We start from the raw sequence: 115,343 nt of genomic DNA, 5'->3' as shown, positions 1-115,343 counted from the left end.
GCCTTCGGTGGGCGCTGGTTCGACGAGGACTGGAATGCTCAGCTCGACAGTCCGCAGGTCAGAGAAGCAGTCGAGTTCTATGTCGACACCGTCCGTCAATATGGCGAACCCGGTGCTGCCTCAACAGGTTTCCAGGAATGCGCCAACTTGATGTCGCAGGGCCAGGTTGCGATGTGGTACGACGCGACCTCCGCGGTCTCGGTGCTCGAGAGCCCGGACGACAGCAATATCGCGGGCAATGTCGGGTACGCCATGGCTCCCAGCATGGCCAAGGGCGGCAACGGCTGGCTGTACGCCTGGTCGCTCGGTATCCCCGAGAGCAGCAAGAAGAAAGACGACGCCTGGAAGTTCATCGAATGGATGACCAGCAAGGACTACATCAAGATGGTGGCCGAGCAGCTCGGCGCGGCCAGCGTCCCGCCCGGCAGCCGGCTCTCCACCTATGAGCTGCCGGCGTACAAGGAGATCTCGGGCGCCTTCGCCGAGCCGACCCTCAAATCGATGCAGGCCGCCGATCAGAACAAACCGACAGTGGACCCCGTGCCCTACACCGGAATCCAGTTCCTCGCCATCCCCGAGTTCCAGGACTTCGGCACCCGGGTGAGCCAGCAGATCAGCGCGGCAATCGCCGGACAGATCTCTGTCGACGAAGCGCTCGAACAGTCCCAGAAGTACGCCGAGGTAGTCGGCGAGTCCTACAAGAAGGAGCAGTGAGGACATGGCCACCGCACTCGCAGAGCGAGGCACCGAGCCCGATCCGGGTTCCGCGCCGCCGCCGATAACGTCCAAACGGGACAGGATCTCGCGCGCCGAGGGATGGCGACGACGGGGGCCGCTGCTACCGGCGTTGATATTCATGATCATCGTCACGCAGATCCCCTTCATCGTGACGCTGTACTACTCCACCCAGTCATGGAACCTGGTGCGCCCCGGGTCTCGGGAGTTCAACTGGCTCAACAACTATGTCGATGTATTCACCGACAGCCAGTTCCGGACGGTGGCACTCAACACGGTGATCCTCATCGTCGGGACCGTTGTCATCTCGGTTCTGCTCGGGTTGTTCTTCGCCATCCTCCTCGACCGCAAGTTCATCGGGCGCAGCATTGTCCGCACATTGCTGATCACCCCGTTCCTGGTCACCCCGGTGGCCGCCGCCCTGCTGTGGAAGACGAGCCTGCTCTCCCCCACCAACGGACTGGTCAACTGGGCCCTGAGCCCATTCGGTCTCGGCGACGTCGACTGGCTCAGCGAGTTCCCGCTCGCCAGCGTGATGGCCGAACTGGTCTGGCAGTGGACACCTTTCATGATGTTGCTGATCCTCGCCGGCCTGCAGTCGATGCCGAAGGACATCCAGGAGGCCGCCCGCGTCGACGGCGCCACCAGCTTTCGGCTGTTCCGGGAACTGACGCTGCCTCACCTGCGCAGGTTCATCGAACTGGGATCTGTCCTCGGAGCCATCTACCTGGTCAACACCTTCGACGCCGTGTACATGATGACCTCAGGAGGTCCGGGTGTCGCCAGTTCGAACTTGCCCTTCTACATCTACCAACGCGCGTTCCTCGGTTTTGATGTCGGACAGGCGGCCGCGATGGGCGTGGTCACCGTGGTCGCGACCATCATCCTGTCGAGCCTGGCCCTTCGCCTGATCTTCAAGAGTTTCAGCGGGAAAGAGGAGGCAGCCTGATGTCCACCGCAGTGAACAACACACCGGCACAAGCACATACCGACATCAAGGACATCAAGAAGCGGCGCAACCGAGGCGGGAGCCTGCTGACCGCCTTCACCTGGATCATCGCCATCGGGTTCTTCTTCCCGGTCGCCTGGATGGTGCTCACGGCGTTCAAGCAGGAGAGCGATGCGGCGACCAATCCCCCGACCTTCTTCTTCACCCCGACGCTCGACCAATTCAAGGCGGTCTTCGACGCGGGCGTCGGGACCGCGCTGCTGAACTCACTGTTCGTGACGACGGTGTCGACGATCATCGTTCTGCTGCTGGGCATCCCGGCCGCGTTTGCACTCTCGCTGCGTCCGGTGAAGAAGACGAGCGATGCCCTGTTCTTCTTCATCAGCACCAAGATGCTCCCCGTGGTCGCCGTCATCATCCCTCTGTACGTCATCGTGGGCCAGATCGGGATGCTCGACAACGTCTGGACACTCATCGTCCTGTACACCTCGATGAACCTGCCGATCGCGGTGTGGATGATGCGATCGTTTTTCCTCGAGGTACCCAGCGAACTGCTGGAGGCCGCCGAGATCGACGGCGCCAGTCTCTGGACGTCGGTTCGCGAGGTGATCCTTCCGCTGATCTCCCCTGGAATCGCGGCCACCGCACTTATCTGCGTCATCTTCTCGTGGAACGAGTTCTTCTTCGCGGTGAACATGACGGCCGTGAACGCCCAGACGATGCCGGTGGCCCTCACCGGGTTCATGTCAGGGCAGGGGCTCTTCTGGGCCCAGCTGTCCGCCGCCTCGGTGATAGCCGCTCTGCCGGTGGTCATCTGCGGCTGGATCGCTCAGAACAAACTCGTCCGCGGCCTCTCCTTCGGAGCCATCAAGTGAGCTTCGGCAGAGCACATCAGTCGGGCTCCGCCCGGGCCATCAAATAAACAGGAGCACACAATGGCAACCATCAGCTACGAAAACGCCTGCTGCGTCTACCCGGGCGCCGATTCACTGGCCGTCGACTCACTCAACCTCGACATCGAAGACGGCGAGTTCGTTGTTCTCGTCGGCCCCTCGGGTTCAGGTAAGTCCACCGCCCTGCGCATGCTCGCCGGTCTCGAGGAGATCGACAGCGGAGCAATCAAGATCGGCGGCAACAACATGGTCGGCGTCGCCCCCAAGGACCGTGACATCGCCATGGTCTTCCAGAACTATGCGCTCTACCCGAACAAGACGGTCGGCGAGAACATGGGCTTTGCGCTGAAGATGCGCGGTGTCGGGCTCGAGGAACGCAAGCGCAAGGTCGCCGAGGCGGCCAAGGTCCTCGACCTCACCGACTACCTCGACCGCAAGCCGGGCAAGTTGTCCGGCGGCCAGCGCCAGCGGGTGGCGATGGGCCGGGCCATCGTCCGCGAACCGCAGGTGTTCTGCATGGACGAACCACTATCGAACCTCGACGCGAAGTTGCGCGTTCAGACCCGCACCCAGATCGCTGCGTTGCAGCGACGACTCGGCACCACCACCGTCTACGTCACCCACGACCAGGTGGAGGCCATGACCATGGGTGACCGCGTTGCGGTACTCAAAAACGGTGTGCTGCAGCAGTTCAGCACACCGACCGAGCTCTACGACCGACCGAAGAACGCATTTGTCGCCGGCTTCATCGGGTCGCCCGCGATGAACCTGTTCACCGCGCCGGTACGCGACGGTGCAGTGACCGTCGCCGGGTCCAGGATCGACCTCGACGCGGACTCGACCACGCTGATCGAGAAGTCCGGTCTGCAGGAAGTCACCGTGGGCATCCGACCCGAAGAACTCTCCCTCGGCGACGGTGGCGACGGACTCGGTGTGACGGTGGCGCTCATGGAAGAACTGGGCAGCGAGACGTACGTGTACGCCACGCTCGACGACCCGCATGTCAGGAGTCTCGACGGCGGGCCGCTGACACTGGTGGCACGATCGGGTCAGCGGTCACCCGCGAAGTTGGGCGAAGCGGTCCGGCTGCGGCAGAACAGCGGAAAGGTGCACCTGTTCCATCCCGAGACCGGCGAGCGGATCAGCCTCTAGCGCTGAACGATCAGCGGTCAGCCGGCGGGCGCCGGAGTCACCGGCGCCGGCTCCACCGGTGCATTCGGCACGACCGAAGCGTTCGGATCCGCGGGGGCATTCGGATCAACCGGTGCTCCTGAATCTGCCGATCCCGCACCTGAGCTGGACGGACCCGGATCCATCTGGGACACCAGCCATTTACCGTCGTGCTTCTCCAACGTCAGACGGAACATGCCGACGTTGGTCACGGGTGTGGTGGCAACGCTGCTGGTTCCGGTGATCTCGGCGATGATCAGTGTGGTCGCCGAATCCTCTTCGGCCGACACGACACCCGACGACCAGATCGACGGCGTGATCTTCAACTGCATCTGCGTGATGTCGGCCTGGGTCTTTTCCCGCTCCTTGAGCAGGTTGTCCCTGAACTGACCGGTGGTCAGCGGTGACATCGTGTCGACGTACTCGCCCGCGGTGGTGGTGTTCATGGAGTTGAGCAACTGGGTGACGAAGTAGTCGGAGGCCTGTTTGGCATCTTCGGCCGCAGTGATCTTGTCCTGGTCGGATTTCCACTTCAACCCGAAGAACACCGTCACCGCGATCAGTGCGATCAGCAACGCTCCGGCTGCCACCTTGCCGATTGCCGAGACACTGATGGTTATCTGTTTGGCCTGCTTGGTGTCCGCTCCGGTCGACGCTGCGGCGGAGGCGGCAGAACTCTTCGCGGACGACGACGTGGCCGATCCCGATGTTCCGGAGGTGGACTCGGCGACAACCGGCTTCGCCCGCCGGGACTTGCCCGATGGAACCTTCTTCACCGACGGTTTGTCGGCGTCATCGCCGTCGCCGGTGGGCGCTGATACATCTTTGTCTGCCATAACGGCGTTTTTACCTCACAACAGGTCTCGAGAACGGTGACGGCATCTGCCGGACCGTGAAGCGGTCGGCTGTCAGCCCAGCGGCGCGGTGCGCGCGTTGGGGTCCATGTTGGGCGGAGGGCCGGCGGTGTCGTCGCCCGGCGGCCGTGGTGCGTTCGCGGCTCCCCTGATCTGCTGAGTCGGATCTTCGGTGACACAGTACATATTCACCGGAACCGAGCTCTCCAGGATCTGGGTGGGCCGCTGCGGCATCGTCGGGTACTCGCAGTACGGACGCGGATAGATCGAGCCGAACGCCCACCAGGCTCCGTCGTGGAACATCGCCTGAGCGGTGGTGGCACCATCACGGATCGACGGGAGCAGGTTCACCATCGCGGGAGCACGGAGCGCACCTTGCTGGGCGATGTCGAGGAACTGTTTCAGGACATCGGTCAGCGGGTCCTGCAGTTGATTGAGCGAGCCCGCCAGGGTGGTCAGCCGCGCCGGCCCGCTACCGAGGAACGTACGCAGTTCCTCGTCAGAGGCCACGAGAGCGTCGATCAATCCGCTCATCCCGCCGGTGAGCCGGCCGAGATCAGGCTGAACGTCTGCTGTCGTCTCCAGGATGGTGCCGGTGTTCTGGATCAGCGTCACCGTCTCGGGCAGCACTCGGTACAGGTCGGCGAAGATCACACCACCGCTGTTGAACAAGGCGCGGAGCTGATTCTTACCACCGGCGTCGAGTGCGATGTCGAGTTCGTCGATCGTGGTCTGCAATTTGACCGGGTCGATCTGCTTGACCACTCCGACCGTCGACTCGAGCAACTTCGGGAACGCAACCGTCGACGAGGTCTGGACCGACGAGATCTTGTCGCCGTTCGAGAAGTACGGGCCGTCCGAGGTGGGTGGCTGAAAGTCGACGTACTGCTCACCGACCGCGGAGAGTCCGAGAGCCTTGACCTCGGAATCGGTGTTGATCTGATACTTACTGTCGATCGTGACCTTGACCTCGACAGACGCCGGGGTGACCCGAACGGTGTCCACCTCACCGATCCGCGAGCCCCGGAGCGTGACCTCGGAAGTCTCCTGGACACCGCCAGAGTTCGCGAATTCAACTGTGAGCGAGTAACTGTCGTCGAACGGACGCCAACGGAGGACGCCCAGTGTGAGATAGCCGAACCCGATCAGCATCACCAGGATCAATGCGAGGTTGGACAGCAGGATCCGGTGATTACGGAGGAATGTCATCATCGTCCCCTCACCCACAACATCCGCGGGTTCCGGTGAGCCGGGCGAGGACTCGGGTGAGCGTCTGGTTCAAGCTGTTGACACCCTGATTGAAATCTTCCATCTCCGGTAGCCGGCTACCCGAGTCGAACCCGAATCCTGGTGACAGATACCAGAGCCTGGCACTCACCGTGGCTGCCGTGCCGGGTGTGGCATCAACCCACTTCGGGGTCAGGACACGTAGTTTGTCGGCCAATGGTCCGAGTTCTCCGACGGCTTCGCCCAGGGCATCGATGTCCACCAGCAGGTTGTTGGTCATCTCCACCGCATTCTCTGTCTGGGTGTCGAGGAAATCGTTCAGCGCATCGGTGACCGTACTGGTCTTGTCCAGCGTAGTGACCAGGGCCGGGATCTGACCGTTGACCACGTCCAGTGCAGGACCGACCGTGTTGATGGAGGCGACCAGCTGCTCCCGCCCGTTCGACAGGTCCTCGGCGAGTCCGTTGAACGATTCGAGCGCAGTGTCGAACTCGACGGTGTTCTGGGCGAGGCGGCTGATGCCTGTGGTCATGCCATCGATCAGGCCGGTCAGCTCGGGCGCCTTGCCGCCGAGCGCGTCCGACAACTCGTTGATGATCTCGGTCAGGTTCTTGATGGAGCCACCGTCGACAAATGCGGTCGCGGTGACCAGCAGATCCTCCACGGTTGCCGCCTCGGACGTCTCGCCTGTCAGCTCGTCGCCGGGCGCCATTGTCCCTTGGGTGTCGTCACCTTCCGGTGGCTTCAACGCGACGAACACGTCACCGAGAGGTGTGCCCTGACGGAGTTCGGCCCCGGTGCCCACCGGCAGCTTGATGTCCTTGCGGATCTTCATCGTGACGTCGGCCGCGTAGTTGTTCGCCGAAATCGATTCCACCAGCCCGATGTCGTTGCCGTTGAGTTTCACCTTGGCCTGCGAAGGCAGGTTCAGCGCGTTGCCGAACGAACCCTTGATCTCGTAACCGTCACCGACTCCTCCCGGCGCCGGCAGCGGGATCTGGTCGATCGTCAGGCCGGGGATGGAGCCGCAACCCGACAGCAACATCGTTGCCGCCAGGCCCGCCACGACTGCCCCCCGGGCCTGCATCACCGATCGTCTGCGTGTCATTTTGTCATCTCCACCAGCGCCGAGAACACACCCAGATCGGGGCCGAAATCTTTCAATTTGCCGGTCCGGCAGCCATTTTCCTGCAAGTTGATGGCTTCACAGAAGGTCGACAGCAGTTCGGTGTCGAGCAACGACTTGTCGATCAGCAACTGGGCGCGCCACGCTCTCTGCTCCACGGACACCGAGTTCGCCAGATTGTCGAAGGCCAACGGCGCGACATCGATCGTGTCGACCAGCTGACGCGAGTAATCACTGAGATTGCTGATCAGTGCGGCCAATCGGCCCATCGAACTGTCGACGACATTGACGTTCCCTTCGAGGAAGGTGGCGGTGTTGTTCAATGTCTGGTTCAGCGCCTGCATGGTTGCCTGCAGACCCGGCGACTGGTCACCCAGCATCTGCGAGACCTGGGTGATGGCCGACGAGAACGCCGTCATCTTCGGATAGTTGTCCACCAGCGCCGTGGTCAGAATCGAGATCTTCTTGATCATCTCGACGAGTGCATCTCCGTTGTCGACGCCGACCTGCGCGACCTTGTTGAGTTCTTCCAGCGCAACGGCCATCCGCTCGCCGTTGCCGCCGAAGATCCCCGACGAGATCGTCAGCATGTCGCCGAGCGGCCCACTGCCATCCGGGTCTGCCTTGAACTCCTCCACGAGGTTGTCAACGGTGTCGAAGAGCTCCCCGATCTCCACCGGGCTCTTTGCATTGGCCACGGTGTCACCGTCTTCGAGCTTCGCACCTTCGGTGTAGGTGGGCGACAACTCGATGTGACGGGTGGTCACCAACGAGGTGTTGATGATCGCGGCGGTGGCTTCTGCCGGGATGGGTATCGACTTGTCGACGGTGAACTCCACTTTGACCCGGTCACCCTGAGGCGTGATCGACAAGACACGGCCCACGGGCATGCCCAACACATCTACATCGTTGTCGGTGTAAAGACCTGCCACACTGTCGAAGTAGGCGGTCAGCTTGATCGACTCGCCCGCTGCGTGACGCAATTCGGCGGGGATCAGCGTGCATCCGGTACCGAGCAGTGCGGTGGTGATCAGTAGTGCCGTCATCACCACCGAACGGCGTACCGTGCTCGCGGCTCGGCGCGAGACATGCTGGGTGCTCAACATCCGTCGACCACCCTCGCTGCGCAGAGCCAGTTGTCGGGGAAGATGCCCCACGGGAGGTAACCCATTGCGTATGGACCGGATCCGGTGGTGTTGGCGATCGCCCGGACGGTCAGCGGCAGGACCTCGAGCATGTGACGGAGGTTGTCGCGGTTCTTTTCCATACCCTCGGAGATCGTGTTGAGGTTGGCGATCAAGGGCGCGAACTGATTGTTGTTCTCCGCGCCCATGGCTGACATCTGGTTCGACAGGTCCGCGACGCCATCGAGCATCTTGATCACCAATTGCTGTCGGGTGGCGATCTTCTGAGCCAGCAGCTGGCCCTGACCGACGATCACCGACAGTTGATACTGGCTGCTGTTGACGATCTCGGTGACGGAGTTGGTGTCCTTGATGAGCAGGTTGATCTGATCACTTCGGTTGCTGATCACCCTGGACATCTCGGTCAGGGAATCCAACGTGGTGCGGGTGATCCCCGGCGCGCCGGCCAACTGTTTGTTCAGCGCATCCACACTGTCGCTGAGGCTTTCAGCGTTCACCCCCGACAGGATCGGGGTCCCCCGCTCGATGGTTTCCTGCAGGTCGTACGGCACCTGGGTGCGGGCGATCCTCGAGCCGCTGAGACGAGCAGTCGATTCACCGACCTTGATGTCGACGTAACGCTGACCGAGCAGCGTCGAGAGCTTGATCTCGGCGGAACCGTCGGACATCACCTCGACGTCCTTCTGCACCTCCATGGCGACCGCGACGTGATCACCGGCCAAGGTGGTCTTCGAGACCTCCCCCACGTCGATGCCGGCGACGCGGACCTTGTCACCAGGGCGGATACCGCCGGCCTGGGAAAAGTCGGCGGTGTATTCCCGCTTACCGATTCCGGACTCCGAGATCGCGAACGTGGAGACCACGATCAGGACCAGCACCACCGACCCGATTGCTCCGAGCCAAAAATATCGATGCTCGGACCAGCTGCGGCGCAACATGTTCGGCTTCACAGCATGTGCCTCCCCGGGGCTCATCGGCACACCACCGAGTGCTGGGTGCCGCCGATCTGGCTGATCAATCCCGGCGGGAAGAGAACACCACCGATTGATACGTCCAGTTCGCAGGCGTAGATGTTCAGGTAGGCGCCCTGTCCCATCACCATGGGAAAGTGCACCAGGAACAGCGGCAGATCGATTGCCAGCTGATCGAGTTTGGACCCGATGCCGATCATGCGGCCGGTTGTGTCCCGCAAGCTCTGCCCGAGTTGCTCGGCATCAGGACGGATCCGGCCGAGCAGCCCACCGAGGCGGCTCGTCGCGTCACCGATGCTGTCGACCGAAGCACCCAGCGACGTCGAGTTGCCGTTCAGCCCCTCGATCAGTCCGGCGAGGTTCTTCACCAGTACCTGCATCTGATCGCCCTGCGAGCTGAGGTCTCCCATCACCGCGCTCAGATTGGTGATGAGGGCTCCGATGACCTGATCTCGATTTCCAAAGTCTGCGGCCAGCTTTCCGATCTGCTCGATCGTGTAGCTCAGCGATACCTGGTTGCCCTGGAAGGTCTGCACAAGACTCTCCGACAGCTGGTTGACCTGCTCGGGTTCGAGGGTGTCGAACACCGGCTGGAAGCCCGCGAGCAACGCCGAGACGTCAAACGAATCCTGTGACGGTTCTTCGAGAGTGGACCCCGGCTTGAGCTTCTTCTGTTCTGCGCCTTCGACGAGGTCGAGTCCCAGGTAGCGCTGTCCGATCAGGTTCTGGTAGCGGATCGACGCCTGCGTGTTGGAGAAGATGGTCTGGTCGGTCTGCAGGTCGAACGTCACCTTGGCCCGGTTGCGATCGAGGGCTATGTCCGAGACCCGGCCAACCCGGACCCCGGCCATCCGCACGTCGTCACCGGGGTGCAGGCCCGAGGCGTCGCTGAAATAGGCGGTGTACCCGTTGGTCTGACCCGGCACGGCTCGTTCCAGCGTCGACCAGATCGTGTACGTGAGCAGCAGCGCCAGCACTGCGAATAGGCTGAACCCGATGAGAGGCTTGCGGTAACCCATCAGCCCTCACCGCCGGTGTTCTGCTGTACCCGCACCGACTGGACCAGCGGGCCGAGCATCAGCGTGTCGGCTGCCGAGGGTTCGCGATCGAGTGCAGCGCGCAGCGTCTCGTTGTCGGTGCCCGTTGTGACCGCCTTGGGAAAGGTGGATTCCTCGGTGTTCGTCTCGGTGTCAGCTCCGGCGGGCCGCACCACGAGGGGCCCGGAGTTCGTCGGTCCGGTGCCGGTCCCGGGTCCGGTACATCCCGGTCCCCGGGTGATGCCGTACTCACCGCCGTTGTACACAGGGCAGTTCTGGCGGTTGTACTGCAAGAACGGGCTCAGGCTCACGCCGATGTTCAATTGCGGCTTCCCATTGGTTCCGGTGAAAACGGTCAGGACCTTGCCGGCCAGCTGGTTGAGTGCCCGGATGCCGCCTGGGAGCGCCTCGGAGTCCACGGCGACCGCGCCGGTCATCGTGTTCAGGTTCTGCACGATTTGTATGCCCGAATCACCGTTGCGGGCGAACAACTCCTGGATGCGGTCGATCATGGACTGGGCCGCGGTGAGCGTGCTCGCGAGGTCGCGTTGGCGTTCGATGATCGTGATGGACGGGATCACCGCACGCCCCATGGTGTCGAGTAGCTGAGGTGTCGATTGTTCGATCCCCTGCATGGCCCGGTTGAAGTTGTCGAATCCGGGAGGTGCGCCATCGGGGAACTGGGCATTGATCTGCTGCCAGTACTGGTTGAGCGTGCCCACGAAGGCGGAGAACACGTTTCCACCGCCACGCAGCGCATCGGCGATGGTCCCGAGGACGCGACCGATCTCCTCCGGCGGGACGGCGACGAAGAGCTCGCGTAGATCGTTCTGCACGGTCTGCAGGGCGATGGTCTCCTTGGACTCGTCCGCGGTGATCTTGCTCCCGTTGGACAGGTGCCCCTTGGGATCAGGTGGTGCGATGAGTTCCACCGAGTTGACGCCGAACAGGTTGCTGGGCACCGTTCGTGCCGTCACGTTGGCGGGCACGCCCTGCGCCTGCTCAGGGGCCACCTCGATGAGGACGTCCGAGAGGTCGTTGTTCGCGGTCTCGATCGACTTGACGCTGCCGATGATGACACCGTTGTACCGCACGTCCGCCTGACTCGTGAGACCGTCGCCGACATCGTCGAGAGTGGCCGTCACCTCGAGTTTTTCCTCGAAAGTGCCCTGGTACCTGAGCATGAGGACAAAAAGGATCAGCACGAGCGCCACGACAAATGCGACGCCGCGCAGAAAATACTGGGTCACAGACGGATTGCGTCCGGTGGTGTCGACGAACATGTGTTACCCCGAAATCCTGATGCCGGGCGACAGGCCCCAGAAAACAAGTGTCAAAAGAAGATTCGCGAAGACCAGCACGATGATCGACAGCCGGATCGCGTGGCCGGCTGCCACCCCCACACCCTCTGGTCCGCCTGATGCGAAGAAACCGTAGTAGCACTGGATGAACGTCGTGAGCAGCACGAACACCACGACCTTCATCACCGAGAACACCATGTCCTTGGACAGGATGAACTGGTAGAAGTACGACAGGTATGCGCCGCGGCCCTGCCCGCTCTGCACTTGGAACATGAGTTGACAGGCCAGGTAGTTCGCGGCCAACGACACCGAGTACAGCGGGATGATGGCGATCACGGCGGCGATCATGCGGGTGGTGACAAGGTACGGCATCGGCCGGATCGCGATGGATTCGAGTGCGTCGATCTCTTCACTGATCCGCATCGAACCCAACTGAGCGGTGAAGCGGCACCCGGATTGTGCGGTGAACGCGACCGCAGCCAGCAGGGGTCCCAATTCGCGGGTGGTCGCGAATGCCGAGATGGCGCCGGTGACCGGCGACATGCCCAGCAGGTTGAGGGCTGTATAGCCCTCGATACCCACGGTTGCACCGCCCATGATGCCGAGCAGGATGATCACGCCGATCGTTCCGCCGCCCACCACGATGGCGCCGTTACCCCAGGTGACGTCGGAGAGCAGGCGCCAAATCTCTTTGCTGTAGTGCTTGAAGGCAATCGGGACCGCACCGACCGACCGGACCAGGAAGGTGACCTGGTGCCCCATCAGCACCAAGGTGTCGCGGGGTGACTGATAGACCTTCTTGCCCCATTCAAGTGGCTTGAGGGCAGGCGGCGTGTACTTGGAGGCAACCATCAGACCACCCTTGCCGGGACGACAATCGCAAAGATCTGGGTGAGGATGACGTTGACCGTGAACAACAGGATCACGGAATTGACCACCGCCGCGTTGACCGAGTTGGCGACACCTGAGGGTCCCCCTTTCGTGGTGAGCCCGCGGTCGCAGGCCACCACGGCGACGATCGCGCCGAAGATCACTGCTTTGGTGATGGCGAACGCGAGGTCGGCCGGGGATGCAAAGGACGCGAAGGTGCCGGTGTAACTACCCGGCGTACCTCCCTGGAAGTAGACGTTGAAGACGTAGCCGGTGACGAAGCCGATGAAGCACACGAATCCGCAGAGCAGGAAACTCACGACCATCGTGGCCAGCAGTCGCGGCGAGATGAGCCGCTGGGTGGGATTGACTCCCATGACCCGCATCGCGTCGATCTCGTCGCGGATGGTTCGCGAGCCCAGGTCGGCGGCAATGGCCGACCCCACCGCGCCGGCAAGCAGAAGAGAGGTGACCAGCGGAGCGCCCTGCCTGATCACGCCGAGACCGGTTGCCGCGCCCGAGAACGAGGTGGCGCCGATCTGGTTGGCGATGTTGCCCACCTGGATGGAGACGATCACACCGACCGGGATGGCAACCAGAAGAGTAGGGATGACGGAGGTGTTGGCCATGAACGCGCATTGGCGGATGAACTCACCGAATGGGAACCGTCGCTTCACGATGTCGACGAACAGCACCTTGAAGACCTCGAGGAACAGCGTCATCTGCCGCCCGAAGGTCTCGAACGATGCGATCACGTGGCCCCGGAACCAGCGCTTGGCGGGCAGCATTGCACTACGAGCCGAGGCTGTTCGCCTGCTGCGTGACGCCACGGTTTCTGTACTCACACCCTGCCTCAGTGATCCCCGTCATACGCACACCCTGCGTATGAGTTCGCTCATAGTGCCATATAGCTAATCGAAATCGCCGACGAACCAACGTTTCCGACCCGACACGATGTTCTTTCGTCGCACCGCTGCCGTACGCAGCGGCGATCGTGTTCACCACGATCTGAAAGCGCGCGTGCTCACATTAGCCCAAAAGCTCTCGCAGTCCTACCATTGCCGTGATTTGTCGTTAACTTAAGCCGTTCCGGCGTCGATCCGCGCGGTCCACATCATGGACGCGCCGGGCGACCACCTCGGCGGCGCGGATGGATAGCACCTACGGTTTAGAGGTGACCTCTCTACCGGTATGGGCGCCGACGGCGCAGCAGATGCGAGTGACGATCGACGGCGACATCCATTCGATGCGCGAGACCGGGGATGGCTGGTGGGAAAGTGTTGTACCTGCGTCGCCCGGCGCCCGCTACGGCTATCTCATCGACGACAGCACCGACCCACTCCCCGACCCTCGCTCACCGCGACAACCCGATGGCGTCCACGGCCTGTCTCAAGTGCACGAGATCGACCCGGACATCTGGTCCGATTCGGACTGGCAAGGCCGGCCCATCGCAGGCGCAGTCATCTACGAATTGCACGTCGGCACGTTCACTCCCGACGGCACACTCGATTCTGCGATCGCCAAACTGGACCACCTAGTGGACATCGGCGTGGATTTCGTCGAACTGATGCCGGTCAACACCTTCAACGGCACCCACAACTGGGGCTACGACGGCGTCGGCTGGTACGCGGTGCAAGAGACCTACGGGGGTCCCGACGCCCTCGCGCGCTTCGTCAATGCCTGCCACTTGCGGGGGCTCGGCGTGATCATCGACGCGGTGTACAACCATCTCGGCCCGTCGGGCAACTACCTCCCCAACTACGGCCCGTATCTCACCGAAGGTGCCACCTCGTGGGGGCAGTCGGTGAACCTCGACGAAGCCGACTCCGACGAGGTCCGCGAGTTCATCCTTGGTTCGGCGCTGCGCTGGCTCGAGGTGTTCCATGTCGACGGACTGCGACTCGACGCCGTGCATGCCCTGGTCGACCGCACCGCGCTGCACCTCCTCGAGGAAATGCAGATGCGTACCGATGCTTTGTCACACCGGGTCGGCAGGCCGCTGTCCTTGATCGCGGAGAGCGACCTGAACGATCCCAAACTCATCACCTCCCGCACTGACGGCGGATATGGCCTCGCCGCCCAGTGGAGTGACGACGGCCACCATGCGATCCACACCACCGTGTCGGGGGAACGACAGGGTTACTACGCCGACTTCGGCAGTCTCGAATGCCTGTCGAAGGTTCTGCGAGAAGGCTTCTTCCACGCCCTCACCTACTCGTCTTTCCGGCGGCGCAGGCACGGAAGGCCGATCAATCATCAACGGGTGGTCACCACTTCGCTGGTGGTCTACACCTGCAATCACGACCAGATCGGTAACCGCGCGATCGGCGACCGGCCCTCGCACTATCTCGACCCGGGCCAGCTGGCGGTCAAGGCAGCACTGGTGCTCACCTCACCCTTCACGCCGATGCTCTTCATGGGTGAGGAGTGGGCAGCCAGCACCCCGTTCCAGTTCTTCACCTCCCACCCCGAACCAGAACTCGGTGAGGCCACTGCGAACGGCCGTAAGGCCGAGTTCGCCGAACACGGGTGGGATGCGGCAGACGTGCCCGATCCCCAGGATCCGGAGACCTTCTCGCGGTCGAAGCTGAACTGGGACGAACTCGCCGAGCAGCCACACGCCGCATTGCTGGGGTTTTATCGCGACCTGATCGCGCTCCGCAAGAGTCAACTCGAGTACTCCGACGACGACTTCGACTCGGTCGCAATCGACTTCGACGAAAGCAACACCTGGTTTGCCATGCATCGTGGAGCACTCTCGACGATCGTGACCCTGACCGAGGCGCCGGCGGAACCACCGTTCTCGGGCACCGTTCTGCTCGCATTCGAGAACGGCGCGTCCGATGGGATCGAACCGGGCAGGAACGTCACGTCACCGACGCTGGCCGGGCACAGTGTGCTGATCATCCGGCGCGACTGACGTCACGCGGCCTCATCTGACTGCCCGGCAGGCGGTCAGGTGAGGTAGCGGTACGCCGGCGAACCCGGTTCGAGCCGTTCGCATTTGAGCCGCGAAGCGTCCATCCGGGCGAGCAGCGGGCCGAGACCTTCCGGCGCACCGAGCTCGACGCCCACGAGCGCGGCTCCGGTCTCACGGTTGTTCCGTTTGACGTACTCGAACAGGGTGACGTCGTCGTCGGGTCCGAGGACTTCGTCGAGGAACCGGCGAAGGGCACCGGGTTCCTGCGGGAAGTCGACCAGGAAGTAGTGCTTGAGGCCACGGTGGACCAGCGACCGTTCGATGATCTCGCCGTAGCGTGACACATCGTTGTTGCCACCGGATAGCAAGCACACCACGGTCCAGCCGGGTTCGATCGGAAGATCGTCGAGTGCTGTCGCTGCCAGCGCGCCTGCGGGCTCGGCGATGATGCCCTCGTTCTGATAGAGCTCGAGCATCGCCGAACAGATCGCACCCTCGTCGACGTGGGTGATGTGTGTGGCCCCGGCGGGCAATTGCTCGTGTCCTCGATGCACAGTGCCGGACGGTGGCAGATCGGGATGCTGGGCCACCGTTGCGCCGGCCGCCGCCATCACCCGATGACCTAGTGCGCCAATGCGTTTGACAGCCGCACCATCGACAAAAGGGTCGATGTCGGTCAGGGTGACCGGGCCGCCCTCGACAAGAGCGGCCGACATCGACACCGCACCGGTGGGTTCCACCCCGACGATACGGACCTCCGGGCTGTGCGCACGCAGATACGTCACCATGCCTGCGAGCGCCCCACCACCGCCGACCGGTATCACCACCAGGTCGGGGGTGACACCGAGTTGCTCGACGATCTCCTTGGCGATGGTGCCTTGACCTGCCGCCGTACGAGTGTCGTCGAACGCGTGGATCCAGGTCGCGCCGGTCTCCAGCACATCGGCTTGCGCAGCCGCAGCCGCGGCATCGTAGGTGTCCCCGACGGCGATCAGTTCTACGAAATCGCCTCCGTGCCAACGAATCCGGTCACGCTTCTGCTTCGGCGTGTTGGTGGGGACGTAGATCCGGCTGTGGATCTGCATCGTGCGCGCTGCGTAGGCGACGCCCTGGGCGTGGTTGCCCGCGCTCGCCGCCACCACACCGGCTGCACGCTCGGCCTCGGTGAGAAGCGACATCACGTTGTAGGCGCCGCGGATCTTGTACGAACGGACCGACTGCAGATCTTCACGCTTGAGGTAGACCTGTGCGCCCGTGTTCGCGGACAGACGCTCGCTGAGCTGCAGTGGGGTCGCCACCACCACGTTGCCGATTCGCTCCGCCGCCGCCTCGATAGCATCGGCGTCGAGGTCGGGAGCGGTGGCGTGCGGAGTCGGATCAGCGGTGTGTCGTGTGGTCACGGTCCCTATGGTCTCACTGAACTTCCAGTGATTTACTCAGCGGGTTCGAGCACGAACACCGGGATCTGCCGATCGGTGTTGTTCTGGTAGTCGGCGTAGGGCGGGTAGGCCGCCACGGCGCGCTCCCACCATTCGGCCTTCTCGTCGCCGGTGACCTCGCGGGCGATCATGTCTGTGACCACCGGGCCATCGCGCAGCTCTACATGCGGATTGGCCACCACGTTGTAGTACCACACCGGGTTCTTCGGTGCACCACCCAGCGAGGCAACAGCAGCGTACTTGCCCTCGTTTTCCACGCGCATCAGCGGCGACTTCCGGAGCTTGCCGGACTTGCGCCCCACCGACGTCAGGACCACCACCGGCATCCCGTTGAGTTCGGTGCCCTCGGTTCCGCCGGAGGCCTCGATCTTCTCGGCCTGCTCGCGCGCCCAATCGCTGGTACTCGGTTCGTACTCGCCCTGAAGTGGCATCGGCTCTGCTTCTTTCCGCTGAAGTGACGTTCGGTTCGATCAGCTACAACCCCGGGGTCGCCCGAGCCTATTCCGTACGTGCAACCTCAGGTGGCCAGGCAGGAGGGCCCCAACAGCGCCTTGAGGTCACCCATCAGCGCCGACGTCGGGTTGACCCTCAGCTGGTCGTCGAGTTTGAGGGTGGTGGCCTTGTCGCCGCTGATCAGGCGCACGTGCACATCGGCGGTGCCAGGATGGCGCACCAGTACCTGCTTGAGCGCACTGACGCGGTCCGCGGTACACAGCCTGGTCGGCATCGTCAGGGAGATCGGCTTCCCGACGCCCACGTGAGACAGGTCCGGAACCGCGAGGTCGTTGGCGGAGATCATCATGCTGTCGTCGCGCAGATTGACTCGTGCCTTCACCAGCACCACCGCGTCCGATGCGATGTCCATGCCGTACGCCTGGTAGGCGCGGGGGAAGAAGTAGACCTCGACCCCACCGACCATGTCCTCGATCTGCACCACCGCATACGACTCGCCCTTTTTGTTGACACGCCGGGTCACCGCGGAGATGATGCCGCCGATCACGATCTGGGCCCCGTCCTTGACGTTGCCCTCCAGGAGCGAGCTGATCGAGGTATCGGTCTGGGCAGAGATGACGTGCTCGACCCCGTTGAGTGGATGCCCGGACACGTACAGTCCCAGCATCTCTCGCTCCAGTGCGAGTTTGTGCTTGGTGTCCCACTCCTCGTCCGGGACCTTGACGGCGAAGGCATCGTCGGTCATCGCACCACCGTCACCGCCGGCGTCGCCGAACAGGTCGAATTGGCCGACGGCTTCGGCCTTTTTGGTACCCAGGACAGCGTCGACCGCATCGGCGTGGACCAGGAACAGTCCTTTACGGGCGTGACCGAGCGAGTCGAAGGCGCCTGCTTTGATGAGCGACTCGGTGACCTTCTTGTTGCAGGCCGTGACGTTGATCTTGGCGAGGTAGTCCGAGAAGCTCGAAAAGTTCGACTTCTCTTCGCGCGCAGCGAGAATCGATGCGACCACACCTGTTCCGACGTTGCGCACCGCAGCGAGTCCGAACCGGATGTCGTCACCGACGGCCGCAAAGTTCTGCTGAGAGTGGTTGACATCGGGTGGCAGCACCGTGATGCCGAGGCGCCGGCAGTCGGCCAGGTAGATCGCGGCCTTGTCCTTGTCGTCGGCAACCGAGGTGAGCAGACCGGCCATGTACTCGGCCGGGTAGTTGGCCTTGAGATAGGCGGTCCAGAACGAGACCAGCCCGTAGCCGGCTGCGTGCGACTTGTTGAAGGCGTATCCGGCGAACGGGAGGATGGTGTCCCACAGTGCCTTGATCGCCGCTTCGGAGAATCCGTTGTCGAGCATTCCCTGGCGGAAACCGGCATACGCCTTCTCGAGTTCGGACAGCTTCTTCTTACCCATGGCCCGACGGAGCAGGTCGGCCTGTCCGAGCGAGTAGCCGGCGACCTTCTGGGCGATCTGCATGATCTGCTCTTGGTAGACGATCAGGCCGTAGGTGTCGGCCAGGATCTCCTTGAGCGGGTCCTCGAGCTCGGGATGGATGGGGGTGACCGGCTGCCTGTTGTTCTTGCGGTCGGCGTAGTCGTTGTGGGCGTTCATGCCCATCGGCCCGGGGCGGTACAGCGCGAGCACCGCAACGATGTCGCCGAATCCCGTGGGCTGCATACGTTTGAGGAGCTCACGCATCGGCCCGCCGTCGAGCTGGAACACGCCGAGGGTGTCTCCCCTGGCGAGCAACTCGTAGGTCTTGGGATCATCCAGCGGCAACGAATCCAGGTCGAGATCCATGTTGCGGTTGAGCTTGAGGTTGTCGATCGCGTCGCCGATGACCGTGAGGTTGCGCAACCCCAGGAAATCCATCTTCAACAGGCCGATGGCCTCACACGAGGGGTAGTCCCAGCCGGTGATGATGGCGCCGTCCTGCGGGCGCTTCCATACCGGGATTGCCTCGGTCAGCGGTTCGGACGACATGATCACCGCGCAGGCGTGCACACCGGCGTTCCGGATCAGCCCTTCGAGCCCCAGTGCGGTGTCGTAGATCTTCTTGACATCGGGATCGGTCTCGATGAGCTGGCGGACCTCGCTGGCCTCTTTGTACCGATCGTGCGTGGGATCGGTGATGCCCGCGATCGAGATGTCCTTGGCCATGATGGGCGGCGGCAGCGCCTTGGTGATGCGGTCGGCGATGGCGTACCCGGGTTGACCGAACTGGACGCGGGCGGAGTCCTTGATCGCGGCCTTGGTCTTGATGGTTCCGAACGTGATGACCTGAGCGACCTTGTCGCTGCCCCACCTCTCGGTGGCGTAGCGCACCATGTCGCCGCGGCGGCGGTCGTCGAAGTCGATGTCGATATCGGGCATCGACACACGCTCGGGGTTGAGGAATCGCTCGAAGAGCAACCCGTACGGGATCGGGTCGATGTTGGTGATGCCCAACGCCCAGGCCACCAGCGATCCGGCGGCCGAACCACGACCGGGCCCCACCCGGATGCCTACCTCGTTGGCGTGTCTGATGAGGTCCCCGACCACCAGGAAGTACGCGGGAAAGCCCATCTGGATGATGACGTCCAGCTCGTAGTTCGCTCGCTCGAGGTATTCCTGCGGCACCTCGCGGTCCGGGAACCGCCGGGTCTTGAGACCTTGGGCCACCTCTTTGCGCAACCATGTCTGCTGCGTTTCGCCTTCCGGCACCGGGAACACCGGCATCCGGTCACGGTGTTCGAACACCTCGGCGTAGCTCTGCACCCTCTCGCCGATGAGCAGGGTGTTGTCGCAGCCACCGGGCACCTCTTTGTCCCACAGCTCGCGCATCTCGGCGGCCGACTTGAGGTAGTAGCCATCGCCGTCGAACTTGAAGCGCGTGGGATCGGACAGTGTCTTGCCGGTCTGCACACAGAGCAGGGCCTCGTGGCTCGCCGCGTGGCCCTTGGTGACGTAGTGGCAGTCGTTGGTGACCAGGGGCGGGATCCCGAGCTTGCGGCCGATCTCCAGTAGCCCGTCGCGGACCCGGCCTTCGATCTCCAGGCCGTGTTCCATCAATTCGAGGAAGAAGTTCTCTTTCCCGAAGATGTCCTGCCATTTGGCGGCCGCTTCGAGCGCCTCACGCTCGTGGCCGAGACGCAGACGCGTCTGCACCTCGCCGGACGGGCAGCCGGTGGTGGCGATGATGCCCTCGGCGTGAGCCGCGATCAGCTCGGCGTCCATACGTGACCACTTGCCGAGCTGGCCTTCGATGGATGCCAGCGACGACAGCTTGAACAGGTTACGAAGACCGGTGGCGTTCTCGGCCACCATCGTCATGTGGGTGTAGGCACCCGAGCCCGAGACGTCGTCGCCCTTCTGCTCTCGATTTCCCCAGAGCACCCGCTTGGTGTTGAAGCGCGACTCCGGCGCGATGTAGGCCTCGATACCGATGATGGGCTTGACCCCCATGTCGGTGGCGACGTTGTAGAACTCGCTGCCGCCGAACATGTTTCCGTGGTCGGTCATGCCGATCGCGGACATCTCCAACCTCGTGGCCTCGGCGATCATCGGTTTGACCTTCGCCGCCCCGTCAAGCATCGAGTACTCAGTGTGGTTATGCAGATGCACAAACGAATCCGACACGCGTCGCCTCTCATTTCGAACTCTCGAGCGCCTGCGCCGGCCACCGGAGACGGGGCCGTGACGCAAGGTCTTCAGTCTAGGCGGGGGTACCGACGCCGGCGGGCAGGCGCGTCCGACGCCTCCCGGAGTGGTGACGCATGGTGCTGATGTGACAACTCAGGCCACGAGCAGGATGGCGATCAGTATCGCGATCGCCACCACCACCAGTCCTACGAGCAGCGCGATCATCACCGCATTGGAACCCGACGGCGCACCGGTGTCGTGTCCGGCAGTGCCTTGGCCTGACTGCGGGTGCACGGACCTCCCATGAGCCGTGGGGGCCGGGGTGTGCTGAAATCCCTGACCGTACTGCTGGGAGACAAGATGCTGCGGGGGCGGTGACGGCGCAAACCGCTGGTGGGTCGGGGGCGTTCCGGCGTCAGGGCGTGCGATGGGCATCGGCGGCGGCGTGGAGGTGATGGGTCGGTGTGCCGCCTGGGCCGGGTATCCGACGGGCCCGTTTGCCTGCCGCAACGCAGACAGCAACGCATCGGTGAATTGGCGGCAGTTCGCGAATCGGTCATCGGCTTCCTTGGCCATGGCCTTCGCGATCACCGAGTCCACGGCAGGCGGCACCGACGGAACCAGTTCCGAGAGCTTGGGGACCGGCTTGCTCAGATGACCGCTGATCGCGTCTGCCGTGCTGTCGCCACGGAAGGGCACCCGGCCCGCGATCAGATGAAACACGGTGGCGGCCAGCGAGTACTGGTCGGTGCGCGGATCGACGGGCTGGCCCTTGAGTTGTTCGGGTGAGGCGTACGACAGTGTCGCGAGGACGGTGCCCACCACGGTCAGCGACTCCGTTTCGTTTGCTGCCTTCGCCACACCGAAATCCGTGAGCAGCACGCGCTGCTCGTCATCCTGGAGCGAGTAGCGCCGCTCGATCCCGTCGCCGTATTGGTCGCTCTCCACCTCCGAGAGGAGGATGTTGGCCGGTTTGATGTCCCTGTGCAGCAAACCCTTGCGATGGGCGTAGTCGAGTCCTCTGGCGATCTCACCGGCGATCCGCACCACGCGCTCAGGGGGCAGACCGACGTCCGAACCGGCCTTCTCCTGCGCCCGATGCAGTTCCTGCGCGCAGTCGGTGCCGGGGACGTACTGCATTGCGATCCACAGCATGCCGTCGTTGCGGCCGCGGTTGTAGATGGTGACGATGTTGGGATGATCCAGCCCCGCCGCGACCTCGGCCTCGCGCAGGAAGCGCTTGCGGAACTGTTCGTCGGCGCCGACCTGTTCGCCGAGGACCTTGATGGCATCGCTGCGGGGAAGTTCGGGGTGTTTAGCCAGGTAGACGGCGCCCATACCGCCACTACCGAGAGCGCGCTCCACCCGGTACCCCGCTATCCAGGATCCCGGCTGCAACATGATCTCCCCTAACCGGCCTCCGTCCGCGGGAGGGCCGTCTTCGGAAGACACCATATAACGACCTAGGCGGCCGGGACCTCGCCATCGTCGGGCCCCGGACCGACCACCGTGGTGGCAGCGGGCAGCAGCGGGATGACGGTGAACAAGCCGGCGAGCGCATCAGGGGGCAGTGCCTGGACCGCGCGGACACCCGGTTCCCCGGCGATCGATCGGAGTTGCCCGACATCTGCCCGTACGACGATTCCGATCAGGCATGAGCAGCTCGCCTGCAGCCGTCGGGTCGCGACCTCGTTCACCTGCTCGGCTCTCGGCGTACCGGGTGTCCGACTCATCACGGCCTGTGCGCCCACCACCGACGACGCGGCGAACGACTCGCTGGTGTTGCCGGCCGGCACCACCACGGTGGGCGTCTGCACGCGATCAATCGGCACGTTGAAGATGTTCTGCGACAGCATGACCCGTGGCCTGGAACCGACCAGATCCCACGCTGCACCGACACTCACCGGCGCCGACAACGACACCAGGGCCCAGCGTGCCGAGTCCGGTGAGGTCGTCGCTTCTAGCGAGCGCGTGGCCCGAGCGATGTAGTCCGACACCTGCTCGCCGTTCTCCGGACCCAAGATGTCGGTGGTGACGGGGGCGGTCGGCGCAGGGTTGAGCCGCCCGACCACATAGAGGCCTCCGACGACGAACACCAGGACGGCGACCGCCACGACGGTGGTGCGAGCTGCGACGTTCACCTGCTAGCCGGCACGCAATTCATCAAGCGCATGCTGCAGGTCGTCGGGGTATGGGCTGGTGAACTCCACGAGACGACCGTCGGAGGGGTGGGCGAACGACAGTGCGCGGGCGTGCAGCCACTGACGCTCCAGCCCCAGCCGTTTGGCCAGTACCGGATCGGCACCGTAGGTGAGGTCGCCGCAGCACGGATGATGAAGAGCCGAGAAGTGCACTCTGATCTGGTGCGTCCTCCCCGTTTCCAGATGAACGTCGAGAAGGCTTGCCGCGCGGAACATCTCGATGGTGTCGTAGTGGGTGATGCTGGGCTTGCCCGACGCGGACACCGTGAACTTCCAGTCATTGCCGCGACTGCGACCGATCGGGGCGTCGATGGTGCCGGTGGGCGGGTCCGGATGACCTTGCACCACAGCGTGATAGCGCTTGTCCACAGTTCGCTGCTTGAACGCCCGTTTGAGCAGTGTGTAGGCCCGTTCCGACGTGGCGACGACCATCACCCCGGATGTGCCGACGTCGAGGCGGTGCACGATGCCCTGCCGTTCGTGCGACCCGGATGTGGAGATCCGGAAACCCGCGGCAGCCAGTCCACCGATCACCGTAGGTCCGGTCCATCCCACCGACGCGTGCGCCGCTACGCCGACCGGTTTGTCGACCACCACGATGTCGTCGTCGGAGTAGATGATCTCCATGCCCTCGACCGGCTGGGCCTCGATGGTGAGCACGCGGGCCGGTGCCGGTAACAGCACCTCGAGCCATTGACCGCCGATAAGCTTGTGCGACTTGCCGACCGGCAAACCGTCGACGCTGATGTCCCCGTCGTCGGCGAGCTGAGCCGCCACCGTCCTCGACAATCCGAGCATGCGGGCAACGCCCGCGTCGGTGCGCATTCCGTCGATCCCGTCCGGGATCGGCATCGATCGTGATTCACGCATCAGGTGCCTGACGGTCGCTCTGAGTCGAGCCGGTCGCGGTGTCGGAATCGGAGCCGGTCCGGACAGGGTCCTCGGCGTCTTTTGCTCCACCCGAACGCGTTCCGTCGAACTCGAATCCGAACAGGGTGAGCACCACCAGACCGATCGCGCCGCACACCACGGCGGAGTCGGCAACGTTGAACACGGGCCACCAGCCCACCGACATGAAGTCGACCACATGGCCGCGCAACGGGCCTGGGGCCCGGAAGATGCGGTCGATCAGGTTACCGAGCGCACCGCCGAGCACCAGACCGAGACCGAGCGCCCACCAGATCGAGCCGAGCCGATGGCTGTAGCGGATGATCCCGGCGACCACGGCGAGCGCGATCAGCGTGAGGATCCATGTATATCCGGTGGCCATCGAGAATGCGGCGCCGCTGTTCCGTACGAGCTTGAAGGTGACGGTGTCGCCGATGATCTCCACCGGGTCGCCGGGTTCGATCAGGGCGACCGCGACGATCTTGGTGATCAGGTCGGCAACCAGCACGGTGACCGCCACGACCAAGAGGATCAGCCACATCCTGGGACGGGTGGGGTTGCCCGTCGTGCTGTCGGCCGGGGAGGGCGTGGGCTCGTTCGACGGCCGGGGTTCGCTCGACGGTCTGGACCCTTTCTCGCTTGTCACCTGTCCATCATCCACGACCCGGTCGATACGCTGGCTGCCGTGTCCCATCCAGCTCTGGCCCGCGCCACCTCCGGCCCCCTGTCGTCCCGTCTGCTCAGCACGCCGGTTGTGATCTCCGCGGTGACGGTTGTGGCGATCGGGCTCGCCGGTTGCGGTTCCGATGACGAACCGCCGCCTCCGCCGCCGTCGGGGTGCGCCACCGATTCGACGGCGGGTTCCAGCTCTGCGGCGCTCTTGCCGGTGCCTCCGGCGAAGGTCACGGTGGAGACGAACGGCGCCGAGCCCAGGTCGGTGCCGGTCGCGGGATTCGATCGCGGGACCGCGCAGTCGGCGAAGTTGGTCACCACGTCCACGTTTGCTTCTGCGACCGGGCAGCAGGATGCCGACTCGGGCGCGACCACGGTCGATCTGCCGATGACGGTCAGGGTCAACTGCACGGACGCAACAGACATCGATCTCCGGATCGGAGATGCAGGTTCCCCCGACACTGCCCTGGACCAGGCGCTCGAGGCCCAGAACGGCTCGCGCGCGGGCATGAGCATCGGGCCCGGCGTGGCGCCCATCTCCCTGCGAATACTACCGACCGAGAAAGCCGACGACAGTGCCCGCCAGGCCGTCGAAGAAGCGCTGGTCGCGACGCTGCAGCGGTCTGTGACCCTGCCGACCGAGCCGATCGGGGTCGGGGCGCGCTGGCAGGCCGTTCGGACGGTGAACGCCGGGGCGACGGTGCGTCAGACGATCACCGCCACTCTCACCGCCCGCGAGGGCGAGCGGCTGACCATCGACTACAGCATCGACGAGTCGCCCACCGACTCTGCGTTTCGGCTCCCCGACGGTGGCGTGTTGACCATCGACGCCTACTCGATGACGGGGGCCGGTTCAGTGGTGATCGACCTGGCCAGGGGCGTGCCGATTTCGGGCCAGCTGAAGATCTCTGGTGGCCGGACCCTCGTCGGTGCCGAGGGAGCACAACCGTTCAGTCAGCTGCTCGGCTTCGATTCGGCGTGGTCGCCGGCCAACTGACGTCGACACAAAAAAGCGCCGCAGACGACATGTCGTCTGCGGCGCTTTTGGTTCTGATGTGGGTGTCAGCTAGTTGCTGGGCACATCGGGCTCTTCTCGTTGGCTCCGCTGAGCAGCAGGCACACCGTCGTCTTCGACAGCTTCCAGCGTCCTTCGTTATAGGCGATCAGCGCCTCGACCTGCGTCTGCGGCTGGTCGGGGAAGTTGATCTTCACGTTGGCCTTGGCCTGGTTGGCTCCGGCGGGACGCACGGGGGCGACGATCTCGTAGGTGACGTCGGGGTTGGCCTTCATACCCGCGATCAGCTTGTCGAAGATTTCCGGATCCGCATCCGATCCCTCGACGAGTTCGGTCTTCTCGGTATTCGGGATGTCAGGGTTGAGCGCAACCTTCAACATGTCGTTGAGCGCGGCGGCCGTCGGCGGCTTCTTGGGGTCGGTGAGGCCGTCGGGGCCTGCGGAGCCGCTCGGTCCGGTTTCCGTGGTGGTGGAGGTCGTCGTGGTGGTCGTGGGGTCGCTGCTACCGCCGTCATCTGAACAGGCAGCGATGGAAACAAAGGCGCATAGTGCGACGCCGGCGGTCACGAACTTGCGAAGCTTCAAAATCCGTCCTTACTCATTGTCACCGCTACCACCGAAATGGAGGCAGTGAGAACTAGTCGGTCGGCCGCTTGGGCCGTCGGTCCTGCCCCACTATGCCAAAAACATGTCGAGTTGACGCATAGCGGTGAAGCCGTCGAAGCTGGCGGCGTGGTCAGAACACAACCTCTGGTGTCGATTCTCACCACTGGTGGCACCATCGCCAGTCGCCGATTTGCCGATGGCGCGCGTCCGGCGCTGGCAGCTGAAGAGATGGTGGCGGGCAGTGCCGAAGCCGGCGTCGAGCTTCGGACCCGCGAGGTGCTCCACCTCGATTCCTCGTCTCTGTTGCCGGAGGACCTCGACGCGGTGCGGTCGGCGGTGGCGGCCGAGCTCGAGGATCCATCGGTGACGGGCGTGGTGCTGACCCACGGCACCGACACCATGGAGGAGACGGCGATGCTCATCGATCTGATGCACGCCGACCCCCGGCCGGTGATCATGACCGGGGCCCAGCGTCCGGCGGATTCACCTGACGCCGATGGTCCCGCGAACCTGTCTGCTGCCATCGCTGCGGCGGCCGATCCCTTGTCTCGCGACCGCGGAGTTCTCATCGCAATGGGCGGCTCGCTGGTACCGGCTCGTGGCACCGCCAAGTTCGACAGTGCCGCCGATGTACCTTTTGCCACCGTGCGCCCGGATCTCCCCCGGCCTCTGCTCACGCCGACTTCCATCGCCAGCACGCGGGTGGACATCGTGATGTTGTATCCCGGCGCCGACCCCTCGATCATTGGTTGGTGCGCGGGCGCGGGCGCGTCGGGAATCGTGTTGGTAGCCACGGGTTCCGGTAACACGCACCCTCGGGTGGTGGATGCGGTGGCCGACGCCATCGGCCGTGGCGTTGTGGTGGTCGTGTGTTCCCGGGTTCCGCGGGGAGAGATCGTCGCGACATACGGCGGCGGTGGCGGCGCTGTTGATCTGGCCGCCCGTGGCGCGATCATCTCGCCGTGGTTGCGGGGGCCCCAGGCGCGAATTGCGTTGCAGGCGTTGCTCGCCGGTGGCGCAGGGCACTCCCATGTCGCGGCGTTTTTCGCCGCCGAGTAGACGTCCAGCCCCAGAGCAAATGCTGATCCCTCTGTTGCGCCTGGCCGACTGCTACTCGGAGAGAATTGTTGAATCGTCGCAGTCACCCGTGTCGTCACTGTCTGGGTTCGCCATTGACTCGGCCCGGTTGTCTTGCTAAAGCTGCAGGCGTTCTTGGCGTTCGTTGAGTGCCGCTTGGCGTTCGGCGATGATGTTCTGCCACGCCGCTTCGATGGTGTGATCAGCGTGGTGGGCCCGGTTGATCCGCGGTTGTTGCTCAGGGTCGATGTACTTCGGCGGGATCCAGGCGACTCGGCCGGCGTCGGGGCCGTCGGTGACCATGACGTCTGCCACTGATCCTTGCCAGGCCCGATCATCTTGTGGTGAGGCGGACACGCGGGCGCTAGCACGTCGATGTCAGTCAAGCCGCCATCGGCCCAGGCAGTGGTGTGATGGATTTCGGTCCAGGAAATCGGGTTACGACAGCCTGGGCTGGTGCAGCCTCGGTCTTTAGCGAATAGCGCCATCCGCTGGCCTTGTTGGGCGGTGCGTTTGGCGCGGGCGAAGTAGAGGACGTCTGCGGTGTGGTTGGCGAACACCGCCAACGACCAATCCGCCCGCGCCGCGAGTTCGAGAACGTCGCTGACTGGTACGTCTACTCCCGTAGCGGTATGGGCGATACCTGCGGCCTCGTCGAGTTGTTGTTTGGTCATGGTGATGATCACCTGCACCGGCAGGCCACGATGCGAAGTACCCAACAGCTTGTACTCGAGGATGGTCTTCAGGATTGCTTTGAACGCATCATGCTGACGCTGCGCCCTGCTCCGCGAATCACGCTCTGCCGCAACCTCAATGACCGCCGCGTCCATGCTCGGGTCGTCGACGGCACCCACGGGTGAGTTCGGATCGTCCGGGATGTTCATCCCTGGTGCGGCCCACACATCCATCACCGTCCGAAACAGTGCCAATGTCTGAGGGTCGAGGTTGCCGGTGATTTTGGCCATCATGTCCAACCCTTGCGGACCATCAGATAGACCACGGTTGCGTTTACGATCCGTGTCGTCGGTGAGTGATCCGTCCGGATCAACCCGCGCCAGGACTTCTCGCCCGCAGACTTCGAGTTCGGTGGGTCCCAGGGTGCGGGCGTTGTCGGTCATCCAGGCATCGACCACGTCATACACTTCCGGTGCTGACTTGTGCGGGATTTTGTCGCGAACTTTGAGCATCACATCCATATGCGCCAACCCAATCGCACCCTCAGCCAACGCTTGCGCGGCCGCCGGACACTTCGGTGACAGCGCCTCACCCTGCATCGACAACAACACACCAGCAGCATCAAGTGCCTTCAACCGTGACGAGGCATCACCACGAGACACCCGCAACTCACTCATCACAAACCGATGCAACGTCGAATGACCAGCCTTACGAAACAAGCCCCGATCATTCACCTCCTGCAACCGCTTGAGTCCCTGAAACGCAAGTGCCCGAACAACCCTCTCGTTCACCCGCACCAACTCAGCAACCTGCACATCATCAACATCAGCTGCTGACGCGGCAGCAATGTCAGCCAACACATCCTGCAACTGGCCATACTTCGCCACCAACAACGCAACCGGCGGTGGATCCACCGTCACCGAATCACTCATCGACAAGCCCCCCAGCCCTCGAACCCCTTTCACCAAGTCTACCAACAGAATCCGACATTGTCGAACACATGTTCGACCCCATTTCAGCCCCGCACCCGCCGCGAAAGAGAATCAAATGTGTTGGTAGAGGACCATTCACGCAGCGCGCTGCGTGTAGCTGTCGACATACTGCTGGCCCGACAATCGCGAGAGGGCCGCCATCAGATGGTCCGTGGCCTCACGTACATCCGTTGAACTATCGGCCGAAAACTGGGACAAGACAAGGGGCTGCCCGACTACGACGTCCACCTTGCCAGGCCGCCACAGCCGCGCGCCAGGAGGGTTCACGCGGTCGGTTCCCTTGAGCGCCAAAGGCACAACCGGCGCACCCGTCGCCAAGGCGACACGCATCACGCCGGTTCTCCCCCGGTGCAGCAGCCCATCTCTCGATCGCGTGCCCTCCGGGTGGATGCCCCACACGCCGCCGGCACCGACGATGGCAACAGCTTCATCGAGTGCGGAAACGCTTGCGGCACCCCCTCGGCGGTCAATGGAAAGTTGCCCGGTGGCCGAGAAGAACCACCGCTGCACACAGCCACGAATACCCGTGCCCGTGAAGTACTCCGCCTTGGCGACAAAGGTGACCCGGCGCGGCAACACGAGAACCATCAGCAGAGAGTCGACCACCGCCAAGTGGTTCGCCGCCACGATCACAGGTCCGGTCGGAGGGAAGTTCGACAACCCGACAACGCTTGGACGCGCGACGAGCCGCAGAAAGGGACCGATCAAGACATATTTGAAAATCCAGTACCACATGAATCGACCTCCTCTTGTAGACAATGTCTACACCGTTGGTAGACACTGTCTACATGGCGGATCCTCCAGATACAAGAGCGCTCTTGGTGCAGGCAGGCATCGAACTCGTCGACTCTGCGGGGCTCGCTTCGGTCGGACTCAGATCGATTGCGCGACACGCGGGCGTGTCACACGGAGCGCCAAGGCGTTATTTCCCCACTCACCGGAGCCTGTTGGCGGCAATCGCAGCGGCCGGCCTGGACGATCTGAAAACAGCTATGGCGGAGTCAGATTCGGAACCGTCTACTTCACCGAACACAACACTGTCAGCGATGGCTCGCGCTTACGTCGATTTCGCCGCATGCCGACCCGGGATGTTCGAACTGCTGTTCCGCCACGATCTACTCGAAGGTGGAGGCGAAAACCTGCGCGGCACGACGATCCCCATGCTCACGACCGTGGAGGGGCTGGTCGCGACCGTTGTCGGGCGCGACCAGGCGAGCAGCCGAGCCTTGTTGCTGTGGGCGTCGATACACGGAATTGCCACGCTGACCGCGACTCGCGCGCTCGACGTGTTCGAGACAGACCTCGACGCCATGGTGACCGATGCCGTGTTTGTCCACCTGCATACAGCCGTCGAGCAGTGACCGCTACTCATCCTCATTCGCGAACCGGAGATGTTCTTCCGGCCAATCCAGGCTGAGCAGCGGATTTGCCACTTCCAAATGCGGATCGTCCAGCGAGAACGTCTTGGCGAATCCCGGACCGCGACTTCGTGTTTCGAATCGAACCGTGACCCGGCCGTGACCGCTGCCCTGGACCCACCCGTGCCCGTACTCGCGATGGTGCACATCGTTGCCGGTGGTCCAACGCAGCCGGTCGGCATTGGGGTCGCGACCGCCCGGGTGGTACATCTCCTCCGTTGTCGATTCCGCGCTTGACTCTGGGGCCTCGAAAGTGGAGTCGAGCTCGGGGAACATCGCAAACTGCTGCACCGCGGTCAGTCCCGAGAAACCAACGCCGACAAGGCGGATGGGCCCGATCTCCTGGGGGTCCAACGCCAGGCGCTGCGCGGCTGCAGCGAGTACGGGCAGCTCGGTGGTCGCAGCCGCAAGAGTGGTCGACCGGGTCAGCACCGACATGTCCGACTTCTTCAGCTTGACCACCACCGTGCGCGAGCCCCGCCCATCGGCGAGCAGTCTCCGATGCGCAGACGTCGCAGCCCGCTCGACAGCACCGCGTAGATGCCCGAGGTCGGTGATGTCCTCGGCGAACGTCGATTCGGCGCTGATCTGCTTGGCCGATGCCCGTTCAGCGACCGGCCGGTCATCGATCCCCTGGGCCAGCAGGTGCAACCCGGGCCCGACGGTGGCACCGAGAACCGACGACACCTCCAGCGTCGACATTCGCGCGAGGTCTCCGATGGTGTCGATTCCCAAGCGCTGCAGTCGTTCCCCGGCGACCGGGCCGATGCCCCACAGTTTGCGCACGGGCAGCCGGGCGAGGAACTCGCGCTGCTCCCCCGGCGTCACCACCACCACACCGTCCGGTTTTGCCATACCCGACGCGATCTTTGCGATCTGTTTGCCACTCCCGGAGCCGACCGAGGCGGCCAAGCCCAGCTCGTCCCGAATACGGGCCCGGAGGCGCTCGGCAAATGCTGCGGCGACGTCGGCCGACGCGCCTGCCAGTTCGACCGGCTCGGCGAAAGCCTCATCGAACGACAACATCTCGATGACAGGAACCTGGGCGCGAATCAGGCCGAAGACCCGCAGGCTCACCGCCCGGTAGACGGATCCGCGGGGCGGGAGGACGACGGCGCCCGGACCGACCAGTCGACGCGCTTGGTGCATCGGCATTGCCGAGTGTGCACCGAAAACCCGCGCCTCATAACTGCAGCCGGCGACCACTCCTCGGCCGCCCAGTCCCCCGACCAGCACCGGGCGGCCTCGAAGTGTTGGACGGGTGAGCTGCTCGACAGATGCGAAGAACGCATCCATGTCGATATGCATCACCCACCGGGAACTGATGTTCCCGTCCTGCACCCGCACACAGTGATGGTATGCCCCGTTCGGCGGATCAGGGGACGTGCACCGGCGTCAGCTCGAACACGGGAATGGCCGGGCCCGCAGCGGTCAGTTCGTCATCGCTCGAGTCTGCGGAGATCTTGACGGGCATCAACGACGCAACCTCCCAGCCCCAGCGCTTGAGATACGGGCGAAGCACCGGCGGCTTGTCCGCATGGGCCAGCTCGGTGACGCGGTAGGTCGTCGAAGTCCGGCCACCGCGCAGTGTGCACTCCCCCGACGCCCGCACATTCCTCGCCCACTGAGTCTCTCCGCGAGCACCGATCAGGAATGTGCGACCGTCCAGGCGCAACGGGTTCACCGGGATGCGCTGGATCGCACCGGTCTTGCGACCGCGGACCTCGAGCGTGCGGGCGCCGGCGAGAGTGATCCCACGGTCGGCCATCCACGCGACAACCGAGTTGAACACGGCAACGGACTTACCAGGCTTGTTGTAGTGGGTCGCGGCGGTCATGGTGGCTCCTGGGTTTCTCGAGTTGATGAGAGCACTGCTCTCTGTTTCTCCGAGTGTGCGCCCCCGTCGCCAGAAATGCAAGAGCACTGCTCTCTTCTGTGTGAGGATGGTCGGGTGCCCCCGCAATCGCCGCACCGAGAGAAAACCGCGACGGAGTCGACACCGCGCGCGATGGCCCGCGCCCGCACGCAGGAACGCATCCTCGAACTCGGCCGAGATCATCTGGCTAGATATGGCGCTGCGGCGCTGTCGCTGCGTGCCATCGCACGCGACCTCGACTTGGTCTCGTCCGCCGTCTACCGGTACGTCGCCAACCGCGACCAGTTGTTGACGCTGCTGGTGGTGGATGCGTACACCGAGCTGGCAGATCACGTGGCGGAAGCCCACGAATCGGCCGCCCCGGACGCATTCCGGGAACGACTGATGGTCAGCTGCCAAGCTTTCCGACGATGGGCAGTGGCCGAACCGGCCCGCTACGCACTGCTCTACGGCAGCCCCGTGCCCGGCTACCAGGCACCCGCAGAACTGACCACCGAGCCGGGCACTCGCGTAGTCGGCCTGCTGCTGAAGACGTTGCAGCAGGCGGCATCTGCCGGGCGGATCGGAGATCAACCGAGCTATGGCGACCTACCAGGTGCCGGCTTCGCACCGATCAGAGACGAGTTCGCCCTCGACATCGACGACCAGCACGTTCATACGGCGATCCTGCTGTGGACCACCACGGTTGGGCTGACGAGCCTGGAAGTGTTCGGCCAGTTCGGATCCGAACCGCCGACCGATCTGAAGGTCCTGTTCGACCTCCAGATCGGCGGCGTACTCGATCGGATCGGACTCGGCCGCGACCAGTCGACGGGTGATTAACCGGCCGTGGTCGCCTTCACCAGCGTCGCCTGCACACCGTCACCCAAGGCCACCCACTCGCCGGCGGCGTTGCCGTCGTGACCGGCCACCAGGTCGAGCTCGACCGCAAGAACTTCCCCGGCGATCAGATCGCGGTGCCGCTGCGCCCACTCGACGTGGTTGTCGGGCACCGCGAGTGTCACGCGGATGCGGTCGGAAACATCCAGACCTGCCGCACGACGCGCTTCTTGCAGCTCGCGGATGCGGTCCTTGGCCCAGCCCTCGGCCTCGAGTTCCTCGGTGACGGACGTGTCCAGCACCACCAGACCCGCCCCGGCAGGCAGCTCTGCGGTCGACTCGGGCTGCACTGCAACGAGTTTGCGGGTGTACTCACCTTCGAGCAGCTCGATGCCGTCGGCGCTGACCACATCGACACCATCACGCTCGTCGATCGTGACGTTGCCGGCCTTGACCGCCTTGATGACGCGCTGGACGTCCTTGCCCAGACGGGGTCCGGCAACTCTGGCGTTCACCGCGAGCTCGACCCGGCCGTATTGGTCCGCATCGTCGGTCAGACGCACCGACTTCACGTTCATCTCGTCGGCGATCAGATCGGAATACGGCCTCAACCGCTCGGCATCGGCGGATGCGACGGTCAACGACGGCAGCGGGAGGCGCACCCGGAGCTTGTTCGCCTTGCGCAGACTCGACGCCACCGAGCAGACGGCCTGCACATCGTCCATCGCCGCAACCAGATCAGGATCGGCCGGCAATTCGTCGTCGGTCGGCCAATCGGTGAGGTGGACGGAGCGACCTCCGGTCAGGCCCCGCCAGATCGCCTCCGTGGCGAGCGGCAGGAGCGGCGCCGCCAGGCGGCAGGCCACCTCGAGCACGGTGTACAGCGTGTCGAAGGCCTCTGGCGCGTCGTCCTGGCCCGCCCAGAAACGCGAACGCGACCGGCGCACATACCAATTGGTCAGCGCATCGCAGAAGTGACGGAACTCGTCACACGCGCCCGCGATGTCATAGGTCTCCATCTGGCCGGTCATCACGTCGCGAGTGGCGGCCGCCTTGGCCAGGATGTACCGATCGAGCACATTGGTCGAGCCGGTACTCCACTGCGCAGGCCGGTCCGCATACAACTGCAGGAAGCTGTAGGCGTTCCACAGCGGTAGCAACGCCTGCCGAACACCCTCGCGGATGCCGCGCTCGGTCACCACCAGGTTGCCACCACGCAGGATGGGAGACGCCATCAGGAACCACCGCATGGCATCACTGCCGTCACGGTCGAACACCTCGTTCACGTCGGGGTAGTTGCGCTTCGACTTCGACATCTTCTGCCCGTCGTCGCCGAGCACGATGCCGTGGGCGGCAACGGTACGGAACGCCGGGCGGTCGAACAGTGCGGTCGACAGGACGTGCAGGTTGTAGAACCATCCGCGCGTCTGTCCGTTGTACTCGACGATGAAGTCACCCGGACTGTGTCCCGGTAGAGAGTCCGTTCCCTCGAACCAATCGGTGTTCTCGAACGGGTAATGCACCTGTGCATACGGCATCGAACCGGACTCGAACCAGCAGTCCAGCACTTCCGGAACCCGTCGCATCGTCGATTCACCGCTCGGATCATCAGGATTGGCGCGGGTGAGCTCGTCGATGAACGGGCGGTGCAGGTTGTCGGGACGCACGCCGAAGTCGCGCTCGAGCTCGTCGAGACTGCCGTACACGTCGACCCGCGGGTACTCGGGATCGTCGGACACCCACACGGGGATGGGCGCACCCCAGTACCTGTTGCGACTGATGTTCCAGTCCTTGGCCCCTTCGAGCCATTTACCGAACTGGCCGTCCCGGATGTGCTCCGGCGACCACTCGATCTGCTTGTTGAGCTCCACCATCCGGTCGCGGAACGTGGTGACCGCGACGAACCACGAGGGCACCGCCATGTAGATCAACGGCTTGCCCGACCGCCATGAATGCGGATAGGAGTGCTCGATGGTCTCGTGGCGCAGGATCTTGCCCGCGGCTTTGAGGTCCTTGATGATCACCGGGTTCGCGTCGAAGACCTGCAGGCCCTCATAGGGAGCGACCAGGCTCGTGAATCGCCCGCCCGCATCCAGTGGTTGCACCACCTCGATGCCGTACGCGGTCGCGAGCTCCATGTCCTCTTCACCGAAAGCCGGTGCGAGGTGGACGATTCCGGTACCGCTGTCGGTGGTGACGTAGTCGCCCAGCAGAACACGGTGCGCCCCCTCGTGATCCGCGAAAAAGTCGAACGGCGGGGTGTAGTGCACGTTCTCCAGTTCGGCACCTCGGTAGGTCCCCAGAACCTCGGGCTCCGAACCCAACTCACGTGCGTAGCTGCCGAGCAACGCGGTGGCGAGGAGGTACTGCTGCCCGTCCTCTCCGCGAACGTGACTGTATTCGAACTCCGGATTCACGGCGATGGCCAGGTTCGACGGCAGTGTCCACGGTGTGGTCGTCCAGATCAGGGCTTCCACCCCGTCGAGCGCGGCAGGACCGGTATCGCTGGGACGCAGGGTCATTCGCACCGTGACAGCCGGATCCTGGCGCATCTTGTAGGCGTCGTCGAGCTTGCTCTCCTGATTCGACAACGGAGTCTGCTCGTACCAGGAGTACGGCAGCACGCGGTAGCCCTGGTAGATCAGGCCCTTGTCATGGAGTGCCTTGAACGCCCACATCACCGACTCCATGAAGTCGATGTCGAGGGTCTTGTAGTCGTTGTCGAAGTCGACCCATCGGGCCTGGCGCGTCACGTACTCCCGCCACTCGTCGGTGTAACGCAGCACCGATGCGCGGCAGTAGTCGTTGAACTTCGCGACGCCCATGGTCTCGATCTGGGACTTGTCGGTGATCCCGAGCTGGCGTTCGGCCTCCAGCTCGGCAGGCAGGCCGTGGGTGTCCCAGCCGAAGCGGCGATCGACCTTCTTGCCTCGCATGGTCTGGAAACGCGGAACGAGGTCTTTCACGTAACCGGTGAGGAGGTGACCGTAGTGCGGTAGCCCGTTGGCGAAGGGAGGCCCGTCGTAGAAGACGAACTCAGGCGCGTCGGCACGGTTGTCGATCGAGGCCCGGAACGTGTCGTCGGCCTGCCAATAGTCGAGCACTCGCTTCTCGACATCGGGAAAAGACGGCGCTCCGGCCTTGGTTCCCCCGGTGAGATCGACCAGCGGGTACACGCGAGTTGCTGAGCCACTCGTCGATGGGGCTGATATCGGGTCCTGTGTGGTCACTACCGTCTCCTCGTGCGTCGGCTTTGCTGCCTGGCACGGGGACGAACCGATTAATCATCGGCCGCGGTACCACCCCGCTTGCGTCCGTGGGACGCCACTCGGTCGATCTGCCGGCGAGACGCCGGTAATCGTCGAGGCGTTGACGGGCCTCACCCGCCCGGTTCTACTGGGGACCGCCAGGGCGATCCTGTTCTTCCGAGAGCTCCCCGGTGATGGCCGGATCAACGCTGATGACAAGTTTAACGCGGCTTGTCGAGATGTATTTCCTCGGTGGGCGGGTCATCGTCATACCGGTGACCCTGCGCACCCAAATGACCCTGTGCATCCGAGTCCTGCTGATGCCCGCTCTGGTCTCGCACCTGATCGGCTGACCCGGGGTCTGCTTGGTCGTCCCCGCCCGAGTCTGCCCGGGCGTCGTGGTCGGCCTGATCAGAGTTCGACCGGCGGCCGAGCCCGATCAGGTCTGCCAGCAGGAATCCGACTCCGATCACGCACACCACGATGCACGCGACCGCGAGCCAGAGGATCCCGCTGATCAGCGCCGCCACCAGCAGGACGAATCCCACCAGGGTGGCGCCCAGCGCCAGCACCAGCACGGATCAGACCCCGACGAAAATCAGTTGTTCGGCTTGCTGAATCCGCCGGAGTTGGTGAAACCACCATTGCCGGGATCGGACGAGAAAGCGTCGCCACCACGTGCGTTGTCCACCGGTGCGGCGCTTCCACGCTGCTGCAACTCTTCGAGCTGGGATTCGAGGTACGTCTTGAGCCGCGTGCGGTACTCACGCTCGAACGTCTTGAGCTGTTCGATTCGACCCTCGAGTACCGAGCGCTGCTGGTTGATCGTGCCCATGATCTCGGTGTGCTTGCGCTCGGCGTCGGCCTGCAGAGCGTCGGCCTTCTCCTGCGCCTGCCGGGTCTGGGTCTCGGCGCGCGACTGCGCGTCGGCCAGAATCGCCTCGGAACGCTGACGGGCATCGCTCAGCATCGCCTCGGACTTCGAGCGGGCGTCGCCGACGAGGGCATCGGCACGTGCGCGTGCGTCGGCAACCATGGCCTCGGACTCGCTGCGCGCGTTGTTGGTCAGACGATCCGCGGTCTCCTGGGCCAGGCCCAGCACGCGGGCTGCCCGGATGCTCTGGTCCTCGTTGGAGGACTGCTGCGGCTGCTGCTGCGCCACCGGCTCGGGGGCCGGGGGCTGCTGCTTGGCGAAGGTCTGTGTCGCCGGCTCTTGCGCGGGCGCAGACTTCTTGGCCTGATCCACCTCGCCTTCGAGCTCCTCGACGCGCTGCTTCAAGTCGGAGTTCTCTTCGATCAGACGCGCCAGTTCAGCTTCTACGAAGTCGAGGAACTGATCGACTTCGTCCTCGTTGTAGCCGCGCTTACCGATCGGCGGTTTGCTGAACGCGACGTTGTGCACATCAGCTGGTGTCAGCCGCATTGGTCGGTCCCCTTATACCTTGTGTCGAACATTGGTCTGCTTGTCTGGAGGTGCTGGCTGGCGTAGTCACCGCCCATGAATTCCACTTCTGACGCGACCCAGATCATGGATCAGTCAGCCATATTATTCACGATCGACATCTAGCCTGTAACTGGCGTCCATCCTGTCACACTAGAACCGTTCGTCGCACCCTTTGGTTGCTATGTCGAAATCAAACGGGTGTCAAAACGCACCATTTACTTCGGCGCGTCCCGAGTTTGTGACCCGTTCGTTATCAACCTACTCGATACTAATGCCCCCGCTTGCCATCCGGGGGTACGACCCGCGGTCGAATCCGGCTAGGCGGCGACCAACGACATCGCGATGAGGACCACGATCATCGTGATCATCAGCGAGAGGTCCAGGCGAACAGGTCCGAGCGGGATCGGCGGCAGAATTCGGCGCAGGGCCTTGATGGGTGGGTCTGTCGTGGTGAAGACAGTTTCGATGACCACCACCGAGGCTCCGGTGGGTCGCCACTCCCGGGCGAAGGTTCGCACCAATTCGATCACCAACCGACCGAGCAGAAGCAGCCAGTAGATGAAAAGGAGGTAGTAAATAATCTCGCGTGCGATCGTCACGCCACAACTCTGCCCGATTTCGGTCCCGGATGTGAAAACGACAGGCCGGCGGGCCCGTGGGCCGACCTACTGGTGGTTGTAGAAACCGGTTTCGGCGATCTTCTTGCGATCCTCGGGCGAGACATCGATGTCGGCAGGAGCCAGCAGGAACACCTTGGTGGCCACCTTGTCGAACGAGCCGTGCAGCGCGAACGCGAGACCGGCGGCGAAGTCGACGAGTCGCTTGGCGTCGGCGTTGCTCATCTCAACGAGATCCATGATCACGGGGCTACCGTCGCGGAACCGCTCGCCGATCGTGCGCGCCTCGGCGTAACTGCTGGGCCGCAGGGTGGTGATCTTGCCGAGCGGGTTGCCTTCTTCGAAGACCCGATCGAGTTCTGCGCGCGGGTCGATGGCGAGGGCGCCGCGGGTGGAGGGGCCACCGACTGCGGAGGGCCGGGTGCCGACCGTGCGTGTGGCGAGCGGTTCGAGGCGGCCCGTCATCCGTGCCGGCGCTGGGGCAGCAGCGTAACGGTCAATCGATTCGAACTGCGGACGCCGGGCGCCTGCGTAGGCGTACTCGGGAACGCGCTCGTACTCGCCGTCCCGAAAGTCGGCTTCGCGGTAGTCGCGGTCGTCCACGTCGTCGCGGTACTCGGCGCGGTAATCGCCTTCGCGGAAGTCGGGCTCGTCGCGGTAGTCGCGCTCGTAGCGGCGCGACCGCGCGGGAGCGGGATCGTCCAGGTAGTCGTCTTCGTAGTCACCGGGAGGGACCATGCCGAAGTACGCCTTGAACTTGTGGATGGTGCTCATCGCAATTCCTCTTTCAGCCGCGGCCGGTACTCGACAACTCCTGCAGTCCTGTTGCCACTGTTAGTCGTGTTGTCGCTGTTACTGATGTGACTAACCGTTATGGCGAGATTAGCGGCCTGTCCCCCATGATCGCGGTACCGACACGCACGCAGGTTGATCCGTGTTGCACTGCGATCTCCAGGTCTCCCGACATACCGGCGGACAGCTCTCGCGCCGCGGGGTGCTGCGCCACGAAATCGCGGTGGATGCGTTCTGACTCCGCCATCCAGCGGTCCGCCGAACCGTGCAGCGGAGCGATGACCATCAGCCCGCACAGCACCAGGTTGGGTAGTTCGGCGATCGACTCGGCCAGCCCGGCGAGGTCGCTTTCCGCCACTCCCCCACGGCCTTTCGCCTCGTCATCGTCGAGGCCGACCTGAATCAGCACTTCCAACGCGGCAGCGCGGTCACCATTGTCGAGGGCGACGCCGGTGGCGCGGTCGAGGGTGTGCGCCAACTTCAGGCTGTCCACCGAATGCACTCGATCAGCCCAGCGCGCAACGGACTTGGCCTTGTTGCGCTGCAGTTGACCGATCATGTGGAAGCGCAGATCCGTGCGGCCGGTGGCGGTTCGCACATCTTCGGCCTTCCGGCCGGCCTCGGGTTCCCGGGACTCACCGAACTCGGTGGCGCCGGCCTCGATCAGCGCCAGCACGTCCGCCGCAGGGAAGAACTTCGTCACCGGCAGCAGTGCGACATCGGCGGGAGAACGACCGGCCGCGACACACGCCTCGTCCACGCGCCGGCGGACGCTGGCCAGATTGGCCGCCAGTTGCGACGCCCGTGCAGGAGATACCGACTCCTGATCAGGCACTGCCACTGTCCATCCAGATCACGCAGGCCAGCCGGCCGGTGGGATTGTCGCGGCGATGACTGAAGAGCGCCGGATCCTCGATGGTGCACCGCGGGTCCTCGGCCACCGCCGAGACGCCCGAGGACAGGAGCTGACGGCGAATCCCCGCACGCAGGTCCAGTCCGGGAGTCCCCTTGGCGGTGCGGGTCGCGCTACCGGGGAGGTGCTTTTCGACATCGGCCTGCATCTGCGCGGGCACCTCGTACTGACGACCGCTGGCGGCGGGGCCGAGGAAGGCACCGATCCGGCTGACCTTGGCGCCGGCTTCCTCCATGGCCTCGAGCGTGCGGGGGATGATCCCGATGCGCGCTCCGACCCGGCCTGCATGCACCGCGGCGATCACACCCGCTGTCTCGTCACTGAGCATCACCGGCACGCAATCAGCACTGAGGACGGCCAACGCGAGGTCGGGCGTGGTGGTGATCAACGCATCGGTGGCAGGCACTGCGCCCGTCACCGGCTCGTCTACCCGGGTCACGTTACGGCTGTGGATCTGCTCCATCCACACCATGCGCGCCGGGTCCACGCCGATCTTCTCGGCGAGTCGAACCCGGTTGCGGCGCACCGCATCCGGATCGTCGCCCACATGATCACCGAGGTTGAACGACGCGTACGGACCGGTGGAGACACCACCGGACCGGGCGGTGACAACCCGCCTGATCCGTATCCCCACTGCGGGGCTCAGCGCTTCATGAACGGTGGGACATCCACCTCGTCGTCGGCCTCGTCGAGACCGTGAGCGGGACGCGACGAGCCATTGCGCGACGAGCGGTCGTCGGCGAAGGGGTCACCGGCGGGCACCTGCGCGAACAGCGGATCACGCCGTTCGGTGGTGCCACCGGCCGACACCGACCCGGCGCGTGCCGAACCGACCGAGCCACTCGTACGTGCTGCAGCAGTCGCAGCAGATTCGACGGGTTTGCGTGCGGGCGAACCACTGTCGAAGCCGGCGGCGATCACCGTAACCCGCACCTCGTCGCCGAGGTTGTCATCGATGACCGTGCCGAAGATGATGTTCGCGTCGATGTGTGCGGCTTCCTGCACCAGCGTCGCTGCCTCATTGATCTCGAACAGGCCGAGATCGCTTCCGCCGGCGATCGAGATCAGCACGCCGTGAGCACCTTCCATGGAGGCCTCGAGCAGCGGCGAGTTGATCGCCGACTCGGCGGCCTTGGTCGCCCGCGACTCTCCCCGCGCTGAACCGATGCCCATCAGGGCACTGCCTGCATTGCTCATCACACCTTTGACGTCGGCGAAGTCGACGTTGATCAGACCAGGCGTGGTGATCAGATCGGTGATGCCTTGCACACCATTGAGGAGAACCTCGTCGGCGCTGCGGAAGGCATCCATCAAACTGACTGCGGCATCTCCCATCTGGAGCAGCCGATCGTTCGGGATCACGATCAGGGTGTCGCATGATTCACGCAGCGCGGCGATACCGACCTCTGCCTGGCCACCGCGACGCTTTCCCTCGAAGGAGAACGGGCGGGTCACGACACCAACCGTGAGTGCTCCCAGTTTGCGGGCGATGCTCGCGACGACAGGAGCGCCACCGGTTCCGGTGCCGCCACCTTCACCCGCGGTCACGAACACCATGTCGGCGCCCTTGATCAGTTCCTCGATCTCATCCTTGGCATCTTCGGCGGCGCGGCGTCCCACCTCGGGATCGGCACCGGCGCCGAGGCCACGCGTGGAGTCGCGGCCGACGTCGAGTTTGACGTCGGCGTCGCTCATCAGCAGGGCCTGTGCGTCGGTGTTTATCGCGATGAACTCGACCCCCTTGAGGCCTTGTTCGATCATGCGGTTGACGGCATTGACTCCGCCGCCGCCAATACCGACGACCTTGATCACGGCAAGGTAGTTGTGCGGGGGCGTCATAGCGCTCGCCTTCCTTTTGTTTCGATCCGAACCATCTGGCTCTGCTGCTCGCACCCACCGGGACGAAAACCCTCAACCTAAACCACAGGCTTAGAGTTATGTCAAGTAGTCACGTGCTGGGGGAAACGCTAGGCACCATCGGACTGTGGAGCCAGCAAGCGCTGCGGCGTGTCGCCAAGAACCGAAGAAATCGGGCTCGAAATCTACTTGAAGGTCGGATTCTGCGGGCTCGACACGTTGTACTCGGTGCCTTCCTGCCCCAGAACGTGCCGGAGTGTCTCCGCCTTTTCACCGTTGCGTTCGTCGTCGCCCCACACCACGGTGCGATTGTCCTTGAGCTGCAGCACGATGTTCACCGGCGAGGTGACCTCGATACGGGCGACCTGATCGGCCACATAGGCGGGGACCCCGGTCATCACACTGAGCGCCGCGCGGGTCGAAGGATCTCCGGAACCGGGATTCGGCGTGACCAGTTCGGCCAGGCCCGGCGGTGGATCCTGTTGCGCGAACTCGAAGCCCAACTTGTCCATCAGGTACCGCTTGCCGTCTCGCTCGGTGAAGACCACCGGCTGACGTTCGACCACGGAGACGGTGATGGTCGACGGATACTCGCGCTTGACCCGCACCGTGGCCACGCGCGGGATCACCGACACCCTCTGGGCCGCAGCTGCGGTGTCCACCTGCATCAGCGGCTCGCCCTTGGAAAGCGCTGCCGCGGCAACGATCTCCGGAGACTGCACAATCGAGTTACCGGTCACCTCGATGGTTCGAACCGACATCAGAGGAGAGAAATAGGCCACCGCCGTCAGTGCGATCACCACCACGATGGCCCCCACTGTGAGCAGCAGTAGTCGCAGCCCACTGACACCCCGTGCGCGACGGGAGGCTCTGGCTCCTCGGCGAGGCTTGCGCGCGACCGCACCGGATCGGTCCGAGTCCACCGGCTCGTCGGGGTCGACCGGGTCACCGGGTTCACTTCCGATTCCACCACCGACCGTCACGTCGACCAGGTCGGTGAGGTCATCGGGTTCGGACTCATCGGGCTCGGTGAGGTCATCGGGCTCGGTCAGGTCGTCAGGGCGCGACTGTCCCTTCGGATCCACCGGAACGCCGCCCGATCCCTTGGTATCTCGATGATCGCCACGTCTGCCGCTGCCCCGGTGGGGCCGGCGCCGCTCGCTCATCGGCCACCTTTCGGCGTCCCGCCATCAGCTCGGTGATGCCCCCGATCACGCAGAGCCTCCACGATCTCGACGGCCTGCATCGTCACATCGCCGGCGCCGATGGTCAGGATCACGTCGTCGGGAGCAGCCATGTCAGCGATCTGAGCGGGCAGCGCCGAGACATCGGGCTGAAAGGCAACGGGTTTGGTGATCTGGTCGGCGATGGTCAGACCCGAGATGCCCGGGATCGGTTCCTCCCGAGCACCGTAGACGTCGAGCACGATCACCTGGTCGGCCAGACTCAGCGACTCGGCGAACTCACGGGCAAAGGTTTCGGTGCGCGAATACAGGTGCGGCTGGAATATCGCCACCACGCGACCGCCGTCTGCATCCACCATGTCCCGGGCCGCGGTGAGCACAGCGCGTACTTCGGTGGGGTGATGGGCGTAGTCGTCGAAGACGCGTATGCGTCCGACTCGGCCACGGAGCTGGAAACGACGGTGCACTCCGGCAAAACCCTCGACGCCCTCGATGACGCCCGAGACCGACGCCCCCAGACACACACCCGCGATCATCGCAGCAATCGCGTTGAGCGCCATGTGTTTGCCGGGAACGGTCAGGATGATGGACCGCTCCTGCACGTCGCCGTCGGTGAACCGCACTTTCGCGATGCCACCGCTGGCCCGGCTCTGCCATTCGAGCAACTGGACGGTGAGTCCCACACCACCGGCCAGGTGCGCCTGGGTACCTTCGCCATATCCGAGCACGGACACCCCACGCTCGGCCATCCGCGCAGCCACCCTGCCGGCCAGCGCAGCCGAGCCGGGATCGTCCAGGCACACGATCAAAGCGCCACCGGGATTGATCCGGTCGGCGAAGTCATCGAAGACCTGCACATAGGCCTCGGTGGTCCCGAAGAAATCGAGATGGTCGGACTCCACGTTGGTCACGACCGCGACGTCCGGGCTGTACTGGAGCAGCGAGCCGTCGCTCTCGTCGGCTTCGGCGACGAACACGTCGCCCGAGCCGTGATAAGCGTTGGTACCGGACTCGTTGAGCTCGCCCCCGACGGCGAACGACGGCTCGAAGCCGCAGTGCTGCAACGCGACAACGGCCATCGAAGTGGTGGACGTCTTTCCGTGGGTGCCCGCGATGAGCAGGTTGCGATGACCCTCCATGAGCGTCGCCAACACCGCCGGCCGCAGCAGCACCGGGATATCCAGTTCACGCGCGGCGACGAGTTCGGGATTTGTCTTCGGGATCGCCGCGAAGGTCGTGACGACCACGGTGGGCCCACCCTCGAGCAATTCGAGTGCCGACCGGTCGTGACCGATCTGAATCTTCGCACCGCGAGTCCGGAGATCGATGACGGCGCGTGACTCCTTGGCATCGCTACCCGACACCTGTCCCCCGCGCGCCAGCAGGATGCGCGCCAACCCGGACATTCCGGCCCCACCGATACCGACCATGTGCACACGTGAGAGTTGCGGTGGCAGAGCCTGTTCGACACCGGTGGTCGAGGTCTCGTTCATGTCGACCCCCCGGAGCGATGCGCCTGCGCGAGCTCGATGCCGGCCCGAGCCACGGCCTGGGCCGCACCCCGAGCGCCTGCGCCCGCCGCAGCCTTCGACATCGCGGCCAGCCGGCCGGGATCGGTCAGCAGGGGTGGAATGGTGCGGGCCACGTAGTCAGGCGTGAGATCGGCGTCGTCGACCAAGATCCCGCCACCCGCCGACACCAGCGGCGCCGCGTTCAACCGCTGCTCCCCATTGCCATGTGGCAGGGGCACGTAGACCGCGGGGAGTCCGGTCGCCGACACCTCGGCAACCGTCATCGCACCCGATCGACAGATCGCCAGGTCTGCGGCGGCGTAAGCCAGATCCATCCGCGAGATGTACGGCAGCGCCACGTAGGGGCACTCGGCTTCGAACGGTTCGAGCGTGTTCTTCTTGCCGTAAGCGTGCAATACACCGATCTTGTTGTCCGCCAACACCTGAGCGGCACCCCGCACCGCGGTGTTCAAACTCAGGGCGCCCTGCGATCCACCGAACACCAACAGGGTCGGCGCATCGGGGTCCAGCCCGAAGAACTCACGGGCCTGCGCACGAAGCCCTGCGCGGTCCAGATCCGAGATGGATGCCCGAACCGGAATGCCGACGACTTCGGCATCCAAACCCGAGCCTGGCACGGCGGCGAGCACCCGCTGTGCCAGCCGAGCGCCGACCTTGTTGGCCACGCCTGCACGTGCATTGGCCTCGTGGATGACCACCGGCACCCGCCGCGAACGCGGGCGCATCCGGGCAGCGATATAGGCGGGCAGGGCCACGTATCCGCCGAATCCGATCACCACATCGGCGTTCACCTCGTCGAGAACTCGACGGGTGGCCGCCACCGAAGCGCGAAGCCGTAGCGGCAGCCTGGCCAGATCGGCGTTGGGCTTGCGGGGCAACGGGACGGGCGGGATCAGTTCGAGCCGGTAGCCACGCTCTGGGACCAGAGTGGTCTCCAGACCGCGAGCGGTGCCGAGCGCTGTGACCTCGATACTCGGATCGAGGTCGCGCACGGCATCGGCGACAGCCATCGCCGGCTCGATGTGTCCGGCGGTCCCACCGCCTGCGACCACGATCGACAACGGACGGGTCGACTCACTCACTTCGGGTACCGCCGCAGATGCGGGTCCGGTCACCGCCACCGTTCCGGATCCCGGTAACGCGGTGCCGGGGTGCTCCCACGGCGAGGATCTTGTTGCTGACGCTGTCGGGCATACGGGTCATTCTTGCGCAGGGGCCGAGCCCGTGTCTGCGGTGGGCTGGCGGTACCGCCATATCCCCAGTCCTGCTGCCTCGGGACCCCACGCCCGCGCCTGGTCCGCTGTGGTGGCGGGTAACTGCGTGGCGGCTGCGTACCGCGGGTCCGACGCCGAGCGGGTTCGGCGACCGCGGCCCTGCGGGCACGGGTGGCCGGGCGTGAATCCTGCTTACCCCGGCGACGATCGAGTCGTTCGCGGAGCACCTCGGCGCGGGTTTGCGAATACGGGACCGGATTGGGCAGTCGCAACATCCGGCCGAAACGGCCATCTCCCCCGGCAGCCAACGCAGCGACCGCCTCGGGTTCGTGTCGTGCTGCGTTCGCGAGCAGGCCGAACATCACCAGCGTGGTGAACGTCGATGTGCCACCGGCCGACAACAGGGGCAGCTGGATGCCGGTCACCGGCAGGAGGCCGACAACGTAGCCGATGTTGATCAGTGCCTGGGCAGTGACCAGCACGGTGATGGTTGCGGTCAGCAGCCGCAGGAACGGGTCCACCGAGCGCGTGGCGATGCGCAGACCCACGTACGCGAGAAGTCCGAACAGGAGCAGCACGAGAACGCCACCGATGAGTCCGAGCTCCTCACCGATGATCGCGAAGATGAAGTCGTTGTGGGCGTTCGGGAGGTAGTTCCATTTGGCGCGACTCTGGCCGAGTCCTTCACCGAAGACACCTCCGTTGGCGAGTGCGTAACCTGCCTGTCGCGCTTGATATCCCGCGCCCTGCGGGTCGTCGATGTGTCCGAGGAAGCTCTGCACGCGTTCACTTCGGTACCCGGCGGTCATCGCCAGGACACCGGCCGCGACCACACCGGTGGCGGCAAATGACAAGAACACCTTCACCGGCAGGCCGGCAAACCACAGCAGCGCACCGACGATGACCGCGATGGTGATGGTGGTACTCAGGTTCGGCTCGAGGATGATGAGCACGCAGACCAAAAAGGAGACCGGAATCAGCGGGACAAGCAATTCGCGAAGCGATGCGTTGTCACGCCGACGCGACGCCAGCAGATGAGCGCCCCATACACACAGGGCCACCTTGGCGAGTTCGGACGGTTGGACCGACAAGCCACCGACGGTGAACCACCGCCGCGAACCCTGGACCAGACTGCCGATGCCCGGCACCAGAACGAGCATGAGCATGATCGTCGCGACGATCATGGCGGGCGCAGCCAACCTGCGCATCAACCTGATCGGCATCCGGACGGCGAAGTAGAACAGCACCACCCCGAGCGCTGCGAACACCAGCTGCGTGGTGAACAGGCCATAGGACGATCCGGTCTTCGAGTACCCCTCGACCGACGAGGCCGACAACACCATCACCAGACCGAACGAGGTCAACAGTACGGTCAGCGTGACAATCAGATGGAATGAGGCGAGCGGGCGGCTCAGGACTCCGGAGATCGCCGTGACTACGTTTCCGATGCCTTCGGCGAACGTGATGACCCTGCGTTCGGGACGACTGCGGGTAGTCGATGCGCCGGCCGCCGGCTTGTCGTCGGCAACCGAATCCGTTCCGGCAGAATCTTTCTCACCGGTCGCTGAATCCGACTCCGTGCCGTCGACATCGGCGGCCTCGTCGAACGCCGAGTCGTCGGCAGCCTGATCGTCGGGCGAGCGCCCGGTTGTTGTGGGTTCTTCAGGATCGAGTCCGCGCGGCATCAGGATGCCCCCAACACACGCGCACCCGGCAGGGCGCGAGCGCTGGCGGCAAAGGCATCACCGCGGACCCCGTAACCGGCGAACATGTCGAGTGAGGCCGCGGCGGGAGCCAGCAGGACCGCGTCCGGTGTGTCCGGGTCGGCAACGCACATCTCCCAGGCGGCGCGCACCGCCCTGGCCATGACGGCAGTGGGGTCAGCAGTGTTCACCGCCCCATCTTCCCCTGTTACTACTGTGACTGTTGGTACCAGAGGGGCGTGTCGTGTCATTGCGTCGGCAATGATGTCGCGATCGGCTCCGATGATCACCACCCCGGCGAGCCGATCGCGAACCGCGACGACGAGGTCGTCCACCGAAGCCCCCTTGAGGAGCCCTCCGGCCAGCCACACAACCCGGCGATGTCCCCTGATGGATGCGAGCGCGGCGTGAGGGTTGGTGGCCTTGGAATCGTCGATGAAGGTCGTGGAGTCGATGACGGCAACCGGCGTGCTGCGATGACCGCCGACGGTGAACGATTCGAGCCCGGCTTCCACGGCCTCCGGTCCGACACCGATGGCCCGGCACAGCGCTGCGGCGGCCAGAGCATTCAACTGTCCCGACGGCCCGGTCGGCCGGACCTTGTCCAAGGCGATCAACGCGACAACTGAGTTGTCGCCACTCTCATCCCAGTCCACCCGATCAACGAGTTGTCCGTTGGAGACCCCGAGTTCGCCGGGGTGCGGGGTACCGAGCCGGAACCCCACGGTCCGTGCACCTTCCGAGGTGGCGGCAAGGATGCCGGCGACCGGGTCATCGAGCCCCACAACGGCAATCGGCCCGGACAACGCAACCGACTTCGCCTTGATGTAGGCCGACATGGAACCGTGCCAGTCGAGGTGATCTTCGGCGATGTTGAGCACGGCACCTGCGGTCGGCCGCACCGATGGCGCCCAGTACAGCTGGAACGACGAGAGTTCAACCGCCAGGACGTCCGACCGCGACTCCGCCATCAGGGCATCGAGCACCGGCAGGCCGATGTTGCCGCACGCGCTCACCGACGCGCCCGCAGCGGTCATGATGGCCTCGACCATGCCGGTGGTGGTGGTCTTGCCGTTGGTCCCGGTCACCACTAGCCACTGCCGCGGCGGCCCGGTGATGCCGGACCGATCGACTTGCCAGGCCAGTTCGACCTCACCCCACACGGGTAGACCGGCATCCGCCGCGGCGACCAGCATCGGATTGTCAGGACGAAAGCCCGGAGAGGTGATCACAAGATCGAAGTCATCAACCCACGCGTCCCGCGCGAGGATCTCGTCCACCGTGGATGCCGCGGCTCCGAGATCCACGAGTGGACGTGTGGCCTTGCTGTTGTTGTCGCACACCGTCACCGATGTGCCCTGGCCGAGCAGGAACCGGACCGCAGAGGCACCGGCGATCCCGGCACCTGCCACCAGGACGCGTTGTCCCCACGGCGTGCCGGTGCCGGAGGCGGGCACGGTCATCCTCCGCTGGCCGCCAGGAACTCGCTGTAGAACAGCGACAATCCCAGGGCACAGGCGATGGCCGTGAGCAACCAGAACCGGATGATGACCGTTGTCTCCGCCCACCCCGACAGTTCGAAGTGGTGGTGGAACGGCGCCATTCGGAACACTCGTCTACCGGTGGTCCGGAACACTGCGATCTGGATGACAACCGAGATGATCTCGGCGACGAACAGTGCGCCCACCACGACCATCAGCAGTTCGGTGCTTGTGGTGATGGACAGCCCGGCAAGCATGCCTCCGAGGGCAAGTGATCCGGTGTCGCCCATGAATATCTTGGCCGGGGCGGCATTCCACCAGAGAAAGCCGAGGCAGGCGCCGCCACCGGCGACCGCGATCAACGCCAGATCCAGGGGGTCGCGGACCGTGTAGCAGCCGGGTTCGGCCGTCTTGGGTCCACCCACGCAGGCATTTCGGTACTGCCAGAACGTGACCAGTACGTACGAGCCGAGGACCATCGCCATCGATCCTGCGGCCAGACCGTCGAGACCGTCGGTGAAGTTCACCGCGTTCGACCACGCCGACACCACCAGCCAGCAGAAGACGACAAACAACACCGAGCTCATCGTGATGGCGTCGATGTCACGCACGTACGACAGCTGGGTGCTGGCGGGCGTGTAGCCGGCCTCGTTGCGGAACTGCAGTGCCAGGATGCCGAAGAGCAGGGCCGCGATCAGCTGGCCGACCGACTTGGCTGTCTTGTTCAGGCCCAGGTTGCGTTGCTTACGGATCTTGATGAAGTCGTCGAGGAAACCGACGATGGCCAGGGTGGTCGCGAGCGACAGCACGAGGACACCCGAGGCTGTCGGTCCGCTCCCATCGGTCAGGAGACCGACGAGATGAGCGCCCCAGTAGCCCGCCCAGAGTGCCGCGACGATGGCGACGCCGCCCATCGAGGGCGTACCGCGTTTGGTCTGATGGCTCTTGGGCCCCTCGACCCGGATCTCCTGGCCGAACCCCTGCCTCGAGAAGACCTTGATCAGCACCGGCGTCAGCAGAATCGCCACAGCCAGCGAGATCACGCCCGCAATCAGGATCTGCCTCACCTATAAGTCCTCACCTGTTCGAATGCCATCAGTTATTCGGACCCTTGTCGCATCAGGAGTTTGTCCGCCGGGACGTGCTCGTCCAACGCCTCGACCAGCCCCAACTCGCGTCCACCCATCACCAGCACCACGTCGTGCTCGCCGAGTTGAGCGTCCAGTATCTCCATCGCCTGCTCCGTTGCCGACACCAGGACCGCTTCGGAGCCCCACGATCCTTCCATGACCGCACCCTGGTGCAGGCCGTGCATGGCCCGGGATGTCCCCACACAGATGATCTGACCGATGTCCAGACGCACGGCCAGCCGTCCCAATTCGTCGTGGGCGACAACCCAGGACGTCATCGCCGCTCGATCGTCGGGGTCGAAGTCGGCAGGTTTGTCGAGTTCGCCCAGCACGGCCCAGCTGCGCCGACCGGGGGCGGCATGTACGGCATCGGCGAGTTGTCGCAATCCCGCCCGCACGCTTGCGGTGTCAAAGGCACCTGATGTCATGACCCACCTCCCGGGGGTGAATCCGGCCGGGTGACGAGGTCGTCGATGGCCTCGGCCAACACCTGCCGGTCGTCGAACGGGTACTTGACGCCATCGATCTCCTGGCCCGCCTCATGGCCTTTGCCCGCGATCAGCACCACGTCGCCCGGTTCCGCCCAGGCCACCGCAGCGCGGATTGCCTCACGCCGGTCCCCTATGTCGCGCACCGGCGCGGCGCCGGGCGGCCGTTCGGCCTCCGCTACTTCACGAGTCCCCGCCAGTACCTGTGCGCGGATGTCGTCGGGACGTTCGGTGCGTGGATTATCGTCTGTGATGACAACGAGTTCGGCTCCACGAACCGCAGCTGCGCCCATCAACGGCCGTTTCCCGGTGTCCCGGTCGCCACCGGCCCCGACCACGACGGCCAGCCGCCCGTCGATCTGGCTCCGCAAGGTGGCGATCACCGCCTCGAGCGCCGCGGGCTTGTGGGCGTAGTCCACCACGGCCAGAAACGCCTGGCCGCGATCGACCTTCTCCACCCGCCCGGGCACCGCGACGAGGGAGATGGCGTCGACCACAGTCCGGACCGAGATGCCGATGTGGTCGCAGATGGCCAGCGCGGTCAACGCGTTGGCGACGTTGTAGCGCCCAGGCATCGGGACCGTCATGGAATAGGTATCGCCGGACGGACCGGTGACGGTCACGCTCTGGCTGCCGTCGGCGGCGACCTGCGAGTCGGACGCGTGCCAGTCGGCCGCGACACCGGTGGTCGACAGCGTGATCGCGTCAGGCCCGGCAACGCCGGCCATCTCCCTGCCCCACTCGTCGTCGACACACACCACCGACCGCAGGGCGCGTACCGGTGAATCAGGTTGGAAAAGCAGAGATTTCGCGTTGAAGTAGTCCCGCATCGTCGGATGGAAGTCGAGATGATCCTGCGACAAGTTGGTGAACGCGCCCACAGCGAAGGCACAGCCGTCGACCCGGCCGAGTGCCAGCGCATGGCTGGACACCTCCATCACCACCGAGTTCACCCCCTGCTCCACCATCGCGGCGAGAAGGCCCTGCAGTTCCGGTGCTTCCGGGGTCGTCAGGGCGCTCGGCTGGCGGATGCCCGCGATCCTCGTCTCGACCGTTCCGATCAGCCCCACCGACTGCCCGGACGCCATCAACGCTGCTTCTGTCAGATAGCTGGTGGTGGTCTTGCCAGAGGTCCCGGTGATCCCGATGACGGTCAGACGCCGCGACGGCTGCCCGTAGATCCGGGAACTCAGATCGCCGAGAACCTGCCGCGGATCGGGGTGTACCAGCACAACACAGTCCAGCGGGCCGTCGAGACCCTGGATGATCGCGCTGCCCGCCGGATCGGTGAGCACAGCTGTGGCGCCGGCCGCCAGTGCATCTGCGGCGAACTGGGCACCATGGAAACGGTTGCCGGGCAACGCCGCGAACAGATCCCCACGACGCACATCCTGGGCACGCAGGGTGACCCCGGTGACCGGCGTTCGTTCGTCGACCGAACCGATCAGATCCATCCGTGCGTGGCAGGCGGCCGACAGCACCGACACTTCGGTCGGGGCGACCACGGCAGGGCGCAGCACCGAGTCATCGGAAGAAGACATTCGATCAACATACCGCCGACGGGTCACTCGGCTCGCAGCACCAGCGGCGGCGTCGGCTGCGCCGACATCGGCACCTGCTCGCGCTGCAGCATCCAGGACGCGATGCTCTGGAACAGCGGAGCAGCACTCTGGCCTCCGGTGCCGTCACTGCTGCGGGTGGGGGCGTCGAGCATGATCCCGATGACGTATCGGGGGTTGTCGGCCGGGGCGATCCCGGCGAATGTGATGTTGTAGCTCGACTGCGAGTAGCAACCGCAATCGGGGTCGACCTGCTGGGCGGTACCCGTCTTCCCGCTGATCTGATAGCCCGGGACCTCGGCTTTGGCGCCGGTACCCATCTGAACGCCCATCGGGTCGTTCTGGATGGTCGCGCGGAACATGTCCCGCACCGTTCGAGCCGTCTGCGGGCTCACCACCTGCACACCTTCGGGCGCCGGCAGCTGGCCGTCCTGACCTGTCCCCTCGATCGACTTGATGATGCGGGGCGGAATGCGCAGACCGTCGTTGGCGATCGCCTGGTACATCGCTGTCATCTGCAGCAAGGTCATCGTGAGGCCTTGTCCGATGGGCAGATTGGCGAAGGTGCCTCCCGACCACTGGGACCGTGCCGGCACCACGCCGGCGCTTTCGGCGGGGAGCCCGACGTCTGATCGCTGACCGAGGCCGAATCGTTTGACCATGTCGGCGAACCGGTCCTCACCCACCTCATCGGCGAGCATGAGTGTTCCGACGTTCGATGACTTACCGAAGATTCCCGTGGTGGTGTAGGGCTCGACACCGTGCGCCCAGGCGTCTTTCACCGTGACATCGGCCATGTCGATACTGCCCGGCACCTGATGCACCTCGGTCGGGTTGGTGATCCCGTATTCGATGGCGGCAGCCGCCGTGACGATCTTGTTCACCGACCCCGGTTCGAAGGGCGAGGTGATCGGCAGGTCGCCCAGCTGCGCGTTGTCCTGCTCATCGAGCGGCTTGGCGGGGTTGAAGGTGCCGTCATTTGCCATCGCGAGGACCTCGCCCGTCTTCGCGTCGAGCACCACCGCCGACGCGTTCTTGGCCTTCGACAGTTTCTTGGCCTTCTCGACCTCGTTCTGGACGTACCACTGGATGTCGGAGTCGATGGTTAGTTCGACGGTGCCACCGTCGACCGATGGATGCAGGTTTCTCGAGCTGCCGGGGATCACTGCGCCGTCGGAGCCGCGGTCGTAGGTTCGCGATCCATCGGTGCCCGAGAGGATGGAATCCATGGACGACTCCAGCCCGATGAGACCGTTGCCGTCGAAGTCGACGTCGCCGACGATGTTCGCGGCCAGCGACCCACCCGGGTAGAGGCGCACGTCCTGTCGCTCGGACCCCACCTCCGGGAATTCGTCGATGATCTTGCCTGCAGACTCGGGGCTGATTGCCCGGGCGAGGTACACAAAGTTCTCGTTGCTGCGCAACAGCTCTTTGATCGAATCCTGGTTGTACTCACTACCCAGTTCCGCACTGATGCCCGCCGCGATCTGGTCGATGCGTTCGTCGACACCGGGCAGGCTCGGGTTCTTCTTGTTCGCCTCTTCGATCTCCTTGCGGACCTTCACAGGCTGAAAGGTCAGGGCACGGGCGTCATCGGTGTATGCGATCGCCTTCCCGTTGCGGTCCTCGATCGCGCCGCGCTTGGCGGGGAGCACCTCGGTGACCGCTCGCTGACTCGCCGCCTCTGCGGACAATCCCGAGGCATCCACGACCTGAAGCATCACCATCTTGATCGCGACCACCGCCACGATCAGGACGATCACCAGGCTGGCGAGCCGATGCCGCACCAGGAACTGGCGTCCGGCCCGCAGTGCCTGTTGATTCGAATGCTGGGAACCACCGATCGGGAAGCCGGACCGACTCGCCGCCGATCGTCCCGCCGCCACATTGTCGCCCTCGCGGGCGCCGGCTCCACTCTTGCCTTGCCGACCCCGGGGCCGCCGCGCCGCACCGGCGCGGTCTCGGCCGGTGGCCCGCTGGCGGGCGCGCCGATCGTGATCGCGTGTGGGGCGCGTCATCGCGGGTATCCGGGCCCACGACGCCCTTCGGCGGTGGCGTTCGTCGCTCGGGAGCACGTCATGGTTGTCAATTCTCTGCTCCGCTAACGGGTTTGCCCCGAATTTGCGCCCGGCGCGCCGCCGGTTGGGGGAAGAACATTGGTGAATCCGGGTGTGGTGGCCGGATTTGCCGGAGTCTGTGGCTGCGCCGGCATCGGTCCGCTGGTCGACTCCTCCGGGGACGCACCGTTCACGGGGGCACCCTGCTCGACCGGAGCGCCTTGCTGAATCGGGGTTCCTTGCTGAACCGGGGTACCCTGCTGGCCCGGTATCGGGGCAGGTGATGTCGACGATGGATCCGAGTTCGCCGAGGAGGTCGAACGCGGAGTGTCGTTGAGCGAAGGCGCTTTTGGTCCGTCAGCCGGTCTGATATCGCCGACAACCGTTGATCTGCCGTCGGTGCCGACGACCAGGCGCGGTACGTCCGTGACGGGGATCATCCCGAGACGTCCTGCCTTATCTGACAATTCGGGCGCGGAATCGCCTGACTCGTAGGTTTTGACGAGTGCGTTGAGACGGTCCGACAGCTGCTCGTTCTGCTCCCTGGCCACACCGAGTTGATACGAGTCCTGGGCCGATTTCGTCGACAGCCACAAGGTGAGGGCCAGGCCTGCCAACAGCAATCCGACCACCACCACCGCAAAGGGGATCCGCCGTGCGGCCTTGATCGGTGACGTGACGAGGCGAACAACAACATTCGAACCTCGTTCGTTCGCAACGGTTTCACCCGTCGCCCGCAGGGCGTCGCGTCGGTCACGCGACCGCACTGGCGCATTCGGCTCGCGCACAAGGCGTTTGCGTCGACGCTCGAGTGCCCTTTGCGCGGCCGCCGATCGCTGCCGGGTACCGGGCTCGGCCGTGCGACGACTCCGGGCACCGGGCTGATCATCGACTACGGTCACGGATTCCTCCTGGCGATTCGTTCGACTGCACGTACCCGCACCGAGGCCGAGCGAGGATTCTGCTCGATCTCGGCGTCCGAGGCACGCTCCGCTCCGCGGGTGATGAGCTCGAATTCGGGTGCGGTACCGGGCAAGTCGACGGGCAGCCCGCGCGGCGACGTGGATGTGGACCTGGCGACGAACTCACGTTTGACGATCTTGTCCTCGAGTGACTGGTAGGCCATGATGGCCAGCCGGCCTCCGACGGCCAAGTTGTCCAAGGCGGCAGGCAGCGCGTTGCGTAGCGACGTCAACTCACTGTTGACCTCGATCCGCAATGCCTGGAATGTGCGTTTGGCGGGATGTCCACCGGTTCGGCGCGTTGCTGCCGGAATGGCGCGGTACAGCAGTTTGACGAGCCGTCCGCTTGTCGTGAACGGCTCGGTCTCCCGCTCGCGCACGATGGCCGAGGCGATCTTGCCTGCGAACCGCTCGTCGCCGAATTCGGAGAGTATGCGCGCGATCTCCCCGTGTGAATACGTGTTGAGCACGTCGGCGGCGGTGAGGTCGTCGGCCGGGTTCATCCGCATGTCCAAGGGGGCGTCAACCGAGTAGGCGAACCCTCGTTCGGGTTGATCGAGCTGCATGGAGGAGACACCGAGATCGAACAATCCCGCGTCGTACGATCCGACACCCGCCTGCCGGAGCGCTTCGGCAACGGCGTCGTAGCGTTCGTGAACGAAAGTGATGCGGTCACCGAACGCCGACAGTCTGTCTCGGGCGAGTTCGAGAGCATTCTCGTCTCGATCGATCCCGATGATCGCGACACCGGGGAAGGTCTCGGCCACGAGTTCGGTGTGGCCGCCGGCTCCGAGGGTGCCGTCCAGATAGGTCGCGCCTGTGCCGTCGTCGTGATGACGGGTGAGTGCGGGAGTGAGGAGTTCGACCATTCGCGCCGCCATCACCGGGACATGCCCGAATCGGCCCTCGACGTGATCCACGGTACTGCTGCCCTTCGTGCGGTGTGGGTACCGGAAAGACCGGCACCGCGGCGTCGATGGAATGCCGAACTCCGCGTAGAGCCGAAGCTCGAGTGGCGGGTGGATCCTGGTCCCTGCCCGATCGGCGAACCTGGCGCTGGGGAAGTGCGTCAGGGTCGGATCGGGCAGAGGCCTCGATGCACCCACGTGAGTTCTCTTCTGGCCCGGCCTACAGAACCGTGTCCAGAGCGTCGAACCCAACGCTCGAATAGTTCTCCTCGTGCTCGTCCTGGTAGTCGCGCCAGGTCTGCGCGTCCCAGATCTCCAAGTGGCTCATGTTGCCGATCACCACACATTCTTTGGCCAACCCCGCATATCTGCGGTGGTCGACCGACAGGGTTATCCGGCCCTGCCCGTCGGGGCGTTGCTCATCGGTCGCCGAACTGAGTTGCCGCTGGAAGGCCCGGGCAGCGGGATCGTTCTTCGAGGCGGCCAGAACTCGTTTGGCCAACTCGTAGAAGTCATCTCGCAGGTACACGGCAAGGCTGCGGTCTTGACCTTTTGTGATCATCACGCCTCCTGCCAGTACGTCTCGGAACTTCGCGGGCAACGTGAGCCGCCCCTTGTCATCGAGCTTGGGCGTGTAGGTGCCGAGGAACATAGCGTCAGCCATGTCGACACCTCCAGCCCGAGGTCAGTGGGGAAAGTCCGGTTCTCTCCCACCAACGATCACCACTGTACCCCACAACACTCCACTTTCCACCCCAAAGTCCGCGTTGAACCCGACTGGTCGCCTAAAACTGCAGGTGAAAACCAAATCGACCGTGGGGGGTAAAACCTGCCATGGCGTGTCAGCGCCGGTTGACCAGCGCTAGAGCGCGACACAGGTGCCCCTCCAGTCACAACTGGAGGAGAAACTGGCCATGGTGGGAGAAAGTGGGGAATGGGGTGGAGAGTGGGCGCTCAGCCCTTTGAACAAACAAAAACCGCGTATCGCTGATGCGATACGCGGTTTGAGAGGTCTGTCGAGGGGCTTGCGGCCTACTCCTCTTCGAACCGACGATTGAAACGCTCTTCCATCCGCTCGGAGAACTTCCTCCCCCGTTGCTCACGTCCAGACGAGCCACCACGTGGCGACTGGGGTCCCGCAGCAGCATCGCGAGTCGGAGTTGATCCGGCACGCGATCCCCACAGGGCCAGCAGTCCGGCACCGAACATCACGAGGAAGCCGATCAGACTGATGATTGGGAAGCCGCCGAGTCGAACCTCGACGACAACCCCGCCGATCAGCAAGAACAAGCCCACGAGGAACAACACAGAGGCCTGTAGACGACGCCGAGCAGTGGAACCGCCGAAGCGACGCGACCGTACGTTCGAAGCAAACTTCGGGTCTTCGGCGTACAGAGCGTTTTCGATCTGTTCGAGCATGCGCTGCTCGTGCTCTGAGAGTGGCACCCGCCCCTCCTTCAGCACATGGTTTCGGTAGGGCTCACGGGGAGGCAGATTCCGGTTGCCCGAGTCCACTTTGGTGGGCTCACCTGAAATGATACGAGGTGTTGGGATTCTCGACCACCATTCCCTGGCACGAGTTGGTGAAGAAGGCTCTGAACGGCCGAAATTTGAGACATCAAGCCGCTCCCGCCGGAAAATTTGACGACTTTCCTTGCTCGCGACGCACGATTTCCATCTCGACAACGTGGAGGAACTCGTCGACACGGACACGCAGCTCGTCGATCTGGGCCGAATCGACGGCCCGGATGCCGGCTTCGGCGTCAGCGCGCAGCCGCGACAGACCCGCGAAGTAGGTTGCCCAACCGGTCATCTCCGGGAGGGCATGCGGCAGACGGGACCAGGCGCTGCGCGAGCCGCGACGGCGGGTGGGCCGTTCGGCCACGGCGAGCGCGGCGCCGGCGCCCCGAAGAGCGGCTTGGTAGAGGGCACTGAACTCGTCGGTGGGATCTGTGACGATGTCGGACTCGCGCAGCCGAACCTCGGCGCGCTCCAGGAGATCGCGTGCCGCGATGATCTGCGACGGCTCGAGCCTCGAGGCTTCGGACGTCCGGTTGCGAGCTGCGCCACGTGAACGCTGGGCGGTTGTCGGCGACATCTGCTCTACTCCCTTCTCCCGGAGGTGAACTGTGGAGGGTTCGGTCCGATGGCCCACGCTTCCCTCGTCGACCATCGGACCGTCCTCGCGTCTTGCGGGCAACGATGCGGCGTAGCCTTTGCGGAGGTTGAAGCCTCGAACACCCGTTCGACATATTCAATATACCTACGACGGTGTGAACCCTCAAGCGAAGAAGGCGGAAACTTCAGTGGCCATCCGGCTCGTGGACCTCGCGGCCCAAGATGCTCGGACGTGGCTCCCCGACGCCCTGACGGTGTATGTCACGGCGATGAACTATCCCCCCGGCACCGAGATGCAGCGTTCTCCGCTGTGGGAAGACCACGTGCACCGGCCCGGGTGGAAAGCGGTCGCTGCCGTCGACTCGCCCGAACGTGCCGGAGCCCGCGACAGGCTGGTCGGCATCGCATACGGCTATCGCGGTGCACGAGACCAATGGTGGAACCAGCAGGTACGTTCGGGGCTGGCCCGGGCCGGTTGCAGTCCAGAACGGATCGAAGCGATCACCGGCGACTATTTCGAACTGACCGAATTGCACGTCCATCCGTCTGCCCAAGGGCGGCAGCTGGGAGAAGCCATGTTGTCCCGACTCCTGTCCGACCGGCCGGAACCCCAGGTCCTGCTGTCCACCCCGGAAGTGACCGAGGAGAACAACCGCGCGTGGCGGCTCTACCGACGCCTCGGGTTCGTGGACGTGTTGCGCAGCTTCACCTTTTCGGGAGATCCCAGGCCGTTTGCGGTACTCGGCCGAACCCTCCCCCTCGGCCGATGACCGCCGGCATGATCGACACGGTCGTCATCGGCGCCGGGCACAACGGACTGATCGCGGCGTGCTACCTGGCCGCGGCCGGACAACGGGTTGTGGTGCTCGAACGCGACAGTGTGCCCGGGGGTGCGGTGTCCACGGTGGAGCGATTCCCCGGCTACAAGGTCGACCGCGGGTCGTCGGCACACCTGATGATCCGCCACACGCCGATCATCGACGAGCTGGGTTTGGCCGGCCACGGTCTGCGCTACGTCGACTGTGATCCGTGGGCGTTCTCCCCCGGGACCGCGGACGGGCCGCCGATCGTCTTCCACCAGAGTCTCGACCGGACGTGTGCGTCGATCGAGGCGGCGTGCGGAGCGGCTGACGCCGATGCCTACCGGCGCTTCGTGGCCGTGTGGGGGCCCCGATCGGACGCGATGATGTCGGCGTTCACCTCCTCGCCTTCTCCGATGGCCCTGGGCCGGGCCTTCTGGGGACTGACCGGCCGGATACCGGGCGGGGGTGGAACAGCCGGCATCGGCCTGTCCCAGGAATTCCTGATGTCCGGGAATGCCTTGCTGGACAACTGGTTCGAATCCGAACACCTCAAGGCCGCGCTGGCCTGGTTCGGGGCACAATCCGGGCCTCCGATGAACGAGCCCGGCAGTGCACCGATGGTCGGCTTCTGCGCTGCGATGCACACCATTCCGCCCGGCCGGGCCATCGGTGGCAGCGGGGCACTGAGCGAGTCGCTACTGCGCAAACTCGACTCCGATGGCGGCCAGGTGTTCCTGTCCGCTGCCGCAACGGCTCTGGAGCCCCGCGGCGACGGCTGGCTGGTCCGCAGCGCCGACGGCGGCGAGCACCGCACCAGATCCGTGGTGAGCGCCTGCCACGTACTGACCACGCTGGAGTTGTTGCGGGCCGGCGGTTTCGATCGCACCGCACTGGATCGCTGGCGATCGCAGATCCGGATCGGCAACGGCATCGGGATGGCCGTGCGGCTCGGCGGTACGGACGTACCGACCTACCCGGGCCTGCCTGCGGACACCGATGTGCATGCCGCACTCGGCCTGCTGGTCACCGACCGGGGGCATCTCGCGCGGGCGTACGCAGACGCCTCCGCCGGCGATCTCCCCACGCGCCCGGCCCTCATCGCGATGAGTTACTCCGCGATCGACCCCACACTGGCACCACCGGGACACCACATGACCAGCCTCTGGGCACAGTGGCATCCCTATCGGTTGTCGGGTGGGCGTAGTTGGACCGACCACGCTGACGAGGCCTCCGACGCGATCATCGCCGAATTGGAACGCCACGCACCGGGTTTCACCGACTCCATCGAGCACGTCCATGTCCAGACACCCGCGGATCTCGAGTCCGAGCTCGGCCTGACCGGCGGCAACATCATGCACGTCGAGATGTCGCTCGACCAGATGATGATCTGGCGCCCCCATCCCGAACTGGCCCGTCACCGGGTACCCGGTGCGGCCGGGCTCTTCCTTGCAGGCGCCTCGACCCACCCCGGCGGCGGCGTCTGCGGCGCAAGCGGCAGGATCGCGGCATCTGCCGTACTCGTCGATCGACGGTCGCCCCTCGCGAGGATCACTCGCGGCCGATGGGGATGACCTCCGGCGACGACACCCCGACGCGGGCGTCGACTCCGGGCGCCGCACTGCTGTGGCTGTCCACCGCATTGCTGGGCACATCCATAGCCGCCCAGATCGTCTACCCCCTGGTGGAAGGCGCCGCCCGCGACCGCGCGACCGTGGTGGTGGTGCTGGCCTCCGCGGCAGCCATGATCGCCCATTCGGCCGCCCGGCTGGGGGCACTGCGCACCGTGGGTGTGTTCGCGGCCACCGCCGGTGTCGGCTGGACGGCCGAGATCCTCGGCACCGCAACATCTTTCCCGTTCGGGGCGTACGAGTACGCAACCGGGCGCATCGGCCCGTCCGTTCTCGACGTACCGATTGTCATCGGCCTGGCCTGGACGGCCGGCGGCTACTGCATGTGGTGGATCAGCTCGCTGGTGACCTCGAACCCGGCGTGGCGGATTCCACTCGCGACCGTCGGGATGGTGGGCTGGGACCTCTATCTGGATCCTCAGATGGTCAGTGCCGGCCTGTGGACGTGGGATGACCGCGACAGCGGGCTACCCGGAGTCGACCAGATCCCACTGACCAACTATGCGGGTTGGGCGGGCGTGGCGGCGCTGATGTTCGTACTGCTCGCCGCACTCGATCGCGAACCCGTCGACACCACGCCGCCGGCCCCCATCACCCCTGTCGGTTGGTTCTGCTGGACCTGGCTCGGTTCTGCCCTGGCCTTTCTGGTGTTCCTCGATGATCCGGACCTGCCACCTGCGGTGCCCTACGGATTGATCGTGATGGGAGTGCTCGGTGTGCCTGCCGGATCGGCACTGTGGCGGCGGACGCGAAACCGTTCGCGGGACACGCTGTGAGTGCAAATGGCGCACCGGTGCCCGGATGCACCAGCCTGATGGAAAGATGATCGCGTGCCTGTGATCCAAACCCGCCCCCGTGGTCGCCGTACCGGCGGCCTCACGCTGGTCATGCTGCTGATGGCCCTCGTCGGGGCCCCACTCCTGGCGGCGTGTTCGGACTCCCCCGCCCAGTTCGGTGACCGCATGTGGGGCGCTCTTGTCCTCGCGGAGAAGGATGTCGGCCAGGAGAAGGGTCCCCAGATCGACGTGCCCCAGTCGCTGGAGACCGTGGTCAGCGCGACCGAATTCAAACGCGACGGACTGATCGGCACCCGTGCCACTTTCACCGAGGCGACTCTGGGCCAGTTCACCCAGCTGGGTGAACTCGTCGAAGATGCATATCCCGACGCGGCCGTGGCCATGGACCTGCAGGCTCAGCGTCGCGGCGACGCGGTCACGTTCCGCGGTACCGCCGACCTGCTGGGTCTGGCGCCCGGCCGCGACTATGTCGAGTTCTCGGTTCAGTTCGCCGGTCCGGTCAGCGCCACCAACGGACAACAGGATGGCGACGACGCGGTGTCGTGGAAGCCGGAGATCGGCAAGGCCTCCCCGATGACCGCGGAAGCGCGCTACGACGAACCCGGAACGGCGGCCTTCACCGGCTGGACTGGCCTGATGGCCGGCATCGCTCTGGCGGTGACCGTTCTCGTCGTCGCCCTGGCCTGGGTCAACCGGGACCAGTCCCCCCGTCCAGGTGCCCCGGCAAGGAGACCACGCGACAAACAGGGATCATCCCGCTGATCGGCAACCTCGCGGCTGCGGTGTCCATCGTCAATCTTGTTCTGACAGTGGTGAACACCCGGCGGTTCACCGATCTCGCAGCCGACGCCGACGCGGTGGTCGGGGCGGTGTGGGTGTGCGTCCCGGCACGCGACGAGGCCGAGCGGATCGCCGACCTGGTGGACGACCTGAAAGTCCAGCACGCGATGGCGGACCTGCGCGTGCTGATCTGTGATGACGATTCCACCGACGGCACCGCGGAGGTGGCCGTCGCGGCAGCGGCCGGGGATCCCCGTTTCACGGTGGTCCGCAACCAGCAGCCGCCACCGGCCGGATGGACCGGCAAGAACCATGCCCTGGATCTCCTGACGGCCCAGATCGGCGACGGAACCCTGGTGTTCGTGGATGCCGACGTGCGTCTGGGCCCTGCCGCATTGCACCGCGCGATCGGCACACTGGCCAGATCGGGCGGCGGGCTGCTCACCGTGTGGCCGTCGCAGCAGGCCGGATCGCTGCTCGAATACCTGGTTCAGCCCCTGCTCAGTTGGTCCTGGCTCAGCTCGGTGCCGTTGGCCATCTCCGAGCGTCTGCTACCCCGGTCGATGGCCGTGGCAAACGGGCAGTTCCTGGTGACGTCGCTGGATGACTACCGCCGCGCCGGCGGCCACAGCGCGGTTCGCGCCAACATCACCGAGGATCTCGCGTTGGCCCGCCGTTATCGCTCCGCCGGGATGTCGTCGGCGATCCGCAGCGGTCGTGGGGTCGTCTGGTGCCGGATGTACGACGGTGCGGCAGACACCTGGGGCGGATACCGGCGGTGGCTGAGCACCGAGTTCGGAAGCCCTGCGGGCGCGAGCGTCGTCGCCTTGGTCGCCGGTGCCGTCTATGTACTGCCGGTGGTGGACCTGGTCCGCGGTCGACGACGGTCCCGTGCGTTGCTGTCGCTGACTGCGGCGTCCGCGTCCCGAATGGTCGCCCGACATGCCGAAACCGGAGCGCTCAGCCCGGTCGACATCATCTCGGCCATCGCACATCCGGTGTCCACCGCACTGGCCGTTGCAGCGGTGGGCGACTCACTGCGAGCCCGCCGGCGCGGCACACTCGACTGGAAAGGTCGCGGTCTCACGCCACGCTGATCGACGGGCGGAGCCTGTCGGACTGTCAGGCAGCCATCACGTTCATACCGAGGCGCTCGAGGACCTCGCTGGTGGCCTTGGCGAAGTTGAGACTGCAGAAGTGCAGACACGGCACGCCCTCATCGATCAACCGCTGGGCCATCTCCGTGGCCAGGTCGATCCCGACGGCCCGCACAGCTTCCCGGTTCTCCTCCGAACCGTCGCCCGCCGCCGCGGCGAGCCGCCGGTCGACGGCCTCGGGCAGCACCGATCCCGACAACTCGACCATCCGCCGTACCGACGCCAGTGACGTGATCGGCATGATCCCGGGGATCAGCGGCTTGGCACCCTGTTCGGGGTCCATGGCGGTGACCCGGTCGCGCAAGCGCAGGAAGTCGTCGACGTCGAAGAACATCTGCGTGATCGAATACTGGGCTCCGGCGCGAAGCTTCGACACCAGATACTTGGTGTCGTGGTCGAGGTCCGGCGCCCGGTGATGGCCTTCCGGGAACGACGCGACACCGACGTTGAAGTCTCCGAGTTCCTGCACGAGCCGCACCAGTTGCTCGGCGTACTCGACGCCCTCGGGGTGCTTGACCCACTCGCCGAGCGGATCGCCCGGGGGGTCACCGCGCAACGCGAGGATGTTGGTGATGCCCTTGTCCGCGTACCCACCGATCATCGCGCGCAGTTCGGCGACGCTGTGCCCGACCGCGGTCAGGTGCGCCACCGGCAGCAATGTGGTCTCCCGGGCGAGTTGACCGGTGATACGCAACGTGCGGTCGCGGGTGGACCCGCCCGCCCCGTAGGTCATGGACACAAAAGCGGGGCCCATTCGTTCGAAGATCCGAACCGTACGCCACAGACGCGCCTCGGCCTGCTCATCGCGGGGCGGGTAGAACTCGACCGAAAACGGCACCGGCCCCGGATGTGGCTCGGCCAGCCGCTGCACGATCGACGGGTGGGATTGCTGCGAACTCACCTGACAAGCATACGGTCGGCGCCGTGGTCGAGACCATGTGGTGCCACAGACGTGGTCATACCGCGACAACACGACATGGATCGCGCCACCGCTAAGGTGAAGCCGTGGCAATCGAGTTCCTGCGCGACGTCCCGATGGCGACCACCGAGTTGTTACGGCAGGTCTTCGAAGATCGCAGGCCCACGGTCACTGCCATCTCCCCGGGTTTCGCCGAAGCAGTGGATGCGATGGAGGCTTTTGTACTGCGCGGCGGCAAACGGGTCCGGCCCACCTTTGCCTGGGCCGGTTACCGCGCTGCCGGCCCGGCCCGGACACTTCCCGTCGAGATGCTGACCGTGTGCGCGGCCCTCGAGCTCGTACAGGCCTGCGCCCTGATCCACGACGACATCATCGATCGTTCCGACACCCGCCGGGGTCACCCCACCATCCACCGCCAGTTCGAAGAAGGACATCGGGCTGCCGGCTGGCTAGGCGCCGCGGACCACTACGGCGAAGGCGCGGCCATCCTGCTCGGCGATCTCGCACTCGCCTGGGCGGACGATCTGCTCGCGGGCGCCGGATTCGCCCCCGACGTGTTCGGCCAGGTCACACCGGTGTGGTCCGGGATGCGGACAGAGGTACTGGCCGGGCAGTTGCTGGACATCCGGACCGAGGCGTCGGGGGACGAATCCCCTGCCGCTGCTCATCGGGTGATGCGGTTCAAGACAGCGGCGTACACCGTGGAACGGCCGTTGCAGCTCGGTGCCGTGATCGGTGGCGGCGATGACGCCCTGGTAAATGCTCTGCGCTCGTTCGGCACCGACATCGGCGTGGCGTTCCAGCTTCGCGACGACCTGCTCGGGGTGTTCGGCGATCCGTCGGTGACCGGTAAGCCGGCAGGCGACGACCTCCTGGCAGGCAAACGCACCGCACTGCTGGCCGCCGCACTCGATTTCGCCGACACCAACGATCCGGTTGCAGCACAGAAGCTTCGGGACGGGATCGGGCACGACCTCGGTCCAGCGGACTTGGCGGAGATCACCGGGATCATCGAGAACAGTGGTGCAGTGCAGGCTGTGGAGCAGCAGATCGACGGTCTCGTCGACTCGGCTCTGACGACCTTGGCCGCCAGCAACGCGACCCCGGCCGCCAAATCCGAATTGACGGACCTGGCAACGGCCATGACCCGGCGGCAGACCTGAATGGCTCGCTCTGACACCGCGCGTCCGCGCACGCCGGTGGGCGACAACATTCGTCGGCTGCGTGAGTTCGGTGCGACGGCGATCGGCGGATCCGTCCTGCTCGGTTTCGCCGGATCATTGCTCGTCACCATCGGGAGCTTCGGAGTCGGCGACATCCCGCGGAATCAGACGTCACTGCAGGATCTGGGATTGTCGTGGCTGTCGTTCGGACACGGGAAAACCCTGGCGGGGATGTCGTTCTGGCTTGGTGTGGCGGTGATGGTGGTCGCCTGGGTGCGCGTGGGTCGCACCCTCCGCGCCGCCACCCCGACCGACGGCGCCGCCCGCACTGTCGGCTGGGCAGCCATCGCGTGGTCGGCGCCCCTGATGGTCGCCGTGCCGCTCTACAGCCGAGATGTGTACGCGTATCTCGCCCAGGGGGCGTTGTTACGCGACGGGTTCAACCCATATGCCGATGGGCCTGCCGTACAGCCCGGGGCCCTGCTCGACTCGATGGCCCAGGTATGGGCGACCACCACAGCTCCCTATGGTCCCGCGTTCATGTCGCTCACGGGCACGGTCACCCGGGTGACCGGCGACGAACCCGTCGTGGGTGTGCTGGTCATGCGGCTGGCCCTGGTGCCCGGGCTGTTCTTGACGTTGTGGGCGCTTCCGAAGCTGGCGAGGCATTTCGGCACCGACCCCGCTCTGGCGCTGTGGCTCGCCGTCCTCAATCCTCTTGTGCTGGTGCACCTGGTGGGAGGACCGCACGTCGAGCTGCTGATGATGGGCGTCCTGATCGCCGGGGTCACGCTCGTGGTGACACGCAGACACGTTGTCGGAGTCGGCGTTCTCGCACTCGCCATGTCGATCAAGATCACCGCCGGCGTCGCCATCCCCTTCGTGTTGTGGATCTGGTTGTCCCACATCCGCGATGAGCGTGACGTCCGTGCCAAGGACGTGGCTCGCGTTCTCGCCTGGATCATCGGGGTGTCCGTGGCCGTCTTCGGACTGCTGACGTTGGTCGTCGGCCATGGATTCGGCTGGCTGCTGGGACTGACGTGGGCGGCAAAGATCATCAATTGGCTGACAATTCCCACCGCGGTGGCGCACCTCATCACCTTTGCCGCATCACCTTTCACCGCCTTGCCACTGTTGCCGGTGCTCGAGGTGACGCGCGCGGTGGGGTCGGTTGTCCTGGCGCTCACCCTGGTGGGTCTCTGGTTGTGGTTCCGACGAGGTGAGCGCGCCGCGGTCACCGGGATGGCGTGGGCCATGCTCGCCGTCCTGTTACTCGAACCGTCCACGCTGCCCTGGTATTACACCTGGGCGCTTGTGCTGGCTGCCGCCTTCACCATCGAGCGATGGGCAGTCGTGGCCATCGTGTTCTATTCGGTGTTCCTCCTCCAGGTGTTTGGGCCGGACGACGAGATCTTCATGTACAAGCTGACCGATGTGGTTGTCGCCGTTGCCCTCTCGGCACTTGCGGGTTGGTCGTTGATCCGCGAGGACCCCCTGCGTCTGCGCCGGGTGACCCGTGGACCCTCCCCGGCCCCCGTCACCGGAGCACCCGCATGATCGGTGACGGGCGACTCGAACCCGCCTACGAGCACTGCCGCAAGCTCACCGCCACCCATGGCCGCAGTTACTACCTTGGCACGCAACTGCTCTCGCGGCGAAAACGTGCCGGGGTCTATGCGCTCTACGGTTTCGCGCGCATGGTCGACGACATCGTCGACACGGGATCCGGGCAACACCGACTGTCCGCACTCGACGCGATCGAGGCCGACCTGCACGCGGCTCTGTCCGATCCGGGGTATCTCCCCCGAAGGCCCGAAGTGCTGGCCGTCGCGGACACCATCAGCACTTTCGACATCGACCACCGGTACTTCGACGCGTTCATGCGATCGATGAGGATGGACATTCCCGACAGCGACGTCCACGTCGCGCGGTATCGGACGATGGCCGAACTGCGCGACTACATGTACGGGTCGGCAAGCGTGATCGGATTGCAGATGTTGCCGATCCTGGGCACGGCGGTCGACGGGGATGTCGCCATCGCTCCCGCCCGAGCGCTCGGCGACGCATTCCAGCTGACCAACTTCATCCGGGACGCCGGCGAAGACCTCGATCGCGACCGCATCTATCTACCTACCGACGAACTCGCGATCTTCGGGGTGGACGAATCCATGCTGCGACGGTGCCGACGCACAGGTCAGGTACCGGGTGAACTACGCCGCGCCCTGGCGCATCTGATCGCGGTGACCCGTGCCGAATACCGCCGCGCCGAACCGGGAATCGAGATGCTGTCGCCGTCGAGCCGGCCGGGCATCCGAGCAGCATTCACCATGTACCGCGCGATCCTCGATGAGGTGGAACGTAGCGGCTACCGGGTACTCACCGAACGCGTGCGAGTGTCGAAACCGGCACGCCTCGGTCACGTCGCCCGTGCCGTGAGCACCCGTGGCACGCTTGCTCGGTCCTGAGCACCGGTACCCGACCGGCCCGATCAGAACGGACTGGTCAGAACGCTTCTGCCTGGGCCCGGCGCACCATCTCACGGGCCTGATGCCCGTGCAGTGCCTGAGCCGGGGTGATGTCGAGGTCATCGTGAGGCGTGAACAGCCACCGCAAGGCCTCGTCGCGGCTGAAGCCGCCGTCGAGGAGGACATCGATGAGCCCGGGAAGATGTTTGGTGATCTCCGGGCCGTCCAAGAACAGGGCCGGGATGGCCACCTGCCCGTCACGGCGAACCGCCAGCAACTGGTGGTCGGTGATCAGGTTGAGGATCTTGCTGTTCGAGAATCCCATTCGGGAGGAGACCTGCGACACCGACAACACCTCGACGTCAGCAGGCAGCGTGTCTTCGGAAAGCGGTACGGAACCCACGGGGACGAGGGTACCCAGGCGATGGTCAACGCGTCGAATCACCGGTCCGGGCGCGGGCGCCACACATGTTCCGTGATCTTTTCTCGACACTCCCTCGCTAGGGTGGACTCGTTGTTCGTGTCCCGCCCTGCCGAGAAAGGCCCAAGTTGGTGAACGCCCCGTCCGACGTGTTGCTCGGCGTCCTGATCGAGCGTCGCTATCGGATCGATGCGCTGATCGCCCGCGGCGGGATGTCGAGTGTGTACCTGGGCATGGATCTGCGCCTCGATCGTCCGGTGGCGGTCAAGGTCATGGATCCGCGTTTCTCGGCCGACCCGCAGTTCCTTGCCCGCCTGGAGTTCGAGGCCCGGTCGGTTGCCCGGCTAAAGGACCCCGGCCTGGTCGCGGTGTACGACCAGGGCGCGGACGGCGACTACGCATTCCTGGTGATGGAACTCGTCCAGGGCGGCACCCTGCGCGAGTTGCTGCGTGAGCGCGGACCGATGCCACCCCACGCGGTCACCGCGGTCGCGGCGCCGGTCCTGGGAGCACTCGGTGCCGCGCATCGCGCCGGACTGGTGCACCGCGACGTCAAACCCGAGAACGTCCTCATCTCCGACGACGGGGAGGTCAAGGTCGTCGACTTCGGTTTGGTCCGGGCGATCGCTGCCGCCGGGATCACCTCCAACAGCGTGATCCTCGGAACAGCTGCCTATCTCTCCCCCGAACAGGTGGAAACCGCGTCGGCCGACGCTCGTTCCGATGTGTACTCAACCGGCATCCTGGTGTTCGAGATGCTCACCGGCCGAACACCTTTCACCGGCGACACCGCCCTGGGTCTGGCCTACCAGCGGTTGCACAACGACGTCCCGCCGCCGGGTTCGGTGATCCCGGGTGTGCCCCGCGAGTTCGATGAGTTCGTCCTCACCGCGACCGCACGCAACCCTGCGGATCGCTATCGCGACGGACATCACATGCGCGAGGTACTCGACGAGATCGCGGACGATCTGCAGCTGCCCGCGTTCACCGTCCCGGCGCCGACCCGCTCTGCCGAACGCGAGACCATGGTCGCGTTCCGCGACCGCCAGCAACACCGTCCCGGGGCCGCCGTCGACCCGGACCTCACCGACCCGTTGCCGGCCAGAGCCGCCGCGCAACCCGACGTCCGTAATCCGACTCGTGTGCAGACACTTCCACCGGACACCCGGCATCCCGAAGGGCACGGACCGCCTCAACCGCCGACGCCCCCACCCGCATACGCCCAGGGCCCGCCGCCCGGCTCGCCCATGTTGCTGTCGCATGCCGCCGAGTTCGAGGAACGCCGGCGCAAGTCGCGCCGCAATGCGCTGATCTGGGTGCTCGTGGTGGTGCTGCTCGCCGCAACGCTCGGCGTCGCCGGGTGGTGGCTCGGGTCGGGTCGCTTCACCACCGTTCCGGAACTGAACGGGATGGACCGTGTGGCAGCGACCGAGGCGATCGAAGACGCCGGACTCGACGTGGTTGACAACCCGACGTTCGACAACGAGTTGCCGGTCGACCAGGTGATGGCCGTCGAGCCCGCGCCCGGCACGCGTGTCAGCAGATTCTCGGACGTCGATCTGTCGTATTCGGTGGGACAGCCCAAAGTCCCGGACCTCTCCTCGGGTGATCCGCTCGCCGTGGTCGAGAAACGTCTGCGCGACCGCACTCTCACACCCGTGGTTGCACGCCAGCAGTACAGCGCCACCGCGCCGAAGGGCTCGGTGGTCTCACTCAGTCCCAGTTCCGGCACCACGGTTGCGGTCGGCAGTGAAGTGCAGATCATCACCAGCAGAGGCCCCGAGCCGATCTCGGTGCCCGATGTGGCGGGACGCGATCAGGACGACGCCACTGCACTGCTCAAGACGGCGAAACTCAAGGCCGGCACCGTCCGCAAGGAGTTCAGCCCGGATGTCGACGGCGGCAAGGTGATCGGCACCGACCCCGGCGCGGGCACCCTCGCGGAGCCGGGCAGCACCGTCACACTCGTGGTGTCCGACGCGATCAAGGTGCCGGACCTGTCCGGCAAGACCCCCGACGAGGCGAGGCGGGTCCTGCAAGACGCGGGGCTGATCGCGCAAGACGGCGGCACGTCCACCGACGGTGACGCGAAGGCGGGCACCATCACCACGGCCAGCCCCGCCTTCGGGGCGCGGGTGGACCCTCGCGACCCGGTCGTGCGCATCTTCGTATCCGACGGCGTCGATGTCCCGAACGTCACCGGCGACACGGTCGGGACCGCGAAGAGCAAACTCGAGGCGGCCGGCCTCTCCGTGGACAGCCGGGGCCTGACGCGCTCGAGTGTGTCGCTCGTGGTCGGGCAGAATCCGGGTGGCGGTACCCGGGTGAAGCAGGGCAGTACGGTGCAGATCACCTCGTTCCCCTGAGGTTGCCCGACCGGCGAACATGCCCGGTCTCCTTCGAGTGGCCCGGTGTGATGTGATTGCCGGTGACACGGGGTGCCGAACACGTCGGCTGAGATCAGACCCGCTGTACCTGACCAGGTAATGCTGGCGGAGGGATGTCCATCGTGAATTCAGTTGCGCCCGAGAACGATTCCGATCACCGGCCACTGTCCGAGCAGATCGTCCTGGTGACCGGCGGGGCCCGTGGACTCGGCGCCGCCATCACCCGGGCGTTCGCTCTCCAGGGCGCGCGGGTGGTCATCAACTTCCACCGCAGCCAGGCGGCCGCCGACGCGCTCGCCGACGAACTGGGGGCCGGCCGATGCCTGGCCGTGCAGGCAGATGTCACCGATCGGAATGCCGTGCTGGACATGTTCGCAACCGCCCGTGCGCATTTCGGAGCTCCCGTCACCACCGTGATCAACAACGCGCTGATCGATTTCTCGTTCAACGGCGATGCACGGCCGGCAGTCGACGCCATCGAATGGCAGGCGTTCGACGCCCAACTACGGGGCAGTGTTGCCGGCGCCCTGCACACCACACAGGCAGCTCTGCCCGGGATGCGCGAGGCGGGATTCGGCCGCATCGTCACCATCGGGACCAATCTCGTCCAGAACCCGGTTGTGCCCTACCACGACTACACCGCGGCCAAGGCTGCACTGCTCGCGTTGACGCGGACTTTGTCGGCCGATCTCGGACCCGAGTCGATCACCGTCAACATGGTGTCCGGTGGCCTGCTGCGAACCACCGACGCCAGCGCCGCCACCCCCGAGGCGGTGTTCGATCTCATCGCCCAGAGCACGCCTCTGCGACGGGTCACCACTCCCGCCGAGTTCGCCGACGCGGTTCTGTTCTTCGCGTCACCGTGGGCACGGGCGGTGACCGGTCAGAACCTGGTGGTCGACGGCGGCCTCGTCAAGGGCTGAGACACCGACCACGACGTCGAGCGGGTTACCCCCGGAGCATCTCCGCGACGAGGAACGCCAGCTCCAGTGACTGCTGGGTGTTCAGCCGCGGATCACACGCGGTCTCGTATCGGCCGGCCAGATCCATGTCCGAGATGTCCTGTGCACCACCGAGACACTCGGTGACGTCTTCCCCGGTGAGTTCGATGTGCACGCCACCGGGATGGGTTCCCAGTGCGTGGTGGACCTCGAAGAAACCTTGCACCTCGTCGACCACGCGGTCGAAGTGGCGGGTCTTGAAGCCGGTGCTCGCCTCGTGGGTGTTGCCGTGCATCGGATCGCACTGCCAGATCACCTTGTGCCCGGTGGCCTCGACCGCCGCGACGATCGGCGGCAGCAGGTCACGAACCTTGCCGTTGCCCATCCGGGCGACCAGGGTGAGACGGCCGGGCACGTTGTGCGGATCGAGTCGCTCGACGTACTCGGCGGCGAGCTCGGGCGTGGTGCTCGGGCCGATCTTGAGACCGATCGGGTTGGAGATCAGCTCGGCGAAGGCGATGTGCGCTCCGTCGAGCTGTCGGGTCCGGTCGCCGATCCACAAGAAGTGCGCGGACAGGTCGTACAGCACCTTCTTGCCGCTGTCGGGGTCTTCCGGGTCGTCGGCCAGCCGCAGCATCGCACGCTCGTAGTCGAGCACGAGAGCCTCGTGTGAGGCGTAGATGTCTGCCGATTCCAGGTTCGAGTCGCGAACCCCGCATGCGTCCATGAACCGCAGCCCACGATCGATCTCCGAGGCGAGCGCCTCGTAACGCGCACCGGCCGGCGATGTGCGCACGAACTCCCGGTTCCAGTCGTGCACGCGGTGGAGGTCGGCGTGACCTGCGCCGGTGAGCGCTCGCACCATGTTCATCGCGGCACTGGCGTTGGCGTACGCCCGCACCAGTCGAGACGGATCGTGCTCTCGGACGGACTGTTCGGCGACGAAGCCGTTCACCATGTCGCCGCGGTAGGACGGCAGCCCCAGGGCATCGGTGTCGGACGAGCGCGGCTTGGCGTACTGGCCCGCGATGCGGGCCACCTTGACCACAGGCATGCTGGCGCCGTAGGTCAGCACCACTGCCATCTGCAGCAGGGTGCGGATGTTGCCCTTGATGTGCGGTTCGGTGTTGTCGGCGAAGGTCTCGGCGCAGTCGCCGCCCTGCAGCAAGAACGCCCGTCCCAGCGCGACCTCGGCGAGCTGCGCCTTGAGGCGCTCGACCTCGTTCGGCAGGCAGATCGGGGGGACACTCTCGAGCACCGTGCGCATCGCACGTGCCTTGTCCTCAGGCCAGCTCGGTTGCTGCAGCGCAGGCTTGTCCAGCACCTGCGCAAATCGCTCTGCCAGGTCTCCCGGCAGCGGCGGCAGTTCGGGCAGTTCTTCAATCGGAACGTCTACGGTCCAGTTCACCACGTGCCCAGCCTAATGCCCCGCGCGATCGAGCTGCCCCTCACCTCGGAACGCCTCGATGGCCAGCCACTTGTTCAGGTTGTGCCGGGCGTCGGCGAGCGCGTCGTGGGCGTCGTCGGGAGCCGGAGGCAATTCGGGACGGCCGCTCAATTCCCAGTGTTGGCGCAGCTCACGGGTGTACCTCGGCATCGACCGGGGCAGGGCGGTCATCGGTCCCCACAATTGGCAGAGCACCACGTGGTCGTAGGCGCCCACCCAGGCCCACAGCTCGATGCGGCCTTCCCCGGCGGTCAGGAACTCCAGCAGGTCGTCGCGGATGCGCGCGCGGCTACGCCATGCCTTGGACGCCGGCGACGGCAGCTTCGGCAGAACCTGTGCGCGCACCCACTGGCCGGCCCGGTCGGGATCGAACTCGGTGGACACCGCGTAGAACTCACGTCCGTCCTCGGCGACGACCCCGATCGACACCAATTCGATCGTTCGTCCGTCCTCGATGAACTCGCAGTCGTAGAAATAACGCACCGGCGGCTCAGGCGGCCGGCGATGTGTTGGTGGCGGGCGGCTGACCCTGCTTCTTGAGCGAGGCGGCGTACACGTCCACGTATTGCTGACCGCTCAAGTGCATCAACTCGTACATGATCTCGTCGGTGACGGCGCGCTCGATGAAACGGTTGCCCTCCATCCCCTCGTAACGACTGAAGTCGAGGGGCTTGCCGATCTTGACGGTGATGCGTCCGAACCGCGGGATCGTCGTCCCGGGCGGGTTGAGTTCGCTTGTGCCGATCATGGCCACGGGGATCACCGGGACACCGCATTCCATCGCGATCCGCGCGAGGCCGGTCTTGCCCTTGTAGAGTCGCCCGTCCGGCGACCGGGTTCCCTCCGGATACATCGCCATCAGGTCGCCGGTGTCGAGTTTGCGTTTGGCGGCCGTCAGGGCTCCGGCCGCGGCGTCGGCACCGGTGCGATCGATGGGGATCTGACTCGAGGCGTTGAAGAACCACCGCTGGAAGGCGCCCTTGGCGCCCGTTCCGGTGAAGTACTCGCTCTTGGCGAGGAAGTACATCCGCCGCGGCACCATCAGCGGCAGATAGAAACTGTCGACCACCGCAAGATGATTACTCGCCAGGATCGCCGGGCCCTTGGCCGGAAGGTTCTCCAGCCCTTCGACTTTGGGGCGCCCCAGCACTCGCAGCGCCGGCCCCATCAGGACGTATTTGAAGACCCAGTACCACATGTCTTCCCACTCTCCGACGAATCACTTCCGACCGCCACTGTCACCGACACCACATACGGACAAAACCTTACCCACCCCGCTGCGGTGGCGTCAGCGCCTGGCCTCGGTCCTCGCGATCTGGGCTGCGCCGATCATCCCGGCCGCCTCGCCCAGCTGGGTCCCGCGGATTCGCGCCATCCTCCGGTGTCCGGCACCGGTGAGCAACGCCGAGTAGTGTTCGCGCGCCTCGTCCAGGAACAGTCCCGAGGACGAACCGACACCGCCGGCGAGTACCACCAGGTCGGGGTCGAACACGTCACAGCACATCGCCAGCCCCAGACCCAGCCATCGGGCGAACTCGGCGAACGCCGCCAGCGCCAGCGCATCACCTTCGTGCGCCGCCGCCGCTATCCGCCGTCCGGTCAGCGAGCCGGGGTCGTCCGCGATGTCGCGGGCGAGTTTGCTGTTCCACATCCCGCCGTCGGCGATCAGCTCGACCACCGTATCGACCAGAGCCGTTCCGCTGCAATACCTTTCCCAACACCCGAACTTGCCGCACGAGCATGGCCTGCCGTCGGGCATCACCCGCAGATGGCCGAGTTCGGGGGCGACACCGAAGCTGCCGCGGTAGATCTCGCCGTCGAGCAACAACCCCGCTCCGATGCCTGTGCCGATCGCGATGACCAGCGTGTTGTGACCTCGCGCGGCCGCGCCGAAGTGATACTCGGCGACTGCGGCGGCGTTGGCGTCGTGTTCGCAGACCACCGGCAGTCCGATCCTGCGCGACATCTCCTCGGCCACACGCGCCTCGCGCCAGGGCAGATGAGGCGAGAAGCGGATGACCTGACGATCGCTGGTGAGGAACCCGGCGACGGCGAGACCCACCCCGATGACGTCCCAGCGTGCGGTCAGTTCGGCGACGGTGCGGTCGAGGCAGGTCTCGAGCGCGGACACCGTCGTGGGGGTCTGAGCCCGTACCGTGTCGTGCACCTGCCCCTGCTCGTCGACGATCGCGGCACGGATGCTGGTGCCCCCGATGTCGATACCGATCGCCATGTCCCCGCGCTGACCCTGACGGTTCGGCGTGGACTCGTGGGCACTCACGGATCACCCCGCGGGACGTCCCCCACCGGCTCGAACAGCACGGTGATGGGCTGATAGCCGGCGTCACGGGCACTCGTGCCGGCCGGACGGCGCGGCCCGGGTTCCGGACGCGCCCCGATGACCTGCTCCAGCGCCTGCTGAACCGCCTCGAGGATGGCGATCAACTGACTGAGCAGCTGCCACAACAGATCCCCGGCCTCGTCGATGATCGTGTCGAACGCCAAGCGGGCCTGACCGGCGAAGTCGGTGGCCACGAACGAGGCGCCGTCCCCCGTCGCGCCGGCCGCACGTCTCGCCGCTGCCCCGTTCTCGTCGAGCAGCACGGACGCGAAGTGGTCGACTCGCTCGAGGACACCGAGGACCAGGGTGCGCCAGGCCTCGGCTTCGCCACCTGACGGGGCGCCGCCGGGCCCACCTGCGGCCCTGCCCTGCTCGTCGCTCACGCCGGCCTTCTCTCGTTCGACTGCTTGCGCCATCGGACACTCTCGCGGTGCCCGCCATTCTTACTCATCTGTCAGTTCTGCGGCCACACATCGGGGTCCGGCCGAAAGCGTACGGTGAGGTCGCCGGCGTCCCAGAACGCGCCCAGGACGACGCAGCGCCGCAAGACCGACGGCAACCGTATCCGCTGCCGCACCCCGCTCACGGTGATCATCAAATCGTCGCCGCTACGGCCGAGCTGTAGTCCCGACGGGTCGGGAAGCGACTGCGTCCACGTCATCCGATAGACCGAATCGAGTCCGGCCCCGGACTCGCGTTCGACCCGCGCGGCCCGTGGACCCACCGCTGCCATCTGTCCCCCGGACAGATCGACGCCGAGCTTGCGCAACGACAGGACCGAATCGATCGGCCCGGACACCCACGGCACGCACACCACTTCGGCCTCGTCCTTGGTCGCCCGCAGATGATCGAGCGCCGCCGACTGGGCAGCGATATGATGGTCGAGCCACGAAGATCCGCCTGGCGCGTCCGCTGTGTGCGCGTCGACCGACAACACCTCGGGCAGAACACGATTGGCCAGGATGGTCGACACCGGCAGCCCCATCACCTGCAAGACGGCCCGGGCACGGTCCAGCGAGGCCGCACCGTCGCGGTCGACCCCGACCACCACGTGGACGTGAACACCGGACGCGTCGAACAGCAGCTCGTCGACGTCCGCGCAATCGCGCACCAGGGCATCGACCATCCCCACGACGCGGGCGATACGTGCGTTGTCCGCTGCGGCCGCCAGGCGCCGGTGACGCGGCCACAACCTCTCGATCATGTCGGCCACCATCTGCGGAACCCGCATGAGCTCGAAGGGATCGACACCACCGGACATGTCGATCACCACCTGCGCCCATTCACCCGACGCCGCCTCATCGCGAATCCGGCGCAGTGCCAGCAACGATTCGACCCCGGGCATCCCGAGGATCTCCTCGGGGTCCAGGCCGGACACCACCGCGCCGGCCCCGGGCACACCCGTACCGGTCAGTTCCCCAGCGGTCAGCGCAGAACGCACCGAACCCCACATCTGCGAGACCATCGCCAATGTGTCCAGTTCGAGTATGTCCACCTGTTGCGAGGCAGGGACAGGCTCGCCCGGCGAAGCGAACACGCCAAAGATCGCCGAGACGTCACGGAATCGGCCGAGTGACACCAGAAGCGTCTTCCCGCGTCGTCCGGACCCGCTGTGGTGTTGCGGCAGGCCGACGGCACCGGCGGCGGCAACCGTCGACGTTCCGGCACCACCCGGCCCGAGAACGAGGTGGATGGGCGCTAGATCGATCAGTCTTCGACTCTCTTCTTCAGTTCTTTCAGGGCCGCGTCGGTGATGGCCTTCTCAGCCCGCCGTTTGAGCTGGCCGATCATCGGTATCGACAGGTCCACGGTCAGTTCGTAGGTGACCTTCGTCGACCCGGGTGCCTGCTGCACCAACCGGTAACTACCGTGCTGCGCGGTCTGCAGATCGCTGCTGACCAGGTCCCAGCTCACAGAGTGCCCATCGGCGGTCCATTCGTAACTCAATTCGTAGGTGTCCTTGAGGACGCCGGCATCGAGCACGAACCGAACCTGCTTCGCGCGACCTCCGGGGCCCGGGACGGTCACCTCCACCTTGCGCGCGGCCGAAACCCACCGCGGGTACTGCTCGAAATCTGCGATGACCGCCATGATGTCGGCTGCGTCTGCGTTGATCACGATGGATTGTTCGGTGCGGTCGGTCATCGCGACCCTCCCGCGGCCGGTGCGCCGGCTGCCGGTCCGCCGACGTGCCGGGATTGCTCGAGGCGGTCCTTCACCTCGAACGACATGACGCGGCCGGCCACCCGGCGCCGGTGGTTCATCCGCGCCAGCTCGGTCCCGCGCGCCCTCGGCTCGGACGGGAGCGTCCCCGTCGGCTCCGCGTGCAGGAAATAGTGCAGCACGAAGCCGTCGAGCACCCGCTCGAGCCACAGCTCGGTCGTCCCCTCGACGGGGCCCGACACCTTCCAGCGCACACCTTGCTCTTTTCGGTCCTGAACCACGGTCAGCCGCAGATCAGGCCACCATCGGCGCCAATTGGCGCGGTCGGAGATCACCGCGGTCGCCGACTCGGGCGGCGCCGCGATGAAGGTTTGGTCGGCAACCTGGATACTGGTCACCGCATTAGCTTCACATATCGGTGCACCGGTCCGACCACAACCCTGCTTTGAGGGTCCGCAGCGCCGCAGGCGGTCACAGCAGCTGCCGGAGCCGGCCGGCCATGTGCTCCCACCGCCACCGCGACTGGACCCAATCCCGTCCCGCAGCACCCATCGATGCGCACAGGTCCGGGTCTCCCAGCAGAGCTGTCAGGGCATCGGCGATCTCTCGGATCGACCGGCCGTCCACGACCAGACCCGTTTCGCCCTGCTTCACTGTTTCCGGGGCGCCTCCCGACTCACCGGCGATCACCGGGATCCCCGACGCCGAGGCTTCCAGGTAGACGATGCCGAGACCTTCGACGTCCAGTCCCCGACCTCTGGTGCGCGCCGGCATCGCGAAGACATCCGCGATGTTGTGGTACGCGGCAAGCTCGTCGGCGGGTACCGAGCCGGTGAACAGAACGTGCTCGGCGACACCGACTTTGCGTGCCAGGTCCCGAAGCCGCTCGGCATCGGGGCCACCCCCGACGATCACCAACGTGGCGTCGCGGATCTCTGCACGGACCTCGGGCAACGCCCGGATCAACATGTCCTGCCCTTTGCGTGGGACCAGTCGGGACAGACACAGTATGGTCGGCGCGTCACCGAGTCCGTGCAACTGCCGAAGACGTTGTCGGGCAACGTCATCCGGCTTGAACCGTTCGGTGTCCACACCCGGCGGTAGGTGTTCGAGTGCCGCGCGGGGGCCGAATGCTGCACTGAAACGGTCACGCGTGTACTTGCTCACGTACGTGATCACGTCCGTGCCTCGGCCGATCACGCCGAGACCCTGCCTCGCCACCGGAAGCATCGACCAGCCGACCTCGTGCCCGTGCGTACTGGCGATCACACGCTGTGCGCCTGCGCGTCGCATGGCCGGACCGAGCACGGCCAGAGGAGCCGCCGCCCCGAACCAGACGGTGTCGACCTGATGCGCCCGAACCAGGTCGGCTGCCCGCCGCGCAACCGCAGGCGTGGGCAACATCAACGTCGTGGGATGGCGGACGACCTCGTAGTCCTGCTCCGCGTCGAACCGGATGTGGCTGTCTTCGCGCCATCGCGGCGCATAGACGACCACGTCGCCGGCGGGCAACCGCTCGACCAGGTTCTGCAAGTACGACTGGATACCCCCCTGCCGGGGCGGAAAGTCGTTGGTGACCAACAGCGTACGGTGCATTGGCTCACCGTAGCGGCGATCAGGGTGACGCAGTGAGCCAGCCACGCCACTGATCGACGAGTTCCTCGCGCGAGATCCCCAGAACGATGTTCGAGGCGGTGTCCTGGGACTTGACCACCAGCTGAGGGTCGGTCGGCTGATCAGCGCCGGCCAGCGCCACATAAAAACGTTTGAGTTTGTCGTCGCCGAACTTGTCCGCGATGAAGGCCGCCACAGACCACGCGGACTGGTAGGACAACGCCGCGTCGGGACTGCCCGGAGAGAAGTTCGCATCGCTGGGAAGGTCCGCAGGCACCTCACCGGCTGCGACCTGCCCGGCCAGGGTCGGGGCGGCGTCGGCGAGGCGGGTGTAAGTCCCTCGGCGGCCGACATATTCGGCCACCCCTTCGGTCACCCAGACCGGGGCGGCCTGAGCGGTGACGGTGCGAGCGGCGACGTGGAACAGCTCATGCCGGAGCACCACCGCGAGTGCGTTCGGATCCAGTTGCGCCGCTTGAGGACTGAAGACCACACGTTGCCCCAGGGCGGTCGGTCCGGCGGGATCGACTCCTGTGAAGATCGAGACGGCCGCGGCAGCCTGGGCGTCGGCGGTGGCAGCACCGGTGAGCGATCGGAACTCGTCGTCGGTGGGGGCAGCGACGATCCCCGCGCCCTGCGGCCACTTGGTGCCCCAGAACTGCGTGACTGCTCCGGCGGCGGCCGGCAGCAGTTCCTCCAGACGGGCGGTGAAGCCGGTGTCGGACCCGTTGGTCAACACCAAGGACTCCCCCGGCGCGGTGGCGACGGACGTCGCCGACGGTGACGGGAACTCCCACACCTGACCCGCAGGCGCGGGCTGCCCGAAGAGCGGCCCCGCATCGGCGACCATCTTCCAGCCCTCCGGGTACTGGGCCATCACCATGGGGAGGTCGAGCACAACCGGGATCGAGTCGATCCCCTCGTAGCCGTATCGCAACTGCACGGGGGCCACCCAGGAGTCGCTGCTCCCCTGCGCGTCGAGACGCTCCTGGAGTTCGGCGGGGACAAGACGCTCGAACTCGCGGCTCGCCGACAATCGGAAGTCGAAAGCACTGAGCGGCAAGGCCGGCAGACCCGCTGCCGATGCACCCGTCCGCTCACGCAAGGCAGTGGTCGCCGAGGCATCCAACTGCGCCAGAGCCGACTCGGCATCCCCCTCGCGCAGGGCATCGGTGTAGGCCTGCAAGGTCAGGGTGACCCCCAGCGACCGTGACTGTTCGTACGGATTCTGCGGACGCGCGGACTGAGTTGCAGCAGGTGGATCGGTGTCCGAGTCCGACGGCCACACCAGCACTGTCGCGACGATGCCGACAACGGCCACGAGCACCACGGCGATCAGGACCCCCAGCCATTTCCGGCGCAGCGGATTCCGGCGCTCGGACGTGGCGTCCGCTGCCGGTGCGGCGTCGAGGTCCTCGCGCTCTGGGGACTCGCGCTCGGAAGTCACTGGCGGTCCGGTGACTTCAGTATCGACGGGCCGAGTTGTAAGGGCCGGCTCCATCGATCGGAGCGACCTTGACCGGGACACCGAATGTCGAGGCGTGCACCACGTAGCCGTTACCGATGTACATGCCCACGTGGGTGGCGTCGGGGTAGTAGATGATCAGATCGCCGGGCCGCAGAGCATCTCGCTCCACCGGGGTGCCGCCCGCCAGTTGCGCCTGGCTGGACCGCGGCAACGTCTTGCCTGCTTGTTTGTACGCCCACACCATCAGCCCGGAACAATCGAATTGATCCGGCCCGGTGGCGCCCCACACGTAGGGATCGCCGATCCGGGTGAGCGCCGCACGAACAGCGATGACCTCGGGGGCCGTCCCGGCGGGCAACATGGAGGCGTCGAACTCGATCTTGGGCCCGGCCAGTGCAGCGAGCTGCTTGCCGGTCAACGACTCGTACATCGCCCTGATCTCGGTGGCCTTGAAGATTCGTTCACTCTGCTTGGCTTGCAGGTCTGCGCTGGTCTTCTCGGCGACGGCCACTGCCTGTTCGGCCTTCGTCTTCGCGTCCTGCGCCACCTTTTGCGCTTCCAGGGCTTTGTCGTTGGCGACCTTGAACGTCTTCACGTCGGCAACGGTCTGACGCGAGATCATCTCGAGTCCGGACATCTGGTCGAGCAGCGATTGCGGCGAGTCACTGACGAGGACGGCGTAGAGACGATTGACCCGCGCGCCCCGGTAACTGGCGTTGACCAGTGCATCAACTGCGCCCTGCAGGCTTTCGGCCTGCTTCTCCTGCTCGGCAAGGGTGCGCTCGGCCGCCGAAGCGGCCTCGTTCGCCGCCGTGACAGCGCCGCGCTGGTTGTTCAGTTCGATCGTGGTGTTGTGAATGGCCTCGGTGGCCTGCTCGGCCTCGCGGCCCAGCTGCGTGTATTCGGTGAGCATGTCATCCGGGCTCTGCGGTCCCGGTTCGGCACCGGCCGGCGCACCTGCGCCCAGTGCAACCGCCAACGCCAACACCACAGCCGCGATCACGGTCTGCATGACGGCGGCATAACGCTTCCGCACCACGACGATGAAACTCCTCAACACTTCACGCGGGCCAACCCGAGCCCTTCTACCTCTGTGTGTACCGAACAGATCAGCTGCTCATTCGGTACGTCTTGTTCGACCGATCCCGCTGCACTGACCAACCCGGCCAGGCTACACAGGCCTTCGCCCCACCGAGCGCGGACGGCCAGACTGTCTGCAACCGGGTGTTCGGAAGCCATTGGGCGGGTGCCGCTCGAGTGCGGCCCCGCCCAATGGTCGTGTTCAGTTGTGTAGATCAGTAGCGACGGATGTCGACGATCGACTGGTCGTTGAGACCCATCCGACCGACGGGCACGCCCTCGGTCGAAGAGTGGACGACCTGGCCGCCACCGACGTAGATGCCCGCGTGGCCGCCACCGTTGTAGATCACGACGTCGCCGGGCTGGATGTTCGCAGCGTCGACGTGAGTGCCACCGCCGAGCTGGCCGTAGCTGTCCCGGGGAATGGTCTGACCGGCCTGCTGGTGCGACCAGTAGACGAGACCCGAGCAGTCGAATGCGCTGGGGCCGGCTGCGCCGTAGACATACGGCGAACCGATCTTGCTCACTGCGGCATCAGCGGCGATCTGGCCTGCGGGCCGGACCGGCTGCGCTGCCTGCGGCAGGATGTTGGGGGATTTGAACTCATTGGGGATCTGGTTTTCGGCCAGGCCCGGGATCTCGAAGGTTCCGACACCGGGGACGGTGATCGGAGCAGCCATGGCCGGCGCTGCGGCCATTCCCATGGTGCCGAGAGTGATCGATCCGGCGATCAGTGCGCCCCGGGCGCTCTTGATGCCCCGGTTCGGCTGTTGCAAACGATGTTTCGCCACGAAGCGATGTCTCCTGTTTCTTCCCTATCCGCCTACCGGGTTAGCTGTCGGATTCGGGCCGGAAGATGGCCCTACCCGGTGAACCCAGAAGTCTGAAGACCTCAGGGTTCAGTGGGATTCACCCCGGATGTGAACTCGCATTCGCATCAGTGGTTCCCCGGTTCACCAGGACGGTGATTGAGCGGCGACCCTACGATCCGCTCCGGTTGGAGTGGACGCTTTCGCAAGGTCTCAGAAAGGTTACGAAACCGTGATGGTCCGTGTCCACTAGGGGACCGACAGGAGACCGACCGGCGTGTCGGGTCATCCAGCTCGCAGATGACCGCCAGATCGGGGAACAAAAACCCTGTTACCTGCGTTGACTGCCACGTCCTGACCGTGACGGTCAGACTTGCCGATCATGCCCGCAGCATGGAACACCGCAATGGCGTCATCGATGCGCGCCTGGTGGTCAATAACGAATTCATCACAGCGAACTTCGTCGTTTGCGCTGTTGGGGACACCTACGGGACCCAGGAAAACGGTCATCATGCAGTCGTCGCAGGCGACTCGACGGCCTGGGCAGGTGTTGCAGTCTATGAGCATTGTGATCTCCGTCTCATTCGGTTTAGGGGGCCTTTTCTCAGGGTTCTCAGGGTTCTCCCGGACGTCCGGAGCCCTCTGATTCGACCCCGATGGCCGAACGCTAACTCCACGGTCTGACAAGCCATCTCGCACTGCGCCACCGCGGCGATGTCGGTGGATCGAACTAATGTTCGCGGTGTGAGTGTTGTTGGTGAGGCTGCTGGGACTCAGCTGTGTTTCGACGATCCCGTACTGGACCACCCCGACGACGTCCCCCTGCGGGAGACCACATTCGTGGTGGTGGACCTCGAGACCACCGGGGGCAGCCCGCTGGGCGACCGGATCACCGAGATCGGCGCCGTGAAGGTCCGGGGCGGCGAGGTGCTGGGCGACTTCGCGACTCTCGTGAATCCACAGCGCGGCATCCCTCCACACATCGTTCGCCTCACCGGCATCACCGAAGCGATGGTCTACCAGGCCCCGACGATCGACCAGGTGCTCCCGGCCTTCCTCGAATTCGCCCGCGACTCGGTGATCGTGGCGCACAACGCCCGGTTCGACACCGGCTTCCTGCGCGCCGCTGCCACCGAGCTCGGCCACCCGTGGCCGTTCCGCCGGGTGCTGTGCACCGTGAAGCTGGCCCGTCGAGTTCTGACCAGAGACGAGGCGCCGACTGTCAAACTCTCGGCTCTCGCCGACCTCTTCGCCGTCCAGACCCGCCCGACCCACCGAGCGCTCGACGACGCCCGCGCAACTGTCGAGGTGATGCACCGGCTCTTCGAGCGGGTCGGCAATCTCGGCATCCACACCTTCGGCGACCTCCGCAACTTCCTGCCCGGGGTCTCCCGTGCCACGCGGAACAAGAGGGGCCTGGCAGACCACCTGCCGTCCGAACCCGGTGTCTATATGTTCCGGGGCCCCTCTGACGAGGTCTTGTATGTGGGCACCGCAACCGACCTGCGCAGGCGGGTCCGCAGCTATTTCACCGGTTCGGAGAACCGCACCCGGATACGCGAGATGGTCGAACTGGCGACGCGCGTCGACCACGTCCAGTGTGCCCATCGGATCGAGGCTGGGGTGCGCGAACTGCGCCTCCTCGGGGCCTACGCGCCGCCCTACAACCGCCGGTCGAAGTTCCCACATCTCGGCTGGTGGATATGCCTCACCGAGGAGGCGTTCCCGCGCTTGAAGATCAGCCGCAGCCCGACCGCGACCTCGGTCGGCCCCTTTCGTTCCCGCGCCATCGCCCATGACGTCGCAGACCTCATCGCCGACACATGCGGCCTGCGCACGTGCCGTACCGCACTACGGGCCACTGCACTTCATGTGTGCGAGGTTGGCCCGGACGGGCGGCGCGTGGTCGGCGGCTGCCACGCGGCCACCACCGAACCACTTGCCGCCGAGGCATATCTCCCCCGAGCCCGAACCGTCGCCGACCTGTTCAGCGGCCGAACCGACCTCCCCGTTCAGCTGGCTCTGGACAAACTCGAGTCGCTCGCCCGTGCCGAACTCTTCGAGAACGCCGCGCGGTTGCGCGATCGACTCGACCACCTGATCGCCCACCTGGAACGGTGTCAGAGGCTGGCTGCGCTGGCCCGCATCTCGGAAATGGTCGCCGCCGCACCCGATGGACGCGGCGGATGGGACCTGGCGGTGATCAGGCACGGCCGCCTCGCAAGCGCCGGGGTCGCCGCGCGGGGCGTTCCTCCGATGCCCGTGGTCGCCGCGCTCGCGGCCGGTGCGGAGACAGTGCTCCCCGAACCGGGACCGCTGTACGGCGCGCCCCACGAGGAAGTCGCGTTGGTGTACCGGTGGCTCACCGGACCAGGTGTGCGAATCGTCTGTGCCACCAGCGGGTTCAGCTTGCCGCGGCACGGTGGCGGCCGGCACGTCCACTGGCGCGACAAGGTGGGTACGGCGCGTCGCACCATCACACTCGAGGGCGACCTAGGCTGAGTCAATGATTACCGCCATCGTCTTGATCCAGACCGATGTCCATCAGATCCCGGAGACCGCCCAGGCTGTGGCCGACATCTCAGGCGTCACCGAGGTGTACTCGTGTGCGGGTGACGTCGACCTGATCGCGAAGATCCGAGTCCGGGACCACGCGGAGATCGCCGACGTCGTCACCGCCGCGATCAGTCGGCTGCCGGGTGTGAAGCACACCGCCACCCACATCGCCTTCAAGAGCTACTCCAGCGCCGACGTCGACGCCGGCTTCTCCATCGGCGAGTAGCGAGGGAACACCCGTCGGCCGCCCTGGTCGGTGGCCTACCGGGGAGCCCGACGGACAACCCCTATCGAGGGTGCGTCATAGGGCGTTGCTCACGCGCACCCAGTTATCGAGCAGGGTCGCGGCCGCGCCGGAGTCGATCGCGTCGGCAGCCACGTCGATCTGCGTGCGCAGCTGTTCGTGCAGATCCGCGCCGCGGTCGCGGCGGTAGGCAGCCAGCGCGCCGGCAGCATTGAGCACCACGGCATCGCGTACCGGCCCCGTCGCCCCGGCGAACAGGTCCCTCGCGACCTGCGCGTTGTGGTCAGCGTCGCCGCCTCGAAGTGCTTCCAGCTCGACCCGGGCCAGACCGATGGTCGTGGGGTCCACAGTCTGTTTGTGCACGGCACCGTCGACGACCTGCCACACGGTCGACGTCGTCGTCGTGGTCAGTTCATCGAGGCCGTCGTCGCCGCGGACGACGAGTACAGAATGACCACGATCAGCGAATGTCTGGGCGAGTACCGGCGCGAGATCGGCAAAGGCACACCCAACAAGACCGCTGGTCGGCTGTGCCGGATTGGTCAGGGGGCCAAGCACATTGAAGACCGTCGGTATGCCGATCTCCTTGCGGGGGGCCGCCGCGAACCGCAACGCGGGATGAAACACGGGGGCGAAACAGAAGGCGATGCCCGCCTGGCCGACACAGGTGGCGACGCCGTCGGCGCTCAGCGCGATCTTGACGCCCAGAGCCTCCAGGACATCGGCGCCACCGCTCTTCGACGACGCCGCGCGATTGCCGTGCTTGACCACCGGCACACCGGCTGCGGCCACCACGACCGATGCCATCGTCGAGATGTTCACCGTGTTCGACCGGTCACCACCGGTTCCCACGATGTCGACGCAATAGCCTGTTGTGGGCACCACAGTGGAGTGGGCGAGCATCCCCGTTGCCAGGCCCAGCAATTCCCCGGGTGTGGGGCCCTTGAGCTTCATCGCCACCCCGAAAGCGGCGATCTGCGCGGGGGTCGAGTTGTCGGTCATGATCTCGTTCATCGCCCACTCGGCACCGTCGGGATCCAGGTCGTGGCCATCGGCCAGAACACCGAGAATCTGCGGCCACGTACGGGCCGGAACGTTCGAGTGGGTCACAGGGGCAGCCTATCCACCGCCCGCAACCCGATTCGTCGGCGGTTGCAGTACCTGCCAGCCCACTGCAGAGCCGCCGTGCCGCTGGGCCAGACCGGCCATCCGGGAGCGTTCCTGGGACACGTGCAGGGCATCGATCAGCTGTACGCGAGCCAGTGCCACCACCTCGTTGCCGCCGGCGGCCTCGACACCGGTCCCCGGCGGAACCGGAACGGGCCCGTAGTGGTCCTGGGCCGCGAGCTCCAGCGCCCTTGGGACGGCCCCGGACGGCAGCACCAGCAGGTGCCGCAGAACCGACTGTTCGTGCTCGCGCCAACCGGAATCGGCGAGCACCGCCGACGCCGCCTCCGCGTCGTCGAAACTCTCGGCTGTCACCACGAGAGAAGGATCGTCGGCAGACAACTCCCCGTTGGGCTTTCGGCCACCGGCGAGCCGACCGGACCATCGTTTCCACCGGGACACTTCGACCGGGTTCCCGTTCACGTCGCGAGGCACCCCACCAGCCTCCCAGGTGTGTGATTTCCAGCTCTCGGACACGCCGGGAACAGGGCATATGCAGGCGTCTACCTGGGTCGGCGCGACCCGCCGGAAAAAATTCTGGACCCAAGTAGTCAGCGCTTACTACGAACCGTCATACTTCTGGGGTGACTAGCGCTGCAGCACCCACAGGATCAGCTATCACCCAGCGCGTGCACTCGCTGAACCGACCCAACATGGTCAGCGTCGGCACGATTGTGTGGCTTTCGAGCGAGCTGATGTTCTTTGCCGGATTGTTCGCGATGTACTTCGTCGCGCGAGCCGGAAACTACGGCAACTGGCCGATGGAGCCCACCGAGCTCAACCTGACGTTGGCGATCCCGGTGACCACCGTGTTGATCCTGTCGTCGGTGACATGCCAGCTCGGTGTCTTCGCCGCCGAGCGTGGCGACGTCTTCGGCCTTCGCCGGTGGTACACGATCACGCTGATCATGGGCGCGATCTTCGTCGCCGGTCAGGCGTACGAGTACTACCACCTGGTTCACGAGGGCACGACGTTGTCGTCGAGCGCCTACGGCTCGGTGTTCTACATCACCACCGGGTTCCACGGCCTGCATGTCATCGGCGGTCTCGTCGCCTTTGTCTTCTTGCTGATCCGCACGCGGTTGAGCAAGTTCACCCCGGCTCAGGCAACCGCCGCGATCGTCGTGTCCTACTACTGGCACTTCGTCGACATCGTCTGGATTGCCCTGTTCGCGACCATTTACTTCATCCGGTAACGCGCACCACACTTCAGCCCAGGCAGAGTCAGTCCGCTTAGCAGAGAGACACAGATGAGTTCATCTCCCCCACCCACCTCACCCGGGGATTCGGTTGAGGGCGCCCTGAGCGAGGGCGCAGGCAGGATCGACGCGAAAAAGGCCAAGGCACGCCGCAAGTTGCGACGTCGCGCGTCCGGCATCCTGCTGTTACTCGCAGGTCTTGTGGTCGCCGGAGGCCTGGCCACCGCGATCACCCCGGACCCGCAGGTCGCCAAGGCGGACAGCGAGTCGAGTGCGGCGCTGATCCAGGATGGCCGCAAGCTCTACGAGACGTCCTGCATCACGTGCCACGGTGCCAACCTCGAAGGTGTGCTCGACCGCGGACCGTCACTGGTCGGCGTCGGCGATGCGTCGGTGTACTTCCAGGTCTCGTCCGGGCGTATGCCCGCGGTCCGTGGTGAGGCTCAGATCCAGCGCAAGCCGGCCAAGTTCACTCAGGCCCAGATCGACCAACTCGGCGCCTACATCCAGTCGGTCGGCGGCGGCCCCCAGGTCGTGTACGCCAAGGACGCCAACGGAAACGTCATCTTCGAAGACGGCTACCCGGTTGTCGAGCAGGAGCAGTTGCGCGGCGAGAACATCGGCCGCGGTAGCGAGCTGTTCCGGCTGAACTGCGCGTCGTGCCACAACTTCACCGGTCGCGGCGGCGCACTGTCGTCGGGCAAGTTCGCGCCGGTCCTCGACCCGGCCGATGAGCAACAGATCTACACGGCGATGTTGACCGGACCGCAGAACATGCCCAAGTTCTCGGATCGTCAGCTCACCGACGAGGAAAAGCGGGACATCATCGGCTACGTCAAGTACGCGACGCGCCCCGAAGCACCGGGCGGGTACGCCCTTGGCGGCTTCGGACCGGTCTCCGAGGGAATGGCGATGTGGGCTGTCGGCGTAGTGGCTATCGTCGCCGCCGCGATGTGGATGGGATCACGCACATGAGCGATCAACACAAATCTGTCCCCACCCAGGACGAGCTCGACGGGATGAGCAACGACCAGCTGGTCAAGCTCGGAACCAATCTCGATGGTGTGGAGATCATCCACCGTCGGGAACGGTTCCCCGAGCCCGGCAGCAAGGCGGAGAAGCGCGCGGAGCGGTCGGTCGCGCTCTGGTTCCTGCTGGCCGGTCTGTCTGCGGTGGCCTGCTTTGTCATTTTCATCTTCAACCACTGGGAATTCGTGATGCCCGGTGGAGACCACTACTGGCAGTACATCTTCAACACTCCCCTGCTGGGCGTGACCTTCGGATTGTCGATCCTCTCCATCGGAGTGGGCGCCATCCAGTTCACCAAGAAGTTCATCCCCGAAGAGATCTCGGTCCAGGACCGCCACGACGGTGGCTCCACCGAGGTCGACAAGAAGACCGCTGCCGCCATGCTCGGCAACACCATGACGTCGTCCACGATCGGTCGTCGGAAGATGATCATCGGGGCCGGACTCTTCGGCCTCGGAACCTTCGCTGTCACCGGCCTCGTCGCCCTGGTCGGTGGCATCATCAAGAACCCGTGGGCCGAGGGCAAGGACTCCCCGCTCTGGAACACCGGGTGGTCGCCGATCCACAACTCGCCCGAAACCCCCAACGAGACGGTCTTCCTGCGTCGCGACACCGGCAACCCACACCAGGTTGTCCTCGTCCGGCCCGAAGATCTCGATGCCGGCGGCATGGAGACGGTCTTCCCGTGGCGGGTCTCCGATGGCGTCGGAGAGACGGAAGAATCTCGGCACAAGCTTCTCGAGGGACTGCGTGCGGTGGACAACCCCGTGATGTTGATCCGCCTGCGTCCCAACGATGCGGCCCGGGCCATCAAGCGCAAGAACCAGGAAAGTTTCAACTACGGCGACTACTTCGCTTACACGAAGGTCTGCTCGCACCTCGGTTGCCCGGCATCGCTCTTCGAGCAGCAGACCAACCGAATCCTCTGCCCGTGTCACCAGTCCCAGTTCGATGCCCTCGAGTTCGCCAAGCCGATCTTCGGTCCAGCTGCTCGCGCGCTCGCGCAGTTGCCCATTACTGTGAATGAACAGGGTTATCTGGTGGCGGCCGGCGACTTCATCGAACCCGTCGGGCCGGCGTTCTGGGAACGCGGCCAGGGGAAGGACAGACCATGAGCAAACTCGCGCAACGCGCAGAAGAGGTCGACAGCCGGTATCACCTGGCTCCCGGTCTCCGTCGGCAGATCAACAAGGTCTTCCCCACCCACTGGTCCTTCCTGCTCGGCGAGATCGCGCTCTACAGCTTTGTGATCCTGCTGATCTCGGGTGTGTACCTGACGTTCTTCTTCGATCCGTCGATGAGCGAGGTCGTCTACAACGGCGCCTACGAACCGCTCAACGGCGTGATGATGACCAAGGCGTACGCCACCACGCTCGACATCTCGTTCGAGGTCCGCGGCGGTCTGTTCGTCCGACAGCTCCACCACTGGGCAGCACTGCTGTTCGCGGCGTCGATCATCATCCACATGGCACGCATCTTCTTCACCGGTGCGTTCCGTCGGCCACGTGAGGCCAACTGGGTCATCGGCTGCATGCTGCTGCTCCTGGCGATGTTCGAGGGCTTCTTCGGATACTCACTCCCCGACGACCTGCTCTCGGGCACCGGCGTCCGCGCTGCCATGTCGGGCATCGTCCTCGGAATACCGCTTGTCGGTACCTGGATCCACTGGGCCCTGTTCGGCGGTCAGTTCCCGGGCGACATCATCATTCCGCGGCTCTACATACTGCACGTGCTGCTTTTCCCAGGGATCATCCTGGCCCTGATCGGTGCACACCTCGCACTGGTCTGGTACCAGAAGCACACTCAGTTCCCCGGCCCCGGCCGTACCGAACAGAACGTTGTCGGCGTCCGCATTCTCCCGGTCTTCGCGGCGAAGGCCGGTGCGCTGTTCGCGGTCACCTTCGGCTTCCTCGCGATCATCTCCGGCATCTTCCAGATCAACCCGGTGTGGGTGCTCGGGCCATACAACCCGGCGCACGTGTCGGCCGGTTCGCAGCCCGACATCTACATGATGTGGACCGACGGACTTGCCCGCCTGATGCCGGCGTGGGAGGTCTACTTCGGAAACGCGTACACGATCCCAGCGATCTTCTGGGTGGTTGTTGTCATCGGGATCATCATCACCGTGATGTTCGCCTATCCGTGGATAGAGAAGCGCCTCACCGGCGACGATGCTCACCACAACCTGCTACAGCGGCCTCGCGATACCCCGGTTCGTACAGGTATCGGCGCGATGGCACTCGCCTTCTACATCGTGCTCACCGTGTCGTGCATGAACGACATCATCGCGTACAAGTTCCACATATCGCTCAACGCGACCACGTGGATGGGACGCATCGGTCTGATCATCGTGCCGCCGCTCGCGTACTACATCGCTTACCGCTGGGCCCTGGCCCTGCAGCGCAGTGACCGCTTCGTGCTCGAGCACGGCATCGAGACCGGAATCATCAAGCGTCTCCCGCATGGTGAGTACATCGAGCTGCACCAGCCGCTCGGACCCCTCGATGATCACGGTCACCCGCTTCCGATGCCGTACGAGGGTGCAGCGCTACCCAAGCGGATGAACAAGCTGGGCTCGGCCGGGCACCCCGGTAGCGGTTCGCTCTTGGTGGCTGACCCGCCGGAAGAGCAGCAGCGTCAGATCGAGCTCGACAGCGAAGCCCACCACGTCGAGAAGGACGCCCTGCGCGCCCTTCAGGCTCGTGGCGGAAGCCCGTTCACCGACTGATCTGCAACACCACAAAAATCCGGGTCCCGTATCGGGGCCCGGATTTTTTATGCCCGGATCTGTTCTGCCGGGCTATCCGTGCGCGCCGGATTGTCTTGCCCCGGATTTCTCGTTGCCCCGGGTTTCTCGTATGCGGACAGGTTCCTCAGACGAGGCACCTCTCCCCTACCCCACCTTCATGCTCGCGGCCGGTGTGGACAGAAGGACGCCTCCTGAGCGTGCCGACAACGACGGGAAAGACTGAGCTACGGCGCGCGCACCGCGGCCGGTCAAAAGACGATCTGGACCCCGGAACTCCCCATTGGAACAGGAACAGTCAGGCGCTACAAAGCCATGCGGATCACCAGAGGTCGCCGGAGCGCCAGTCGCACAGCAGACGACCATCGGACCGTCCGATTTCACCGAAGACGTGAACGCCTCCACGGTCGTCAGGCGTCGTGATCGAGCCGTCTGGCGTCATCGCCCCGAGTTCGCCTTCCCAAGGGCGCCAGCCTCGTGCACGATAGAGGGCTTCGCCTGCCGCGCTGGCGCTGAGCGCCCCGAAGTCGTAGGCGTCGAGGACTATTCGCTCGCACGCTTCCATCACCTGGTGGCCGAGACCCTGTCGTTGCCGTGTGGGGTCGACTGCAACCGCTTCCACATACCCGACGCGGAGTGGTTCTTCGTCGACGACCATGGATCTGGCCACCACTGCCGCATGGGCTACCACGTCGCCGCCGTCGGACGCGACCGTGACGTGCAGGCCGCCGAGGGCGTGGTCGTAGTCGGTGTCTGCGAACTCACCGTCGAAAGCGCGGTCGAAGAGCTCACGCAGGTGATGACGCTGCAAAGCACTCAGCTCCCAGGTGTGCCGTATCTCTACGGACATCCCAGGAGCTGAGTGCAAAGAAGGATCGATGTTGTTCTGCTGGTCAGTGCTTTTCTTGCCCGGTGTGGTACTCGAACACCAGGCCGGCGACTGCACCGATGATGCATGCGGCTGCGAAACCCACAAACCAGAAGTTGCTTGTTGCCATGGCCACGGCGAGCACTGCGGCGCCGAGCGCGATCACCACAGGCCACCAGCTGCCGGGGCTGAAGAAACCCAATTCGCCTGAACCGTCGGACACCTCGGCGTCTTCGTAGTCCTCGGGGCGGATGTCCACGCGGCGAGCGACGAATCGGAAGTACGTTCCGATGATCATCGTCAGGCCGCCGGTCATGACCAGACCGGTGACACCGACCCACTCGACGTTCTTGCTGGACAACCCACTGGCCAGCCCGTAGGCGATGGCGACCAGGAAGAAGAACCCGGTGAGTACCTCGAAGAGGCGCGCTTCAATTCTCATCTCGTGGCTCCTGGGTACTAGTTCGAGGCCGTCTGGGTGCCGCGGCGGGTGTCGAAAGGCTTGGTGGTCAGCGCTGTGGCGGGCTCACCGATCGATTCGAGTGCCTGGGCGTTGGTGGCGTTGGGGTTCGATTCGCGGAACTTGATGTAGCGGTCGAACTCCTCGGGACTGACGGCACGCACCTCGAAGTTCATCATCGAGTGGTACGTACCGCACATCTCGGCACAACGCCCGACGAAGGCACCTTCGCGGTCGATCGAGCTGACCTGGAAGCGGTTGTCGGTGTGGTTCTCCTCCGGGAAGGGGAACACGTCGCGCTTGAACAGGAACTCGGGGACCCAGAACGAGTGGACAACATCGTTCGAAGCGATCTCGAACTCGATGCGCTTGCCGGTCGGCAAGACCAAGACCGGGATCTCTTCGGAGTTACCGGTGGTCTCGATCTTGTCGTACATGAGGTACTCGCGGATGTTGTTGCGCTCCGCGTCGATTGCGTTCTGTTCGTTGTGGCCGGCCTGCTCGGCCTTCTCGCCGGCGTGCTCTTCCAGCTCGGCCCGCTGGTTCTCGTATGGGTTCTCGCGAGTTCCGTCGTAACGGGAGCCGTCTTCCAGCTGCACCGTGCGGTAGCCGAACTTCCAGTTCCACTGGAAGGCAGTGACGTTCACGACCACATCTGGATCGGACTTCTTCGCCTCGACATCGTTCTGCACGATGATCGTGAAGTAGAAGAGCACCGCGATGATCACGAACGGGATGGCCGTATAGGTCAACTCGAGCGGCACGTTGTATGCGGTCTGACGCGGGAACTCGTCGCCACCGGGCTTCTTGCGGTGGAAGGTGACGGTCCAGAAGGTCAGCGCCCACACGATGATTCCCATGACGAGGGCAGCGATCACCGACCAGGTCCATAGGTGACGCATGCTTTCGGCCTCGGGCGTGATGCCCTCGGGCCAGCCGAACCGCATCACTTCTTCAGCGCTGCAGCTCGACAGCATCATCGCGCCGACACCCAAGAACAGGGTCGCGCTGATCTGCTTGATTCGACGTCCGCGGTGCTGACGCTTAGTCGATGCCGGAGGTCGCCCACCGTGTGCCAATTTCACGCCTTCCTACCCTGCCCAGACTGCAAACAGCCACACCGCCACCCACGATTGGTAGCTCGTGTACTACGCAGCGTAGACCAACCGTCCGCAACATTCGTATCGGGGTTTGGGTTCGTGTCACCGACGCCCGGAATGCCGAGGACGCGCATGGGCCGGGCGGGCGGGGGTGGCCGTAGTTGCGGCATACTCGGGCATGTTCGAAGTGCTGTCCGGAGGACGAATTGAGGCTTTTTCGTGTGTGGTCTGCTAGGTCTGTTGTCCAGCGACGCGTCTGCGGGAGAGTCTGCCGAATTGGTGGCTGCAGCGTCGCACTGCATGCGCCACCGTGGGCCTGACGAGCCGGGCGGAACGTGGCACGACGCGGATGTCGCCTTCGGGTTCAACCGTCTCGCGTTCATCGACATCGAGCACTCGCATCAGCCGCTGCGCTGGGGTCCCGCTCACAGTCCGGAGCGGTACGCGCTGGTCTTCAACGGCGAGATCTACAACTACCTCGAGCTTCGTGAACAGCTGAGCCGGGACGAGGGCGCAGAGTTTCGCACCCAGGGTGACGGCGAGGCCATCGTCGCTGCCTTCCATCACTGGGGTCCTGACGCGGTCGCCCGGCTGCGTGGCATGTTCGCCTTCGCGATCTGGGACACCGAGGAGCGGTCGATGTTCATCGCCCGCGACCCCTTCGGCATCAAGCCGCTCTTCATCGCGACGGGCTCGGGCGGAACGGTCTTCGGCAGCGAGAAGAAGAGCCTCCTCGAACTCCTCGACCGGATCGGCGTCGCGGACGGTCTCGACCCCCGCGCAGTCCAGCACTACACGGTGCTGCAGTACGTACCGGAACCAGAAACCCTGCACGCGGGCATCCGTCGCCTCGAGTCCGGCAGCTACGCCACCATCAAGCCCGGACAACGACCGCAGGTGCGCCGGTACTTCACCCCCCAGTTCAAGGTTCGCCCGTTCACCCCGGACACCCAACAGAAGCGATACGACGAGATCGCCGCAGCGCTCGAGGATTCGGTCGCCAAACACATGCGTGCCGACGTCACGGTGGGCTCGTTCCTCTCCGGAGGCATCGATTCGACGGCCATCGCGGCGCTGGCGATCAGGCACAACCCGGACCTGATCACGTTCACGACCGGTTTCGAGCGCGAGGGCTACTCCGAGGTGGACGTGGCAGCCGAATCGGCCGCGGCCATCGGTGCCCGGCACGTCGTCAAGGTCGTCGGACCTGCCGAGTTCGCCGCCGCGATCCCCGAGATCGTGTGGTACCTCGACGATCCCGTCGCCGACCCGGCTCTGGTGCCGCTGTATTTCGTGGCGAAAGAAGCACGTAAGCACGTCAAGGTGGTCTTGTCCGGAGAAGGTGCCGACGAACTCTTCGGCGGGTACACGATCTACAAAGAACCGTTGTCGCTCAAGCCTTTCGAGCGGCTACCCCGAGGACTGCGAGTGGCAGCGGGCCGATTGTCGGACCGCATACCCGAGGGCACACGCGGTAAGAGCCTGCTGCACCGCGGCTCGATGTCGCTCGAAGAGCGGTACTACGGGAACGCACGCAGCTTCGACGACGCGCGGCTACGCGCTGTCCTGAAGGATTTTCGGCCGGATTGGACCCACACCGATGTGACGGCTCCGATCTACGCGACCTCGCAGGGCTGGGACCCGGTGGCGCGGATGCAGCATCTCGACCTGTTCACCTGGCTTCGCGGCGACATCCTGGTGAAGGCCGACAAGATCACCATGGCGAACTCGCTCGAGTTGCGGGTTCCCTTCCTCGACCCCGAGGTGATGCGGGTCGCCGAAGCCCTGCCCTTCGACGAGAAGATCTCGCACGGCACCACCAAATATGCGTTGCGGAAGGCCCTCGAGCAGATAGTCCCGGCGCACGTCCTGCACCGCAAGAAGCTGGGGTTCCCCGTTCCGCTGCGTCACTGGCTGGCCGGGACCGAACTCTACGACTGGGCTCAGCAGACCGTCGAGAAGTCTCAGACCGAGCACATCTTCAACAAGGACGCGGTGCGGCAGATGCTGACCGAGCATCGCGCCGGAGTGGTCGACAACAGTCGACGACTCTGGACGGTGCTGATCTTCATGGTGTGGCACGGGATCTTCGTCGAGGGCACCATCACGCCCCAGATCGAAGATCACCGCTACCCCGTCAAGCTCTAGCCTCGGCGTAGGCCGGGGCGGTCATCTCACGCCGGGATGACCGCTCCGATCTCGGCTGCGGCCTCGTCTCCGTACGCGCCCGCAATGCGTGCCAACGCTGATTCGCGGTTCCACGTCCAGTCTTGCGGCGCAATGGTTTCCAGCACCAGAACGGCGACCATCGAGCCGAGCTGGGCGCTGCGCTCATGACTCAGACCCGCTGCGTTGCCGACGAGGAATCCGGCCCGGAAGCCGTCTCCGACACCGGTCGGATCGACCTTCTCGGTTTCGGGCACCACCGGCACATGGGTACGTGTTCCGTCGGCCTCGACGATCTCGGCGCCGCCGCTGCCCAGCGTGGTGACACGCAAGCCGACCATCTCGGCGACCTGGGCATCACTGAGACCGGCCTTCTGACGTAGCAGGCCCCACTCGTACTCGTTGGTGAACAGGTAGGTGGCCCCGTCGATGAGTTCGCGTACCTGTTCGCCGTCGAGTCGCGCGAGTTGCTGCGATGGGTCGGCGGCAAACGGTATGCCCAGCTCACGGCACTCCTGACTGTGCACGATCATCCCCTCGGGATCATCGGCGCCGATCAGAACCAACTCGGGCTTGCCGAACTCCTCGGCGAGCCGGGCAAGCGAGATCTGGCGCGATTCACTCATCGCTCCGGCGTAGAAACTGGCCAGCTGGGCCATCTCATCGTCGGTGGTGCACATGAAGCGTGCCGTGTGGGCTGTCTCCGAGACGCGGACACCGCGCGTGTCCACACCGTTGTCCTCCAGGAACTTGCGGTAGTCGTCGAAGTCGCTGCCCACCGACCCCACGAGCAACGGCGAACCACCCAGGACACCCATCGCATACGAGATGTTCCCGGCGACACCGCCGCGCCGGATGATGAGTTCCTCGACCAGGAAACTGAGAGAGATGTGGTCAAGATGTTCGGAAAGCAACTGCTCGGAGAACTTCCCCTGAAAACGCATCAAATGATCTGTTGCGATCGATCCACAAATGGCAATGGCCACGAAAACGAGCCTTTCTGTTCACCCGGTGATGGGGCTAACGCTACATACGCCCACAGACGAAGCAGGGCATACCCCGAATCCGTCGAAAGTATGGGCGTGCGCCTCCAGCCGGGCCTGCATGACATATGCCTGGACAGGAAAACGGCCGCATCCGAGTGATCGGATGCGGCCGTTGCCGAGAGCCAGTGCCCCGTCGGGGCTGGGCGTCAGTTGAACGAGTCGCCGCAGGCGCAGCTGCCGGTCGCGTTCGGGTTGTCGATGGTGAAGCCCTGCTTCTCGATGGTGTCGACGAAGTCGATGCTCGCGCCCATGACGTACGGCGCGCTCATCCGGTCGACGGCCAGTCCGACGCCGTCGAACTCGACAACCAGGTCGCCGTCGAGGTTGCGGTCGTCGAAGTAGAGCTGGTAGCGCAGGCCCGCGCAGCCACCGGGCTGAACCGCGATGCGCAGCATGAGCTCTTCGCGACCTTCCTGCTCGCGCAGGGCCTTGGCCTTCGCGGCAGCGGCATCGGTCAGAATCACACCGTGGGCAGGCGCTTCGGTCTCGGTCTGCACAGCGGTCTCATTCGATGCGGTCATGGATTCTCCTCAGTGTGCGGGGCGTAGGCGTGCGATCGGCACAGTTGCCAGGTATCGGATGCGAACTTCCAACGCCTATAACCGTACTCCTGTCCCCCCTATTCCCGCGTCACGCGGGCGGGCGAAAGCGCCGGTCACCACTCCTCGGCGACGTGCCGCGCGAGTCGGCGCAGCTGGTTGTCGGCGTCATCCATCGCGAGCTGGACCGAACCTGCGATGTCGACGATCGAGTCAGCCCTGGCGATACCCGCCTCGGCGATCTGCGCGGGGGTGAGCGTCACCTGGCCTGCCAGCACAACGGTCGGGATACCTCGCCGACGCGCGGCGGTGGTGAGCGCCGCGACGACCTTGCCCTTGAGGGTTTGTTCGTCACACCGCCCCTCGCCGGTGATCACCAGGTCCACGTCGTCGATGAGTTGCTGTTGTCCGGTCGCCTCGGCGATAACGGTCGCCCCGGACACCCTCGTCGCCCCGAGCGCGATCAGCGCGGCACCCAGTCCCCCGGCCGCGCCTGCGCCTGCATCCTCGGTGATGTCGCGGCCGGCGAGACCGTTGAGTGACGAGGCCCATTCGGCCATGCCTTCCTCCAACAAGGAGACGGTCTGGGGGTCGGCGCCCTTCTGTGGCCCGAACACATGTGCCGCGCCACCTGGGCCGAGCAGCGGGTTCTCGACATCCGAGGCAGCCACCAACGTGACCGACCTCAGCAAATGTGCGGCGCCGTCGAGACCACCGAGCGCGTCGATCAGACCACGACCGCCGTCGGTACTCGCGCTGCCGCCCAGCCCCACAACGATGTCGGTGGCGCCGGCGGCCACCGCGGCGGCCACCAGCTGGCCGACCCCGAACGTGTCCGCGGACAGCGCGGTCCGCGGAGTGGGGCCGCCTCCCAACTGGTGCAGCCCGCAGGCCTGCGCACATTCGACGTAGGCGGTCGCACGATCTCCGCGACGATCCAGCAGCCAGTCGGCCCGGACCGACGCTCCGAGTGGACCTGCCACCGTCTCGCTGCGGCGGTCGCCGAACCGGCTGGCCAGGACATCGACGAATCCTGGTCCGCCGTCGGATTGCGGCACCGATATCAACTCGTCGCCGGGACGTCCCAGCTTCCACCCGGCCGCGATGGCCTGGGCGGCCGCGACCGCTGTGAGGGTGTCACCGAAGGAGTCCGGGGCGATCAAAGCCTTCATGGAGGGAGTATAGGAACGGCAAGGCAGCTCCGGCAGCGCAGCGAAGACGCCGGCTGCCCCGGCGGCCGTTCTGATCCCCGGCGGGGAGTCCTGCACCACCCGGGGATCAGAACTGCCGCCGGGGAGATAATCTGACGGGGTGAAATTGCCCTGGAAGAAGGACGACGTCGAAGGCGACACCGTCGACACGACCGCCGGTCAGACAACGGTGGAAGAAACTGCGGGCAGTCGCAGGTACACCGAGGGCAAAGGTCGCCCGACTCCCAAGCGGCGTGACGCCCAGGGCAAGCGACGCGGACCGGTCAGCCCGGCCCCGCTGACCCGCGCCGAGGCACGGGCACGGAAGAAAGAACTCAAGGGGTCGAACGTCACCCTGACCAAGGCCGAGAAGAAGGACCAGGCCGACGCTCGGCGTCAGCAGCGCGCCGATCAGCGTCAGAAGATGATGGAAGGCGACGAGCGGTATCTGATGCCGCGCGACAAGGGCGAGGTGCGTCGTTACGCCCGCGACATCGTCGACTCCCGCCGGAACTTCGCCGGGATGTTCATGCCCTTCGCCATCCTGCTGATCATCGTCATGTTCGTGCCGGCCATCGCGGTGTACGCCACGCTGCTCATGCTGGTCTTTGTGGTCTTCCTGGTGATCGACGGAGTGTTGCTGGGACGGATTTTGAACAATCGCGTCCGCGAGCGGTTCCCGAGCACCGAAGACGGCGGATTCAAGCTCGGCTGGTACGGATTCAGCCGCGCTATGCAGCTGCGGTTCATGCGGGCACCAAAACCGAGGGTCAAGCCGGGTGACGCGGTCTGAGCGACGATGCGCACTCTGATCCTTGGTGGAATTCGTTCAGGTAAATCAGCTTTCGGCGAGGGACTGCTCCCGGCGACCGGCGTCCGATACATCGCCACCGCGGCCGATCCGGCGACTGGCGACCCACAGTGGTCACAGCGCATCGCCGCGCACCGGTCACGACGGCCGGTCGGTTGGCAGACGGTGGAGTCCGCCGACGTCGCCGGTCGACTTCGCTCCGACCCGGACGTGGCGACTCTTGTCGACGATCTCGGCGGGTGGGTCAGCAGACAGATCGACGATGTGGGCGGCTGGGACGACGACAACTTCGACCTCTCCGACAAGATTGCCGAATTCGTTTCTGCGGTAGCCGATTTCACCGGGGACCTGGTCATCATCAGTCCCGAGGTGGGCCTGTCCCTGGTGGCGCCCACGCCGGCGGGACGGCTGTTTCAGGATCAGCTGGGGCTTCTCAACAACGCCGTGGCGGCAACGTGTGACCGGACGGTCCTGGTCGTCGCGGGCAAAGTGCTCGAGATCAGTGACCCGCAGCCGGCTGCCATCAATGCTGTCAGCGCCGCGCCCGTCCCGGTCGAGGGATCAAAGGCCGATGACATCGAGGCCACGTCGGCAACCCCACAGACCGAGGGGTCCGACGATTCCGGGCAGCACGCCGGCCTCGGCGCCGCGACGGAGTTCGAACTCCCCGAGCAATTCGACTTCATCGCTGCACCCGACCGTGATGCAGCCATTGCGGCCAGGGCACGACAGGGCGAACTGACCAAACCCACCGGCTCGCTGGGTCGGCTCGAAGAGATCGCAGTGTGGGTCGCTTCATGCCAAGGAATCTGTCCCCCATCGCCTTTCGGTCAGCCGACGGTTGTTGTGTTCGCCGGCGACCACGGGGTCGCCCGGGCCGGGGTGTCGGCGTACCCACCTGAGGTGACGGCACAGATGGTCGCCAATTTCACCGCCGGCGGAGCCGCGGTGAACGTGCTGGCCAGACTGCACGGCGCGAAGGTCAGGGTCGAGGATCTCGCGGTCGACGCCGAGACCCCCGAAGCCATCAGCCGGTTCAAGGTGCGGCGCAGCTCGGGAGACCTCACCGTCGAAGACGCTCTGACCACCGAGCAGACCCGCGCCGCCCTCGCCGCCGGGCGGGCCATCGCCGACCAAGAGATCGACAGTGGCGCCGATCTGCTGATCGCCGGCGAGATGGGTATCGGCAACACCACTCCCGCAACGATTCTCGTCGGTCTTCTGACGGACAACGAGCCCGTTGTGGTGGTCGGCCGCGGAACCGGCATCGACGACAACGGCTGGATCCGCAAGACTGCGGCGGTGCGCGACGGGATGCGTCGTGCGCGCCCCCACGGCAGGGTTCCCCTCGAGTTGCTGCGCACCGTGGCCGGCGCGGAGATCACCGCGATGGCGGGGTTCCTGGCCCAGGCTGCGTTACGGCGCACACCGGTCATCCTCGACGGTCTTGTGGTAACAGCCGCTGCGCTGGTTGCCAACGACATGGCGCCCGGTGCCCGCGAGTGGTGGTTGGCCGGGCATCGATCCGCCGAACCGGCTCACAGCATCGCGCTCAAGCAGCTCGATCTCGAGCCGCTCCTGGACCTCTCGATGCGCCTCGGCGAAGGCAGTGGCGCTTTGACCGCTCTCCCGGTGGTGCAGTCTGCGGTGGCCACACTCGCCTCCATGGCCACCTTCGCCGAAGCCCAGGTCACCGGCGCACCGGAACCCACGCGCGCCGGTCGATGAGCCTTCGCCGCGCGCTGCGCGGTCCCCAGACCGCGCTGTCCTGGTTGACCATCCTGCCTGTGGCGGAACCACCGGGCCCGTTCGACCGCGCCTTGGGCGGCGCGGTGATCGGGTCCACGCCCCTGGTCGGTGCGGTCCTCGGCGGCATCGCCGCCACAGCCGCGTTCGGGTTGTCGTTTACCGACTTACCGGTGTTGATGCTCGGTCTGTTGATCGTCGGGTTGTTGGCGGTCCTGACCCGGGGCATGCACCTCGATGGGCTGGCCGACACCGCCGACGGACTCGGCTGTTTCGGTCCGCCCGAGCGTGTTCACGAGGTGATGCACAGTGGCAGCACCGGTCCGTTCGGCGCGGCGACGCTGGTGCTGGTACTGGCTGCGCAGGCAACCGGATACGGCGCCCTCATCGAACAGGGAAACTGGGCCGCCATCGTCTTCGTGGTCTTCCTCAGTCGCGTGGCCCCCGTGATCGGATGCCGGATCACGTTGCACGCCACCGAGAAATCCAAGTTCGGTGCGTTGACCGCGGGCACGCAAAGGCTGACCATCCCGTTCTGGGTGATGGGGGCTGTGGTCGCCGGGTTCGCCATCGAGCCGGTACCGCCCATCCCCGGTGCGTTCACCGCCGTGGTGGTCGCAGCCTTCGCCTGGGCATTCACCGCGCACTGTTCCCGACGGTTCGACGGCGTGAACGGCGACGTTCTCGGCGCTCTCGTCGAGCTGAGCGCGCTGATCGCCCTGTGCGGGATGTTGATCGGCTGACGGGCCGGGCGCCGACCTCAGCCGTAGAGCTTGGTCATCCAGCCGTGCGTGTCGGCGAACGTCCCCCGCTGTATGCCGGTGAGGGTGTCGCGCAGGGCCATCGTCACCTTGCCCGGCTGGCCGTCGGCGATCGTGTAGTCGTCGACGTCCCCCTTGACGTGTCCGACCGGGGTGATCACCGCGGCGGTGCCACAGGCGAAGACCTCAGTGATCTCGCCCGATGCCACGCCTTTGCGTAGCTCCTCGACGCTGATCTTGCGTTCGCTGACGTCGAACCCGGCGTCGGTCGCCAGCTGCAGCAACGATTCCCGGGTGATCCCAGGCAACAGAGATCCCGACAGCTCAGGGGTCACGAGCTTGGCGTCGGCACCGGATCCGAACACGAAGAACAGGTTCATCCCGCCCATCTCTTCGATGTGACGACGCTCGATGGCGTCGAGCCAGACCACCTGGTCGCATCCGTGCTCGGCGGCCTGGGCCTGTGCCAGCAGTGACGCCGCGTAGTTGCCACCGAACTTGGCCGCGCCGGTACCGCCGGGCGCCGCCCGCACGTACTCGGTGGACAGCCAGACACTCACTGGATGAACGCCGCGGGGGAAGTACGCACCGGCAGGCGACCCGATCAGCATGTACCGGTACTCGGTCGCGGGCCGCACGCCGAGGCCGGGCTCGGTGGCGATCATGAACGGGCGCAGATAGAGCGACGACTCGCCGCCGGCTGCGGGCACCCACTCGTGATCCGCGGCCAGCAGGGCCTGCAGCGAGGCCATGAAGTCCTCGGTGCTCAGTTCGGGCATGGCCAGCCGGCGCGCCGAACGCTGCATCCGCGCTGCGTTGGCGTCGGGCCGGAACGATGCGATCGTCCCGTCGGACTGCCGGTAGGCCTTGAGACCTTCGAAGATCTCCTGGGCGTAGTGCAGCACCATCGCCGAAGGATCCAGAGCGATCGGGCCGTACGGGACGATGCTCGCGTCGTGCCAGCCCTTGTCCGCACTGTAATCGATGATCACCATGTGGTCGGTGAAATGCCTGCCGAATCCCGGGGCTTCCAGGATGTCGGCGCGGCGCGACTGGGACACCGGCTGGGGATGCTCGGTCCGGACGAACTCCAAGGTCATCAGGCAATGGTAACGCTCACCCGTGAGCCGATTCCGACCACCGATTCCGCGTGGCCCGACCACCCCTGGTCCGCAGGCGAAACGGGTGGGGTCAGCCGGCGTTCGCGGTCACGAACGGCGGCAGCACCACCTCGCACTCGAGAGCCCGTCCCCGGACATCGATCACCACGGTGTCGCCTTTGGCGACGCCGGCGGCACTGTCGATGAGCGCCAGGGCGATTCCGGTCTTGAGTGTCGGAGAGAAGGTGCCCGATGTGCACACGCCGATCCGGTCACCGCCTGCTGCCGACAACACGGGTGAATCGGCACGCGGCACGCCGCGCCCGGTCGCCCGCAGACCCCACAGCCGCCGCACCGGGCCCGCCTCCTTCTCGGCCAGCAGGGCGTCGCGACCGAAGAACTCCGGTTTTTTCCATCCGACAGCCCAACTGCAACGGGCCTGCAGTGGACTGATGTCGACCGACAGTTCGTGTCCGTGCAAGGGGTAACCCATCTCGGTGCGGAGGGTGTCGCGAGCTCCCAATCCGGCCGGCTGCCCGCCGGCCGCGACAACTGCGGACAGAAGGGCATCGAAGACCGGTGCACTGTCGTCCCACGACGGCAGCAACTCGTAGCCGCGTTCACCGGTGTATCCGGTCCGGCACACCCGCACCGGATACCTCGCGTCACCCACCGCCAACTCGGCATCGGCGAACGACATGTAGTCCATCTCCGTCGGCACGCCCAGATCCGCGAGCACCTGCGCCGAGCGGGGTCCCTGAACCGCGATGACACCGAAGTCGCGATGACGGTTCCGGACCTCGATCCCGTCAGGGGCGACGGCCGCGAGCGCCGCGACCACTGCAGCCGTGTTCGCGGCGTTCGGAACCATGAACACCTCGTCGTCGGACACCCAGTAGACGATCAGGTCGTCGATGACACCGCCGGTTTCGTTGGTGCACAACGTGTATTGGGCCTTGCCCGGCGCGATCTTGTTCAGATCGTTGGTGAGGGTGCGGTTGACGAACTCCGCAGCTCCCGGTCCGGTGACGGACGCCTTGCCGAGGTGACTGACGTCGAATATCCCGACCGCCTCACGCACGGCGGTGTGCTCGGCGACGGTGCCCGCATAGGACACCGGCATGTTCCATCCGCCGAATGCCGCGAAACTCGCGCCCAGTGTGCGGTGCGATTCCTCGATCGGTCCGGCCAGCAATTCACCTTCGCTCATGGCGTTACGCTATCGCGCCCACGGCGGGCCCGGGAGCGAGGCGAACTAGGATCGACAATCGGGAAGCATGTCGGCTACGAGTGGGAGTGAAACGTGAGCAAGTCAAGCGCGAACCGTCGGCTGGGTCCGGAACTGTCTCTGGTGACCCAGATCGGCAAGGGCGACGACGTTCTGGTCATCGGATTGACGACCGCCGAGGACGACGACACTCCCATATTGGTGATCGGCGATGGACTGCTCGACGATGCGCAAGCAGGCGCAGTGGACTCCGCGCTGTCTGCGGTCGGGGCGACCGGCGCGGCCGGCCAGCTCACCCGGATCCCGGCACCCCCCGGGCTCGGCGTCTCCTCTGTTCTCGCGGTGGGCCTGGGTGCCCCGGCCAAACTCGATGACAGCGAACACGTTCGACGGCAGGCAGGTGTTGCCGCCCGCAGCCTCGACGGGGTGGCCAGTGCTGTCACCACGCTGTCCACGATCGATCTGACCGCCGCCGCCCAGGGCTTCTTCCTCGGCTCCTACCGCTTCGACGAGTTCCGTTCGAAGGAGCCGGAGAAGTCCGGGGTCACCGCGGTCAAGCTCCTGGTGCCCGCCACGGACAAGCAGACCAAAAAAGATCTCGAGCGCGCCGAGGCCATCGCCACCGCCGTCGCGACAGCTCGCGACTTCGTCAACACCCCGCCGAGCCATCTGTACCCCGACGAGTTCGCACAACGCGCCAAGGCCCTCGGCTCCGCCGCCGGCCTCAAGGTGGAGATCCTCGACGAGGCAGCCCTGGCCAAGGACGGCTACGGCGGCATCGTCGGGGTCGGCCAGGGCAGTTCCCGGCCACCGCGCCTGGTGCGACTCACCCACACCGCGGGCCGCAAGGCGAAAACCGTTGCGCTCGTGGGTAAGGGCATCACCTTCGACACCGGTGGCATCTCGATCAAGCCGGCAGCCGGCATGGATCACATGACCTCGGACATGGGCGGAGCTGCGGCGATCGTGGCCACCACCATCCTCGCGGCCAAACTCGACGTCGGCGTCAACGTCATCGCGACCGTCCCGATGGCCGAGAACATGCCGTCCGGCACCGCCCAACGTCCCGGCGACGTCCTCACCCAGTACGGCGGCAAGACCGTCGAGGTGCTCAACACCGATGCCGAGGGCCGGCTCATCCTCGCCGACGCGATCGTGCGCGCGTGCGAGGACAACCCCGACTACCTCATCGACACCGCGACACTCACCGGGGCGCAGATGGTGGCCCTGGGGACACGTACACCCGGTGTGATGGGCACCGAGGAGTTCCGTGACCGTGTCGCGACGATCTCCCGCTCGGTGGGCGAATCAGGTTGGGCGATGCCGTTTCCCGAGGAATTGCGTTCAGATCTCGACTCCCGGGTCGCCGACCTGGCCAACATCACCAATCACCGTTGGGGCGGAATGCTCTCGGCCGGCGTGTTCCTGCGCGAGTTCGTCGCCGACGGAGTCGAGTGGGCCCACATCGACATCGCCGGACCTGCGTTCAACACCGGAGGCCCGTGGGGCTATACCGGTAAGGGCGGTACAGGCGTCCCCGTACGCACCATCTTCGCCGTGCTCGAGGAGATCGCTGCCGAAGGGTAGAGCAAAAGGTAGGGTTTAGACCGGCGGTTCGGCCCACCAGGAAGTACCGCCACAACGCCGCGTCACCAACACCGGTGGCCCGGACTCAGACCGCAGACCGTACACCGGATCTCGAAATCGAGGAGTCGACAACGATGGCCTTCTCCGTCCAAATGCCCGCCCTGGGTGAAAGCGTCACCGAGGGCACAGTCACCAGGTGGCTCAAGCAGGAGGGTGACACGGTCGAGGCCGATGAACCGTTGCTCGAGGTGTCGACCGACAAGGTCGACACCGAGATCCCGGCCCCTGCCTCAGGTGTCCTGACAAAGATCGTCGCCCAAGAGGACGACGTGGTCGAGGTCGGCGGCGAGCTGGCCCAGATCGGCGAAGAAGGCGAATCGGGCGGAAGCTCCGACGACGCAGACTCCGGCGATGCCGGTTCCGACGAGGCGCCCGCCGAGCAAGAGGCGGAACCCGAACCCGAACCAGAGCCTGAATCCGAACCCGAGCCGGCCAAGCCCGCCGCTTCGGGATCGGGATCGAGTGAAGGCACCGACGTCACCATGCCCGAACTGGGTGAGTCCGTGACAGAGGGCACCGTGACGCGCTGGCTGAAAGAGGTCGGCGACTCGGTCGAGGCCGACGAGGCCCTCGTCGAGGTCTCCACCGACAAGGTCGACACGGAGATCCCATCGCCGGCGGCCGGCACCCTGCTCGAGATCGTCGCCCAGGAAGACGACGTGGTCGAGGTCGGCGGGCGTCTGGCGGTCATCGGTTCGGCCGACGCCAAACCGTCCGCACCCGAGCCTGAGCCGGAACCCGAGGCGAAAGCCGAGCCGGAGCCAGAACCCGAGCCAGAGCCAGAGCCGGAACCTGAGCCCGAGCCAGAACCCGAGGCGAAGAAACCCGAGCCCGCCCCGAAGTCCGAGCCCGCCAAGAAGTCGGCCCCTGCGCCCAGCGGTGGCGACAGCGGCTCGAGTCCTTACGTGACGCCGCTGGTCCGCAAACTCGCGGGCGAGAACAACGTCGACCTGAACTCGATCAAGGGCACCGGTGTCGGTGGCCGCATCCGCAAGCAGGATGTGCTCGCCGCCGCCGAGGCCGCAAAGACCCCGCCGGCAGCCGAGAAGTCCGCCGAGCCCGCACCCGCGGCGCATGCGTCTTCGGCTGCGGTCGCACCGCGGCCGGAGCTGGCCCAGCTGGTCGGTACCACGCAGAAGATCAACAGGATTCGCCAGATCACGGCCAAGAAGACTCGCGAGTCCCTGCAGGAGAGCGCTCAGCTCACGCAGGTCTTCGAGGTCGACATGACCAAGATCGTGACGCTACGCAAGGCGGCGAAGGAAGGCTTCAAGTCGAGCGAGGGCGTGAACCTGACGTTCCTGCCTTTCATCGCGAAGGCTGTCGTCGAGGCCCTCAAGGCCCATCCCAACGTCAACGCCTCGATTGATGAGGACGCCAAGGAGATCACCTACTACTCGAAGGTGCATCTCGGTATCGCTGTGGACACCGAGCAGGGTCTGCTCTCGCCGGTGATCCACAACGCCGACGACCTCTCGGTCGCCGGACTGGCGCGGGCGATCGCCGACATCGCGAGCAGGGCGCGGAGCAACAAGCTCAAGCTCGACGACCTGACCGGCGGCACGTTCACCATCACCAACATCGGCAGCCAGGGCGCGTTGTTCGACACCCCGATCCTGGTTCCGCCGCAGGCCGCGATGCTGGGCACCGGCGCGATCGTCAAACGCCCGGTGGTGCTCACCGGAGCAGACGGTTCCGAATCGATCGCGGTGCGGTCGATGTCGTACCTGCCGCTGACCTACGACCACCGATTGATCGACGGTGCCGACGCCGGACGCTTCCTCACCACGGTGAAGCATCGTCTGGAAGAAGCGGCGTTTGAGGCAGATCTCGGCCTCTAACCGATGCGCATCGCCGTTGCGGGATCATCTGGATTGATCGGCACGGCCCTGGTGGACAGTCTCACCGGGGCCGGCCACCAGGTGGTCCGTCTCGTTCGCAGGCCGACGACGGCGCAGAACGAGATCCATTGGCAGCCTGAATCTTTCGGCATAGATCCCAGTTCGCTGCGCGGCACCGATGCCGTGGTCAACCTGTGTGGCCGGGGCATCGGCGACCGGCGCTGGTCCGGGCATGTCAAGCAGCAACTGCGAGACAGCCGGATCATCCCGACACAGGTGCTCGCCGATGCCGTACGGGCCGCACGGATACCGGTACTGGTGAACGCCAGCGCCACCGGCTACTACGGCGACACCGGGTCGACGGCGGTCACCGAGGAGAGCCCGTCCGGGACGGGTTTCCTCGCCGACCTGACCACCGACTGGGAAGCCGCGGCGATGTCGGCATCGGTACCCGGCGAGCACCGCGTCACTCTGCTCAGGATCTCGCCCGTGATGTCGCCGACGGGCGGAATCCTCGGCAAGCTCCGACCTCTGTTCCGGCTGGGTCTGGGAGCCAAACTCGGTGACGGCCGTCAGTATCTCCCCTGGATCAGCCTCGTGGACGCTGTCCGCGCGATCGAGTTCGTGCTGGACCGGTCGCTTGCCGGGCCGGTCAACGTCTGTGGCCCGGCGTCGGTGACGAACAAGGAGTTCACCGAGGCATTCGGTCGCACTCTGGGGCGCCCGGCTCCGTGGACAGTGCCGGGTTTTGCACTCAAGAGGGGTGCCGGTGAGATGGCCGAGGAAATGTTGTTGGGGGGCCAGAACGTTGTACCTGCTGTGCTGACCGGCAACGACTTCGACTATCGGCATCCGACCATCGCCTCGGCGTTGGCGTATGCCACCGGCCGCGAGGGCCGAGGAGCGGCAGGATGAAGAAACGATGACCAGTTCACGACTGTCCCGAGACCCGATCGAGGTTCGCCGACTGGGCCGGGTGGACTACCAGGAGACATTCGACCTGCAGCACCGGCTTGCTTCCGACCGTGCCGACGGGGTGCTGGACCACGACGTACTGCTGTTGCTGGAACACCCGCCCGTCTACACCGCCGGCAGACGAACCGAAGACGCCGACCGGCCGACAGACGGTTCACCCGTCATCGACGTGGACCGCGGCGGGAAGATCACCTGGCACGGCCCTGGCCAGCTCGTCGCCTATCCGATCGTCGCCCTCGCCCAACCGGTTGATGTCGTGGACTACGTGCGCCGGCTGGAAGAGGCGATGATCGCCGTGTGCTCACAGCTAGGCCTTCCGACCTACCGGGTCGACGGGCGGTCGGGCGTCTGGGTGCTAGGAGGCGGAAGTGCGGATCGGAAGATCGGTGCCATCGGCATCAGGGTCGCTCGCGCTGTGGCCCTGCACGGGATCGCCATCAACTGCAATCCGGATCTCGATGCGTTCGGTTCGATCATTCCGTGCGGTATCCCCGACGCCGGGGCAGGTTCTCTGACAGGCGAATTGGGTCGCACGGTCACAGTCGACGAGGTGCTCCCCCTGCTGGAGAAGGCCGTGGTCGACGCGCTCGACGGCACCCTCCCGGTCAGCGACCACCCGGCGCCGACCGAGCCCTCCCCGCAGGTCTTCGCACCTGCCCGCACCGGCGTAGCATCGATCCAGTGACCGTTTCGCAGGACAAACCATCTCAATCCAGCGCCCCCGGATCCGTTGGTCCCAATGGCCGCAAGTTGCTCCGGCTCGAGGCGCGCAACGCCGAGACGCCGATCGAGCGCAAGCCGTCGTGGATTAAGACCCGCGCCACCATGGGCCCGGAGTTCACCGAACTCAAAGCCCTGGTGAAGAGCGAGGGCCTGCACACGGTCTGCGAAGAAGCGGGATGTCCCAACATCTATGAATGCTGGGAAGACCGTGAGGCCACCTTCCTGATCGGCGGCGAACAGTGCACCCGTCGGTGCGACTTCTGCCAGATCGACACCGGTAAGCCCAGCGACCTCGACCGTGACGAGCCCCGCCGGGTGGCGGAGTCGGTCGCCACGATGGGGTTGCGCTACTCCACCGTGACCGGTGTGGCGCGCGACGACCTCCCTGACGGCGGTGCCTGGCTGTACGCCGAGACCGTGCGTTACATCAAGCAGCTCAACCCGAACACCGGCGTCGAGTTGTTGATCCCCGACTTCAACGCCGACCCCGACCAACTCGCCGAGGTGTTCGCCTCACGGCCCGAGGTGCTGGCCCACAACGTCGAGACGGTGCCGCGCATCTTCAAGCGCATCCGCCCCGCGTTCCGCTACCAGCGCAGCCTCGACGTGATCACCGCTGCGCGCGACGCCGGCCTGGTCACCAAGTCCAACCTCATCCTCGGGATGGGCGAGACACCGGACGAGGTCCGCGAGGCCATGGCCGATCTGCACAATGCCGGCTGCGACATCCTGACAATCACGCAGTACCTGCGTCCGTCACCGCGGCATCACCCGGTCGATCGGTGGGTCAAGCCCGAAGAGTTCGTCGAGCACTCCACGTTCGCCGACAACCTGGGGTTCGCCGGTGTGATGGCGGGGCCCCTGGTGCGTTCGTCGTACCGGGCCGGCCGTCTGTATGCCCAGGCGATGGCTCACCACGGCCGGGAGTTGCCCGCCGAGATGGCCCACCTGACCGACGGTGGTAGCGCCACCCAGGAAGCCACGTCACTGCTCGCTCGCCTTGCCCGCTGACCCGGCACTCCGCCGCAACCGGACGTTGACCGTCGGGTTGGGACGGCCTGGTCAACTGATTTGGATGGTTCAGTATCCTGGACCACATGGCTAAGGCACCAAAAGCGACAAAAGAGGCGAAGGCAGCAGCGAAGGCTGCCCGTAAGGAAGCGTCGCGGGCCCGCCGCAAGCAGCTCTGGCAGGCGTTCCAGATGCAGCGCAAAGAAGACAAGCTGCTCCTGCCCTACATGATCGGCGCGGTTGTCCTCCTGGTCGGCCTGGCCGTGCTCATCGGTCTGCTCACCGGATCGCTGGTGTTCGTTCTGCCGCTGGGCATCGTTCTGGGTGTGCTGATCGCTTTCATCATCTTCGGTCGTCGTGTTCAGAAGACGGTGTTCACCAAAGCGGAGGGCCAGGCCGGCGCCGCAGCGTGGGCGCTGGACAACATGCGTGGACAGTGGCGGGTCAAGCAGGCCGTCACAGGCACCGCACATCTCGACGCGATCCATCGGGTCATCGGCAAGCCCGGGGTCATCCTCGTTGCCGAAGGCGCGCCCCATCGCACCAAATCGTTGCTGGCACAGGAAAAGAAGCGGATTTCCCGACTGGTCGGCGATACACCGATCTACGACGTGACCGTCGGCAACGAGGAGGGCCAGGTACCTCTGAAGAGCCTCGAACGCCATCTGAACAAATTGCCGAACAACATCAACAAGGCGCGGATCGACGCCCTGGAATCACGTCTTGCGGCGTTGGGCGGGAAGCAGCCCGGACCGGGAATGCCCAAGGGCCCGATGCCGCAGGGTGCGAAGATGCGCAACGTTCAGCGCGCCGCCCGCCGCCGATAGTTCCCGCGCACGCCGCACTTTCCCCGCACATCGGATTTCTCCGCACAGAACAGCGCCACCCGTTCTGGTCACATCCACCCTGCAATTGGTGGATGGGCCGAAACGGGTGGCGCTGTCGTCGGTGTGTGTGGCGGGAGGCTAGCGCGTACGGACCAACGCGGTACCGGTTGCCCGATCGTGCAGTCCTCGGCCATCGGCATCATTGATCAGAGGCGGAACCAGGAAGACGATGAGGATCTGCCGGCCCAGCGACCGCAGAAGTCCCACCCGCTCGCCCCCGTCCACCCTGGCCACCCGCAAGCCGGTGATGAACTGGCCCGGGGTGAAGCCGAATGCGGTCAAGGTCACGGCTCCGACCACAAACCAGACGAGCAGGACGATCGTCGACAGCGACGACGACTGCAGGTCCTGGACAAACAGCAGCGAGATGCCGCCGCACATCAGCCAATCCACGAGCAGACCCAGGCAGCGGTGCCACGACGACGCCAGCGCCCCGGGACCCGATTCGGGCAGTCCGAGCTGTTCACCGCGGTAGGTGCCGTCGTCGACACCATCGTGCAGAGCCGACTGAGGGCCCGAGAGCCACGATCCGGTGATTCGTCCCATTGCCCAATCATAGATGTGCTGCCGAATCCGTCGGACCGGACGCGACTCGCCCCGACACGCCGTGATCGGTACCGTCGTTGCGTCGCGGACTTCCCTACGTAACACAGGCGAAACACCGAGGTATCTGCCAAGCAACCTGGTGTCAATACGGTCAGCGGTGATGATCCGCCGCTCTAGAGTGGCAAGGACAGTCGTCAGACCCAGGTAGAACCCAAGAATCGGTCTGACTACAACGGGTACGAGTGAAGGAGTCACCCACAGGTGTACAACACAAAAGAAGAACTGCTCGAGGGCATCAAGTCCGAGGGCGTCGAATATGTCGACATCCGGTTCTGCGATCTCCCCGGGGTGATGCAGCACTTCTCCATCCCGGCATCGGCTTTCGATGAGAGCGTCTTCGAGGACGGCCTGGCATTCGACGGATCGTCGGTGCGCGGCTTCCAGTCGATCGACGAGTCGGACATGATGCTCCTCCCCGACCCGGCGACTGCGCGGATCGACCCGTTCCGCAAGGCGAAGACGATGAACGTCACCTTCTTCGTGCACGACCCGTTCACGCGCGAGGCCTACAGCCGCGACCCGCGAAACATCGCCCGCAAGGCCGAGGACTACCTGGCCAGCACCGGCATCGCCGATACCTGCTTCTTCGGCGCCGAGGCCGAGTTCTACATCTTCGACTCGGTGTCCTTCAGCTCCGAGATCAACGGCACCCACTACCAGGTGGAGTCCGAATCAGGCTGGTGGAACACCGTTTCGCAGACCGACCCCGACGGTTCACCCAACCTCGGATACAAGGTCCGCCAGAAGGGCGGATACTTCCCGGTCGCCCCGTACGACCACTACGTCGATCTGCGCGATGAGATCTCGACCAACCTCCAGAAGGCCGGCTTCATCCTCGAGCGCGGACACCACGAGGTGGGCACCGCCGGACAGGCCGAGATCAACTACAAGTTCAACACCCTGCTGCACGCAGCCGACGACGTTCAGCTGTTCAAGTACATCGTGAAGAACACCGCATGGCAGAACGGCAAGACCGTCACCTTCATGCCCAAGCCCCTCTTCGGCGACAACGGATCGGGCATGCACGCCCACCAGTCGCTGTGGAAAGACGGCAAGCCTCTCTTCCACGACGAGGCCGGCTACGCGGGACTGTCGGATCTGGCCCGCCACTACATCGGCGGCATCCTGCACCACGCGCCGTCACTGCTGGCGTTCACCAACCCCACGGTCAACTCCTACAAGCGGCTCGTGCCCGGCTACGAGGCCCCGATCAACCTGGTCTACAGCCAGCGCAACCGCAGCGCCTGCGTGCGTATCCCGATCACAGGCAACAACCCGAAGGCCAAGCGCCTCGAGTTCCGTTGCCCGGACAGCTCGGGCAACCCGTACCTGGCGTTCGCCGCGATGATGATGGCCGGTCTGGACGGCATCAAGAACAAGATCGAGCCGCACGAGCCCGTCGACAAGGACCTCTACGAGCTCCCGCCGGAGGAGGCCAAGGGCATCCCCCAGGCCCCGACGTCGCTCGGCGCGGTCATCGACCGCCTCGAAGAGGATCACGAATACCTCACCGAGGGTGGCGTGTTCACCGAGGACCTGATCGAGACCTGGATCTCGTTCAAGCGTGAGAACGAAATCGAGCCGGTGCAGATCCGTCCGCACCCCTACGAGTTCTCTCTCTACTACGACGTCTGATCCGCCTCCGGCGAAGGACGTCTGATCCGCCTCCGGCGATCAGCGCCTGAGTGCGTCAACCCGGCCGGCCCGGTGAACTGTTCCTCAGTTCACCGGGCCGGTCTGGCGTATCCAGGCCCACACCCTGCCCACGGAATGAACCGACGAGCGCACCGGTTGGCGTGAAGAGGTTCAACAGTCACAACATCGCAGGGAGTCAATCGTGAAGATCGGCATCATCGGAGCAGGTTTTATCGGCGGAACGCTCACGCGTCGCCTCACCCAACTGGGTCATGAGGTCCGGGTCGCCAACTCGCGCGACCCGCAGACGCTCGCCGACCTGGCGTCGGAGACCGGAGCCACCGCGGTGTGGGCATCGGAAGCAGCCGAGGACGCCGATCTCGTGATCGTCAGCATTCCGCAGAAAAACACTCCCGACCTGGCGCCGGGCATCGTGTCGGCGCGCAAACCCGGCGCGCCCATCATCGAGACGAACAACTACTACCCGCAGCAGCGCGACGGCAAGATCGACGCCATCGAAGACGGCACACCCGAAAGCGTCTGGGTTTCACAACTGCTCGGCGAACCGGTCTACAAGGTGTTCAACGGCATCTTCTGGAAGCACCTGCTCAACAAGGGTGTCCCGGCCGGAACACAGGGCCGCATCGCACTCCCGATCGCGGGCCCGGATGACGAGGGCAAGAAAGTCGTCTCCCAGCTCGTCGACGAACTGGGTTTCGATCCGGTCGACGCCGGCAGCCTCGACGAGTCGTGGCGTCAGCAACCGGGCACCCCGGTGTACGGCAAGGACTATGGGATCGACGGCACCATCGAAGCGCTTGCGCAGGCGACGCCGGAACGCACCGCCGAGTGGCGCGCCTGACCCCACGAGCGACGTCCGCCCGCGCCGAGTGATTCGTCGCGGGCGGATGTGTTTGCGTCACAGCACATTCGCCGACCGCAGTGATCGGTCAGCGATCAGCAACTGCTACGTTGCCTGGATGACCTATAAGCGTTTGCTCCCGGCCCTCATCGTGTCCTCGACGCTGATGCTGGCCGCATGCGGCTCCGACGCCGACTCCGCCACCTCTGAATCAACCGCCGCGGGGATCACCACCACCGCAGCACCCGCGGGATGCCCGACCGTGGCCCCGGAGTCCGATGTGGCACCGGAGTGGACGTTGTCAGGAACCACCGGTGAGGTCGCCGTCACCGGCTCCACCGACACCACCGCGCCCGCCGTCGAGGTCACCACACCCTTCTCCGTCGACCAGACGACCGTTCACACGCTGACCGAGGGTGACGGCGCACTCGTGCCCGACACTGCCGAGGTGACGGTCTGCTACATGGGGGTGAACGGCCGCGACGGCACCGTGTTCGACAGCAGCTACGAGCGCGGTTTGCCCGTCGACTTCCCGCTCGACCGCGTCGTTCCAGGCTTCCAGAAGGCCATCGCCGGCCAGAAGGTCGGATCTACCGTGGCTGTCGCGATGACGTCTGCCGATGGTTACGCGAACGGCAATCCCCAGGCCGGTATCGAAGCCGGCGA

Annotated in this window: 105 protein-coding genes, 3 pseudogenes and 2 riboswitches (2 of these 110 cut by a window edge); of the genes and pseudogenes, 39 read left to right on the top strand and 69 right to left on the bottom strand. The window is 65.3% G+C overall.

Annotated features, from left to right (window positions below):
• The 4 genes in view from ACVWY6_RS06470 to ACVWY6_RS06455 are tightly spaced (at most 60 nt apart) and all read left to right on the top strand, a layout consistent with a single transcriptional unit that may run on beyond the window.
• A protein-coding gene (locus ACVWY6_RS06470; protein ID WP_457536750.1) for an ABC transporter substrate-binding protein crosses the window boundary here: on the top strand, window positions 1-714 show its 3' portion. 666 nt of this gene lie to the left of the window's left edge; only the last 714 of its 1,380 coding nucleotides appear in the window; its start codon lies off the left edge, out of view; it ends in the stop codon at window positions 712-714.
• Window positions 715-718: 4 nt separating this feature from the next.
• On the top strand, window positions 719-1,684 hold the full coding sequence (locus ACVWY6_RS06465; RefSeq protein WP_023961028.1) for a carbohydrate ABC transporter permease: 966 nt from the start codon (window positions 719-721) through the stop codon (window positions 1,682-1,684).
• Window positions 1,684-2,559: a carbohydrate ABC transporter permease gene (locus ACVWY6_RS06460; protein ID WP_023961030.1), complete on the top strand. Its 876-nt coding sequence runs from the start codon at window positions 1,684-1,686 to the stop codon at window positions 2,557-2,559. The genes ACVWY6_RS06465 and ACVWY6_RS06460 overlap by 1 nt, the downstream gene beginning before the upstream one ends.
• A 60-nt stretch (window positions 2,560-2,619) precedes the next feature.
• Entirely contained in the window at window positions 2,620-3,729 is a 1,110-nt protein-coding gene (locus ACVWY6_RS06455) for an ABC transporter ATP-binding protein (RefSeq protein ID WP_457536747.1), read from the top strand.
• Between the two features lie 17 nt (window positions 3,730-3,746).
• Here the strand turns inward: ACVWY6_RS06455 and ACVWY6_RS06450 are convergent, their stop codons facing one another.
• From ACVWY6_RS06450 to ACVWY6_RS06410, 9 genes are all read right to left on the bottom strand, one after another.
• Window positions 3,747-4,583, bottom strand: a complete 837-nt coding sequence (locus ACVWY6_RS06450; protein WP_457536746.1) for a hypothetical protein — start codon at window positions 4,581-4,583, stop codon at window positions 3,747-3,749.
• A 72-nt stretch (window positions 4,584-4,655) separates the two neighbouring features.
• Window positions 4,656-5,810 (bottom strand): MlaD family protein, encoded by a 1,155-nt coding sequence (locus tag ACVWY6_RS06445; protein ID WP_369792654.1) that lies wholly within the window; start codon window positions 5,808-5,810, stop codon window positions 4,656-4,658.
• A 10-nt stretch (window positions 5,811-5,820) separates the two neighbouring features.
• The gene (locus tag ACVWY6_RS06440) at window positions 5,821-6,936 is read right to left on the bottom strand and encodes an MlaD family protein (protein WP_116914757.1); all 1,116 of its coding nucleotides are present in this window, start codon (window positions 6,934-6,936) and stop codon (window positions 5,821-5,823) included.
• Window positions 6,933-8,060, bottom strand: a complete 1,128-nt coding sequence (locus tag ACVWY6_RS06435; RefSeq protein ID WP_400727380.1) for an MCE family protein — start codon at window positions 8,058-8,060, stop codon at window positions 6,933-6,935. Before ACVWY6_RS06435 ends, ACVWY6_RS06440 begins: the two co-directional genes overlap by 4 nt.
• A complete protein-coding gene (locus ACVWY6_RS06430) occupies window positions 8,054-9,073 on the bottom strand; it encodes an MCE family protein (RefSeq protein WP_197038031.1) in 1,020 nt (339 codons plus the stop codon). Before ACVWY6_RS06430 ends, ACVWY6_RS06435 begins: the two co-directional genes overlap by 7 nt.
• Window positions 9,070-10,089, bottom strand: coding sequence for an MCE family protein (locus tag ACVWY6_RS06425; RefSeq protein ID WP_062799482.1), 1,020 nt, complete (start codon window positions 10,087-10,089; stop codon window positions 9,070-9,072). Before ACVWY6_RS06425 ends, ACVWY6_RS06430 begins: the two co-directional genes overlap by 4 nt.
• Window positions 10,089-11,390: an MlaD family protein gene (locus ACVWY6_RS06420; protein WP_023961036.1), complete on the bottom strand. Its 1,302-nt coding sequence runs from the start codon at window positions 11,388-11,390 to the stop codon at window positions 10,089-10,091. The genes ACVWY6_RS06425 and ACVWY6_RS06420 overlap by 1 nt, the downstream gene beginning before the upstream one ends.
• Window positions 11,391-11,393: 3 nt before the next feature.
• Window positions 11,394-12,260 (bottom strand): ABC transporter permease, encoded by an 867-nt coding sequence (locus tag ACVWY6_RS06415; protein WP_023961037.1) that lies wholly within the window; start codon window positions 12,258-12,260, stop codon window positions 11,394-11,396.
• Window positions 12,260-13,066: an MlaE family ABC transporter permease gene (locus ACVWY6_RS06410; RefSeq protein WP_023961038.1), complete on the bottom strand. Its 807-nt coding sequence runs from the start codon at window positions 13,064-13,066 to the stop codon at window positions 12,260-12,262. Before ACVWY6_RS06410 ends, ACVWY6_RS06415 begins: the two co-directional genes overlap by 1 nt.
• Before the next feature lie 386 nt (window positions 13,067-13,452).
• Between ACVWY6_RS06410 and treZ the strand changes: the two genes are divergently transcribed.
• On the top strand, window positions 13,453-15,198 hold the full coding sequence (treZ, locus tag ACVWY6_RS06405; RefSeq protein WP_457536742.1) for a malto-oligosyltrehalose trehalohydrolase: 1,746 nt from the start codon (window positions 13,453-13,455) through the stop codon (window positions 15,196-15,198).
• Between the two features lie 35 nt (window positions 15,199-15,233).
• On the opposite strand, the gene ilvA is transcribed toward treZ, so the two are convergent.
• The 7 genes from ilvA to lspA all read right to left on the bottom strand — a co-directional run bounded on the left by ilvA (window position 15,234) and on the right by lspA (window position 24,489).
• Window positions 15,234-16,607 carry a threonine ammonia-lyase IlvA gene (gene ilvA / locus ACVWY6_RS06400; protein ID WP_081729859.1) on the bottom strand — a complete coding sequence of 458 codons (1,374 nt, stop codon included), beginning with the start codon at window positions 16,605-16,607 and terminating at the stop codon, window positions 15,234-15,236.
• A 23-nt stretch (window positions 16,608-16,630) separates the two neighbouring features.
• Window positions 16,631-17,068 carry a nitroreductase family deazaflavin-dependent oxidoreductase gene (locus tag ACVWY6_RS06395; RefSeq protein ID WP_023961041.1) on the bottom strand — a complete coding sequence of 146 codons (438 nt, stop codon included), beginning with the start codon at window positions 17,066-17,068 and terminating at the stop codon, window positions 16,631-16,633.
• A gap of 86 nt (window positions 17,069-17,154) precedes the next feature.
• Window positions 17,155-20,703: a DNA polymerase III subunit alpha gene (gene dnaE, locus ACVWY6_RS06390; protein ID WP_023961042.1), complete on the bottom strand. Its 3,549-nt coding sequence runs from the start codon at window positions 20,701-20,703 to the stop codon at window positions 17,155-17,157.
• A 156-nt stretch (window positions 20,704-20,859) separates the two neighbouring features.
• On the bottom strand, window positions 20,860-22,107 hold the full coding sequence (locus tag ACVWY6_RS06385) for a protein kinase domain-containing protein (RefSeq protein ID WP_457536924.1): 1,248 nt from the start codon (window positions 22,105-22,107) through the stop codon (window positions 20,860-20,862).
• A 62-nt stretch (window positions 22,108-22,169) separates the two neighbouring features.
• Complete coding sequence (locus ACVWY6_RS06380; RefSeq protein ID WP_457536740.1) at window positions 22,170-22,847, bottom strand: hypothetical protein; 678 nt, start codon at window positions 22,845-22,847, stop codon at window positions 22,170-22,172.
• A gap of 3 nt (window positions 22,848-22,850) precedes the next feature.
• Window positions 22,851-23,777, bottom strand: a complete 927-nt coding sequence (locus ACVWY6_RS06375; protein ID WP_457536738.1) for an RluA family pseudouridine synthase — start codon at window positions 23,775-23,777, stop codon at window positions 22,851-22,853.
• Window positions 23,770-24,489, bottom strand: coding sequence for a signal peptidase II (gene lspA / locus ACVWY6_RS06370; RefSeq protein WP_457536736.1), 720 nt, complete (start codon window positions 24,487-24,489; stop codon window positions 23,770-23,772). The genes ACVWY6_RS06375 and lspA overlap by 8 nt, the downstream gene beginning before the upstream one ends.
• Between lspA and ACVWY6_RS06365 the strand changes: the two genes are divergently transcribed.
• A complete protein-coding gene (locus tag ACVWY6_RS06365) occupies window positions 24,481-25,464 on the top strand; it encodes a hypothetical protein (protein WP_023961047.1) in 984 nt (327 codons plus the stop codon). The genes lspA and ACVWY6_RS06365 overlap by 9 nt on opposite strands.
• Before the next feature lie 65 nt (window positions 25,465-25,529).
• On the opposite strand, the gene ACVWY6_RS06360 is transcribed toward ACVWY6_RS06365, so the two are convergent.
• Window positions 25,530-26,066, bottom strand: coding sequence for a hypothetical protein (locus tag ACVWY6_RS06360; protein ID WP_457536734.1), 537 nt, complete (start codon window positions 26,064-26,066; stop codon window positions 25,530-25,532).
• A 147-nt stretch (window positions 26,067-26,213) separates the two neighbouring features.
• On the opposite strand from ACVWY6_RS06360, the gene ACVWY6_RS06355 reads away from it, so the two are divergent.
• Complete coding sequence (locus ACVWY6_RS06355; protein ID WP_457536732.1) at window positions 26,214-27,146, top strand: asparaginase; 933 nt, start codon at window positions 26,214-26,216, stop codon at window positions 27,144-27,146.
• 135 nt (window positions 27,147-27,281) lie between these two features.
• Here ACVWY6_RS06355 and ACVWY6_RS06350 read toward each other — a convergent pair whose 3' ends face one another.
• The 3 genes and pseudogenes from ACVWY6_RS06350 to ACVWY6_RS06340 all read right to left on the bottom strand — a co-directional run bounded on the left by ACVWY6_RS06350 (window position 27,282) and on the right by ACVWY6_RS06340 (window position 29,566).
• A complete protein-coding gene (locus ACVWY6_RS06350; RefSeq protein ID WP_457536730.1) occupies window positions 27,282-27,479 on the bottom strand; it encodes a hypothetical protein in 198 nt (65 codons plus the stop codon).
• A 212-nt stretch (window positions 27,480-27,691) separates the two neighbouring features.
• Window positions 27,692-28,771, bottom strand: a pseudogene (locus tag ACVWY6_RS06345) (DUF222 domain-containing protein); the annotation flags it as partial.
• Between the two features lie 135 nt (window positions 28,772-28,906).
• Entirely contained in the window at window positions 28,907-29,566 is a 660-nt protein-coding gene (locus tag ACVWY6_RS06340; protein WP_457536728.1) for a lysophospholipid acyltransferase family protein, read from the bottom strand.
• A gap of 23 nt (window positions 29,567-29,589) precedes the next feature.
• Between ACVWY6_RS06340 and ACVWY6_RS06335 the strand changes: the two are divergent.
• Window positions 29,590-29,778 (top strand): annotated as a pseudogene (locus ACVWY6_RS06335) (TetR/AcrR family transcriptional regulator); the annotation flags it as partial.
• Between the two features lie 99 nt (window positions 29,779-29,877).
• Entirely contained in the window at window positions 29,878-30,192 is a 315-nt protein-coding gene (locus ACVWY6_RS06330; RefSeq protein ID WP_232232906.1) for a TetR-like C-terminal domain-containing protein, read from the top strand.
• Between the two features lie 3 nt (window positions 30,193-30,195).
• Here ACVWY6_RS06330 and ACVWY6_RS06325 read toward each other — a convergent pair whose 3' ends face one another.
• Window positions 30,196-31,557, bottom strand: coding sequence for a DNA polymerase IV (locus tag ACVWY6_RS06325; protein ID WP_457536922.1), 1,362 nt, complete (start codon window positions 31,555-31,557; stop codon window positions 30,196-30,198).
• 67 nt (window positions 31,558-31,624) lie between these two features.
• The gene (locus ACVWY6_RS06320) at window positions 31,625-32,086 is read right to left on the bottom strand and encodes a nitroreductase/quinone reductase family protein (RefSeq protein ID WP_062799509.1); all 462 of its coding nucleotides are present in this window, start codon (window positions 32,084-32,086) and stop codon (window positions 31,625-31,627) included.
• A 114-nt stretch (window positions 32,087-32,200) separates the two neighbouring features.
• Between ACVWY6_RS06320 and ACVWY6_RS06315 the strand changes: the two genes are divergently transcribed.
• Window positions 32,201-32,947, top strand: a complete 747-nt coding sequence (locus ACVWY6_RS06315) for a TetR/AcrR family transcriptional regulator (protein ID WP_457536727.1) — start codon at window positions 32,201-32,203, stop codon at window positions 32,945-32,947.
• Here ACVWY6_RS06315 and ileS read toward each other — a convergent pair.
• From ileS to ACVWY6_RS06205, 22 genes are all read right to left on the bottom strand, one after another.
• Window positions 32,944-36,174, bottom strand: coding sequence for an isoleucine--tRNA ligase (gene ileS, locus ACVWY6_RS06310; protein WP_457536725.1), 3,231 nt, complete (start codon window positions 36,172-36,174; stop codon window positions 32,944-32,946). The two genes, ACVWY6_RS06315 and ileS, sit on opposite strands and share 4 nt — an antisense overlap.
• Window positions 36,175-36,413: 239 nt before the next feature.
• Window positions 36,414-36,770, bottom strand: a complete 357-nt coding sequence (locus ACVWY6_RS06305) for a hypothetical protein (protein ID WP_457536724.1) — start codon at window positions 36,768-36,770, stop codon at window positions 36,414-36,416.
• A 20-nt stretch (window positions 36,771-36,790) separates the two neighbouring features.
• Window positions 36,791-37,615, bottom strand: a complete 825-nt coding sequence (gene wag31 / locus ACVWY6_RS06300) for a DivIVA-like cell division protein Wag31 (RefSeq protein ID WP_457536722.1) — start codon at window positions 37,613-37,615, stop codon at window positions 36,791-36,793.
• 338 nt (window positions 37,616-37,953) lie between these two features.
• Complete coding sequence (locus tag ACVWY6_RS06295; protein ID WP_023961068.1) at window positions 37,954-38,235, bottom strand: YggT family protein; 282 nt, start codon at window positions 38,233-38,235, stop codon at window positions 37,954-37,956.
• Window positions 38,236-38,301: 66 nt separating this feature from the next.
• Complete coding sequence (locus ACVWY6_RS06290) at window positions 38,302-39,027, bottom strand: cell division protein SepF (RefSeq protein ID WP_030171398.1); 726 nt, start codon at window positions 39,025-39,027, stop codon at window positions 38,302-38,304.
• A gap of 97 nt (window positions 39,028-39,124) precedes the next feature.
• On the bottom strand, window positions 39,125-39,886 hold the full coding sequence (locus tag ACVWY6_RS06285; protein WP_457536719.1) for a YggS family pyridoxal phosphate-dependent enzyme: 762 nt from the start codon (window positions 39,884-39,886) through the stop codon (window positions 39,125-39,127).
• A complete protein-coding gene (gene pgeF, locus ACVWY6_RS06280; RefSeq protein ID WP_400729276.1) occupies window positions 39,873-40,586 on the bottom strand; it encodes a peptidoglycan editing factor PgeF in 714 nt (237 codons plus the stop codon). The genes ACVWY6_RS06285 and pgeF overlap by 14 nt, the downstream gene beginning before the upstream one ends.
• 14 nt (window positions 40,587-40,600) lie before the next feature.
• The gene (gene ftsZ, locus ACVWY6_RS06275; protein WP_400727430.1) at window positions 40,601-41,797 is read right to left on the bottom strand and encodes a cell division protein FtsZ; all 1,197 of its coding nucleotides are present in this window, start codon (window positions 41,795-41,797) and stop codon (window positions 40,601-40,603) included.
• Window positions 41,798-42,000: 203 nt separating this feature from the next.
• Window positions 42,001-42,981 carry a cell division protein FtsQ/DivIB gene (locus ACVWY6_RS06270; protein WP_457536717.1) on the bottom strand — a complete coding sequence of 327 codons (981 nt, stop codon included), beginning with the start codon at window positions 42,979-42,981 and terminating at the stop codon, window positions 42,001-42,003.
• The gene (murC, locus tag ACVWY6_RS06265; protein ID WP_457536715.1) at window positions 42,978-44,492 is read right to left on the bottom strand and encodes a UDP-N-acetylmuramate--L-alanine ligase; all 1,515 of its coding nucleotides are present in this window, start codon (window positions 44,490-44,492) and stop codon (window positions 42,978-42,980) included. Before murC ends, ACVWY6_RS06270 begins: the two co-directional genes overlap by 4 nt.
• A complete protein-coding gene (gene murG, locus ACVWY6_RS06260) occupies window positions 44,489-45,646 on the bottom strand; it encodes an undecaprenyldiphospho-muramoylpentapeptide beta-N-acetylglucosaminyltransferase (RefSeq protein WP_062799524.1) in 1,158 nt (385 codons plus the stop codon). The genes murC and murG overlap by 4 nt, the downstream gene beginning before the upstream one ends.
• Window positions 45,643-47,430 (bottom strand): putative lipid II flippase FtsW, encoded by a 1,788-nt coding sequence (ftsW, locus tag ACVWY6_RS06255; protein WP_457536712.1) that lies wholly within the window; start codon window positions 47,428-47,430, stop codon window positions 45,643-45,645. Before ftsW ends, murG begins: the two co-directional genes overlap by 4 nt.
• A complete protein-coding gene (murD, locus tag ACVWY6_RS06250; RefSeq protein ID WP_457536710.1) occupies window positions 47,430-48,911 on the bottom strand; it encodes a UDP-N-acetylmuramoyl-L-alanine--D-glutamate ligase in 1,482 nt (493 codons plus the stop codon). Before murD ends, ftsW begins: the two co-directional genes overlap by 1 nt.
• Window positions 48,908-49,996: a phospho-N-acetylmuramoyl-pentapeptide-transferase gene (mraY, locus tag ACVWY6_RS06245; RefSeq protein WP_023961086.1), complete on the bottom strand. Its 1,089-nt coding sequence runs from the start codon at window positions 49,994-49,996 to the stop codon at window positions 48,908-48,910. The genes murD and mraY overlap by 4 nt, the downstream gene beginning before the upstream one ends.
• Before the next feature lie 32 nt (window positions 49,997-50,028).
• Window positions 50,029-50,487 carry a UDP-N-acetylmuramoyl-tripeptide--D-alanyl-D-alanine ligase gene (locus ACVWY6_RS06240; protein WP_051406628.1) on the bottom strand — a complete coding sequence of 153 codons (459 nt, stop codon included), beginning with the start codon at window positions 50,485-50,487 and terminating at the stop codon, window positions 50,029-50,031.
• Window positions 50,484-52,088: a UDP-N-acetylmuramoyl-L-alanyl-D-glutamate--2,6-diaminopimelate ligase gene (locus ACVWY6_RS06235; RefSeq protein ID WP_457536708.1), complete on the bottom strand. Its 1,605-nt coding sequence runs from the start codon at window positions 52,086-52,088 to the stop codon at window positions 50,484-50,486. Before ACVWY6_RS06235 ends, ACVWY6_RS06240 begins: the two co-directional genes overlap by 4 nt.
• Window positions 52,089-52,111: 23 nt before the next feature.
• A complete protein-coding gene (locus ACVWY6_RS06230; protein ID WP_457536706.1) occupies window positions 52,112-54,124 on the bottom strand; it encodes a peptidoglycan D,D-transpeptidase FtsI family protein in 2,013 nt (670 codons plus the stop codon).
• 83 nt (window positions 54,125-54,207) lie between these two features.
• Window positions 54,208-55,065, bottom strand: a complete 858-nt coding sequence (locus ACVWY6_RS06225) for a hypothetical protein (RefSeq protein ID WP_457536704.1) — start codon at window positions 55,063-55,065, stop codon at window positions 54,208-54,210.
• Window positions 55,062-56,006, bottom strand: a complete 945-nt coding sequence (gene rsmH / locus ACVWY6_RS06220) for a 16S rRNA (cytosine(1402)-N(4))-methyltransferase RsmH (RefSeq protein WP_457536920.1) — start codon at window positions 56,004-56,006, stop codon at window positions 55,062-55,064. The genes ACVWY6_RS06225 and rsmH overlap by 4 nt, the downstream gene beginning before the upstream one ends.
• A 247-nt stretch (window positions 56,007-56,253) precedes the next feature.
• Complete coding sequence (mraZ, locus tag ACVWY6_RS06215; protein ID WP_023953698.1) at window positions 56,254-56,685, bottom strand: division/cell wall cluster transcriptional repressor MraZ; 432 nt, start codon at window positions 56,683-56,685, stop codon at window positions 56,254-56,256.
• 380 nt (window positions 56,686-57,065) lie between these two features.
• Window positions 57,066-57,479: a DUF3040 domain-containing protein gene (locus ACVWY6_RS06210; protein ID WP_031330998.1), complete on the bottom strand. Its 414-nt coding sequence runs from the start codon at window positions 57,477-57,479 to the stop codon at window positions 57,066-57,068.
• 172 nt (window positions 57,480-57,651) lie between these two features.
• Window positions 57,652-58,206, bottom strand: a complete 555-nt coding sequence (locus ACVWY6_RS06205) for an SAV_6107 family HEPN domain-containing protein (protein ID WP_400727456.1) — start codon at window positions 58,204-58,206, stop codon at window positions 57,652-57,654.
• 133 nt (window positions 58,207-58,339) lie between these two features.
• Here ACVWY6_RS06205 and ACVWY6_RS06200 point away from each other — a divergent pair, with 133 nt between their 5' ends.
• The 5 genes from ACVWY6_RS06200 to ACVWY6_RS06180 are packed head-to-tail and all read left to right on the top strand — an operon-like array spanning window position 58,340 to window position 63,256.
• Complete coding sequence (locus ACVWY6_RS06200; RefSeq protein ID WP_030171444.1) at window positions 58,340-58,921, top strand: GNAT family N-acetyltransferase; 582 nt, start codon at window positions 58,340-58,342, stop codon at window positions 58,919-58,921.
• Window positions 58,918-60,525 (top strand): phytoene desaturase family protein, encoded by a 1,608-nt coding sequence (locus ACVWY6_RS06195; protein ID WP_457536702.1) that lies wholly within the window; start codon window positions 58,918-58,920, stop codon window positions 60,523-60,525. The genes ACVWY6_RS06200 and ACVWY6_RS06195 overlap by 4 nt, the downstream gene beginning before the upstream one ends.
• Window positions 60,522-61,358: a carotenoid biosynthesis protein gene (locus ACVWY6_RS06190; protein ID WP_457536919.1), complete on the top strand. Its 837-nt coding sequence runs from the start codon at window positions 60,522-60,524 to the stop codon at window positions 61,356-61,358. The genes ACVWY6_RS06195 and ACVWY6_RS06190 overlap by 4 nt, the downstream gene beginning before the upstream one ends.
• A gap of 54 nt (window positions 61,359-61,412) precedes the next feature.
• Window positions 61,413-62,141, top strand: coding sequence for an LppM family (lipo)protein (locus tag ACVWY6_RS06185; protein ID WP_158599261.1), 729 nt, complete (start codon window positions 61,413-61,415; stop codon window positions 62,139-62,141).
• Window positions 62,142-62,161: 20 nt separating this feature from the next.
• The gene (locus ACVWY6_RS06180; RefSeq protein ID WP_457536699.1) at window positions 62,162-63,256 is read left to right on the top strand and encodes a glycosyltransferase; all 1,095 of its coding nucleotides are present in this window, start codon (window positions 62,162-62,164) and stop codon (window positions 63,254-63,256) included.
• 25 nt (window positions 63,257-63,281) lie between these two features.
• Here ACVWY6_RS06180 and ACVWY6_RS06175 read toward each other — a convergent pair whose 3' ends face one another.
• Entirely contained in the window at window positions 63,282-64,217 is a 936-nt protein-coding gene (locus ACVWY6_RS06175) for a methylenetetrahydrofolate reductase (protein ID WP_023953714.1), read from the bottom strand.
• A gap of 104 nt (window positions 64,218-64,321) precedes the next feature.
• Between ACVWY6_RS06175 and ACVWY6_RS06170 the strand changes: the two genes are divergently transcribed.
• Genes ACVWY6_RS06170 through ACVWY6_RS06160 form a run of 3 tightly spaced genes read left to right on the top strand, consistent with a single transcriptional unit; the run spans window position 64,322 to window position 67,863 of the window.
• Window positions 64,322-65,398: a polyprenyl synthetase family protein gene (locus tag ACVWY6_RS06170; RefSeq protein ID WP_457536697.1), complete on the top strand. Its 1,077-nt coding sequence runs from the start codon at window positions 64,322-64,324 to the stop codon at window positions 65,396-65,398.
• Window positions 65,399-66,955 carry an alpha-(1->6)-mannopyranosyltransferase A gene (locus ACVWY6_RS06165; protein ID WP_457536695.1) on the top strand — a complete coding sequence of 519 codons (1,557 nt, stop codon included), beginning with the start codon at window positions 65,399-65,401 and terminating at the stop codon, window positions 66,953-66,955.
• The gene (locus ACVWY6_RS06160; RefSeq protein WP_457536693.1) at window positions 66,952-67,863 is read left to right on the top strand and encodes a phytoene/squalene synthase family protein; all 912 of its coding nucleotides are present in this window, start codon (window positions 66,952-66,954) and stop codon (window positions 67,861-67,863) included. The genes ACVWY6_RS06165 and ACVWY6_RS06160 overlap by 4 nt, the downstream gene beginning before the upstream one ends.
• 37 nt (window positions 67,864-67,900) lie before the next feature.
• Here ACVWY6_RS06160 and ACVWY6_RS06155 read toward each other — a convergent pair whose 3' ends face one another.
• Window positions 67,901-68,266: an Rv2175c family DNA-binding protein gene (locus tag ACVWY6_RS06155; protein WP_030171473.1), complete on the bottom strand. Its 366-nt coding sequence runs from the start codon at window positions 68,264-68,266 to the stop codon at window positions 67,901-67,903.
• Window positions 68,267-68,496: 230 nt separating this feature from the next.
• On the opposite strand from ACVWY6_RS06155, the gene pknB reads away from it, so the two are divergent.
• Together pknB and ACVWY6_RS06145 are read left to right on the top strand one after the other, a co-directional pair.
• Window positions 68,497-70,650 (top strand): Stk1 family PASTA domain-containing Ser/Thr kinase, encoded by a 2,154-nt coding sequence (gene pknB, locus ACVWY6_RS06150; protein WP_457536917.1) that lies wholly within the window; start codon window positions 68,497-68,499, stop codon window positions 70,648-70,650.
• A gap of 58 nt (window positions 70,651-70,708) precedes the next feature.
• A riboswitch (TPP riboswitch) is annotated at window positions 70,709-70,802 on the top strand.
• A complete protein-coding gene (locus ACVWY6_RS06145; RefSeq protein ID WP_457536692.1) occupies window positions 70,794-71,594 on the top strand; it encodes a 3-oxoacyl-ACP reductase in 801 nt (266 codons plus the stop codon). It overlaps the preceding riboswitch by 9 nt.
• 25 nt (window positions 71,595-71,619) lie before the next feature.
• Here the strand turns inward: ACVWY6_RS06145 and ACVWY6_RS06140 are convergent, their stop codons facing one another.
• The 12 genes from ACVWY6_RS06140 to ACVWY6_RS06085 all read right to left on the bottom strand — a co-directional run bounded on the left by ACVWY6_RS06140 (window position 71,620) and on the right by ACVWY6_RS06085 (window position 82,516).
• Window positions 71,620-73,023: a class II 3-deoxy-7-phosphoheptulonate synthase gene (locus ACVWY6_RS06140; protein WP_023953728.1), complete on the bottom strand. Its 1,404-nt coding sequence runs from the start codon at window positions 73,021-73,023 to the stop codon at window positions 71,620-71,622.
• A gap of 9 nt (window positions 73,024-73,032) precedes the next feature.
• Window positions 73,033-73,542 carry a polyadenylate-specific 3'-exoribonuclease AS gene (locus ACVWY6_RS06135; protein ID WP_023953730.1) on the bottom strand — a complete coding sequence of 170 codons (510 nt, stop codon included), beginning with the start codon at window positions 73,540-73,542 and terminating at the stop codon, window positions 73,033-73,035.
• A gap of 7 nt (window positions 73,543-73,549) precedes the next feature.
• Window positions 73,550-74,257, bottom strand: a complete 708-nt coding sequence (locus ACVWY6_RS06130) for a lysophospholipid acyltransferase family protein (RefSeq protein ID WP_023953732.1) — start codon at window positions 74,255-74,257, stop codon at window positions 73,550-73,552.
• A gap of 90 nt (window positions 74,258-74,347) precedes the next feature.
• Complete coding sequence (locus tag ACVWY6_RS06125) at window positions 74,348-75,292, bottom strand: ROK family protein (protein ID WP_023953733.1); 945 nt, start codon at window positions 75,290-75,292, stop codon at window positions 74,348-74,350.
• 44 nt (window positions 75,293-75,336) lie between these two features.
• The gene (locus tag ACVWY6_RS06120; protein ID WP_457536689.1) at window positions 75,337-75,816 is read right to left on the bottom strand and encodes a hypothetical protein; all 480 of its coding nucleotides are present in this window, start codon (window positions 75,814-75,816) and stop codon (window positions 75,337-75,339) included.
• 38 nt (window positions 75,817-75,854) lie between these two features.
• Complete coding sequence (locus tag ACVWY6_RS06115) at window positions 75,855-77,093, bottom strand: ArsA family ATPase (protein WP_457536915.1); 1,239 nt, start codon at window positions 77,091-77,093, stop codon at window positions 75,855-75,857.
• Between the two features lie 14 nt (window positions 77,094-77,107).
• Window positions 77,108-77,545 carry an SRPBCC family protein gene (locus ACVWY6_RS06110; protein ID WP_457536687.1) on the bottom strand — a complete coding sequence of 146 codons (438 nt, stop codon included), beginning with the start codon at window positions 77,543-77,545 and terminating at the stop codon, window positions 77,108-77,110.
• Window positions 77,542-77,961: an SRPBCC family protein gene (locus ACVWY6_RS06105; RefSeq protein WP_116914790.1), complete on the bottom strand. Its 420-nt coding sequence runs from the start codon at window positions 77,959-77,961 to the stop codon at window positions 77,542-77,544. Before ACVWY6_RS06105 ends, ACVWY6_RS06110 begins: the two co-directional genes overlap by 4 nt.
• Before the next feature lie 73 nt (window positions 77,962-78,034).
• Complete coding sequence (locus tag ACVWY6_RS06100) at window positions 78,035-79,159, bottom strand: glycosyltransferase family 4 protein (protein WP_457536684.1); 1,125 nt, start codon at window positions 79,157-79,159, stop codon at window positions 78,035-78,037.
• Between the two features lie 19 nt (window positions 79,160-79,178).
• Window positions 79,179-80,624 (bottom strand): hypothetical protein, encoded by a 1,446-nt coding sequence (locus ACVWY6_RS06095; protein ID WP_457536682.1) that lies wholly within the window; start codon window positions 80,622-80,624, stop codon window positions 79,179-79,181.
• 16 nt (window positions 80,625-80,640) lie between these two features.
• The gene (locus tag ACVWY6_RS06090; RefSeq protein ID WP_457536680.1) at window positions 80,641-81,684 is read right to left on the bottom strand and encodes an NlpC/P60 family protein; all 1,044 of its coding nucleotides are present in this window, start codon (window positions 81,682-81,684) and stop codon (window positions 80,641-80,643) included.
• A gap of 256 nt (window positions 81,685-81,940) precedes the next feature.
• Window positions 81,941-82,516 (bottom strand): C40 family peptidase, encoded by a 576-nt coding sequence (locus ACVWY6_RS06085; protein ID WP_030171502.1) that lies wholly within the window; start codon window positions 82,514-82,516, stop codon window positions 81,941-81,943.
• Between the two features lie 14 nt (window positions 82,517-82,530).
• Window positions 82,531-82,710: riboswitch (cyclic di-AMP (ydaO/yuaA leader) on the bottom strand.
• A gap of 538 nt (window positions 82,711-83,248) precedes the next feature.
• On the opposite strand from ACVWY6_RS06085, the gene ACVWY6_RS06080 reads away from it, so the two are divergent.
• Together ACVWY6_RS06080 and ACVWY6_RS06075 are read left to right on the top strand one after the other, a co-directional pair.
• Entirely contained in the window at window positions 83,249-85,036 is a 1,788-nt protein-coding gene (locus ACVWY6_RS06080; protein ID WP_457536678.1) for a DEDD exonuclease domain-containing protein, read from the top strand.
• A gap of 4 nt (window positions 85,037-85,040) precedes the next feature.
• Complete coding sequence (locus ACVWY6_RS06075; protein WP_023953755.1) at window positions 85,041-85,316, top strand: Lrp/AsnC family transcriptional regulator; 276 nt, start codon at window positions 85,041-85,043, stop codon at window positions 85,314-85,316.
• Window positions 85,317-85,391: 75 nt separating this feature from the next.
• Here ACVWY6_RS06075 and trpD read toward each other — a convergent pair whose 3' ends face one another.
• Window positions 85,392-86,444 (bottom strand): anthranilate phosphoribosyltransferase, encoded by a 1,053-nt coding sequence (trpD, locus tag ACVWY6_RS06070; RefSeq protein WP_457536676.1) that lies wholly within the window; start codon window positions 86,442-86,444, stop codon window positions 85,392-85,394.
• 9 nt (window positions 86,445-86,453) lie between these two features.
• Window positions 86,454-86,936 carry a hypothetical protein gene (locus ACVWY6_RS06065; protein ID WP_400727512.1) on the bottom strand — a complete coding sequence of 161 codons (483 nt, stop codon included), beginning with the start codon at window positions 86,934-86,936 and terminating at the stop codon, window positions 86,454-86,456.
• Between the two features lie 149 nt (window positions 86,937-87,085).
• Between ACVWY6_RS06065 and ctaE the strand changes: the two genes are divergently transcribed.
• Genes ctaE through qcrB form a run of 4 tightly spaced genes read left to right on the top strand, consistent with a single transcriptional unit; the run spans window position 87,086 to window position 91,457 of the window.
• Window positions 87,086-87,697 carry an aa3-type cytochrome oxidase subunit III gene (gene ctaE / locus ACVWY6_RS06060; RefSeq protein WP_081729571.1) on the top strand — a complete coding sequence of 204 codons (612 nt, stop codon included), beginning with the start codon at window positions 87,086-87,088 and terminating at the stop codon, window positions 87,695-87,697.
• Window positions 87,698-87,751: 54 nt separating this feature from the next.
• Entirely contained in the window at window positions 87,752-88,675 is a 924-nt protein-coding gene (gene qcrC, locus ACVWY6_RS06055) for a cytochrome bc1 complex diheme cytochrome c subunit (RefSeq protein WP_062799559.1), read from the top strand.
• Entirely contained in the window at window positions 88,672-89,844 is a 1,173-nt protein-coding gene (gene qcrA / locus ACVWY6_RS06050; RefSeq protein WP_116914796.1) for a cytochrome bc1 complex Rieske iron-sulfur subunit, read from the top strand. The genes qcrC and qcrA overlap by 4 nt, the downstream gene beginning before the upstream one ends.
• Window positions 89,841-91,457 (top strand): cytochrome bc1 complex cytochrome b subunit, encoded by a 1,617-nt coding sequence (gene qcrB, locus ACVWY6_RS06045; RefSeq protein ID WP_023953765.1) that lies wholly within the window; start codon window positions 89,841-89,843, stop codon window positions 91,455-91,457. Before qcrA ends, qcrB begins: the two co-directional genes overlap by 4 nt.
• Before the next feature lie 340 nt (window positions 91,458-91,797).
• On the opposite strand, the gene ACVWY6_RS06040 is transcribed toward qcrB, so the two are convergent.
• Genes ACVWY6_RS06040 through ctaC form a run of 3 tightly spaced genes read right to left on the bottom strand, consistent with a single transcriptional unit; the run spans window position 91,798 to window position 93,882 of the window.
• On the bottom strand, window positions 91,798-92,325 hold the full coding sequence (locus ACVWY6_RS06040; protein WP_457536674.1) for a GNAT family N-acetyltransferase: 528 nt from the start codon (window positions 92,323-92,325) through the stop codon (window positions 91,798-91,800).
• Window positions 92,326-92,368: 43 nt separating this feature from the next.
• On the bottom strand, window positions 92,369-92,785 hold the full coding sequence (locus ACVWY6_RS06035; RefSeq protein WP_023953767.1) for a cytochrome c oxidase subunit 4: 417 nt from the start codon (window positions 92,783-92,785) through the stop codon (window positions 92,369-92,371).
• A gap of 17 nt (window positions 92,786-92,802) precedes the next feature.
• Window positions 92,803-93,882, bottom strand: coding sequence for an aa3-type cytochrome oxidase subunit II (ctaC, locus tag ACVWY6_RS06030; protein ID WP_442316350.1), 1,080 nt, complete (start codon window positions 93,880-93,882; stop codon window positions 92,803-92,805).
• Between the two features lie 240 nt (window positions 93,883-94,122).
• Between ctaC and asnB the strand changes: the two genes are divergently transcribed.
• Window positions 94,123-96,051: an asparagine synthase (glutamine-hydrolyzing) gene (asnB, locus tag ACVWY6_RS06025; RefSeq protein ID WP_457536672.1), complete on the top strand. Its 1,929-nt coding sequence runs from the start codon at window positions 94,123-94,125 to the stop codon at window positions 96,049-96,051.
• Window positions 96,052-96,077: 26 nt separating this feature from the next.
• Here asnB and ACVWY6_RS06020 read toward each other — a convergent pair whose 3' ends face one another.
• The 3 genes from ACVWY6_RS06020 to ACVWY6_RS06010 all read right to left on the bottom strand — a co-directional run bounded on the left by ACVWY6_RS06020 (window position 96,078) and on the right by ACVWY6_RS06010 (window position 98,826).
• Window positions 96,078-97,055, bottom strand: a complete 978-nt coding sequence (locus ACVWY6_RS06020) for a carbohydrate kinase family protein (protein ID WP_211339022.1) — start codon at window positions 97,053-97,055, stop codon at window positions 96,078-96,080.
• A gap of 206 nt (window positions 97,056-97,261) precedes the next feature.
• Window positions 97,262-97,636, bottom strand: a complete 375-nt coding sequence (locus ACVWY6_RS06015; protein ID WP_023953775.1) for a HesB/IscA family protein — start codon at window positions 97,634-97,636, stop codon at window positions 97,262-97,264.
• A 134-nt stretch (window positions 97,637-97,770) separates the two neighbouring features.
• On the bottom strand, window positions 97,771-98,826 hold the full coding sequence (locus tag ACVWY6_RS06010; RefSeq protein WP_457536670.1) for a glycerate kinase family protein: 1,056 nt from the start codon (window positions 98,824-98,826) through the stop codon (window positions 97,771-97,773).
• A gap of 139 nt (window positions 98,827-98,965) precedes the next feature.
• Here ACVWY6_RS06010 and ACVWY6_RS06005 point away from each other — a divergent pair, with 139 nt between their 5' ends.
• The 3 genes from ACVWY6_RS06005 to ACVWY6_RS05995 are packed head-to-tail and all read left to right on the top strand — an operon-like array spanning window position 98,966 to window position 102,144.
• Complete coding sequence (locus tag ACVWY6_RS06005; RefSeq protein WP_457536668.1) at window positions 98,966-99,637, top strand: DUF3043 domain-containing protein; 672 nt, start codon at window positions 98,966-98,968, stop codon at window positions 99,635-99,637.
• 6 nt (window positions 99,638-99,643) lie between these two features.
• Window positions 99,644-101,383, top strand: a complete 1,740-nt coding sequence (gene cobT, locus ACVWY6_RS06000) for a nicotinate-nucleotide--dimethylbenzimidazole phosphoribosyltransferase (RefSeq protein WP_457536666.1) — start codon at window positions 99,644-99,646, stop codon at window positions 101,381-101,383.
• Window positions 101,380-102,144, top strand: coding sequence for an adenosylcobinamide-GDP ribazoletransferase (locus ACVWY6_RS05995; protein WP_400727526.1), 765 nt, complete (start codon window positions 101,380-101,382; stop codon window positions 102,142-102,144). Before cobT ends, ACVWY6_RS05995 begins: the two co-directional genes overlap by 4 nt.
• Before the next feature lie 17 nt (window positions 102,145-102,161).
• Here the strand turns inward: ACVWY6_RS05995 and ACVWY6_RS05990 are convergent, their stop codons facing one another.
• The gene (locus ACVWY6_RS05990) at window positions 102,162-103,262 is read right to left on the bottom strand and encodes a branched-chain amino acid aminotransferase (RefSeq protein ID WP_457536664.1); all 1,101 of its coding nucleotides are present in this window, start codon (window positions 103,260-103,262) and stop codon (window positions 102,162-102,164) included.
• A 91-nt stretch (window positions 103,263-103,353) separates the two neighbouring features.
• A complete protein-coding gene (gene gcvT, locus ACVWY6_RS05985; protein WP_457536662.1) occupies window positions 103,354-104,472 on the bottom strand; it encodes a glycine cleavage system aminomethyltransferase GcvT in 1,119 nt (372 codons plus the stop codon).
• 93 nt (window positions 104,473-104,565) lie between these two features.
• On the opposite strand from gcvT, the gene ACVWY6_RS05980 reads away from it, so the two are divergent.
• The 6 genes from ACVWY6_RS05980 (at window position 104,566) to ACVWY6_RS05955 (ending at window position 111,514) form a co-directional block, all read left to right on the top strand.
• On the top strand, window positions 104,566-106,077 hold the full coding sequence (locus ACVWY6_RS05980) for a leucyl aminopeptidase (RefSeq protein ID WP_457536661.1): 1,512 nt from the start codon (window positions 104,566-104,568) through the stop codon (window positions 106,075-106,077).
• Window positions 106,078-106,211: 134 nt separating this feature from the next.
• Window positions 106,212-107,978 (top strand): 2-oxoglutarate dehydrogenase, E2 component, dihydrolipoamide succinyltransferase, encoded by a 1,767-nt coding sequence (sucB, locus tag ACVWY6_RS05975; RefSeq protein WP_457536659.1) that lies wholly within the window; start codon window positions 106,212-106,214, stop codon window positions 107,976-107,978.
• 3 nt (window positions 107,979-107,981) lie between these two features.
• A complete protein-coding gene (locus tag ACVWY6_RS05970; protein WP_457536657.1) occupies window positions 107,982-108,893 on the top strand; it encodes a TIGR01777 family oxidoreductase in 912 nt (303 codons plus the stop codon).
• A 7-nt stretch (window positions 108,894-108,900) separates the two neighbouring features.
• Window positions 108,901-109,638, top strand: coding sequence for a lipoyl(octanoyl) transferase LipB (lipB, locus tag ACVWY6_RS05965; protein ID WP_317714327.1), 738 nt, complete (start codon window positions 108,901-108,903; stop codon window positions 109,636-109,638).
• Entirely contained in the window at window positions 109,635-110,687 is a 1,053-nt protein-coding gene (gene lipA / locus ACVWY6_RS05960; protein ID WP_023953797.1) for a lipoyl synthase, read from the top strand. The genes lipB and lipA overlap by 4 nt, the downstream gene beginning before the upstream one ends.
• Before the next feature lie 86 nt (window positions 110,688-110,773).
• Complete coding sequence (locus ACVWY6_RS05955) at window positions 110,774-111,514, top strand: DUF4191 domain-containing protein (protein WP_317714326.1); 741 nt, start codon at window positions 110,774-110,776, stop codon at window positions 111,512-111,514.
• A 138-nt stretch (window positions 111,515-111,652) separates the two neighbouring features.
• On the opposite strand, the gene ACVWY6_RS05950 is transcribed toward ACVWY6_RS05955, so the two are convergent.
• Window positions 111,653-112,120, bottom strand: coding sequence for an RDD family protein (locus ACVWY6_RS05950; protein WP_317714325.1), 468 nt, complete (start codon window positions 112,118-112,120; stop codon window positions 111,653-111,655).
• A 261-nt stretch (window positions 112,121-112,381) separates the two neighbouring features.
• Between ACVWY6_RS05950 and glnA the strand changes: the two genes are divergently transcribed.
• From glnA to ACVWY6_RS05935, 3 genes and pseudogenes are all read left to right on the top strand, one after another.
• Window positions 112,382-113,815, top strand: a complete 1,434-nt coding sequence (glnA, locus tag ACVWY6_RS05945; protein ID WP_023953803.1) for a type I glutamate--ammonia ligase — start codon at window positions 112,382-112,384, stop codon at window positions 113,813-113,815.
• Between the two features lie 169 nt (window positions 113,816-113,984).
• Window positions 113,985-114,677 (top strand): annotated as a pseudogene (locus tag ACVWY6_RS05940) (NADPH-dependent F420 reductase); the annotation flags it as partial.
• 118 nt (window positions 114,678-114,795) lie between these two features.
• On the top strand, window positions 114,796-115,343 hold the 5' portion of the coding sequence (locus ACVWY6_RS05935) for an FKBP-type peptidyl-prolyl cis-trans isomerase (RefSeq protein ID WP_457536654.1). Its footprint extends 43 nt past the window's final position; the window shows 548 of its 591 coding nt (coding positions 1-548); the start codon lies at window positions 114,796-114,798; its stop codon lies beyond the right edge, outside the window.

It is taken from the genome of Williamsia sp. R60 (genome assembly GCF_054063855.1).
The sequence above is the reverse complement of the archived record's forward strand: the minus strand, read 5'-3'. Positions and strand labels throughout refer to the sequence as shown.

Excerpts from the sequence above, each read along its gene's own strand:
- ACVWY6_RS06465 (WP_023961028.1), top strand. The coding sequence starts at position 719 with ATGGCCACCGCACTCGCAGAGCGAGGCACCGAGCCCGATCCGGGTTCC.
- ACVWY6_RS06460 (WP_023961030.1), top strand. The coding sequence starts at position 1,684 with ATGTCCACCGCAGTGAACAACACACCGGCACAAGCACATACCGACATC.
- ACVWY6_RS06455 (WP_457536747.1), top strand. The coding sequence starts at position 2,620 with ATGGCAACCATCAGCTACGAAAACGCCTGCTGCGTCTACCCGGGCGCC.
- ACVWY6_RS06450 (WP_457536746.1), bottom strand. The coding sequence starts at position 4,583 with ATGGCAGACAAAGATGTATCAGCGCCCACCGGCGACGGCGATGACGCC.
- ACVWY6_RS06445 (WP_369792654.1), bottom strand. The coding sequence starts at position 5,810 with ATGACATTCCTCCGTAATCACCGGATCCTGCTGTCCAACCTCGCATTG.
- ACVWY6_RS06440 (WP_116914757.1), bottom strand. The coding sequence starts at position 6,936 with ATGACACGCAGACGATCGGTGATGCAGGCCCGGGGGGCAGTCGTGGCG.
- ACVWY6_RS06435 (WP_400727380.1), bottom strand. The coding sequence starts at position 8,060 with ATGTTGAGCACCCAGCATGTCTCGCGCCGAGCCGCGAGCACGGTACGC.
- ACVWY6_RS06430 (WP_197038031.1), bottom strand. The coding sequence starts at position 9,073 with ATGAGCCCCGGGGAGGCACATGCTGTGAAGCCGAACATGTTGCGCCGC.
- ACVWY6_RS06425 (WP_062799482.1), bottom strand. The coding sequence starts at position 10,089 with ATGGGTTACCGCAAGCCTCTCATCGGGTTCAGCCTATTCGCAGTGCTG.
- ACVWY6_RS06420 (WP_023961036.1), bottom strand. The coding sequence starts at position 11,390 with ATGTTCGTCGACACCACCGGACGCAATCCGTCTGTGACCCAGTATTTT.
- ACVWY6_RS06415 (WP_023961037.1), bottom strand. The coding sequence starts at position 12,260 with ATGGTTGCCTCCAAGTACACGCCGCCTGCCCTCAAGCCACTTGAATGG.
- ACVWY6_RS06410 (WP_023961038.1), bottom strand. The coding sequence starts at position 13,066 with ATGCTGCCCGCCAAGCGCTGGTTCCGGGGCCACGTGATCGCATCGTTC.
- ACVWY6_RS06395 (WP_023961041.1), bottom strand. The coding sequence starts at position 17,068 with ATGCCACTTCAGGGCGAGTACGAACCGAGTACCAGCGATTGGGCGCGC.
- ACVWY6_RS06385 (WP_457536924.1), bottom strand. The coding sequence starts at position 22,107 with ATGTTGCAGCCGGGATCCTGGATAGCGGGGTACCGGGTGGAGCGCGCT.
- ACVWY6_RS06375 (WP_457536738.1), bottom strand. The coding sequence starts at position 23,777 with ATGCGTGAATCACGATCGATGCCGATCCCGGACGGGATCGACGGAATG.
- lspA (WP_457536736.1), bottom strand. The coding sequence starts at position 24,489 with ATGGGACACGGCAGCCAGCGTATCGACCGGGTCGTGGATGATGGACAG.
- ACVWY6_RS06340 (WP_457536728.1), bottom strand. The coding sequence starts at position 29,566 with ATGTGGTACTGGATTTTCAAATATGTCTTGATCGGTCCCTTTCTGCGG.
- ACVWY6_RS06330 (WP_232232906.1), top strand. The coding sequence starts at position 29,878 with ATGGCTCGCGCTTACGTCGATTTCGCCGCATGCCGACCCGGGATGTTC.
- ACVWY6_RS06325 (WP_457536922.1), bottom strand. The coding sequence starts at position 31,557 with ATGCATATCGACATGGATGCGTTCTTCGCATCTGTCGAGCAGCTCACC.
- ACVWY6_RS06320 (WP_062799509.1), bottom strand. The coding sequence starts at position 32,086 with ATGACCGCCGCGACCCACTACAACAAGCCTGGTAAGTCCGTTGCCGTG.
- wag31 (WP_457536722.1), bottom strand. The coding sequence starts at position 37,615 with ATGCGGCTGACACCAGCTGATGTGCACAACGTCGCGTTCAGCAAACCG.
- ACVWY6_RS06290 (WP_030171398.1), bottom strand. The coding sequence starts at position 39,027 with ATGAGCACCATCCACAAGTTCAAGGCGTACTTCGGCATGGTCCCTCCC.
- ftsZ (WP_400727430.1), bottom strand. The coding sequence starts at position 41,797 with ATGACGCCCCCGCACAACTACCTTGCCGTGATCAAGGTCGTCGGTATT.
- ACVWY6_RS06270 (WP_457536717.1), bottom strand. The coding sequence starts at position 42,981 with ATGAGCGAGCGGCGCCGGCCCCACCGGGGCAGCGGCAGACGTGGCGAT.
- murC (WP_457536715.1), bottom strand. The coding sequence starts at position 44,492 with ATGAACGAGACCTCGACCACCGGTGTCGAACAGGCTCTGCCACCGCAA.
- ftsW (WP_457536712.1), bottom strand. The coding sequence starts at position 47,430 with ATGCCGCGCGGACTCGATCCTGAAGAACCCACAACAACCGGGCGCTCG.
- murD (WP_457536710.1), bottom strand. The coding sequence starts at position 48,911 with ATGACCGTGCCCGCCTCCGGCACCGGCACGCCGTGGGGACAACGCGTC.
- ACVWY6_RS06240 (WP_051406628.1), bottom strand. The coding sequence starts at position 50,487 with ATGACATCAGGTGCCTTTGACACCGCAAGCGTGCGGGCGGGATTGCGA.
- ACVWY6_RS06235 (WP_457536708.1), bottom strand. The coding sequence starts at position 52,088 with ATGTCTTCTTCCGATGACTCGGTGCTGCGCCCTGCCGTGGTCGCCCCG.
- ACVWY6_RS06230 (WP_457536706.1), bottom strand. The coding sequence starts at position 54,124 with ATGACGCGCCCCACACGCGATCACGATCGGCGCGCCCGCCAGCGGGCC.
- rsmH (WP_457536920.1), bottom strand. The coding sequence starts at position 56,006 with ATGGCGGCGCGAATGGTCGAACTCCTCACTCCCGCACTCACCCGTCAT.
- mraZ (WP_023953698.1), bottom strand. The coding sequence starts at position 56,685 with ATGTTCCTCGGCACCTACACGCCCAAGCTCGATGACAAGGGGCGGCTC.
- ACVWY6_RS06205 (WP_400727456.1), bottom strand. The coding sequence starts at position 58,206 with ATGGTCGACGAGGGAAGCGTGGGCCATCGGACCGAACCCTCCACAGTT.
- ACVWY6_RS06195 (WP_457536702.1), top strand. The coding sequence starts at position 58,918 with ATGACCGCCGGCATGATCGACACGGTCGTCATCGGCGCCGGGCACAAC.
- ACVWY6_RS06190 (WP_457536919.1), top strand. The coding sequence starts at position 60,522 with ATGACCTCCGGCGACGACACCCCGACGCGGGCGTCGACTCCGGGCGCC.
- ACVWY6_RS06165 (WP_457536695.1), top strand. The coding sequence starts at position 65,399 with ATGGCTCGCTCTGACACCGCGCGTCCGCGCACGCCGGTGGGCGACAAC.
- ACVWY6_RS06160 (WP_457536693.1), top strand. The coding sequence starts at position 66,952 with ATGATCGGTGACGGGCGACTCGAACCCGCCTACGAGCACTGCCGCAAG.
- pknB (WP_457536917.1), top strand. The coding sequence starts at position 68,497 with ATGTCGAGTGTGTACCTGGGCATGGATCTGCGCCTCGATCGTCCGGTG.
- ACVWY6_RS06130 (WP_023953732.1), bottom strand. The coding sequence starts at position 74,257 with ATGTGGTACTGGGTCTTCAAATACGTCCTGATGGGGCCGGCGCTGCGA.
- ACVWY6_RS06125 (WP_023953733.1), bottom strand. The coding sequence starts at position 75,292 with ATGGCGATCGGTATCGACATCGGGGGCACCAGCATCCGTGCCGCGATC.
- ACVWY6_RS06120 (WP_457536689.1), bottom strand. The coding sequence starts at position 75,816 with ATGGCGCAAGCAGTCGAACGAGAGAAGGCCGGCGTGAGCGACGAGCAG.
- ACVWY6_RS06110 (WP_457536687.1), bottom strand. The coding sequence starts at position 77,545 with ATGACCGACCGCACCGAACAATCCATCGTGATCAACGCAGACGCAGCC.
- ACVWY6_RS06100 (WP_457536684.1), bottom strand. The coding sequence starts at position 79,159 with ATGCACCGTACGCTGTTGGTCACCAACGACTTTCCGCCCCGGCAGGGG.
- ACVWY6_RS06080 (WP_457536678.1), top strand. The coding sequence starts at position 83,249 with ATGTCGGTGGATCGAACTAATGTTCGCGGTGTGAGTGTTGTTGGTGAG.
- ACVWY6_RS06075 (WP_023953755.1), top strand. The coding sequence starts at position 85,041 with ATGATTACCGCCATCGTCTTGATCCAGACCGATGTCCATCAGATCCCG.
- qcrC (WP_062799559.1), top strand. The coding sequence starts at position 87,752 with ATGAGTTCATCTCCCCCACCCACCTCACCCGGGGATTCGGTTGAGGGC.
- qcrA (WP_116914796.1), top strand. The coding sequence starts at position 88,672 with ATGAGCGATCAACACAAATCTGTCCCCACCCAGGACGAGCTCGACGGG.
- qcrB (WP_023953765.1), top strand. The coding sequence starts at position 89,841 with ATGAGCAAACTCGCGCAACGCGCAGAAGAGGTCGACAGCCGGTATCAC.
- ACVWY6_RS06040 (WP_457536674.1), bottom strand. The coding sequence starts at position 92,325 with ATGTCCGTAGAGATACGGCACACCTGGGAGCTGAGTGCTTTGCAGCGT.
- ACVWY6_RS06035 (WP_023953767.1), bottom strand. The coding sequence starts at position 92,785 with ATGAGAATTGAAGCGCGCCTCTTCGAGGTACTCACCGGGTTCTTCTTC.
- ACVWY6_RS06015 (WP_023953775.1), bottom strand. The coding sequence starts at position 97,636 with ATGACCGCATCGAATGAGACCGCTGTGCAGACCGAGACCGAAGCGCCT.
- ACVWY6_RS06010 (WP_457536670.1), bottom strand. The coding sequence starts at position 98,826 with ATGAAGGCTTTGATCGCCCCGGACTCCTTCGGTGACACCCTCACAGCG.
- cobT (WP_457536666.1), top strand. The coding sequence starts at position 99,644 with ATGCGCACTCTGATCCTTGGTGGAATTCGTTCAGGTAAATCAGCTTTC.
- ACVWY6_RS05995 (WP_400727526.1), top strand. The coding sequence starts at position 101,380 with ATGAGCCTTCGCCGCGCGCTGCGCGGTCCCCAGACCGCGCTGTCCTGG.
- ACVWY6_RS05990 (WP_457536664.1), bottom strand. The coding sequence starts at position 103,262 with ATGACCTTGGAGTTCGTCCGGACCGAGCATCCCCAGCCGGTGTCCCAG.
- gcvT (WP_457536662.1), bottom strand. The coding sequence starts at position 104,472 with ATGAGCGAAGGTGAATTGCTGGCCGGACCGATCGAGGAATCGCACCGC.
- sucB (WP_457536659.1), top strand. The coding sequence starts at position 106,212 with ATGGCCTTCTCCGTCCAAATGCCCGCCCTGGGTGAAAGCGTCACCGAG.
- ACVWY6_RS05970 (WP_457536657.1), top strand. The coding sequence starts at position 107,982 with ATGCGCATCGCCGTTGCGGGATCATCTGGATTGATCGGCACGGCCCTG.
- lipB (WP_317714327.1), top strand. The coding sequence starts at position 108,901 with ATGACCAGTTCACGACTGTCCCGAGACCCGATCGAGGTTCGCCGACTG.
- ACVWY6_RS05955 (WP_317714326.1), top strand. The coding sequence starts at position 110,774 with ATGGCTAAGGCACCAAAAGCGACAAAAGAGGCGAAGGCAGCAGCGAAG.
- ACVWY6_RS05950 (WP_317714325.1), bottom strand. The coding sequence starts at position 112,120 with ATGGGACGAATCACCGGATCGTGGCTCTCGGGCCCTCAGTCGGCTCTG.